This is a genomic window from Pseudidiomarina aquimaris (genome assembly GCF_003987395.1).
Taxonomy (GTDB): Bacteria; Pseudomonadota; Gammaproteobacteria; order Enterobacterales; family Alteromonadaceae; genus Pseudidiomarina; species Pseudidiomarina aquimaris.
Genome location: NZ_PIPT01000003.1, coordinates 1 through 115343 on the forward strand (window position 1 = coordinate 1; position 115343 = coordinate 115343).

The 115343-nt window shown below is 50.3% G+C and carries 108 protein-coding genes, 4 tRNA genes and 1 rRNA gene (1 of these 113 running past the window's edge); 80 read left to right on the top strand and 33 right to left on the bottom strand.

All coding sequences use genetic code 11. The annotated features are described in order from the left end of the window. Window positions 1-10 precede the first annotated feature (10 nt). The 4 genes from rrf (at window position 11) to CWE21_RS04500 (ending at window position 3101) form a co-directional block, all read left to right on the top strand. Window positions 11-125: ribosomal RNA gene (rrf, locus tag CWE21_RS04485) — 5S ribosomal RNA — on the top strand. A gap of 267 nt (window positions 126-392) precedes the next feature. Continuing rightward, complete coding sequence (gene murB, locus CWE21_RS04490) at window positions 393-1394, top strand: UDP-N-acetylmuramate dehydrogenase (protein ID WP_126833272.1); 1002 nt, start codon at window positions 393-395, stop codon at window positions 1392-1394. Continuing rightward, window positions 1391-2380 carry a bifunctional biotin--[acetyl-CoA-carboxylase] ligase/biotin operon repressor BirA gene (birA, locus tag CWE21_RS04495; protein ID WP_126833273.1) on the top strand — a complete coding sequence of 330 codons (990 nt, stop codon included), beginning with the start codon at window positions 1391-1393 and terminating at the stop codon, window positions 2378-2380. The genes murB and birA overlap by 4 nt, the downstream gene beginning before the upstream one ends. After that, window positions 2367-3101, top strand: coding sequence for a type III pantothenate kinase (locus CWE21_RS04500; protein ID WP_126833274.1), 735 nt, complete (start codon window positions 2367-2369; stop codon window positions 3099-3101). Before birA ends, CWE21_RS04500 begins: the two co-directional genes overlap by 14 nt. A 58-nt stretch (window positions 3102-3159) precedes the next feature. Here the strand turns inward: CWE21_RS04500 and nspC are convergent, their stop codons facing one another. The 4 genes from nspC to CWE21_RS04520 all read right to left on the bottom strand — a co-directional run bounded on the left by nspC (window position 3160) and on the right by CWE21_RS04520 (window position 8952). After that, entirely contained in the window at window positions 3160-4299 is a 1140-nt protein-coding gene (gene nspC, locus CWE21_RS04505) for a carboxynorspermidine decarboxylase (protein ID WP_126833275.1), read from the bottom strand. A gap of 4 nt (window positions 4300-4303) precedes the next feature. Beyond that, the gene (locus CWE21_RS04510) at window positions 4304-5503 is read right to left on the bottom strand and encodes a saccharopine dehydrogenase family protein (protein ID WP_126833276.1); all 1200 of its coding nucleotides are present in this window, start codon (window positions 5501-5503) and stop codon (window positions 4304-4306) included. Window positions 5504-5607: 104 nt separating this feature from the next. Then, window positions 5608-7524 (bottom strand): tRNA(Met) cytidine acetyltransferase TmcA domain-containing protein, encoded by a 1917-nt coding sequence (locus CWE21_RS04515; protein ID WP_126833277.1) that lies wholly within the window; start codon window positions 7522-7524, stop codon window positions 5608-5610. A 9-nt stretch (window positions 7525-7533) separates the two neighbouring features. Further along, the gene (locus CWE21_RS04520; RefSeq protein WP_126833278.1) at window positions 7534-8952 is read right to left on the bottom strand and encodes a sodium-dependent transporter; all 1419 of its coding nucleotides are present in this window, start codon (window positions 8950-8952) and stop codon (window positions 7534-7536) included. A gap of 147 nt (window positions 8953-9099) precedes the next feature. On the opposite strand from CWE21_RS04520, the gene alkB reads away from it, so the two are divergent. Beyond that, window positions 9100-9747: a DNA oxidative demethylase AlkB gene (alkB, locus tag CWE21_RS04525; RefSeq protein ID WP_126833279.1), complete on the top strand. Its 648-nt coding sequence runs from the start codon at window positions 9100-9102 to the stop codon at window positions 9745-9747. 18 nt (window positions 9748-9765) lie between these two features. Here alkB and trxA read toward each other — a convergent pair whose 3' ends face one another. The 3 genes from trxA to CWE21_RS04540 all read right to left on the bottom strand — a co-directional run bounded on the left by trxA (window position 9766) and on the right by CWE21_RS04540 (window position 13511). Next, window positions 9766-10620 carry a thioredoxin gene (gene trxA / locus CWE21_RS04530; RefSeq protein WP_126833280.1) on the bottom strand — a complete coding sequence of 285 codons (855 nt, stop codon included), beginning with the start codon at window positions 10618-10620 and terminating at the stop codon, window positions 9766-9768. Window positions 10621-10695: 75 nt separating this feature from the next. After that, entirely contained in the window at window positions 10696-12057 is a 1362-nt protein-coding gene (locus CWE21_RS04535) for an aldehyde dehydrogenase family protein (RefSeq protein WP_126833281.1), read from the bottom strand. Continuing rightward, window positions 12054-13511, bottom strand: a complete 1458-nt coding sequence (locus CWE21_RS04540; protein ID WP_241970217.1) for an NAD-dependent succinate-semialdehyde dehydrogenase — start codon at window positions 13509-13511, stop codon at window positions 12054-12056. The genes CWE21_RS04535 and CWE21_RS04540 overlap by 4 nt, the downstream gene beginning before the upstream one ends. Before the next feature lie 263 nt (window positions 13512-13774). On the opposite strand from CWE21_RS04540, the gene CWE21_RS04545 reads away from it, so the two are divergent. Next, window positions 13775-15571 (top strand): DEAD/DEAH box helicase, encoded by a 1797-nt coding sequence (locus tag CWE21_RS04545; protein ID WP_126833282.1) that lies wholly within the window; start codon window positions 13775-13777, stop codon window positions 15569-15571. 41 nt (window positions 15572-15612) lie between these two features. Here the strand turns inward: CWE21_RS04545 and CWE21_RS04550 are convergent, their stop codons facing one another. Then, complete coding sequence (locus CWE21_RS04550) at window positions 15613-17223, bottom strand: cryptochrome/photolyase family protein (protein ID WP_126833283.1); 1611 nt, start codon at window positions 17221-17223, stop codon at window positions 15613-15615. A gap of 174 nt (window positions 17224-17397) precedes the next feature. Here CWE21_RS04550 and CWE21_RS04555 point away from each other — a divergent pair, with 174 nt between their 5' ends. Together CWE21_RS04555 and waaA are read left to right on the top strand one after the other, a co-directional pair. Beyond that, window positions 17398-18138, top strand: a complete 741-nt coding sequence (locus CWE21_RS04555) for a glycosyltransferase (RefSeq protein ID WP_126833284.1) — start codon at window positions 17398-17400, stop codon at window positions 18136-18138. 5 nt (window positions 18139-18143) lie between these two features. Continuing rightward, complete coding sequence (waaA, locus tag CWE21_RS04560; RefSeq protein WP_126833285.1) at window positions 18144-20165, top strand: lipid IV(A) 3-deoxy-D-manno-octulosonic acid transferase; 2022 nt, start codon at window positions 18144-18146, stop codon at window positions 20163-20165. A 4-nt stretch (window positions 20166-20169) separates the two neighbouring features. Here waaA and CWE21_RS04565 read toward each other — a convergent pair whose 3' ends face one another. The 4 genes from CWE21_RS04565 to mutY all read right to left on the bottom strand — a co-directional run bounded on the left by CWE21_RS04565 (window position 20170) and on the right by mutY (window position 24081). Beyond that, entirely contained in the window at window positions 20170-21423 is a 1254-nt protein-coding gene (locus CWE21_RS04565) for a glutamate-5-semialdehyde dehydrogenase (protein ID WP_126833286.1), read from the bottom strand. Then, window positions 21420-22532 carry a glutamate 5-kinase gene (gene proB / locus CWE21_RS04570; RefSeq protein WP_126833287.1) on the bottom strand — a complete coding sequence of 371 codons (1113 nt, stop codon included), beginning with the start codon at window positions 22530-22532 and terminating at the stop codon, window positions 21420-21422. The genes CWE21_RS04565 and proB overlap by 4 nt, the downstream gene beginning before the upstream one ends. 189 nt (window positions 22533-22721) lie before the next feature. Continuing rightward, window positions 22722-22994: an oxidative damage protection protein gene (locus tag CWE21_RS04575; RefSeq protein ID WP_126769458.1), complete on the bottom strand. Its 273-nt coding sequence runs from the start codon at window positions 22992-22994 to the stop codon at window positions 22722-22724. A 43-nt stretch (window positions 22995-23037) separates the two neighbouring features. Further along, a complete protein-coding gene (mutY, locus tag CWE21_RS04580; RefSeq protein WP_241970219.1) occupies window positions 23038-24081 on the bottom strand; it encodes an A/G-specific adenine glycosylase in 1044 nt (347 codons plus the stop codon). Window positions 24082-24251: 170 nt separating this feature from the next. On the opposite strand from mutY, the gene CWE21_RS04585 reads away from it, so the two are divergent. Both CWE21_RS04585 and trmB read left to right on the top strand, forming a co-directional pair. Then, entirely contained in the window at window positions 24252-25307 is a 1056-nt protein-coding gene (locus CWE21_RS04585; protein ID WP_198675058.1) for an OmpA family protein, read from the top strand. Window positions 25308-25401: 94 nt separating this feature from the next. After that, on the top strand, window positions 25402-26151 hold the full coding sequence (gene trmB, locus CWE21_RS04590; protein WP_126833289.1) for a tRNA (guanosine(46)-N7)-methyltransferase TrmB: 750 nt from the start codon (window positions 25402-25404) through the stop codon (window positions 26149-26151). Between the two features lie 4 nt (window positions 26152-26155). On the opposite strand, the gene hemW is transcribed toward trmB, so the two are convergent. Together hemW and rdgB are read right to left on the bottom strand one after the other, a co-directional pair. Continuing rightward, entirely contained in the window at window positions 26156-27292 is a 1137-nt protein-coding gene (gene hemW / locus CWE21_RS04595) for a radical SAM family heme chaperone HemW (RefSeq protein ID WP_126833290.1), read from the bottom strand. Continuing rightward, a complete protein-coding gene (gene rdgB / locus CWE21_RS04600; RefSeq protein WP_126833291.1) occupies window positions 27289-27882 on the bottom strand; it encodes an RdgB/HAM1 family non-canonical purine NTP pyrophosphatase in 594 nt (197 codons plus the stop codon). The genes hemW and rdgB overlap by 4 nt, the downstream gene beginning before the upstream one ends. Before the next feature lie 74 nt (window positions 27883-27956). On the opposite strand from rdgB, the gene CWE21_RS04605 reads away from it, so the two are divergent. Next, window positions 27957-29696 (top strand): potassium/proton antiporter, encoded by a 1740-nt coding sequence (locus CWE21_RS04605; RefSeq protein WP_126833292.1) that lies wholly within the window; start codon window positions 27957-27959, stop codon window positions 29694-29696. Here the strand turns inward: CWE21_RS04605 and CWE21_RS04610 are convergent. Genes CWE21_RS04610 through CWE21_RS04625 form a run of 4 tightly spaced genes read right to left on the bottom strand, consistent with a single transcriptional unit; the run spans window position 29693 to window position 32220 of the window. Continuing rightward, window positions 29693-30139 carry a DUF4426 domain-containing protein gene (locus tag CWE21_RS04610; protein ID WP_126833293.1) on the bottom strand — a complete coding sequence of 149 codons (447 nt, stop codon included), beginning with the start codon at window positions 30137-30139 and terminating at the stop codon, window positions 29693-29695. The genes CWE21_RS04605 and CWE21_RS04610 overlap by 4 nt on opposite strands. A gap of 13 nt (window positions 30140-30152) precedes the next feature. Beyond that, the gene (locus tag CWE21_RS04615) at window positions 30153-30677 is read right to left on the bottom strand and encodes a YggT family protein (RefSeq protein WP_126833294.1); all 525 of its coding nucleotides are present in this window, start codon (window positions 30675-30677) and stop codon (window positions 30153-30155) included. A gap of 12 nt (window positions 30678-30689) precedes the next feature. Next, window positions 30690-31517 carry a pyrroline-5-carboxylate reductase gene (gene proC / locus CWE21_RS04620; protein ID WP_126833295.1) on the bottom strand — a complete coding sequence of 276 codons (828 nt, stop codon included), beginning with the start codon at window positions 31515-31517 and terminating at the stop codon, window positions 30690-30692. Window positions 31518-31527: 10 nt separating this feature from the next. Next, window positions 31528-32220: a YggS family pyridoxal phosphate-dependent enzyme gene (locus CWE21_RS04625; protein WP_126833296.1), complete on the bottom strand. Its 693-nt coding sequence runs from the start codon at window positions 32218-32220 to the stop codon at window positions 31528-31530. Window positions 32221-32258: 38 nt separating this feature from the next. Between CWE21_RS04625 and CWE21_RS04630 the strand changes: the two genes are divergently transcribed. The 3 genes from CWE21_RS04630 (at window position 32259) to tsaD (ending at window position 35534) form a co-directional block, all read left to right on the top strand. Beyond that, window positions 32259-33296: a type IV pilus twitching motility protein PilT gene (locus tag CWE21_RS04630; RefSeq protein ID WP_126833297.1), complete on the top strand. Its 1038-nt coding sequence runs from the start codon at window positions 32259-32261 to the stop codon at window positions 33294-33296. A 33-nt stretch (window positions 33297-33329) separates the two neighbouring features. Beyond that, window positions 33330-34442 carry a PilT/PilU family type 4a pilus ATPase gene (locus tag CWE21_RS04635; RefSeq protein ID WP_126833298.1) on the top strand — a complete coding sequence of 371 codons (1113 nt, stop codon included), beginning with the start codon at window positions 33330-33332 and terminating at the stop codon, window positions 34440-34442. Window positions 34443-34505: 63 nt separating this feature from the next. Then, a complete protein-coding gene (tsaD, locus tag CWE21_RS04640; protein ID WP_126833299.1) occupies window positions 34506-35534 on the top strand; it encodes a tRNA (adenosine(37)-N6)-threonylcarbamoyltransferase complex transferase subunit TsaD in 1029 nt (342 codons plus the stop codon). Here the strand turns inward: tsaD and plsY are convergent. Then, window positions 35518-36108: a glycerol-3-phosphate 1-O-acyltransferase PlsY gene (gene plsY, locus CWE21_RS04645; protein WP_126833300.1), complete on the bottom strand. Its 591-nt coding sequence runs from the start codon at window positions 36106-36108 to the stop codon at window positions 35518-35520. The genes tsaD and plsY overlap by 17 nt on opposite strands. Before the next feature lie 98 nt (window positions 36109-36206). Between plsY and folB the strand changes: the two genes are divergently transcribed. The 3 genes from folB to CWE21_RS04660 are packed head-to-tail and all read left to right on the top strand — an operon-like array spanning window position 36207 to window position 37895. Further along, on the top strand, window positions 36207-36560 hold the full coding sequence (gene folB, locus CWE21_RS04650; RefSeq protein WP_126833301.1) for a dihydroneopterin aldolase: 354 nt from the start codon (window positions 36207-36209) through the stop codon (window positions 36558-36560). After that, window positions 36561-37082, top strand: coding sequence for a 2-amino-4-hydroxy-6-hydroxymethyldihydropteridine diphosphokinase (gene folK / locus CWE21_RS04655; protein ID WP_126833302.1), 522 nt, complete (start codon window positions 36561-36563; stop codon window positions 37080-37082). Window positions 37083-37100: 18 nt separating this feature from the next. Continuing rightward, entirely contained in the window at window positions 37101-37895 is a 795-nt protein-coding gene (locus CWE21_RS04660; RefSeq protein WP_126833303.1) for an undecaprenyl-diphosphate phosphatase, read from the top strand. A gap of 1 nt (window position 37896) precedes the next feature. On the opposite strand, the gene CWE21_RS04665 is transcribed toward CWE21_RS04660, so the two are convergent. Beyond that, entirely contained in the window at window positions 37897-39000 is a 1104-nt protein-coding gene (locus CWE21_RS04665; RefSeq protein ID WP_126833304.1) for a tRNA nucleotidyltransferase/poly(A) polymerase-related protein, read from the bottom strand. A 173-nt stretch (window positions 39001-39173) separates the two neighbouring features. Between CWE21_RS04665 and CWE21_RS04670 the strand changes: the two genes are divergently transcribed. Genes CWE21_RS04670 through CWE21_RS04680 form a run of 3 tightly spaced genes read left to right on the top strand, consistent with a single transcriptional unit; the run spans window position 39174 to window position 43135 of the window. Further along, the gene (locus CWE21_RS04670; protein WP_241970220.1) at window positions 39174-40553 is read left to right on the top strand and encodes an ExeA family protein; all 1380 of its coding nucleotides are present in this window, start codon (window positions 39174-39176) and stop codon (window positions 40551-40553) included. Then, window positions 40553-41302: a general secretion pathway protein GspB gene (locus CWE21_RS04675; protein WP_126833306.1), complete on the top strand. Its 750-nt coding sequence runs from the start codon at window positions 40553-40555 to the stop codon at window positions 41300-41302. The genes CWE21_RS04670 and CWE21_RS04675 overlap by 1 nt, the downstream gene beginning before the upstream one ends. 54 nt (window positions 41303-41356) lie before the next feature. After that, window positions 41357-43135 carry an acyl-CoA dehydrogenase C-terminal domain-containing protein gene (locus tag CWE21_RS04680; RefSeq protein WP_126833307.1) on the top strand — a complete coding sequence of 593 codons (1779 nt, stop codon included), beginning with the start codon at window positions 41357-41359 and terminating at the stop codon, window positions 43133-43135. Here the strand turns inward: CWE21_RS04680 and putA are convergent. Beyond that, complete coding sequence (putA, locus tag CWE21_RS04685) at window positions 43132-46302, bottom strand: bifunctional proline dehydrogenase/L-glutamate gamma-semialdehyde dehydrogenase PutA (protein ID WP_126833308.1); 3171 nt, start codon at window positions 46300-46302, stop codon at window positions 43132-43134. The genes CWE21_RS04680 and putA overlap by 4 nt on opposite strands. 226 nt (window positions 46303-46528) lie before the next feature. Here putA and CWE21_RS04690 point away from each other — a divergent pair, with 226 nt between their 5' ends. Both CWE21_RS04690 and glnE read left to right on the top strand, forming a co-directional pair. Continuing rightward, window positions 46529-48019, top strand: coding sequence for a CYTH domain-containing protein (locus CWE21_RS04690; RefSeq protein ID WP_126833309.1), 1491 nt, complete (start codon window positions 46529-46531; stop codon window positions 48017-48019). A 26-nt stretch (window positions 48020-48045) separates the two neighbouring features. Beyond that, entirely contained in the window at window positions 48046-50850 is a 2805-nt protein-coding gene (gene glnE / locus CWE21_RS04695) for a bifunctional [glutamate--ammonia ligase]-adenylyl-L-tyrosine phosphorylase/[glutamate--ammonia-ligase] adenylyltransferase (protein ID WP_126833310.1), read from the top strand. Here the strand turns inward: glnE and lpxL are convergent. Together lpxL and tolC are read right to left on the bottom strand one after the other, a co-directional pair. Next, window positions 50813-51745: an LpxL/LpxP family Kdo(2)-lipid IV(A) lauroyl/palmitoleoyl acyltransferase gene (gene lpxL, locus CWE21_RS04700; RefSeq protein ID WP_126833511.1), complete on the bottom strand. Its 933-nt coding sequence runs from the start codon at window positions 51743-51745 to the stop codon at window positions 50813-50815. The genes glnE and lpxL overlap by 38 nt on opposite strands. Further along, a complete protein-coding gene (tolC, locus tag CWE21_RS04705; protein WP_126833311.1) occupies window positions 51738-53096 on the bottom strand; it encodes an outer membrane channel protein TolC in 1359 nt (452 codons plus the stop codon). Before tolC ends, lpxL begins: the two co-directional genes overlap by 8 nt. A 222-nt stretch (window positions 53097-53318) precedes the next feature. Between tolC and CWE21_RS04710 the strand changes: the two genes are divergently transcribed. The 7 genes from CWE21_RS04710 to CWE21_RS04740 all read left to right on the top strand — a co-directional run bounded on the left by CWE21_RS04710 (window position 53319) and on the right by CWE21_RS04740 (window position 61168). After that, complete coding sequence (locus CWE21_RS04710; RefSeq protein ID WP_126833312.1) at window positions 53319-53924, top strand: NUDIX domain-containing protein; 606 nt, start codon at window positions 53319-53321, stop codon at window positions 53922-53924. Next, window positions 53921-54361, top strand: a complete 441-nt coding sequence (locus CWE21_RS04715; RefSeq protein ID WP_157982729.1) for a DUF1249 domain-containing protein — start codon at window positions 53921-53923, stop codon at window positions 54359-54361. The genes CWE21_RS04710 and CWE21_RS04715 overlap by 4 nt, the downstream gene beginning before the upstream one ends. Before the next feature lie 76 nt (window positions 54362-54437). Continuing rightward, window positions 54438-56330: a DNA topoisomerase IV subunit B gene (gene parE / locus CWE21_RS04720; protein ID WP_126833314.1), complete on the top strand. Its 1893-nt coding sequence runs from the start codon at window positions 54438-54440 to the stop codon at window positions 56328-56330. A gap of 14 nt (window positions 56331-56344) precedes the next feature. Then, on the top strand, window positions 56345-58585 hold the full coding sequence (gene parC / locus CWE21_RS04725; RefSeq protein WP_126833315.1) for a DNA topoisomerase IV subunit A: 2241 nt from the start codon (window positions 56345-56347) through the stop codon (window positions 58583-58585). Window positions 58586-58646: 61 nt separating this feature from the next. Further along, on the top strand, window positions 58647-59396 hold the full coding sequence (locus CWE21_RS04730; RefSeq protein ID WP_126833316.1) for a 1-acylglycerol-3-phosphate O-acyltransferase: 750 nt from the start codon (window positions 58647-58649) through the stop codon (window positions 59394-59396). Beyond that, complete coding sequence (gene rraB / locus CWE21_RS04735) at window positions 59386-59748, top strand: ribonuclease E inhibitor RraB (RefSeq protein WP_126833317.1); 363 nt, start codon at window positions 59386-59388, stop codon at window positions 59746-59748. Before CWE21_RS04730 ends, rraB begins: the two co-directional genes overlap by 11 nt. Window positions 59749-59791: 43 nt before the next feature. Next, complete coding sequence (locus tag CWE21_RS04740; RefSeq protein ID WP_126833318.1) at window positions 59792-61168, top strand: GntP family permease; 1377 nt, start codon at window positions 59792-59794, stop codon at window positions 61166-61168. A gap of 36 nt (window positions 61169-61204) precedes the next feature. Here CWE21_RS04740 and CWE21_RS04745 read toward each other — a convergent pair whose 3' ends face one another. Genes CWE21_RS04745 through pepA form a run of 3 tightly spaced genes read right to left on the bottom strand, consistent with a single transcriptional unit; the run spans window position 61205 to window position 66037 of the window. Then, window positions 61205-64057 carry a valine--tRNA ligase gene (locus tag CWE21_RS04745; protein ID WP_126833319.1) on the bottom strand — a complete coding sequence of 951 codons (2853 nt, stop codon included), beginning with the start codon at window positions 64055-64057 and terminating at the stop codon, window positions 61205-61207. A 17-nt stretch (window positions 64058-64074) separates the two neighbouring features. Further along, window positions 64075-64530 carry a DNA polymerase III subunit chi gene (locus tag CWE21_RS04750; RefSeq protein WP_126833320.1) on the bottom strand — a complete coding sequence of 152 codons (456 nt, stop codon included), beginning with the start codon at window positions 64528-64530 and terminating at the stop codon, window positions 64075-64077. 1 nt (window position 64531) lies between these two features. Then, window positions 64532-66037, bottom strand: a complete 1506-nt coding sequence (gene pepA, locus CWE21_RS04755) for a leucyl aminopeptidase (protein WP_126833321.1) — start codon at window positions 66035-66037, stop codon at window positions 64532-64534. Window positions 66038-66159: 122 nt separating this feature from the next. Here pepA and lptF point away from each other — a divergent pair, with 122 nt between their 5' ends. Beyond that, a complete protein-coding gene (gene lptF, locus CWE21_RS04760) occupies window positions 66160-67263 on the top strand; it encodes an LPS export ABC transporter permease LptF (protein ID WP_206750249.1) in 1104 nt (367 codons plus the stop codon). Window position 67264: 1 nt separating this feature from the next. Beyond that, a complete protein-coding gene (gene lptG, locus CWE21_RS04765; RefSeq protein WP_126833323.1) occupies window positions 67265-68335 on the top strand; it encodes an LPS export ABC transporter permease LptG in 1071 nt (356 codons plus the stop codon). 3 nt (window positions 68336-68338) lie between these two features. Here lptG and CWE21_RS04770 read toward each other — a convergent pair whose 3' ends face one another. Continuing rightward, window positions 68339-68854, bottom strand: coding sequence for an RDD family protein (locus CWE21_RS04770; protein WP_241970222.1), 516 nt, complete (start codon window positions 68852-68854; stop codon window positions 68339-68341). 196 nt (window positions 68855-69050) lie between these two features. On the opposite strand from CWE21_RS04770, the gene CWE21_RS04775 reads away from it, so the two are divergent. The 13 genes from CWE21_RS04775 to dnaB all read left to right on the top strand — a co-directional run bounded on the left by CWE21_RS04775 (window position 69051) and on the right by dnaB (window position 78363). Beyond that, window positions 69051-69137 (top strand) — tRNA-Leu (locus CWE21_RS04775). A gap of 79 nt (window positions 69138-69216) precedes the next feature. Further along, window positions 69217-69366 carry a DMT family transporter gene (locus tag CWE21_RS04780; protein WP_126833324.1) on the top strand — a complete coding sequence of 50 codons (150 nt, stop codon included), beginning with the start codon at window positions 69217-69219 and terminating at the stop codon, window positions 69364-69366. A 135-nt stretch (window positions 69367-69501) separates the two neighbouring features. After that, a complete protein-coding gene (gene rnr / locus CWE21_RS04785; protein WP_126833513.1) occupies window positions 69502-71868 on the top strand; it encodes a ribonuclease R in 2367 nt (788 codons plus the stop codon). Window positions 71869-71883: 15 nt separating this feature from the next. After that, window positions 71884-72627, top strand: a complete 744-nt coding sequence (rlmB, locus tag CWE21_RS04790; RefSeq protein WP_126833325.1) for a 23S rRNA (guanosine(2251)-2'-O)-methyltransferase RlmB — start codon at window positions 71884-71886, stop codon at window positions 72625-72627. A gap of 8 nt (window positions 72628-72635) precedes the next feature. Next, complete coding sequence (locus CWE21_RS04795; protein ID WP_126833326.1) at window positions 72636-73094, top strand: hypothetical protein; 459 nt, start codon at window positions 72636-72638, stop codon at window positions 73092-73094. 128 nt (window positions 73095-73222) lie between these two features. Then, window positions 73223-73594, top strand: a complete 372-nt coding sequence (rpsF, locus tag CWE21_RS04800; RefSeq protein WP_126833327.1) for a 30S ribosomal protein S6 — start codon at window positions 73223-73225, stop codon at window positions 73592-73594. Between the two features lie 25 nt (window positions 73595-73619). Next, entirely contained in the window at window positions 73620-73928 is a 309-nt protein-coding gene (gene priB / locus CWE21_RS04805) for a primosomal replication protein N (protein ID WP_126833328.1), read from the top strand. 10 nt (window positions 73929-73938) lie between these two features. Then, the gene (rpsR, locus tag CWE21_RS04810) at window positions 73939-74166 is read left to right on the top strand and encodes a 30S ribosomal protein S18 (protein ID WP_006956988.1); all 228 of its coding nucleotides are present in this window, start codon (window positions 73939-73941) and stop codon (window positions 74164-74166) included. Between the two features lie 43 nt (window positions 74167-74209). Next, window positions 74210-74662: a 50S ribosomal protein L9 gene (gene rplI, locus CWE21_RS04815; RefSeq protein ID WP_126833329.1), complete on the top strand. Its 453-nt coding sequence runs from the start codon at window positions 74210-74212 to the stop codon at window positions 74660-74662. A 138-nt stretch (window positions 74663-74800) separates the two neighbouring features. Continuing rightward, complete coding sequence (locus CWE21_RS04820) at window positions 74801-75358, top strand: RNA polymerase sigma factor (RefSeq protein WP_241970223.1); 558 nt, start codon at window positions 74801-74803, stop codon at window positions 75356-75358. Beyond that, window positions 75351-75869, top strand: coding sequence for a hypothetical protein (locus tag CWE21_RS04825; protein WP_126833330.1), 519 nt, complete (start codon window positions 75351-75353; stop codon window positions 75867-75869). The genes CWE21_RS04820 and CWE21_RS04825 overlap by 8 nt, the downstream gene beginning before the upstream one ends. 12 nt (window positions 75870-75881) lie before the next feature. Then, window positions 75882-76847, top strand: coding sequence for a DUF4097 family beta strand repeat-containing protein (locus CWE21_RS04830; protein ID WP_126833331.1), 966 nt, complete (start codon window positions 75882-75884; stop codon window positions 76845-76847). Window positions 76848-76950: 103 nt separating this feature from the next. Then, window positions 76951-78363: a replicative DNA helicase gene (gene dnaB / locus CWE21_RS04835; protein WP_126833332.1), complete on the top strand. Its 1413-nt coding sequence runs from the start codon at window positions 76951-76953 to the stop codon at window positions 78361-78363. Between the two features lie 12 nt (window positions 78364-78375). Here dnaB and zur read toward each other — a convergent pair whose 3' ends face one another. Beyond that, window positions 78376-78816, bottom strand: a complete 441-nt coding sequence (gene zur, locus CWE21_RS04840; protein ID WP_126833333.1) for a zinc uptake transcriptional repressor Zur — start codon at window positions 78814-78816, stop codon at window positions 78376-78378. A 62-nt stretch (window positions 78817-78878) separates the two neighbouring features. On the opposite strand from zur, the gene CWE21_RS04845 reads away from it, so the two are divergent. The 24 genes from CWE21_RS04845 to CWE21_RS04960 all read left to right on the top strand — a co-directional run bounded on the left by CWE21_RS04845 (window position 78879) and on the right by CWE21_RS04960 (window position 99224). After that, window positions 78879-80462, top strand: a complete 1584-nt coding sequence (locus CWE21_RS04845; protein ID WP_126833334.1) for an amidase — start codon at window positions 78879-78881, stop codon at window positions 80460-80462. A gap of 71 nt (window positions 80463-80533) precedes the next feature. Further along, window positions 80534-81586 (top strand): tRNA dihydrouridine(20/20a) synthase DusA, encoded by a 1053-nt coding sequence (gene dusA / locus CWE21_RS04850; protein WP_126833335.1) that lies wholly within the window; start codon window positions 80534-80536, stop codon window positions 81584-81586. Between the two features lie 175 nt (window positions 81587-81761). Beyond that, window positions 81762-82025, top strand: coding sequence for a hypothetical protein (locus CWE21_RS04855; RefSeq protein ID WP_126833336.1), 264 nt, complete (start codon window positions 81762-81764; stop codon window positions 82023-82025). 235 nt (window positions 82026-82260) lie between these two features. Then, window positions 82261-83451, top strand: coding sequence for a dipeptidase (locus CWE21_RS04860; protein ID WP_126833515.1), 1191 nt, complete (start codon window positions 82261-82263; stop codon window positions 83449-83451). A 328-nt stretch (window positions 83452-83779) separates the two neighbouring features. Continuing rightward, window positions 83780-84091, top strand: coding sequence for a 30S ribosomal protein S10 (gene rpsJ / locus CWE21_RS04865; RefSeq protein WP_126769544.1), 312 nt, complete (start codon window positions 83780-83782; stop codon window positions 84089-84091). A 38-nt stretch (window positions 84092-84129) separates the two neighbouring features. After that, window positions 84130-84774, top strand: coding sequence for a 50S ribosomal protein L3 (rplC, locus tag CWE21_RS04870; protein ID WP_126833337.1), 645 nt, complete (start codon window positions 84130-84132; stop codon window positions 84772-84774). A gap of 18 nt (window positions 84775-84792) precedes the next feature. Continuing rightward, entirely contained in the window at window positions 84793-85398 is a 606-nt protein-coding gene (gene rplD / locus CWE21_RS04875; RefSeq protein ID WP_126833338.1) for a 50S ribosomal protein L4, read from the top strand. Then, complete coding sequence (gene rplW, locus CWE21_RS04880; RefSeq protein WP_126754482.1) at window positions 85395-85697, top strand: 50S ribosomal protein L23; 303 nt, start codon at window positions 85395-85397, stop codon at window positions 85695-85697. The genes rplD and rplW overlap by 4 nt, the downstream gene beginning before the upstream one ends. 14 nt (window positions 85698-85711) lie before the next feature. Then, the gene (rplB, locus tag CWE21_RS04885; RefSeq protein ID WP_126833339.1) at window positions 85712-86536 is read left to right on the top strand and encodes a 50S ribosomal protein L2; all 825 of its coding nucleotides are present in this window, start codon (window positions 85712-85714) and stop codon (window positions 86534-86536) included. Between the two features lie 16 nt (window positions 86537-86552). Further along, window positions 86553-86831, top strand: coding sequence for a 30S ribosomal protein S19 (gene rpsS / locus CWE21_RS04890; protein ID WP_008488670.1), 279 nt, complete (start codon window positions 86553-86555; stop codon window positions 86829-86831). Between the two features lie 12 nt (window positions 86832-86843). Continuing rightward, window positions 86844-87176 (top strand): 50S ribosomal protein L22, encoded by a 333-nt coding sequence (gene rplV, locus CWE21_RS04895; protein WP_026860407.1) that lies wholly within the window; start codon window positions 86844-86846, stop codon window positions 87174-87176. Between the two features lie 10 nt (window positions 87177-87186). Then, window positions 87187-87873, top strand: coding sequence for a 30S ribosomal protein S3 (rpsC, locus tag CWE21_RS04900; RefSeq protein ID WP_126833340.1), 687 nt, complete (start codon window positions 87187-87189; stop codon window positions 87871-87873). Between the two features lie 11 nt (window positions 87874-87884). After that, window positions 87885-88298 (top strand): 50S ribosomal protein L16, encoded by a 414-nt coding sequence (rplP, locus tag CWE21_RS04905; RefSeq protein WP_126754485.1) that lies wholly within the window; start codon window positions 87885-87887, stop codon window positions 88296-88298. Then, on the top strand, window positions 88298-88489 hold the full coding sequence (rpmC, locus tag CWE21_RS04910; RefSeq protein ID WP_034732160.1) for a 50S ribosomal protein L29: 192 nt from the start codon (window positions 88298-88300) through the stop codon (window positions 88487-88489). The genes rplP and rpmC overlap by 1 nt, the downstream gene beginning before the upstream one ends. Beyond that, on the top strand, window positions 88489-88752 hold the full coding sequence (rpsQ, locus tag CWE21_RS04915; protein WP_126754487.1) for a 30S ribosomal protein S17: 264 nt from the start codon (window positions 88489-88491) through the stop codon (window positions 88750-88752). Before rpmC ends, rpsQ begins: the two co-directional genes overlap by 1 nt. Before the next feature lie 139 nt (window positions 88753-88891). Then, window positions 88892-90865 carry a BCCT family transporter gene (locus tag CWE21_RS04920; protein WP_198675059.1) on the top strand — a complete coding sequence of 658 codons (1974 nt, stop codon included), beginning with the start codon at window positions 88892-88894 and terminating at the stop codon, window positions 90863-90865. A gap of 9 nt (window positions 90866-90874) precedes the next feature. Then, window positions 90875-92269 (top strand): carbohydrate porin, encoded by a 1395-nt coding sequence (locus CWE21_RS04925; protein ID WP_126833342.1) that lies wholly within the window; start codon window positions 90875-90877, stop codon window positions 92267-92269. Between the two features lie 96 nt (window positions 92270-92365). Next, window positions 92366-94387 carry an NADPH-dependent 2,4-dienoyl-CoA reductase gene (locus CWE21_RS04930; RefSeq protein WP_126833343.1) on the top strand — a complete coding sequence of 674 codons (2022 nt, stop codon included), beginning with the start codon at window positions 92366-92368 and terminating at the stop codon, window positions 94385-94387. After that, the gene (locus CWE21_RS04935; RefSeq protein WP_126833344.1) at window positions 94387-95256 is read left to right on the top strand and encodes a PHP domain-containing protein; all 870 of its coding nucleotides are present in this window, start codon (window positions 94387-94389) and stop codon (window positions 95254-95256) included. Before CWE21_RS04930 ends, CWE21_RS04935 begins: the two co-directional genes overlap by 1 nt. A 20-nt stretch (window positions 95257-95276) precedes the next feature. Then, window positions 95277-95900, top strand: a complete 624-nt coding sequence (locus CWE21_RS04940; RefSeq protein WP_126833345.1) for an L-threonylcarbamoyladenylate synthase — start codon at window positions 95277-95279, stop codon at window positions 95898-95900. Between the two features lie 16 nt (window positions 95901-95916). After that, the gene (locus CWE21_RS04945; protein ID WP_126833346.1) at window positions 95917-96747 is read left to right on the top strand and encodes a segregation and condensation protein A; all 831 of its coding nucleotides are present in this window, start codon (window positions 95917-95919) and stop codon (window positions 96745-96747) included. Continuing rightward, a complete protein-coding gene (scpB, locus tag CWE21_RS04950; RefSeq protein WP_126833347.1) occupies window positions 96728-97303 on the top strand; it encodes an SMC-Scp complex subunit ScpB in 576 nt (191 codons plus the stop codon). The genes CWE21_RS04945 and scpB overlap by 20 nt, the downstream gene beginning before the upstream one ends. After that, entirely contained in the window at window positions 97300-98163 is an 864-nt protein-coding gene (gene rluB, locus CWE21_RS04955; protein WP_126833348.1) for a 23S rRNA pseudouridine(2605) synthase RluB, read from the top strand. The genes scpB and rluB overlap by 4 nt, the downstream gene beginning before the upstream one ends. Further along, complete coding sequence (locus CWE21_RS04960) at window positions 98160-99224, top strand: agmatine deiminase family protein (protein ID WP_126833349.1); 1065 nt, start codon at window positions 98160-98162, stop codon at window positions 99222-99224. Before rluB ends, CWE21_RS04960 begins: the two co-directional genes overlap by 4 nt. Here CWE21_RS04960 and CWE21_RS04965 read toward each other — a convergent pair. Beyond that, on the bottom strand, window positions 99159-99863 hold the full coding sequence (locus CWE21_RS04965) for an SIMPL domain-containing protein (protein WP_126833350.1): 705 nt from the start codon (window positions 99861-99863) through the stop codon (window positions 99159-99161). The two genes, CWE21_RS04960 and CWE21_RS04965, sit on opposite strands and share 66 nt — an antisense overlap. A 97-nt stretch (window positions 99864-99960) precedes the next feature. Here CWE21_RS04965 and CWE21_RS04970 point away from each other — a divergent pair, with 97 nt between their 5' ends. The 9 genes from CWE21_RS04970 to CWE21_RS05010 all read left to right on the top strand — a co-directional run bounded on the left by CWE21_RS04970 (window position 99961) and on the right by CWE21_RS05010 (window position 107296). Continuing rightward, on the top strand, window positions 99961-100431 hold the full coding sequence (locus CWE21_RS04970; protein ID WP_157982730.1) for a regulatory protein RecX: 471 nt from the start codon (window positions 99961-99963) through the stop codon (window positions 100429-100431). A gap of 82 nt (window positions 100432-100513) precedes the next feature. Then, the gene (alaS, locus tag CWE21_RS04975) at window positions 100514-103114 is read left to right on the top strand and encodes an alanine--tRNA ligase (protein ID WP_126833352.1); all 2601 of its coding nucleotides are present in this window, start codon (window positions 100514-100516) and stop codon (window positions 103112-103114) included. Window positions 103115-103300: 186 nt separating this feature from the next. Then, complete coding sequence (gene csrA, locus CWE21_RS04980) at window positions 103301-103492, top strand: carbon storage regulator CsrA (protein ID WP_126833353.1); 192 nt, start codon at window positions 103301-103303, stop codon at window positions 103490-103492. Between the two features lie 183 nt (window positions 103493-103675). Continuing rightward, a tRNA-Ser gene (locus CWE21_RS04985) sits at window positions 103676-103768 on the top strand. Window positions 103769-103785: 17 nt separating this feature from the next. After that, window positions 103786-103862 (top strand) — tRNA-Arg (locus tag CWE21_RS04990). Between the two features lie 39 nt (window positions 103863-103901). Next, window positions 103902-103978, top strand: a tRNA-Arg gene (locus CWE21_RS04995). 111 nt (window positions 103979-104089) lie between these two features. Next, window positions 104090-104329 (top strand): OadG family protein, encoded by a 240-nt coding sequence (locus CWE21_RS05000; RefSeq protein ID WP_126833354.1) that lies wholly within the window; start codon window positions 104090-104092, stop codon window positions 104327-104329. A gap of 54 nt (window positions 104330-104383) precedes the next feature. Beyond that, entirely contained in the window at window positions 104384-106159 is a 1776-nt protein-coding gene (oadA, locus tag CWE21_RS05005) for a sodium-extruding oxaloacetate decarboxylase subunit alpha (protein ID WP_126833355.1), read from the top strand. A gap of 6 nt (window positions 106160-106165) precedes the next feature. Further along, window positions 106166-107296: a sodium ion-translocating decarboxylase subunit beta gene (locus CWE21_RS05010; RefSeq protein ID WP_126833356.1), complete on the top strand. Its 1131-nt coding sequence runs from the start codon at window positions 106166-106168 to the stop codon at window positions 107294-107296. Window positions 107297-107327: 31 nt separating this feature from the next. On the opposite strand, the gene CWE21_RS05015 is transcribed toward CWE21_RS05010, so the two are convergent. Together CWE21_RS05015 and CWE21_RS05020 are read right to left on the bottom strand one after the other, a co-directional pair. Then, complete coding sequence (locus tag CWE21_RS05015) at window positions 107328-107507, bottom strand: hypothetical protein (protein WP_126833357.1); 180 nt, start codon at window positions 107505-107507, stop codon at window positions 107328-107330. Next, a complete protein-coding gene (locus CWE21_RS05020; RefSeq protein WP_198675060.1) occupies window positions 107504-109510 on the bottom strand; it encodes a response regulator in 2007 nt (668 codons plus the stop codon). Before CWE21_RS05020 ends, CWE21_RS05015 begins: the two co-directional genes overlap by 4 nt. A gap of 146 nt (window positions 109511-109656) precedes the next feature. On the opposite strand from CWE21_RS05020, the gene gshA reads away from it, so the two are divergent. Then, window positions 109657-111282, top strand: coding sequence for a glutamate--cysteine ligase (gene gshA, locus CWE21_RS05025; protein ID WP_126833359.1), 1626 nt, complete (start codon window positions 109657-109659; stop codon window positions 111280-111282). Then, window positions 111279-111896, top strand: coding sequence for a transglycosylase SLT domain-containing protein (locus CWE21_RS05030; protein WP_126833360.1), 618 nt, complete (start codon window positions 111279-111281; stop codon window positions 111894-111896). The genes gshA and CWE21_RS05030 overlap by 4 nt, the downstream gene beginning before the upstream one ends. Before the next feature lie 5 nt (window positions 111897-111901). Here CWE21_RS05030 and CWE21_RS05035 read toward each other — a convergent pair whose 3' ends face one another. Then, window positions 111902-113203: an HlyC/CorC family transporter gene (locus tag CWE21_RS05035; protein ID WP_126833361.1), complete on the bottom strand. Its 1302-nt coding sequence runs from the start codon at window positions 113201-113203 to the stop codon at window positions 111902-111904. 67 nt (window positions 113204-113270) lie between these two features. Next, window positions 113271-114062 (bottom strand): cytochrome C assembly family protein, encoded by a 792-nt coding sequence (locus CWE21_RS05040; RefSeq protein WP_126833362.1) that lies wholly within the window; start codon window positions 114060-114062, stop codon window positions 113271-113273. Between the two features lie 167 nt (window positions 114063-114229). Between CWE21_RS05040 and ffh the strand changes: the two genes are divergently transcribed. Further along, a protein-coding gene (ffh, locus tag CWE21_RS05045; RefSeq protein WP_126833363.1) for a signal recognition particle protein crosses the window boundary here: on the top strand, window positions 114230-115343 show its 5' portion. 260 nt of this gene lie beyond the right edge of the window; only the first 1114 of its 1374 coding nucleotides appear in the window; it begins with the start codon at window positions 114230-114232; its stop codon lies beyond the right edge, outside the window.

The following is a 115343-nucleotide window of genomic DNA, read 5'->3' on the forward strand; positions in this document are numbered from 1 at the left end:
CAAGTTTATGCCTGGCGGCCATAGCGAAGTGGAACCACCTGATCCATTCCGAACTCAGACGTGAAACGCTTCAGCGCCGATGGTAGTGTGGGGCTTCCCCATGTGAGAGTAGGACACCGCCAGGCTTCAATTAAGATGAGACCCCGAGCTAACGCTCGGGGTTTTTTCGTTTTAGGACCGAAAAGCGTTGTTCGCTATTCGCCCGTTCGGCTTCGCCTCACTCTTCGTTGTTCGATAAACACCAAACCAAAGAGCGTTCTTGGTTTTTGCTTTTCGCTTTAAACGAACAACGAACAGCAAATAGCAAACATCGCTCTTCGCTCTTGCCTCTTCGTTCTTGGTTTTCGTTTTTCTAACTCGCCTTTAGTGTACGGCTGGTTTAAAATGCCAACATGACAACGCATCAAAAAGCAATTTCATTAAAACCCTTACATACCTTTCAGTTACCTTACTCCGCATCTGAAGTTATCACCATAACTGAGGCCGGAGAGGTCGCTGAGCTTGTAGGTGACTACCTCGTTCTGGGTGAAGGTAGTAATACAATTTTTACCTGTGACTTCTCGCGCCCTGTTCTGCGCATTGCCATCAACTCAATAAACGTTGAGGAGACCGATGAAGGTTTTCATTTAAGTGTTGGAGCTGGAGTAAATTGGCATCGCTTAGTTCGCGATACACTAGAACAAAACATGCCGGGTCTAGAAAATTTAGCCCTAATACCAGGGAGCGTTGGTGCTGCTCCGGTACAAAATATTGGCGCTTATGGTGTTGAAGTTGGAGAGTTTATTACGAGTGTAACCGCTTGGGATCGCGAACAGCGAGAGTGGCGTGAGTTCAGTCAGCAGCAATGTGAGTTTGCTTATCGGGATAGTGTTTTTAAACGCCATCCCAAAAGGTTTGTTATTACGAAAGTACAGTTCTTTCTGCCAAAAGATTGGCGGCCGCGTTTAAGTTACGGTGCGTTGGTAGATATCGATAAGCATGCGTCAGCATATGACATCATGTCGGCTGTCATTGCGATCCGCAATAGCAAATTGCCAAATCCGACGGAGATGCCCAATGCTGGTAGTTTTTTCAAAAATCCGGAAGTTACACCTACGGCTTTTAACGCCATCCTGCAGCGTCATCCTGATGTTGCGCATTACCCATTAGCGAATGGCAATATTAAATTAGCCGCAGGATGGTTAATCGATAAATTAGGCTTAAAGGGATTTAAGTATGGTGGTGCAGCTGTCCATCTGAAACAAGCGCTCGTTTTGGTTAATAACGGTAAAGCAAAGGGTGAAGATGTGGTCGCACTTGCCCGATATATTCGGCAAAAAGTCGCAGAAGAGTTCGGTGTGCTGTTGGAGGCCGAAGTAAGGTTAATGGACGACAATGGGCTGATCGAGCTATGAGCAAGCGAAATGATCGTATGATCCGCGTTATTGAATTACTAGCCGATGGAAACTTTCATTCTGGGCAAAGAATTGGCGAAGAAATTGGCGTCTCCCGTACGGCCATTAGCCAATATATTAAGGACGTTCAAGCGTTGGGGCTGGATGTCTTTCGTATAACAGGCAAGGGCTATAGATTGGCGCAAGCCATTGAGTTACTCGAGCTAAACGCGATTGAAGCGGGGGTAGCAACGCCATCGTCAGCACCTATTCATCTTGAACGGATTGTGACGTCTACGAATGACGTTATGCGTGAGCGCTTACAGGCCGGTGGTGAATTTAAGGCCGGAGAGGTTTTATTGGCTGAAGCTCAGACTGCAGGCCGCGGGCGCCGTGGCAAGCAATGGTATTCTCCTTTTGCAACGAACCTTTATCTATCGATGTACTGGCCATTGCGCCAGGGTATGAGCGCCGCTATGGGGCTTAGTATTGTGATCGGCGTTCTGTTAGCTGAGGCCGTGCGTGAAGCTGGCGTATCAAATGTGACTTTGAAATGGCCTAATGATGTACTTGTAAGCAATAAGAAACTTGCCGGTATACTTATCGATCTTGAAGGCCAAGTGATTGATGATGCACATGCCATTATTGGCGTCGGAGTCAACTTGTCGATGCCCGAATGGTTGGCAACGCCGATTGACCAAGCGTGGACGGACCTACAATCTGAACTGTCAACAAAACTCAATCGTAATGATTGGGTGGCAAGCTTAATCGCTCGGTTACGCACGGGATTGCAGGACTTTGATAGTCAGGGACTTGCGCCTTTTATCGAGCGCTGGTTGGAGTTTGATGATCTACTCAATAGAAACGTGACTCTGACGATGGGCAATAAAAAAATAAACGGTGTGGCCAAAGGTATTGCTGAAGATGGCGCACTATGTGTCGAAATCGAGGGTGCAATCAAGCACTTTCATGCTGGCGAGGTAAGTCTGCGTTATGACACCAATTAAGCTATTAGTAGATGCGGGCAATACGCGAGTTAAGTCAGCGCTTATGGACGCCGAAGGGCACATTGAGCCATGGTTTAATTTGCCGTATGAGGAGCTCGCGGCACAACAACTACCAGAGACGGTGACCGAGTGTTGGTTGTCGCTTGTGGGTGGTCCACAGCAGTACCAGCTTCTAGAGCGTTGGTTGTTGGCCAAACTGACGGTGCATCAAGTTCATTCGGAGGCGCAGGCCTTTGGCGTTAAGAATGCTTATGAAGCACCCACGACCTTGGGTGTTGATCGATGGTTGGCGCTGCTAGGGGCTTATAATGAACAACCCAAAGCCACTGTCATTATTGATGCGGGTACGGCCATTACCGTCGATTGGGTAACTGCAGAAGGAAAGCATTTAGGTGGTTGGATAGCGCCAGGTGTTGACCTAATGCAAAGCTCGGTAACCAGTCGCGCGCCGAAGGTTTTTACCCGTCAAGATCAAATGTGGGGTAGAGCCAATCAGCTAGGCGTAAGCACTCCTGACGGACTGATGGATGGCTGTGTGAATATGTTTGCCGGATTGGTTAGGCAAGCTCTTCATGTGACTGAAGTTGAGCTTGATTGGTTTGATTACCGGCTGTTATTCAGTGGCGGCTCGACGCCATTATTGCCGCTTGAGTTAAAACGTCGTGGCGAGCAGCGCAGCGAACTTGTGTTACAGGGGCTAGCTCTTTACGCTAATGCATAAAAAAAACGCGTCACAGTGCTGCTGTGACGCGTTTTTCGTTGTGTCGTTTAAGCTTCACTTATGACAAGCGGTTACGGAAATCCTCATAAGTAAATGACCGCACTAAATCAAATCGACCATCGCGTCGCAGGATACCAATCGATGGGTGTTCCACGCCGTTGAAAAAAGTCGTTTTGACCATGGTGTAATGCATCATGTCTTCAAAAATAATTCGCGACCCCGGTTGCAAGGGCTCGGCGAAACTATACAGCCCAATCACGTCACCGGCCAAACAGGAGTTTCCGCCTAACTTGTAGGTATGTGCCAACACTCCTGGCTCTTTCGCATCGGTTATTGTTGGGCGATAGGGCATCTCTAACACGTCTGGCATATGCGCAGTGGCAGAAATATCCAAGATAGCAATTGGGCCATCGTTTTCGACGATATCGACTACTTCTGCAATCAACGGACCTGTTTGCCATGCAACCGCAGAACCTGGCTCAAGAATAACCTGTAAGTCATAGGTTTCGCGTAGGCGTTTTAACTGCGCAATGAGGTGCTCTACGTCATAGCCCTCGCGCGTCATTAAGTGACCGCCACCTAGGTTTAGCCATTTCATCTTATGCAGTAAGTGACCGAATTTGCTCTCAACTGCTTGGAGGGTGCGCTCTAATGCGTAGGAGTCACACTCGCACAAGTTGTGCACGTGTAAGCCTTCGATTCCGCTTAGGTCAGCGTGCTCCAAGTCTTGTGCGCGAATCCCAAGGCGTGAGCCTGGAGCGCTCGGGTCATAGAGCTCCGTCTCCGCTTCTTGATGCTCAGGATTCACACGTAAGCCAGCTGAAACCCCGGCTGCCGCAACTTGGTCACGGAAGTGTTGCCACTGACTAAGGCTATTGAAAGAAATATGGTTGACGAGGGGTAAAAGCGCATCAATTTCTTTTGTCTTATAACCTGGCGCATAGGCATGCACTTCACGACCAAATTCGAATGCAGCTAGTTTAGCTTCCCAAACAGAACTTGCTGTACAGCCCTTCAGGTATTCACGTACAAGGGGAAACGTGCTCCACATGGAAAAGCCTTTCAGCGCCAAGATAATGTCAGCACCGCTTTCCTGCTGTACTCGCTGCATCAATTTTAAATTACGCTCCAACAACGCCTCGTTACACACGTAACAAGGCGACGGGATGGCTGCATCTAAATAAGGATTATGCTTCATAAAGTTATTGCTTAAATGGAGTGTCGCATTCGACAACTTGCCAAGGTAAACCGTACTGGTTCAAACGCTCCATAAACTCGTCTGGATCAAATTGCTCCATATTCCAGACGCCGGACTTCATCCAGTGACCTTGCAGCATCATTGAAGCGCCAATCATCGCTGGAACACCAGTGGTATAGCTGACTGCTTGAGCGCCCACTTCGGCATTACAAACAGCATGGTCACAGTTGTTGTAGATGAAGATAGTTTTTTCTTTGCCATCTTTCAGACCCGTTACATAAGTACCGATACAGGTCATGCCGGTATAGCCTTCAGCTAATGAGCCAGGGTTAGGCAACACTGCTTTCAAGAATTCCAATGGCACAACTTTTTGGCCTTGGAATTCAATAGGCTCGATGGACGTCATGCCAACGTTCTCAAGAACCCGCAAGTGCGTCAGGTACTGGTCACCAAAGGTCATCCAGAAGCGCGCGCGCTTGAGCGTTGGGAAGTGCTTCACCAACGATTCAAGTTCCTCATGGAATAATAAATAAGATGGGCGGACACCGACGTTGGGATAGTCGAGATCTTCACGAACACTGATTGGATCGGTTTCGTGCCATTCACCGTTTTCCCAGTACTTGCCGCGTTGTGTAATCTCGCGGATATTAATTTCTGGGTTGAAGTTGGTAGCAAAGGCTTGACCATGATCGCCGCCGTTACAATCAACGATATCTAGGTAATGAATCTCATCGAAATAGTGTTTGGCCGCATAGGCGGTGAAAACATTGGTTACGCCCGGGTCAAAGCCTGCGCCCAAGAGTGCCATGATGCCTTTTTCTTTAAAGCGCTCGTGATACGCCCACTGCCAAGAATACTCAAACTTCGCTTCGTCTTTAGGCTCATAGTTCGCCGTATCAAGATAGTGCACACCTGTCTCTAAACAAGCGTCCATAATTGGCAAATCTTGGTACGGTAGGGCAACGTTAATTACTAACGCAGGTTCAACCTTGCGAATCAATTCAGCAACTTCACTGGCTTGATCAGCGTCGACCTGATAAACCCCAACAACACGATCTTTGCCCGCTTCTTCTTGCAGTTTTTCGCACTTCGATAGGGTGCGGCTGGCAAGGTGAATTTCTGAAAAGTATTCAGGCAACATTGCGCATTTTTTTACCACAACACCAGCAACACCGCCGGCACCAATAATTAAGACTCGAGACATGTATTGACCCTTTTTTCTGATCCATTAACGGGTGACATAAAGGCTGAAAGATAGCATATTTTTGCGAAAACAGCATCCGCATTAGGAGGGCGTGAGGTAAATTACTAATCGCTTATGCTGAGTAAAAACGCGTGGGCTTCGACGCGCAGCTTTTGCTCTAGTTCGGCGCGGCTAGCGGCCCGGTAAGCTTCGACTAACGTGGCTATCGGTGTATTAGGTTGTAGCAGTTCGACAAGTTGACCACTGAGTTTGTCGTGTTGAGCGGCGAGCATCCACCAAGCAAAACGTGCATCGGAGAAGGGCAAAGCCGCTTGACAAAAACCATCTAAAATCGTGCTGCAAATGTTAAGAATTTCTGCGTGGGCTGATGCGCTCACGTCTACAGGCATGCCATGTACCCAGGCTTGCTCGATATGTTGTAAAGAGGCGAGCGCCTGAATGTGCATCTCTGCTTCGGGGGTTAAGCCAAGCCCCCAAATTGCACTCACCGTTCCGCTAGCGGCATTTTTCTTCAAGCCTCGACGTATTTCTTGCAGCGGCGATTGTTGCCAAAAATTTAGAACTTCTGGGGTGACACCAAAACTGGTGCCAAGGGCATCAACAGCACGTTGTTGTGCGTGGCTAATGACAACATCGAGCATCTTGCTACCTATCAAACTCCGACGCTGTGTCTGGGTAACGGCGATTCGCGTTATTCGCCACCACGTCCATTTCAAGCAAGCAGATTGTTGGCGGTAAAAGCCGAGCGCTTGAGGCAATAAATGCCCTTTTAACCGCCGCTTGCCGGCCATGATGAGCTCTTGAAGTTCGCTCGCTATCGGGCCTTCAGTAGCGAGCCAGATAACACCGACGACCTCGGCGGTAGAACGAGCGAGTAAAAGGTGCTGTGCTGGGTCATCAAGCAAAAGGCGTAAATCATTAGGACTGCTTTGGTAATGTGCCTCAAGTAACAAGGTCATTGTTTGCGATAAATCGTCTTCATCGAGTTCACTGGCGTGGCAAAACTCAAACTTCAGCTCTTGATGCTTCTGACTTGAATGTTGCGTGGTAGTGTTGGTGCTTAAGAGCAAGGCGTCATTGAGCCATGTTTCACAGCCATCCTCTGGTGACCATCGCAGAGGTTCGTGAAGTCGATGCTCGCAAACGTCAAAGTGGCTGTTTAGCCACGCCATAAAGCGTAAGGCAAACCCTTGGCCACACCCTTCGTAGCCATCGACTGTTGTTGCTACCGCCCAAACCCGAAATTTCACAAGCAGTTCTTGCAAACAGTGCAAGGGAATTGCCGCAGCCTCGTCTATGACCAAGGGTTGGCCATGGTATGATACTTCACGCAACAGCCGATCCCAAGCGCGAAAAGTTGCTGTAGCACCGGCTTCTTTCAGCAAGGTCGTCAGCGCCGATGGTCGCGGTCCAGTTACTAATATCGGTTGGTGGAACTGTGCCTGCTTTATCGCCAAACCAAGCGTTGTGCTCTTACCCCGGCCTCTATCTGCTAGTAAAACATGGGTTTTGTTGGGGGCGTCAAGAAGAGCATCAATGACAACTTGCTGGGCCGAACTGGGTCGGTTTGGCAGCGGTGGGCTGTTGGCGAATTGGGGCGGGCGTTGCTCGATCGCGGTGAGCATTGCGGTCCAGTTATCGGCACTGAGAACACTGGCATTTGCTGCGGCATGCGCGACTAATCGTTGTTGAAAAGGCGAAGTCTGAACGGGGAGTACCAACCATAAACAGCCGCCGCCATTAACCGTGCCAGCTAATGCAGCGAGAGCGTCAGCATGGATTAAATGCTCGAAGTCGAGCACGACATGGGTGGTCGTAAGCCCGAGGTAGTCTCGGTACCGATGCATCTTGGCGCCTGTACCAGAGGTATCCGACAGCCACAGCGGTGAGGGGAGTGCAGCCCCAAGTTGCGCTAAAATTTCATTACGTTGTTGCTGACTTTGCGGCGTAAAAACAAAGACAGCGCGTTGCCGCGCTGTCTTGAATGGAACTAACCATTGTTCGAGTCGTTGTTCGAACATCTTACGCTCTTATAAGAATGAGGTCCCAAAGAACTTGGTCGCGACCGTATTGGCAAAGATCACAGCAAGAATCACTGGAATAAAGGTGCCAATCGAAAAGTCGACGTATTTGTGCAACCAAGACGTTTGGTAATTCGGGTTACCTTCACTCAGTTCAGCGGCAAAGTTACTGCGCTTCCAGCGGAAGCGAACGAACAAGCAAATCAACAATCCATTAAGCGGAAGTATCGTGTCGTAGAAAACGTCGACGATAATGTCAAAGAGTGACTTGTCTACCCCTGCATAATGGGCAACGTTGCTCACCCATGGCAACAGACCGAACGATGTGGCTGCTAGCAAAGTTAATAGAGTGATAGCAAAGCCCATCGCCAGTAAGGCTTTTTTCCGCGAAACATTATGGCGTTCCATGAACGATGAGGTAGGTACCTCAATAATGGACACTAGCGAGGTAATTGCCGCGACGAATGCGAGTAAAAAGAAAATTGCTGCGGCGACCGTGGCGAAGCCATAACCAACAATGTCAGAAAGCTGCATGAAAATTTGCGGGAAGAAAGAGAAAATCATCGATACTGATGAATCACTTAAACTTTCTGGGTTGGTGTCAGGGTAAATCGCAAAAATCGCTGGAAGGGTCATCAAGCCAGCGGTGAAAGCGACTGCGGTATCGGTAATGGCAACCAGTTTACCGGAGGTAACGATGTCATCACTGCGGCGGAAATAGGAGCCGTAGGTGATAAGAATACCCATACCTAATGAGAGTGAAAAGAACGCTTGGGCGAGTGCGCCGTTAATGACACTGCCGTCAATTTTGCTGAAATCAGGTACTAAGTAAAACTCTACTCCCGCCATGGCGTTATCTAGCGTTAAGACAAAGATAACGAGTAATACCAACATCAGAAACAGCGTCGGCATTAAGATTTTAGAGGCGCGCTCGATACCCTTTCTAACTCCACCGACCAATATGAAATTGATGATAACCGTAACGGCAACCAAGTAGCCGACAAACGAATAATCATTGACGAACTGGCCGAAATAATCCGGTTGTGCGATCAGATCTAAGTTGCCGGAGAGCGTTTGGAATAAGTAACCAAAAATCCATACGGTGATGACCATATAAAAAACGGCAATCATAAATGGCGTAATGGTCGCTAACCACCCCGCGATGCGCCAACGTTTGGTATCCTGACCTAACACTGCATAAGCTTTATAGGGACTATGCTGGGCGCGGCGACCTAAGCCCATTTCTGCTAACATGACTGGCAAGCAGATGAATGCCACAAACAACGCGTAGATAATGAGAAAGGCACCGCCGCCGTTTTTGGTTGCAGCAACTGGAAAGCCGACTAAGTTTCCGATACCCACTGCAGAGCCTGCGGCAGCAAGAATAAAGCCGATTTTCGAGCTAAAGTGCTCGCGAGAAGTACTCATAGAGGAGACCTTTTGTTTATAGTTATTATGCGCAACGACAAGGAGCACCGATAGCATCTCATACGTTGCTGCAGCCCCTTGAAAGTTATTCGCTCAATCCTAGCGTATGCCGTAAACTGCGGCAAGCACTCAACACGTAACAAAGTTATGCAACAGGATCTTTTTTCTCAGAACGAACACCAGTCGATAGTGCAGTTAGATACGCAAGCCTTTGTGTTAAAAGGCTTTGCTTCGGCACAAGATCTTCAGCTGTGGCAGTTGATACAAGAGGTCGTAGCAGTGTCACCGTGGCGCCAATTGACGACCCCCGGTGGTAAGAAAATGTCCGTGCGTACCACTAACTGCGGTCGTTGGGGTTGGCTTAGTGACGCCAAAGGCTATCGATATACGGCGCAAGATCCGCTGCGCAACGAGCCTTGGCCGGCAATGCCAGAATTGTTCTCAGAGCTCGCTCAAGATGCGGCGGAGCGTGCTGGTTTCGCAAACTTTCAACCCGATGCTTGCTTGGTGAATAGCTATCTGCCTGGAACCCGAATGGGTTTGCATCAAGACCGTGATGAAGCAAATCTGCAGGCGCCAATTGTTTCGGTGTCGCTTGGGCTTAGTGCGCAGTTTCTTTGGGGAGGAGATAGTCGTAACGAGCGTCCGCAGCGTATTGAACTGCACCATGGTGACGTGGTGGTTTGGGGGGGCGTCGATCGGCTGAAATTTCACGGTATCGGCAAGATTTTAGCGGGAAATCATCCGCTGCTCGGGCAGCAGCGGATTAATCTTACCTTTCGGCGCGCCAAATAAGTCGCTGCGGCCAATCAGCTAATACATCATGCTGTAGAGTTTACGACGGTAGTGGGCCGCAAGCGGGTCACCCTTTGGTAAGCCATTTAACATGTCGAGCGTTTGCTTTTTGGCTGTTCCGAAGTTGAAATCTTGCATGAGAACGTTAAACGCCAGCTCTAAAGCTTCTTCCATGCGCTGCGCATCGTAGAGCTTAGTCGCTAACTCAAGCTGTAAGTCGAGATTGTCGGGGTGCGCATCCGCTTGCTCTTGCAAGGCGCGCAGTTCTGGACTGTCGGCTGCTTGCTTTGCCAGCTCAAGCTTACTGACGACATGCTGATAATGGCTGTCTTGATCGGCCAAGCCGATAGGCGCTAATAACTCTTCTGTTTGTTCTAGGCGGCCAACACTGCAGGCGGCGTCTGCAAGCGTAAGTTGCGCGGTAATATCCGTCGGTTGTAGGTCATAAGCTTGTTTGGCGAGGGCGTAAGCCTCTTGATAGCTCTCTTGCTGAAGCAATTCCTGTGCCTGTTGCAATAGATCGGCACCCGGTCCCGGAACATGTTGTTCGATACGGGCCCGAATGGCGCTTTCAGGCTCCACACCAGCAAAACCATCAACCGGTTGGCCATCTTTGAAAAAAGCAACGGTAGGTAGACTACGAATGCCAAATTGGGCAGCTAATTGTTGTTGAGCCTCACAGTCAATTTTTGCCAAGGTAACGCGGTCGCTGAACTCGTTGGCTAACTTTTCGAGAACCGGCATCAGTTGCTTGCACGGCTCGCACCAGTCGGCCCAAAAGTCGACCATGACCAACTTGGATTTAGAACCCTCTAAAATGACCTGCTGAAAATTCTCAATGGTGACGTTGATACCTACGTTTGCCACAGTAATTCCTTCTTAACGACAAGTGAATGCTTATTTAATGAGGGCTGCGAGGTGTTTTTCAACACTCTCACAGTACTTTTATTAGCTGAACCAACGTAATAATTTTTGCTTAAACGAGGTATAGGGTGGGTAACGAAATTTCGGGTCAAACCAGAATGGACGCTGCATTACAGCTTTCTGGTGACTGAAGGTATCAAACCCAAATTTACCGTGATAACGCCCCATACCGCTCGGACCGACGCCACCAAAGGGCAGTTCCGGATTGAGCATGAACATGAGGGTATCGTTATTGCATTGATTGCCCGCATGGGTTTGTTCTGTGAGTTGTTGCAATGCCCGCTTTGAGGCACTAAATCCGTAGAGTGCGAGGGGCTTGTCACGCTCACGAATGAATTCGACAGCACTAGCTAGATTCGGCACGCTCAAGACTGGCAGGATGGGGCCAAAAATCTCTTCTTCCATTACCGGACTGTCGACGGCTACATCAGTGAGAATAGTGGGTGCAAGAAAACGTTGTTGGCGATCATGGTCGCCCCCATGGACCACGGTTCCTTGCTCTAAGTAGCCCACGAGCCGCTGCCAATGTTGCTCGTTGACAATGCGGCCGTAGTCGTTGGCATCGCTAGCGTCGGTACCATAAAAATCTTCCACTGCCTGTTTGAGGGCGGCGACGAACTCGTCGCGACGGTTATCTGCAACTAAGACATAGTCGGGGGCGATACAGGTTTGCCCAGCATTAAGCCATTTACCCCAAGCAATACGTCGTGCCGCGGTCTTGATATCCGCATCGTCTAAGACCACGGCAGGGCTTTTACCGCCGAGCTCAAGCGTCACTGGTGTGAGATGTTTGGCTGCGGCTTCCATAACGATACGCCCGACGCGACCGCCGCCAGTGTACATAATGTGGTCGAACCGTTGGGCAAGTAGCTCCTGCGCAACTTCTGCACCACCGGTCACTACTTGTACTGCTTCGTTAGCCAAATAATCAGGTAATAACTTGGCAATGATGTCGGCTGTGCGCGGGGCCAGTTCTGAGGGCTTAACCACTGCGCAGTTACCTGCGGCAAGGGCTGCAACAAGTGGGCTTAGTAACAATTGCAGTGGATAGTTCCAAGCCCCAATAATGAGCACTACGCCAAGCGGCTCGGGGTGCAAAAAGCTTTTTCCGGGCCATGCCATCAGTGGTTGTGACACCCGTTTACCGCGCATCCACTTACGCAGATGCTTGCAGGTGTAATCAATGTCACTATTGAGGTAACCAAGCTCGGTGAGCCAACCTTCAGCTTTGCTCTTGCCCAAGTCACTTTCCAGCGCCTTGAGTAAGTCGCTCTCGTGCTCCTCGAGCATGAGTTGCAGCTGTTTTAATTGATTAATACGCCAACTTAGTGGGCGGGTAAGCCCACTAATGTAGCTGTGACGCAGACGTTGCATCATATCGTTCATGCGAATCCACCTAAGGTTAGGGTCTTGGTTTCTTGGTATTCCGCCAAGCCATAACGTGACCCTTCACGGCCAATACCGGACTCTTTCACGCCGCCAAAGGCATTGTAAGCATGTGAAATAGCTCCAGCATTAATGCCTAACATGCCGCATTCGAGGGCTGCACTGACCCGTTCAATGCGACGATAATCCTGCGCACAGAAATAACCTGCTAAGCCAAATGGAGTGTCATTGGCCTTGCGGATACCTTCCTCTTCGTCAGTAAAGCTTTGCACAGCAACAACCGGACCAAAAATCTCTTCTTGGGTGATTGCCATGCTTGATGTGACGTCGGTGAGCAGCGTCGGCGCATAAAATAGCTCGCCGAGGTCATTTAACACTTCACCACCGAGCAGACATTCAGCGCCATTCTCACGCGCATCGCCGACCAATCGTTCGACTTTTTCAATGGCCGCGGTATTGATAAGAGGTCCGTAATCAACTTCATCGGCAGTACCGGCGGCAACCTTCAAGTCACGCATCGCCGCTTTCAGTTTATTGACAAATGAATCCAGAACGTTCTCTTGCACCAGAATTCGGTTTGCGCTGATACAGGTTTGCCCGGCATTGCGGAATTTACAAATCATCAGTTGCTCGACGGCGTGATCCAAATCAGCGTCGTCGAAAACAATGAAAGGTGCATTACCGCCCAGCTCAAAGGAAACTTTCTTCACATTGCTGGCACACTGCTGCATAAGCTGTTTACCCACTTCGGTTGAGCCAGTAAAACTGAACTTACGAATTAATGGGTGCTCGGTTAATACCTTGCCTACGCTTTTGGAGTCGCTGCTTGGAACAATATTGAGCACACCGTCTGGGATGCCAACTTCACTTGCGAGTTGTGCTATTGCAAGCGCGGATAAAGGCGTAAGTTGTGGCGGTTTGACCACCATGGTACAGCCAGCGGCTAGGGCTGGAGCCACTTTACGGGTAATCATCGCATTCGGGAAATTCCAAGGCGTGATGGCACTGCAAACACCAATGCCTCGCTTAACGATGGACACGCGTTTGTCGGTTGTTTGCAATGGCACTATATCACCGTAGCTACGCTCGGCTTCACCCGCGAACCACTTAACGAAGCTGGCGCCGTAATCGATTTCAGCAGCCGCTTCGGCGACGGGCTTGCCTTGCTCAGCGCACATAAGTTCTGCCAGCGCCTGCTTATTGGCTTGCATTGCGTCATACCACTTCAGCAGTAAATCCGCGCGTTCATGGGCGGGGCGTGCGCGCCATGCGGGCAGGGCGCGATTGGCGGCTTCAACGGCGCGCTCGGCGAGTGTTGCATCGGCATCGGCGACTTCGGCGAGAACTTCACCAGTGGCGGGGTTAGTTACTTCGAACCGCTCATCTACCGGCACCCAGTGGCCATCAATGAACGCATTGGTTTTTGTTAACGAACGCATGCTATGGGATGACATAGTATTCCCCCTGCTGTGTCATTAAATGATTGGTTTATGAGTATGTTGCTTATACGCGCCACTTGCAATGATAGTTTACCTTGTACTTTTGTTATGTTTAGCGTATAGTGCGCGCTCCTCAGGGTCATTACCGCTAATGATGGGAGCGGCTCAACCCCTGATTCGCTGGGGTTCAGCGCCTATTTCCTGCCAGAGTGTTCATCGTGTTCTGTAGCTGGGCGTACATTCCCCCTTATGCTTTACAGAAATGATGTGAGAAAACTATGTCAGAAGTTATTGTGGACCAGTCGTTCGCCGACTTGGGCCTGCCTAGTGCTGTCCTAAATCAACTTAACAGCATGGGCTTTACTGCTCCTACGCCTATTCAATTACAAGCCATTCCAGCAATGTTGGCTGGCAAAAACGTGCTTGGTGAAGCGCAAACCGGTACCGGTAAAACCGCTGCTTTCGGTTTGCCAGGACTTTCGTTGCTTGACGCCAATACGCGTGAAACGCAAATGCTGGTGGTTGCGCCGACGCGTGAGTTAGCGATTCAGGTTGCTGAAGCATTGTCTGAGTTCGGCCAAAAAATGCGTGGTCTGGAAGTTGCTACTGTTTACGGTGGTGCTGCTTTTGGTCCGCAAATCAAAGCATTGCGTACTGGTGCCCAGATTATCGTGGGCACGCCGGGACGTTTGCTCGACATGCTGAACAAAGGTGTGTTGAAGCTCTCAGCTTTGCGTATGGCGGTGCTCGACGAAGCCGATGAAATGCTAAACATGGGCTTTATCGAAGATATCGAAACCATCATGGGCGCGGTACCGAACACTTCGCAGCGTGCGCTATTCTCGGCGACCATGCCAAACGCGATTCGCAAGCTGGCGAAGACCTTCTTGGTCAATCAAGAAGGTGAGCAACCGGTCAATATTAAGATTGCACCGAAGACCCAGAACAAAGCCAATATTCGCCAACGCGCGTGGCAAGTTCGTGGCCTAACGAAAATGACTGCGTTAACGCGTCTCTTAGAGACCATGGACTATCAACGTGTGCTTATCTTCGTGCGTACCCGTAACGACACCATGGAGCTGACCGAGCTCTTACAAAAGTCAGGCTTTAAAGCATCGCCATTGAGCGGTGACTTAAACCAAAGTCAGCGCGAGCAAACAGTGAGCCAGTTACGTAGTGGCCACATCGAAATCCTCGTCGCGACCGACGTTGTAGCTCGTGGTCTTGATGTGCCAGAAATTACTCACGTAATTAACTACGATTTGCCGGGTGATAACGAATCTTACGTTCACCGTATTGGTCGTACCGGTCGTGCTGGCCGCAGTGGCGAAGCGATTTTGTTCTTCCGTCCACGCGAGAAGCATCTACTGCGCCAATATGAGCGCTTGACGAATAGCTCGATCGAGTTTTTCGAGGTGCCTAATGCCGCTGAACTGAGTAAGTTCCGCCAAAACTCTCTGCAAGAGAAGTTAGTTGCACAGGTAGCACAAGGTGGCCTTGACGAGATGACGTCAATCGTTGAAAAAATGCAGGCTGAAACGAATTTAACTGCGACGCAAATCGCTGTTGCCTTACTGGCGCAACAGCAACAGCAGCGCCCGCTTATCGTGCCAGCTGATCCGGCACCGAAGAAGTTCGCTGAACGCCCAGAGCGTGCGGACCGTGGCGATCGCAAGCGCAACGACAAGCGTGCCAATGGCCGAGACCGTCGCGACGCGAATGTTGAATTCGACACCTACCGTATCCAAGTCGGCCGTGAGCATGGTGCGCGTCCACAAGATATCGTGGGTGCTATTGCTAACGAAGGGGACATCGACAGCAAATATATTGGTCAAATCCAATTGTTTGATAACCACAGTTTAGTCGAGTTGCCTAAAGGTATGCCTACAGGCGTACTACGTATCTTGCAACGTGCGCGTGTTCGCCAGCAACAGATGGCGATGGAATTATCTGACAATGCGATCGCAGCGCGTCCGCGTAAGCCGCGTGGTGAGCGTCCAGCACCAAAAGGCTTCGCTGGCGGCAAAGAACGCCAAGGCCGTGGTGGCGAGCGTCGTGGCCGTCGCTTTCAATAAGTGACACAGGTTTAGAGAAAAGGGAGCTTCGGCTCCCTTTTTTATAGGCTTGCCAGAAACTCCTCGGCTTCTTGTGTGATCTGCTTTTTGTCTTCTTCGCTGCGCTTTTCCCATTGCTTAAGGATCAAGCCCATGCGGCCGTTCCCTTGCAGTTGCTCAAAATGGCGATCAATAAAATGCCAGTAGAGTAGGTTAAACGGGCAAGCACCTTCACCGGTTTTACGCTTCACATCATAGTGACAATCGGTGCAGTAATCGGACATTTTATGAATATAACTGCCGCTTGAAACATAGGGCTTAGTTGCTAGTATGCCACCATCGGCGTATTGGCTCATACCACGCGTGTTAGGCAATTCGACCCACTCAATCGCATCAATATAAATGCCAAGGTACCAAGCATCGACGGCGTCCGGATCACAGCCTGCTAAAAGTGCAAAGTTCCCGGTGATCATGAGGCGTTGAATATGATGGGCATATGCGTAATCCAACGACTGCCGAATACTTTTCTCTAAGCAGTTCATTTGGGTTTCGCCGTTCCAGTAGAAATCAGGCAATTGCCGTTTGTGGTTCAAGTGATTACGTTCGCCATAGTTCGGCATGAATTGCCAGTAGATCGCACGCACAAACTCTCGCCAACCAATGATCTGCCGAATGAACCCTTCAATTTGATTCAGTGAAATAGCCTTGGGGTTATTCTGCCATGCTTGAATAGCTGCATCGACAACTTGCTTCGGCGCTAACATTTTCGTGTTTAATGCGAAAGAAAGACGGGAGTGATAAAGGCTCCATTGCCCAGTTACCATAGCGTCTTGATAGTCACCAAAGTTAGGCAGTAAGCGTTCGACAAAATCGGTTAACAGTTCTTTCGCCTCACGTCGTGAAAGGGGCCAAATGAACTGTTTGCTGTCGATTTCACCGAGTGTATCGATACCGGAATCAAGCAGAAGTTGATGTATTTCAGAGACATCATGGGCGAATAAAAGGGGCGTCGGGTAGTCATGTCCTGACTTAGGTGTTTTGCGATTATCGTGGTCGTAATTCCACTTGCCGCCCTCTGGCTTATCACCGTTCATCAAGTAGCCGGTTTGTTTACGAACACGGCGATAAAAGTGTTCCATGACATAGTTGTCCTGCTCGCCAAACCAGTCCTGCAAGACACTGCGTTGGGTAATAAAGTGTTCGCTATCAAACCAATCAACGCGGACATTTAAGCTGTCAACGACTGTCTCAGCCCAGTGCTGCAGCTGTTCGTCAAGTCGGTACTCATCGGGCTGTTGCAACTGCACCTGACATGCTTGGGTGGTTTTGCAGATGGCCTCGAGGTTGCTGGTGATGGATTGCTGGTTATCTTGGTTATCAAGCGTCAAGTACAGCACGCGATGCCCAGCCTCGGCTAGAGCGCTGGCGAATTTCCGCATGGCGGCGAAGAAGCCGACCACTTTCTGCACATGATGGCGACAGTAATCGGTTTCTTGGCGAATTTCCATCAGCACAAAAAGGCGTTCGTCATCGGTTTGCTGGAACCAGCTGTGACTGGCATTAAGTTGATCGCCGAGAATAAGTGCAACGGTTTTGAGACCACGTTTGGGTAACTGATTGAGTTGCAGCTTACATGCGGAACTTAGAAATATTGGTTCAGAGGATGACGACATAGATGGCAACCTAGCACAGGTGTATTAAAGTAATAGCTGAGCTACGCGCAAAAAAACAGAAAAGATCGCCAACGCCTGCGAGATTCGCCGCGAAAGCGCTGGCTAAACATAGCCATGGCAGGCAATATTTGGCAGAATACGCCCATAAGACACGACATCTACAGGCAGAATAAAATGCAGCCAGTTAACGTAATTTGTATCAAGTGGGGCCAGAAATACGGCTCTGATTATGTAAACACTTTATATTCGATGGTTAGCCGTCACTTATCACGTCCTTTCCGTTTTGTGTGCTTTACCGATGACAACGACGGTATTCGTGATGAGGTTGAGGTCAAACCTATCCCTGAAGTTGGTTTCAAGGATTTTGATGAGCGTAAACCATGGACCTTTGGACACGGCTGGTTGAAATTAACCGTATTCGCACAGCCGCTTTATGACCTCGAAGGACCAACGCTATTCCTTGATCTCGATATTGTTATTGTCGGCAGTCTCGATGAGTTTTTTGAGCCAGAAGGCGACTTCTTAGTGATTAAGGAATGGGACAAGTCAGACGCGACCGGCAACACCTCAGTGTTCCGATTTAATATTGGAGCGCATGTCGATGCGATTGAACATCTCAAGAAAGATCCTGTAGGCGCCCGCAAAAATGTGCGCAACGAACAGGAGTATATTACCCAGTATGTGGATCGCCAGAACAAGCTGAAATATTGGCCAGCTGAGTGGTGTCGCAGCTTTAAACGGCATTGCTTACGGCCGTTCCCGTTGAGCTTTTTCCAAGAGCCGCGCATTCCTGAGGGCGCTAAGGTCATTATCTTCCATGGCCGTCCGCACCCAGATGATGCGATTGCCGGCCGGAGTGGTAAATGGTATCGCAAGGTGTTACCGACCTCGTGGATTAAAGAGTACTGGCGCTAAGAGTAATGACAGCCGTTTATCGACTGCTCATACGGCTGTTAATGCCGGCTGTATTTCTCTATTTATGGTTGCGGGGGCGCAAAGCTCCCGCCTATCGAGAGCGCTGGGGTGAGCGTCTTGCTCGGCAGACGATTCCAGCAAACGGTCGTCATGGTTTGCTGATTCACTGTGTTTCGGTTGGTGAGACGGTTGCGGCGCGCCAACTCATCGAAAGCTTACTGGAGAGTTACCCAAACCTCCCAATAACACTGTCATCAATGACACCGACAGCGGCCGAACTCTCCTGTAAGCTGTTCGGTAATCGTGTGCACCACCTTTACTTGCCATTCGATACTCCGGGCGCGATGCGACGTTTTTTCGATAAACTTGCGCCCCGAGCAGTGCTAATTCTAGAAACCGAAGTGTGGCCATGCTTCCTACGCGAAGCAAAGCAGCGACAGATACCCGTGTTGCTTTTAAATGCACGCATGTCGGAAAAGTCTTTTGCATCCTATCATCGCTATGCATGGTTGGTCGGACCGATTTGGCAGCAACTCGATTGGGTGGCTGCACAAACTCAAGCCAGCCTTGAGCGCTTCATCAACCTTGGTGTTGCAGCTGACCGGGCGGCACTACGCGGCAATCTGAAGTTTGATAGTCATGTGCCAGTAGATGTATTGGCCACAGCTACGGCGTTGAAACAGCGTTGGGCTCGCCCCGTTTGGGTGGCTGCTAGTACGCACAAGGGCGAAGATGAGCAAATTCTGCGGGCGTTCCAACAGATATTGCAGGAATTACCATCAGCGCTGCTTATCCTTGTGCCGCGGCACCCAGAGCGCTTTAATAGTGTCGGCGAGCTGTTATCCACTGGCGGTTTTAATTTTGTGTCGCGTAGCTCAGGTTTAGAGCCGCAAGCAGATCATCAAGTCTTACTCGGTGATACCATGGGCGAACTGCTACTTTGGTACGCCCTCGCTGATGTAGCATTTGTTGGCGGTAGCCTCATAACCCGTGGCGGTCACAACCCGTTGGAGCCCGTCGCCACCCATACGCCGGTCATATCGGGGCCACATGTCTTCAATTTCAAAGATATCTATCAGCGTTTGGCAAATGCGGAAGCGGTTCGTTTTGCTACCTCAGCAGAACAACTGGCGCGGCATTGCCTTGAATTACTCACCGATGCCCAACTCCGTCACAAACTACAACAAGCCGCACAAAATGAATTTGCCCAAGACCAAGGTGCAACAGCAGCAATGTTGAATGATATTAAGACTCAGATGCCACAGCTACAACGAGGAGCAGCGAGCGCAATGCAACAAGTAGAAGTTCTGCAACCGTCTAAGCGCGAAACAATTTGGTTTCGCAAAGATCGTTTTGATGATTTTTCGGCGCAGTATTTCACTGCAAACTTCTGGCAAGCGCAGGGAAAAATAAAGGGCGCAGCAACGGGACGCAGTACGGCCTGGTTTATCGCCAGCGAACCGACAGACATGTTACTGCGCCACTATTATCGCGGTGGTTTAGTCGGTAAGGTCAACAAAGATCGGTTCAAGCGTGAAGCCATATCTAAAAGTCGCGCTATGGCAGAGTTTGAGCTGTTGCTGGCACTTCGTGAGCGGAATTTACCAGTCCCTGAGCCACTTGCGGCACGCTATGTCGCCGCGCCTCTATGGGGCTATCGTGCTGACATTTTGGTGGCTGTGATAGCTGGCGCAAAGGATGTCTTTAAGTTACTTGGCGAGCGGCAATTGCACTCAGACGAGTGGAAGGTTCTGGGTGCGGCAATTCGCGAGCTCCATGACAATGGGGTGTATCATTCAGACTTAAACTGCCACAACCTAATGCTCGATGACGCAGGTAAAGCGTGGATCGTTGACTTCGACAAATGTGGTTTCCGTGAGCCTGGCGAATGGCAACAGGCTAATTTGGCGCGTTTATTGCGGAGCTTTAAAAAGGAACTAGGGAAAGCAGAAGAGGCCAACCGCGACTTCCATTGGCAGGAAGAGCGCGATTGGCCTCTATTATTGGCGGGCTATCAGGGCGACTAAATTGTTAGCCGCGAATTTGTCCTGTCCCCGTTACTACGAACTTCTCAGTAGTCAGCGCTTGCAGGCCCATAGGACCATAAGCGTGTAGTTTACTGGTTGAGATGCCGATTTCTGCACCTAAACCTAACTGACCACCGTCGCTGAAGCGTGATGAAGCATTCCACATCGTTACTGCAGAGTCGACTTCACGAATGAAGCGCTGTGCTGTGGTTTCGTTTTCGGTGGCAATCACTTCAGTGTGACCGCTACCGAAGTCTTGGATATGCTCGATTGCTGCGTCAAAGTCGGCGACTGTGCGCACGGCAATTTCGAGGGCCAAGTACTCTTCACCAAAGGCATCATCGGCAATTACATCAGCATCGGCGAAGTATTCAGCAGACGCTTTATCGCTGTGAATCTTCACTCCTTTCTCTTGTAGTGCTTGTGCTGCCATTGGCAAGAACTTATCTGCGATTGCAGCGTGCACCAAGAGTCCCTCAAGGGCATTACAAACACCTGTACGCTGAGTTTTACCATTGAGCAGAAGGTTCAGCGCTTTGTCGAGGTCGGCATCTTTGTCGACATACAAATGACAGACGCCTTTGTAGTGTTGGATAACTGGAATCTTGCTGTTATCACTGACAAAGTGAATCAGGCCTTCGCCACCACGTGGGATGACAAGATCGATGTACTGGTCTTGTTGCAGTAGCTCAAGCATGAGTTCACGGTCAGGGGTCGGTACCACGGTGATGACATCTTCAGGTAGACCACTTTCACGCAACGCTTCGTGCAACGCTGCAGCAATCGCTTTACTACTTTCAATGGCTTCACGACCACAGCGTAAAATGACTGCATTACCTGATTTAAAGCATAAGGCACCAGCATCTGCTGTTACATTTGGACGCGCTTCATAAATCATGCAGATCACACCCAAAGGAATGCGCATCTTCTCAACTTCGATGCCGTTCGGGCGGGTAGTGAATGGCATACGCTCACCCACTGGGTCTTGCAGTTCAATGATTTCTTCAATGGCAGTTGCCATGCCCTCAATCCGTTCAGGATTGAGTTGCAAACGGTCCAACATTGCATCAGAGAGCTGCTTTTCGCGGCCTGCAGCCATGTCTTTTTCATTGACTGCTAAGATCTGATCTTGGTGTTTGCGAATGGTATCAGCCATTTTTTGCAAAACAGCATTCTTTTCAGCTTCGCTCAGTGTTGCCACTGCGCGCGCCGCAACTGCAGCGCGCTTTGAAATTTCTGTTGCTACGGAGTTACTCATACATCCTCCAATATCATTAAATCGTTACTTTCGATGACTTCGGTGATCGGGCTGTAGCCATATTGCTCAGCGATGTGGCTAACCTCTTGCCCTTTAATGTGCAGAAGCTCATGGGAGCTGTATTGGCAAATCCCTTTGGCAACGGCCTCTGCATTCTCACCATTGCGGATTACCACCGCATCACCGCGATTAAAGTCACCTTGAACATCAACAATTCCTGTAGTGGTGAGCGCTTCACCCGAAAGTAGGCTTTCCGCCGTTTCACTATCAACGACAATCTCGCCCTGCGAGATAAGTGTGTGGCGCAACCAATGCTTCTTATTACTCATCGGATCTTGCTGACGTTTGAATAGCGTGCCAGGGTTTTCACCTTGCAGCATCAATTCGAAAGTCTCACCTTTACGACCATTCACAATGTAGGTGTCGATACCATGCGAAGTGGCTTTCTCTGCCGCTTCAATCTTGGTACGCATCCCGCCGGTCGCAATTTTGTTCGTGGTTCCACCAGCTAGGGCAAAGATCTCTTCAGTGATCTCATCAACCACTGGAATCTTTTTAGCGTCTGGTTTTACGCGTGGATCGGCATCGAACAAACCATCGATGTCTGAGCAAATAAACAGCGCGTCAGCATCCACCAAGGTCGCAACCATCGCCGCGAGATTATCGTTGTCACCGACTTTCATTTCGTCGGTGGCGAGGGCATCGTTTTCATTCACAATCGGCAATACATCGTGTTCTAACAATGTGTGCAAGGTGTTGCGAATGCTTACGTACCGAGCGCGGTCACGTAAGTCACCGTGGGTCATCAGCACTTGCGCACATGGGAAGTCAAAAAAACGTGACCAATTGGCCATCATGTCGTTTTGTCCGACTGCCGCCATGGCTTTCTTCACAGTGACTGGGATGGTATCGCTATCATAAGCGATATGTTTGCGTCCGGCCGCAGCACTGCCGGATGAAACTAAGACAACTTCTTGCCCACGCTCGTGGCACTCTATAATGAAGCGGGCAATAGCTAATAAGTATTTACTGCTCGTTCCTGTATCGTCTGGCGCAATCAACGCACTGCCTACTTTTACAACGGCGCGCTGCCAGGAAGGCATTTTCATAGTGGCTCCCTCTTGAAAAATTCGTTCGTAGTCTAACAGAATTGCTGGGGTTTCTCTAGGTTCGAGCTATAACTCATGCCTATGTTGATCATAGCTTAGTCAAATTTAGGAAATAGTGCTTAAAGATTGTGCAAAAATATGCAGCGACGGACACAAAAAAGCCCCTATGAAAGGGGCTTGAGTAGGTATTTATGCACTGGGCGGGGTATAACCTTCGATTTTGACGTCTTTACCTTCAAAAAGGAAAGCTTTCATTTGTTCTTCAAGAAACTCCCGTGACTTTGGATCCATGAGATTTAGCCGGTTTTCATTGATCAACATGGTTTGCTTCTTTTGCCACTCAGCCCATGCTTCTTTGGAAATGTTCTCAAAAATCTTTTGCCCTAACTCACCAGGGTAAAGTTGGAAATCCAAGCCTTCAGCTTCTTTCTTTAGGTACTGACAATAAACGGTGCGACTCATGGTTACCTCAACGTCATCAATGTTTGTAGCGAAATTTTACGCTCTATTGCACGGTGTTACAAACCTCATCCCACGGGATCGTCGTAAGCAGTTTACGAATGGGGGCCGGCAAGCCGTAGTCATCAAGTGCAGCATAAGGCACACGGATATGTGGTGGCTTGGTGTGGTTTGCCGACGTTAGCCAAACTTTTGCGGCAAGCTTGTAATGGCTAAAAATATGCTTGAATTCGAAGTTGTGCGTGCCAGTGGGGGATTCATCAACTTGCGGTAAGCACCAAAGCGACGGCCAAATGCCTTCGCTGGAGCGTTGTTGTAACAGGACGCCAGCTGGACTAATGTCCAAAAGAAAATGCCCAGCGCGGGTCGGGATTTTCTTGCTCTGCTTGCGCTTGGGATAATCGGCAACGCTGTCATTAGCGAAAGCTCGGCAGCTTTGTTGTAAGGGACAGGCGTGACATAACGGTTGTTGCGGCTTACAAATCGTCGCGCCAAGGTCAAGTAACCCTTGGGCGAAGCGGCGGTTGTTGGTGTTTGGAGTGTAGTGTTCTGAGATCTTCCAAAAGTGGCGGTCATGCGGGCTGTGATTGACGGCGTAGGGCAATTCAAATAAGCGTGCAAACAGTCGTTTGACGTTGCCATCGACTATTGCCGCAGGGGCATCGAACGCGAAACTACGAATCGCCCCCACAGTGTAAGGACCTACACCTGGGATCTCTTTGAGTTCGCTAGCTGCTTGCGGAATCACAGCATCATAATCCGCCACAATGGTTTTCGCTGCAGCGTGCAGATTGCGAGCGCGGCGATAGTAACCGAGCCCTTGCCAATGCGCCATCACCTCTTGTTCTGGAGCCTCGGCAAGTGTTTGCACGTCAGGGAAGCGTGTCAGCCATTTATTAAAGTAGGGAATGACTGTGGCGACTTGGGTTTGCTGCAACATTAACTCGCTAACTAACACATGGTAGGGGTCACGCGCCTGTTGCCACGGCAAGTCGTTACGGCCATGCTGTTGTTGCCAAGTAACAACCGTTTCGGCGAAAGCGTGTGCCGGAAGTTGCCGTTGCATCTGTGCTATAGATAAATCAACCACTTATACTGCCCCAATCTTTACATTCTGAAATTCTTTTAAAGAGCTACGAAGATTCCGTAAAACTTTTGTAAAGCTTAAAGAAATCCCCAAAAACCAAGCAAAATCCTCATATTTCGTATATAGTAATGGGAAATCAGAATCAATTCATTGGGAAATTAAAGGAGCATCTCGTGAATCGTATCGCCGCAGTATCTTTAGCAGTTTTAGCAGGCCTCTCATTCACTGGCAACGCATATGCGCAGTCAACGAACGAAGGCGAGTGGTATGTCGGTCCGCGTCTTGGACCATTAGGTACCGATTCTGATCGTGTCGCTATCGACAACAATCAGTTACGTACCTTCAAAGGCGGATTCGACAGTGCATTCTACGGTATTGAAGCCGGTTTCCAGTTTACCCCTGAATGGGGCTATCGCATGTACTACGATTACCTGCGCGGTGATCTAGAAAATGCCGATACAGCTGACGGTCGCGTGTTTGGTGTCGACCTGATGTACAACTTCACTGAAAGCGTTTACGGTACTATTGGTCTTAACAACACCGAGCTAGGTGACGTATCCAACCGTTTTGTTCGTGTAGGTGCAGGTTACCGTGAGCAATTGTCGAATAACTGGGACCTCTTTGTAGAGGGTGGTGTACAGCAAAGTGATGGTGACCTGACCGAGTTCTTATTGATGACCGGTTTACGCTACTACTTTGGTCGTTCAGCGCCAGCGCCGGCTCCAGCCCCAGCGCCAGCAACAGCAGCGCCAGTTGATTCAGACGGTGATGGTGTAATGGATGCAGATGATTTGTGCCCGAACACCGATCCTATGTACCGAGTCGATGCTACCGGTTGTGTTATGTATCGTAACGAAACCATCACGCATGAGTTGATGATCAACTTCGCTTTCGATTCAGCGAAGATCCCTGCGAATGAAGTGGGCGAACTTCGTGAAACCGCTGACTTCATGAAGGAATATCCACAATTGGATATCCGCGTTGAAGGTCACACCGACAGCATTGGTACTGTTGAATATAACCAAGGCTTGTCTGAGCGTCGTGCGAAGTCAGTAGGCGACAGTTTGATCAGCGACTACGGTATCGAGCAAGAGCGTGTAAGCACTGTAGGCTACAGTGAGAACCGTCCACTGGTACCAAATGATTCGAAAGAGAATCGTGCGAAGAACCGTCGTATTGAAGCTAAAATGTCTGTCACCAAAGAAATTCCGGTGAAAAAAGACAATTAAGGTTCGATAAGTAAGATAAAGGCGCGCTAAGCTTTGCTTAGTAGCGCCTTTTTTGTCTTTAAGTAAGCTATGAAAATTGAGTAACGAAAGCCTCATGTCTGCAAGTAAAACTCCATCAGAAACACAAAAGAACTTAGCGGAAGCGCAAGAAAAAGGCCGCTACATTCGTCAGATCCGTAGTTTTGTTAAACGAGAAGGTCGCCTAACTAAAGGACAGGCAGCGGCGATGGAGCGCAGCTGGCCAACGATGGGCCTAGAACATGCGCAAGGGCCGATTCATTTATCTGAAGTTTTCGGACGTGACGCCGATACCATTGTCGAAATAGGCTTTGGTATGGGGCATTCGTTGGTTGCGATGGCAGCTGCGGCACCAGAAAAGAACTTTATTGGTATCGAAGTACATCGTCCTGGTGTGGGCGCTTGTTTGATGGAAGCAGAACAACAGGGCGTGAGTAATTTGCGTGTGTATGAACACGACGCGGTCGAAGTGTTTCGTGATTGTATCGCGGAAGAAAGCCTTGCCGGTGTGCAAGTTTTCTTTCCAGATCCGTGGCACAAGAAGCGCCATCATAAGCGCCGTTTGATTCAACCCGAGTTTGTAGAGAAGCTCCGCGCGAAGCTTCGCGTAGGTGGTGTTTTGCACTTGGCTACGGATTGGGAAAACTATGCGGAGCATATGCTTGAAGTCATGCAAGCAGCTGAGCAAGAAGGCAAGTGGGAAAACCTATCGCCAACGAACGACTATGTTCCGCGTCCTGACGAGCGGCCACTGACTAAGTTTGAAAAGCGTGGTGAGCGACTGGGCCATGGTGTGTGGGATCTCAAATTTCGCCGTACTAGCTAAGCACTTAAACCATCTCGTCGAGAATTGAATTAAGAAAACGGCGCCCTAGTGGCGTCGTTTGCCATTCTGAGCCGCCATCAACGATAAGACCTTTTGCTTGAGCGGGCGCAAGGGCCTTCTCTGCGATGTCTAATGGCAGGCCGGTCCGTTCACTAAATAACCGTTTAGCAACAGGCTCGGTAAGACGCAGCAGGTTCATAAAAAACTCAAACGGCAGCTCATCTTTGGCCACGTCCCAAGTGCGGTAACGCAGCGGCCGCGTGAGGTCTAGATAGCCCTGCGGGTGTTTAATTTTTTCACAGCGCAGAATGCGGTTCTCTTCAGGCAATGTCACTTTACTATGCGCGCCACAACCAATCCCTAAGTAATCGCCGAACTGCCAATAGTTACGATTGTGCTGGCTCTGGTGGCCGGGCTTGGCATAGGCACTGACTTCATAATTTTCATAACCTGCGGCGGTGAGTTTGGCATGACCGCGCTCATTGATTTCGGCCAGCACATCGTCTTCAGGTAGGCGTGGCGGACGGCTTGCGAATGAGGTATTCGGTTCAATAGTCAATTGATACCAAGAGATGTGAGGTGGCTCGAGCGCAATGATAGCATCCAAATCGGCCATTGCTTGGTCAATTGTTTGCTCCGGTAAGCCATGCATCAAGTCTAAGTTAAAGCTTCGTAGCGGCAACTGTTTCGCATAGCGCGCGGCAGTGAGTGCTTGTTCAGGATCGTGAATACGTCCAAGGCGCTGCAATTGTTCCGCATTAAGGCTTTGTATCCCGATTGACAAGCGATTCACGCCGGCAGAAATAAAGCCCTCAAAACGTTCTTGTTCGAACGTACCAGGGTTCGCCTCAAGCGTGATCTCACAATTGTCGGTCAGTGGCAGTAGCGCACGAACACCCGAGAGTAAGCGTGCAACCGCTGCGGGCGTAAGTAGACTTGGCGTGCCGCCGCCAATGAAAATACTCGAGATGGGCCGTTCTTGCGCCCAATCCGCATCTGCACGCAAGTCATCAAGCAAGCGCGCAATATACGCATCTTCAGGTACGCCGCCTTTTAGAGCGTGTGAGTTAAAGTCGCAGTAAGGACACTTTTGCACGCACCAAGGGACGTGTATGTAGAGTGCAAGCGGCGGCAGAATCATCGTGTCTGTAGCTGCTGAATAAGTTGTTGTAATGCCTGTCCGCGGTGGCTGAGCACTTGTTTTCGTTCTTTGCTCAACTCGGCGGCTGTGCAGCTCTCACTGGGCACCCAAAATACTGGGTCGTAACCAAACCCTCCGGTTCCGGAAGGTTGGTGAGTTATTTCACCGTGCCACGTGCCGTGACAAATGATAGGAGTAGGGTCTTCAGCATGACGCAAAAACGCCAGCACGCAATGAAAACTTGCTTGCCGCGCAGGGTCGGGCACTTGTGCCAAGGCATCCAGTAATTTGTGCACATTGTCTGCATCGCTCGCTTCAGGCCCGGCGTAACGTGCCGAATAGATCCCCGGCGCGCCACCCAGTGCCTGCACGGCGAGTCCTGAGTCATCGGCTAAAGCGGGCAAGCCCGTTTGCTGGGCCGCGTGGCGCGCTTTTAAAATGGCATTTTCGATAAAGGTTAAACCGGTTTCTTCTGCTTCGGCGAAAGCCCACTCACTTTGCGGGCGAACGCGCCACTCAAGCGGCTCTAATAGCGCGCTCAATTCGCGAATTTTACCTTGGTTTCCAGTAGCTAGTACGACTTCTTGCATGACAGCTGCCTTGCTTTTCGGCACAATGAAAAACATTATACGTCATCGTAGCAATCGCACCCAAGGAGAAATACTTGTCTGATATAAACAGTGTCATGTTTTTAATGGGCTCATTGTTATTGGTCAGTATTCTGGCTGCGGTGGTATCGTCGCAGTTTGGTGCACCATTGTTGTTAGTTTTCCTTGTTGTAGGAATGCTAGCAGGAGAAGAAGGGTTATTAGGAATTGAGTTTAACCAGCCAGAAATAGCCTTCTTTATTGGCTCTTTGGCGCTAGTGATTATTATATTTGACGGCGGCATGCGTACCCGCAAAGAAAAGTTCCGGGTGGCGCTGTGGCCAGCGATAAGCCTTGCGACATTAGGTGTCGCGCTAACCTGTTCATTGACCGCTTTGGGAATTGTTTGGTTGTTTGACCTGCCCTGGCCAATAGCCCTGCTCATTGGCGCAATTTTAAGTTCCACTGATGCCGCTGCGGTTTTTGGAATATTCCAATCGCAAAACTTGAAGATCAAACAACGGGTCGCCTCAACCTTGGAGATTGAGTCGGGAACGAACGACCCTATGGCAGTTATTCTGACGCTGACAATGACTTCAATCATTGCGACTGCTGAAGCATTCTCACTCACAGCGATTAGCTTGAATGTCATGCAGCAGCTGGTGTTAGGCTATATTGGCGGTTGGCTTGGTGGGCGTTTGTTTATCTTTATGGCCCGTAAAATCACCGCGCAATTCACTTTCTTCCCATTGCTGGCAGCGGCGAGTGCCGTGGTGATTTTTGCCATCACCTCTGGGGTTGGCGGCAGTGGTTTTCTGGCAGCTTATCTAATGGGCTATATGATTGGTAACGCTCGCTTGCCGCAGCTAATGCATATTTTACAAGTGCAAGATGGCCTGGCATGGCTCAGTCAGATCATGATGTTTTTGATTTTGGGGTTATTGGTTACGCCATCTCACTTAATCGATAATATCGGTCTGTCGTTGGCGGTCGCGGGGATAATGATTTTTATCGTTAGACCTTTAGCGGTGTTCATTAGTCTAGCGCCATTTTCATTTCCGCTACGTGAGCAATTTTTCATTAGTTGGGTCGGGCTGCGTGGTGCCGTGCCGATTATTCTTGCGTTGTACCCATGGCTTAATGGCGTAGAGGGACAGGAGCTATTTTTCGATATCGCTTTTGTGGTGGTTTTGGTGTCATTAGTTCTGCAAGGTTGGACGTTAGCGCCGATGGCGCGCTGGTTGAACCTCGAGGTACCCGCTCAAGCTGAACCTGATCGCCGCATGGCGCTTGACCAAGTCGGAAGTAAAGACCCACTGGAATTATGGGCTTACGAGATTAGCGAGCGCTCACCTGCATGCGATCATTATTGGCATGAACTGCGTTGGTCGGTGCCCCTCGAATTTGTCGGTGTGATAAGAGAGGGCGAGTGGTTACGTCCGCAAAGCCGGCTCAGGCTCTACGAGCATGACCGTGTATTGGTGGTCGCCAAGGTTCAGCACATTGATGAAATCAGTCGTGTTCTCGCCGCCGGAGGAAAAGCGAGAACATTGAACACCAGTGATTTCTTCGGCGATTTCACCTTGAACGGAGACCTGTCGCTTGGTGATGTGGGGAGTTTTTATCCGCTAGGCGAGCTCGCTCCCGAGCAACGTCAACTGTCCTTACACGACTACTTTTCACGGAAGTTCCATCGGCGCATGGTGGTTGGCGATCAGCTGGTGCTGGGCAGTGTCCAACTCACCGTGCGTGAGTTGGACGAGCAGGACAAAATCAGTAAGGTTGGGGTTAAATTACTTGACCAAGGTGAGTCTTAGTTGCGCCAAAGTTCTTCAGAAAACCGTAACTCTTGAACTTTGTCACCCTTCTTGAGAGTGATAAAAAAGCGCAACGTCTCAAGGTTTGAGAATGAAGTTTGAGCAAGATAGTAAACCGCCTCACCTTCAATAACTTCAGAAAACTCTAAAGGCTGCTGCATACTGAGCGGGTTCATCGCATAGCCCTCAATACTGACCTGTTGTGCGGGTTTTCCAGGCAATTCAGCAGCGAGTACCGCAATATTAATAGTGGCGATGGTTTCGCCACGTTCGAGATTATACTGTCGTGCCATTTCGGGCCGTAACAGCGTCGAATTGAAAGCATTGTAGTGGACTTCCCACGGACCTAAACGTTTGCTTTGTTCCGCCCAGCTTGGCTGAGCGGCAAAGAGAGCGAAGCTTAGAAATGCTAGGTAAGCACTTACCAACATGAGTTTTTTCATGACCAGCCTCTTCTTACATGCCGATTAAAATGCGCAACGCTTGAATCGCGATAACTAGCACAAGCACCGATAGGTCAAGTCCACCGATGGGCGGAATGATCCGACGAATCGGTGCTAAAAACGGTTCGGTTAGCTGCACGAGAATTGCCATCATCGGGTTATACCCTTGGGCAAACCAGCTCAGCAGTGCGCGAATAATTACAATCCAGAACAACAATTGGAGGAACTGGCTGATAGCACCCAGAACACCGACGAATAACAAGTCACTCCAAATCATTGGGTAACCGAGCAAGGCTGAGAGTGCGACGAACTTGCCCACGCTGACCAGCAGAGCCAAGACAATCGTCGCAAGATCCCACACGCCGACAGTCGGAATAAGCTTGCGTAACGGCAATACCAATGGGTTGGTCACCTTCACCACAAATTGACTCATGGGATTATAAAAATCGGCTCGAGCCGCTTGCAACCAAACACGTAAAATCACAACCATTAAAAATAGCTCGAAAATGATTGTGATTAGAAAACGGGAGAGTTCCATAGTACGTCGCCTTTAGAAGAGTTTCGCCATTTCTTGATTTCGCTTCACTGCTGCTTCGACCGCATCAGCAGAGATTTTATCGATATCATAGGCCTGATATTGTTCGATACCTTTTGCGGTTGAGCCGCCTTTACTGGTGACTTGTTTACGTAAATCTTCCAGTTCTAGTTCGCTGGCGATGGCCATTTCGGCCGCCCCAAGCGCAGTTTGCTGGACCATTGCGCGGGCTTTGTCGGAGTCAAACCCAAGCTTCACCGCGGCTTTTTGTAAACTGGCCATAAATTCGAAGAAGTAAGCAGGCCCGCTACCCGCGACCGCGCCTAAAATATCAAGCTCATCTTCGTCAGCGACCCACAAGGTCGCACCGACGCCATCAAAAGCCTCGGTAATATAGTTTTTATCTACATCACTCACGCGGTCATCAGCAACTAACCCGGACATGCCTTTGCCCACTAACGATGGGGTGTTTGGCATCACGCGAATCATGCGAATGTCATCGCCAAGGTAGTGACGGTATTTTTCAATGCGGATACCGGCGGCGATGGTCACAATTAATTTTTCGCTTAAGCTGGCGACGTCTTTACGTAACGCTGCACAAACATCGGCCATCAGTTGGGGTTTAACGGCCAAGACGATGACATCGGCTTTGTTTGCGACTTCAGCATTGTCTTGGCTGGTATTGACCTGCAGTTCATTGGCCATTTTCTCAAGCTTACCGGGACTCGGGTTACTGACATAGACCGAGCTTGCTGGATAGCCGCTGGCGACCATACCACCAACAATACTTTGGGTCATATTTCCAGCACCGATAAAAGCGATGTTACGTGCGTGCGTTGACATTCATTACTCCTTAAGTTTTCTCGCGGGCACCAAATAGCGACGTACCGACACGCACCATGGTGGAGCCGGCAGCAATGGCGGAAGCAAGGTCGTTGCTCATGCCCATAGAAAGTGTATCTACAGTTGGATATTGGGACGCTAACGCAGAATACAACCGTTGCATGCTGGCAAAACTCTCAGCTTGCGCTTCCGCCGAGCTCGCTGCAGCTGGGATTGTCATCAGTCCACGGAGGGTTAACTGTGGTAAGTCAGAAATGTATTTCGCAAGATCTGCTACTTGCTCAGGGCCAACCCCTGATTTACTGCTTTCATCATCGATATTGACTTGAATTAGCACTTGCAATGGTTGTAACTCTGCGGTGCGTTGCTCATTTAGGCGACGCGCAATTTTAGCGCGGTCTATACTTTGTACCCAGTCGAAGTGGGCGGCGATATCGCGGGTCTTATTGGACTGAATGGGCCCAATAAAGTGCCAGCAAATAGCCTCTAGATCTGACAGCTCTTGCTGCTTGGTTAGCGCTTCTTGTAAGTAGTTTTCGCCAAAAGCACGTTGCCCAGCCTGATAAAGCTGGCGAATGGCAGTGGCTGGCTTGGTCTTACTCACAGCTAACAATTGCACCGAATCTGGACTACGATTGCACTGTTGGCATGCGTTTTCGATCTGACAGCGGACTTCTTTTAAGCGCTCAACTATGCTATTCATTTGCTAACGGCTCACCCATAACAACAAAGAGAAAGAGTATGGATATTACAGAGTTACTCGGCTTCGCCGTCAAACATAATTCTTCGGATTTACATTTGTCAGCGGAATCGCCCCCTATGATACGGGTAGATGGTGACGTTCGTAAAATCAATATTCCTGCGCTTACTCATAAGCAAGTGCAAGAGCTGGTGTATGACATTATGAATGACCGCCAGCGTAAAGAGTATGAACAGAATCTAGAATGCGACTTCTCTTTCGAGGTACCTGATCTTGCTCGCTTCCGGGTTAACGTTTTTGTGCAAAACCGCGGTTGCGGTGCAGTACTGCGGACCATTCCAAGTGATGTGTTAACTCTCGAGCAATTGGGGGCGCCGGATATTTTTAAAACCATCGCCGATCAACCGCGCGGCTTGGTTTTGGTGACCGGCCCGACGGGTTCAGGTAAGTCGACGACCCTAGCGGCCATGGTCGATTATATTAACGAGCTTAAGCATCACCACATTCTTACCATCGAAGACCCGATCGAATTTGTACACAAAAACAAACAAAGCTTGATTAACCAGCGGGAAGTCCACCGCGACACCCATAGCTTTAATAACGCATTGCGTTCGGCGTTGCGGGAAGACCCTGACGTTATCTTGGTCGGTGAGATGCGTGACCTTGAAACCATCCGCTTAGCGATGACGGCGGCCGAAACCGGTCACTTAGTGTTTGGCACCTTGCACACCACCTCAGCACCGAAAACCATTGACCGTATCATCGACGTATTCCCTGGTGATGAAAAGCCAATGGTGCGTTCGATGTTGTCGGAATCATTGCGCGCGGTTATTTCACAAACACTGTTGAAAAAAGTCGGCGGTGGGCGCGTCGCTGCACACGAAATCATGATTGCCACACCGGCTATCAAAAACCTTATTCGCGAAGATAAAGTGGCACAAATGTACTCGTCAATTCAGACCGGTGCGGCTCACGGTATGCAAACACTCGATCAAGGCCTGCTAAACTTGCTAAATCAAGGCTTGGTATCACGCGTGGATGCTCGCGCCAAAGCAGCGAACAAAGAGGCGTTCAAGTAAGCCATGACGAATGCAACAAATTCAGGAGGCCGTATGTTGTTAGATAAACTACTCAAGGTCATGATTGAAAAGGACGCGTCGGACTTGTTCATCTCGGCATTGTTACCACCAAGCGCCAAGATAAATGGCGAGTTGCGTCATTTAACTGAACAAAAGCTCAGCGAGGAGCAAGCGCTTGAGCTAGTCAAAGAAGCGTTGGGCGAGAAGCATCACGATGAATACTTCGAGGAGCAAGAAGCGAACTTTGCGATCTTCCGCGAGGGCATCGGTCGTTTCCGGGTAAGCGCCTTCTGGCAACGCCAACGCGCCGGTATGGTGATTCGTCGCATCGTTACCGAAATCCCAACGGTTGAGCAATTAAAGTTACCTGAGGTTCTGACCAAGCTGATTATGGCCAAACGCGGCTTAATGCTGGTCGTTGGTGGTACCGGTACTGGTAAATCGACAAGCTTGGCGGCGTTAATTGGTTTTCGTAACCAGCATTCGCGCGGGCACATCCTCACCATCGAGGACCCCGTGGAGTTCGTCCATGAACACGGTAAGTCGATGGTAACGCAACGTGAGGTGGGAACCGATACGGAAAGTTTTGAAGCTGCTTTGAAGAGCTCCTTGCGACAAGCGCCAGATGTTATTTTGGTCGGTGAGATTCGCTCACAAGAGGTGATGGAATATGCGCTCACCTTTGCCGAAACCGGTCACTTGTGTGTGGCAACATTGCACGCCAACAACGCGAACCAAGCAATCGAACGTATCATGCACATGGTACCGAAGGAAAAAATCGGCAAGTTGATGTTTGATTTGTCGCTCAACTTACGTGGCATTGTGGCGCAACAGTTGGTACCAACCACTGATGGCGGTCGCGTCGCAGCCATTGAAGTATTGCTTAACAGTCCCATCGTGGCCGAGAAGATTGCCAAGAACGACATGGGCGAGATAAAAGAAATCATGGCGAAGTCGCGTGAGTTGGGGATGCAAACCTTTGACCAAGCGCTGTTTGATCTCTATAAAGCGCGAAAGATTTCTTTCGAAGAGGCACTACGTCACGCCGATGCACCAAACGACCTTCGCTTGCGCATCAAGTTGAGCGGCGAATCGCGTGGCGGCGAAGATGGTCCATTGAAAGGTGTGACTGTAGATTTGGAATAACATCGAGTACACTATTGCCTTTCCGAAAAGTGCTGTTAAGCGCAGTTTGTATGAGGTTAGGCAATGCGTGTTCTAGGAATTGAGACATCTTGCGACGAAACCGGTATCGCTATCTATGATACCGAGCAAGGGCTATTGGCTCATCAACTTTACTCACAAGTAAAATTACACGCTGACTACGGTGGTGTGGTGCCAGAGCTGGCATCACGCGACCACGTACGCAAAACCCTACCTCTTATTCAAGCTGCACTGAAACAAGCAAACCTAGCGCCACAGGATATCGACGGTGTTGCATATACAGCGGGCCCAGGTCTCGTTGGTGCGCTGCTAGTTGGCGCCTGTATTGGCCGAAGTCTCGCGTTAGGTTGGCAGGTTCCGGCGGTGGCGGTACATCACATGGAAGGGCACTTGCTCGCCCCAATGCTAGAAGACAATCCGCCTGATTTTCCTTTCATTGCGCTGCTGGTGTCCGGTGGACACACGCAATTAGTTCGTGTCGACGGGATTGGCCACTATCAATTACTTGGTGAGTCAGTGGATGATGCAGCTGGTGAAGCGTTCGATAAAACCGCTAAACTGATGGGCCTTGATTATCCCGGTGGACCGCGATTGGCTGCGCTTGCTGAACAAGGGCGTCCGGACTGTTACAAATTTCCGCGGCCGATGACCGATCGGCCAGGACTCGATTTTAGTTTTAGTGGTTTAAAAACCTTCGCTGCGAATACCATTGCTGCAGAAGCCGATGATGAGCAAACCCGTGCAGATATTGCGCGAGCTTTCCAAGACGCTGTGGTCGACACGCTCGTTATTAAGTGCCGGCGTGCACTGAAAGAAACAGGTTTAAAACGACTTGTGGTTGCTGGTGGAGTCAGCGCGAATAAAGAACTGCGGGCACAGTTGCATGCTTTTGCCGAGAAAATTGGCGGCGAAGTATTCTTCCCGCGGCCAGAATTTTGTACTGATAACGGCGCTATGATTGCGTTTGCTGGCGCGCAACGTCTGCTTGCAGGTGAACAGGTCGATGAACGCGTCAAGACCTTTCCGCGTTGGCCATTAGAACAATTGCGCGCCCCAGCTAGCGGTCACGCTTGATACGTTGTTCGTTACCGTGGCGTAGGCGCGAGATATTCGATTGATGGCGCCAAATGATAAGTGCGGAAATCATGATAACTGGCACGGTATACTGCGGCTTTATCCAGTAAGCGTAAAACGGTGCCAGTGAAACGGTAATAATGGCAGCAAGTGACGATAGTTTGCTTATCTTAAACACCACGAGCCAGGTAAAAATGAGCAATAATGCCATCTCCCAAGCTACCGGGAACATAGCTCCCAATGCCGTGGCCACTGCTTTGCCGCCACGAAAATGAAAATAAAGTGGGAAGATGTGCCCCAGACAAGCTGCCACCGCAATCATCCCGAGAAAAAGTGGTGGAATGCCAAGAAAGTAAGATGCCCATACGGGGATCATACCTTTGAGGACATCGAAAAACAGGGTCAGTAGGGCAGGGACTTTGCCGCCAAGGCGGTAGACATTTGTAGCTCCCGGATTATTGGAGCCAGTTTGGCGTGGATCGGGAAGGCCAAATAGTTTGCAGATCAGCACAGCGCTGCTAATAGAGCCAAATAAATAAGCGATAACAATCGCTAAAACAATTAAACCACCCATAGGGAAACGTTTCCGCTGTGCTTTTCATTCTTGATTAAAGCACTTAGCATAAGCGCTTTGTAAGAAAATTTCTATGCTGATAAAAAGAGTAACGCATCATGGATAAAGTGTTTGTTAAAGGTCTGCGCGCGGATGCCTATGTTGGTGTCTATGAATGGGAGCATGAACAGACCCAGCCGTTGTACTTTGATTTAACCATGACGTGGGACCAGACTGCAGCTGGCGTAAGCGATGCCCTCGAAGATGCGCTAGACTACGATACCTTGAGCAAGGCAGTGATAAAGCTAGTAGAGGAGCGGCCGCGCCAACTTATTGAAACAGTTGCTGCGGAAGTGGCTCAGCTAATTCTTAGCGAATTTCACGTGAGCGAAGTAACGGTGCGAGTCGAGAAGCCTCAAGCGGTTGCCGCAGCGAGTACGGTAGGCGTTGAAATTACGCGGAGCCAGCACTAAATGGCGTTAGTTTATTTAGGTTTGGGGAGTAATCGTGAACGGACACAGCATATTTTAGCAGGCATTCGTGCCCTGCATGATAGGTTTGCGTCTACCGAGCGGCCCATCAGGGTTGCTCGGGTATTTGAGAGTGCCGCAGTTGGTTTTGATGGTCATGATTTTTTTAACACTGTTGTTGAGTTACAAACTGACCTAACGCTTGCTGAGGTAGTGCGAACCTGTAAAGCCATCGAGCAGGCACATGGTCATCCCTCCGAGGTGCCAAAGTATAGCCCGCGCACCTTGGATATTGATGTATTGCTCTATGATGATATGGTGTGTGCGTCGCCGATTGTACTGCCGCGTGGTGAAGTATTGAAAAACGCTTTTGTGCTGTGGCCTTTAGCGGAGTTGGCGCCGCAGTTAAAACACCCACAAACGGGCATTAGCTTTGCGCAACATTGGCAATCTTTTGCTAGCGAGCAACGCCTAAAGCCGTTAGAATTTGCCTTCGAGTCGTTACCCTATCTGCATACACCCTAGATCACAAGGAAGCTGACGTTGTCTACTTTTGAAGCCATCATTCTCGCGCTTATTCAAGGACTCACCGAGTTTTTGCCCATTTCAAGTTCAGCGCATTTGATTTTACCTTCGCAAGTGCTTGGTTGGCAGGATCAAGGGTTGGCCTTTGATGTAGCTGTGCATGTCGGCACGCTTACCGCCGTGGTGTTTTATTATCGCCAGCAGGTAGGAGAGCTTTTGGTTGGTTGGTTTGGGACGTTTCGTGGCCAATACACAGAATCCAGTCGCTTAGCGTGGTTTATTATTTGGGCGACAGTCCCAGCGGGTCTTGCCGGTTTGTTCGGTGGCGATTTATTGGAAAACTATGGTCGCTCAGCCCTCGTTATCGCGACCACAACCATCCTGTTTGGTCTGCTGCTGTGGTATGCCGATCGACGCGCCAGCGAGAAAGCCGCATTGACGACATTGACCTTGAGACAAGCAATGTTTATCGGTATTGCCCAAGCGATAGCGTTAATTCCTGGGACCTCGCGTTCGGGTATTACCATCACCGCAGGCCTCCTATTAGGATTAACTCGGACCGATGCCGCACGTTTTTCTTTCTTACTTTCGATCCCGGTGATTACGCTTGCTGGGGGCTACAAAGGCTTGCAACTTGCTCAGCAACCTGAGCCGGTGGCTTGGTCACTCGTGCTGATTGGCATGTTTGTGTCGTTTGTCGCAGCATACCTTTGTATCAAGCTGTTCTTACAGGTCATTGAGCGCATGGGCATGCTGCCCTTTGTTATCTACCGTCTCGCCTTGGGCGCGCTGTTATTCTTCATGTTTCTATAATTTAGGCCAAGGCTGCGGTGATTGCCGCGGCTCGCGCCCGCTGCACGGCCTGACCTATCGCTGGGCCTGCTAACGTCTGCCCCTCAGCACTTGCGGCATGAATAAGCTCTTTGGCATTTACGGCTTGTGCCGCTTCATAGGCGCGCTTGAGTCGCCGCGCATCTTGTTCTTCAAGCCCTTGGTGTTGCCAGATAATCGTAAGCTTGGCAAAACGCTCCGAGCGCCGCCAGCAGTCCGCTTGATTCAGGCAGTCATGTAGGGTTTCGCCGTTCGTTAGCTCGTGCTTGGCGGCATGCCAGCGACAAGCTAAACGTCCAAGCTGACGCCATTCCGTTGGCACGCGTAAGCGTTCGCAACATTCCGTTACCTGTGATTCTGTGAGTTCACCTTGCCAGAGGGCAAAAGCTAATTCTGGTTTATCGCTGGGAAAGTCACTCAGCCGCTGTAAGACAATTTCTTGGGTAAGCTCATCTTCTAATTCGACGAACCATGGCGCGAGAGCAGATGCTTTCGCCAAAACCACAAAATAAGTTGCTGGACTGGCAGTGCGCAAAGCCTTGACCGTTTCGTGCCAAACGCGTTCATTGGCAAGTTCAGTGAGTTCGCCAGCGGCACTCATCTGTTGCATGAGCTGCATGGTTTCTGGGGCCACTTGAAAGCCGTCTTTAGCAAAGCGTGCAGCGAAGCGCGCGACGCGTAGAATACGTAATGGGTCTTCCACAAAAGCCGGCGAGACATGTCGCAGAGTGCGTGACTCGATGTCTTGTAAACCGTTATACGGGTCGATGAGTTGACCGTCCAAGTCTTGTGCAATGGCATTGATAGTGAGATCACGGCGTAACAGGTCATCTTCGAGAGTTACCGACGGGTCTGCATCGACTGCAAAGCCGGTGTAGCCGCGACCTGATTTACGTTCAGTTCGAGCCAGTGCATATTCCTCATTGCTCTCTGGGTGCAAGAATACTGGGAAGTCTTTGCCGACTTGGCGGTAGCCCTGAGCCAACATCTCAGCTGGTGTGGCACCTACCACGACATAGTCTTTTTCATGTACGGCTTTGCCAAGTAATTGGTCACGTACCGCACCGCCAACAAGATAAACTTCCACACTGAGCTCCTTAAATGTTTCATTGATGATCGCTAATGACTAGCCCTGATGCAAGTCAATCGTTACACTGGAGTTCGACTTGGTTGCGTAAATGAAGACAGACTATGTATCTGAATTACTTTGGCTTACAAACAGAGCCTTTCTCAATAGCACCGGATCCAACATTTCTATATATGAGCGAGCGTCATCAAGAGGCGTTGGCACATTTGAGTTATGGGTTGCAGGGCAGTGGTGGCTTTATTCTGCTGACCGGCGAAGTGGGGACTGGCAAAACGACTGTTTCACGGGCTCTGCTTGATCAATTACCAGAAGAAACCCGCACGGCGTTCATTCTTAATCCGATGCTGAATGAAACGGAATTGTTAGCGACGCTGTGTGATGAATTCGGTATTCGCTATGCGAAACGCAATATTACCAATAAGCGCCTCACTGACAAACTGTCTGAGTTCCTACTTAAAGCGAATGCTGAAGGCGAGCAATGTGTGGTGCTTATCGACGAAGCGCAACATTTACGCCCGCAGGTACTCGAACAGCTACGTTTGTTAACCAACCTTGAAACCAACCAGAATAAATTACTACGGGTCATTTTGATTGGCCAACCTGAGCTGCAGGACTTGCTGCGCCGTCGCGAATTGCGGCAATTGGCGCAGCGAATTACCGCGCGTTATCATTTACTGCCACTGCAGCCGAGCGATACAGAGCGTTATATTAATTACCGCCTGCAAGTCGCGGGTGCGCAGCGCGCATTGTTTGACAGTGCGGCCATTAAACGTGTGCATGAAGCGAGCGGGGGAATTCCGCGTCGCTTGAATTTGCTGTGCGACCGCGCCTTACTCGCTGCCTACAATGACCAAGTTCAAACTGTAGGGAAAGCGCAAATCAACACGGCAGCTCGGGAAATAGGGGAAGCAGAAGCAACGACCGCGCGCCGGTTTTCTCCCTTGGCAATGGCGGCCAGCATTGTGGTTGCGCTCTGCCTCGGCGTGGCGCTCGCCGCTTGGCAGTTTCTGCCTGCGCAAGAAAATAGTTCGCCAACCGGGCAACAGTCTCAGGACAGTCAGCGCGTCGTAGACACCGCTAATGAAACCGGGATTCGTGAACTCTTGCGGGCGTGGCAATTGCCACAACCGCCAACGGAGCAAGCAATTTGTGACTGGGTTGCGGAATACCAGCTCGCCTGCGTGCAAACACGCTTGCGCTTTGATCGTATTGTCGCGTTAAACTTACCCGCGTTGTTACAGCTGACGGATGGGAGCTGGCAGTTTGTTGGGGACCTCCAAAGCCGGCCCGCAGATAGCTGGACCGGTGAATTTTTAGCGCTGTGGCCATTGCCGCCTGGGTATCAGCTCGAAGATGCTAGCACCTATCAGAAGTGGCTTGCACAACAGTTGCAGCGTTACCGACAAAGTGCCGATGATGGCTTAGCGCAGCTCGCACAAGCGCTGCAACAGGAGCATGGCTTGCCAGTCACCACGCAGTTAGACGCGTTGACTCTGGCTTGGTTAGCCAGCCATAACACCACGTTAGGCCCACGTTTAGCGGAGGCTCGATAATGTCGTCTGTACTCAAGGCCTTGCGCCAACAACAGTCACAGCTGATTCCAGCGCAACAACCGATTCATCTGGCTGCATCAACGCCAGCAGCAACTCGCTCAAGGCGCTTCTGGTGGCTTGCGCTCTTGGCGGCACTGTTGGTTGCACTCGTGGTCGGCTGGGGCGGCAGCTACTGGTATTTCATGGGTGCGGCAACGCCGAACGGTGGCGCACAGCAGGCGGCACAACCAATGTCATCCCAAAGTCAAAGACCGGCGCCTGAACCGTCGCTCAGAATAGGTCAAGCACAACAAGTTCGTGTGGTTGAGTTACCAAGCACTACAGATAATGTAGTTCAGCCGCAAACCCAACCCACCACCTCAACTTTTCAAGCCGCACCTGAAGTCGCTCGTGACGAAGCGGTCGACTTAAATGAGGTTCCAGCTGACCTTCTAGCGGCCTTCGAAGAGGCGATTGCGGCAACCGGAGCTAATACTACTTCGGCACAAGCGACCCAGTCAGTACTGCCACGTATCGCTGAACTTGACGGGGCATTACAACGCCGCATACCGGCCTTCACTTACGATGGTCACCAGTATTCGTCACGGGCCTCAGAACGTTTCGTTGAACTGGCTGGACAACGCTTGCGCCAAGGAGATTATTGGCAAGGTATTCAGGTGCTTACGATTGCACCTAATCATGTAGTGCTGGCGCTTGGCAACGACGCTTTCCAACAACCCGCATTAGAAGACTGGACAACACGACCGTAAGTTGATATTAAAACACCTGTTTAAATTCATTGTTTGATTTTTTTGAGGTGTGGTATGGCAGACTATCGTGTTCCCCGTGAAGATATGCAGTTTTTGCTGCAAGACGTATTCCGTGTTGATCAAGACTGGGCGCGTTTTTCCGCGTTGAGCGAAGTCGATATGGATATGGCGAGCGCAATTATTGATGAAGCAGCTAAACTTGCCGAGAGTCTCATCGCCCCGCATGCCCGTGCTGCAGACGAAGAAGGCGTTAGCTACAACGATAGTGTCGTGACTACACCTGCAAATTACCGTGAAAACTACCAACAATTAGCCGCTGGCGGTTGGGTTGGCGTAACGGCAAACCCAGAATTTGGTGGTATGGGCCTGCCAAAAGTAGTGTCGGCACAATATGAAGAAATGCTCTGTGCGGCGGATATTTCGTTTTCTCTGTATCCTGGCTTGACTGCTGGCGCGATTATCACCATCGATGCGTATGCGAGTGATGAGCTGAAGCAACTGTATCTACCGAAAATGACCAGTGGTGAATGGACTGGGACCATGTGCCTCACCGAACCGCATGCCGGTACGGATTTGGGAATTATTCGCACCAAAGCTGAGCCGCACGAGGATGGCACCTTCGCCATCAGCGGCACCAAGATTTTCATCACAGGTGGCGAACATGATCTCACCGACAATATCGTTCACCTTGTCTTAGCAAAACTCCCTGACGCGCCAGCAGGCAGTAAAGGAATTAGTTTATTCTTAGTGCCCAAATTTTTACCTGATGCTGACGGCAATGTAGGCGAACGCAATGCCGTGAAGTGTGGTTCGATTGAGCACAAAATGGGGATCCATGCCTCGGCCACCTGCGTGATGAACTTTGATGGCGCCAAAGGCTGGCTCGTTGGTGAACCGCATCAAGGCTTGCCGGCCATGTTCACGATGATGAACTACGAGCGTTTGGGCGTTGGTATTCAAGGCCTCGGTGCGGCGGCGCGGTCGTACCAAAATGCCTTAGAGTATGCGCAAGATCGCTTGCAAGGGCGCGGTGCTAAGGCCACTCGCCAACCAGAGAAAGAAGCAGACCCTTTGATTGTCCACGGCGATATTCGCCGTATGTTGCTCACCATGAAAGCTTTTGTTGAGGGCGGACGGGCGTTTTCGACTTACGTCGGCCAGCAACTTGATATCGCTAAATACAGTGAAGATCCAGCTGAGAAAGCGCGCGCAGACGCTTTAGTTGCCTTGCTGACGCCGATTGCCAAAGCCTTTATTACGGATACCGGCTTCGAAGCTACCGTCATTGGCCAGCAAATTTTTGGCGGTCATGGCTACGTGCGTGAATGGGGGCAAGAACAGCTTGTTCGCGATTGTCGTATTGCGCAAATTTACGAGGGTACCAACGGTATTCAAGCGCTTGACTTGCTCGGTCGTAAAGTAGCAGGTTCGCAAGGCGAGCTGGTGAAACCTTTGTTAGAAGATATTCAAGCATTGTTAGCTGAACCTGAAGCGGAGCTAGCCGCTGAGTATGAACAGCTCGGTAAAGCGGTGCAACGTGCGCAAGCAGTCACCGAAACAGTATTGCAGCAAGTGGCTGGCGGCGATGAGAACATTATCAACAGCGTTGCGGTCGAATACTTACACCTGCTGGGTTATGTGACCTACGGTTACCTGTGGCTGCGTATGGCGAAGAGCGCCCAACCGTTGGTTGGCGAACGTCCGTATCTGGCAAGTAAAATTAAAACTGCGAAGTTTTACATGGCGCGGTTGCTACCGCGGGTGGAAAGTTTGGCCGCCGCCATTGAAGACGGCAGCCAATCGTTGTACCTGCACGAACTGGGCGAGTTTTAGTCGCCCAGCGATAGCAAGGTCGCGTTACCACCAACAGCAGTAATGTTGTTGGTGCGCGTTTTTTCAGTGATGAAGCGGGTAAGGTAGTGAGGACCGCCCGCTTTTGGACCTGTTCCTGACATGCCACGGCCACCGAATGGCTGTACTCCAACCACTGCACCAATCTGGTTACGGTTGATATAGACGTTACCTACATCGATACGGCGGGCTACGTCGGCAGCGAAGGTTTCGTTGCGACTGTGAATGCCAAAGGTCAAACCAAAGCCCGTTGCGTTAATGCTTTCGATAACTTCGTCAAGCTTGTCCGTTGAATAGCGAATAACGTGCAAAATTGGCCCGAAGTTCTCTTTCACCAATTGGTTGATGCTGTCGATTTCAATCGCTGTCGGCGCCATGAAGGTGCCACCGTTAGTGTAGTCAGGCATTGGCGCACGAGCAATCAGGCGGCCTGCTTGGGAAATATCCGCCACGTGTTGCTCTAGGTTACTCTTCGCAACGCCATCAATCACTGGGCCTACGTCAGTTTCGTGGAGTAACGGGTCACCGACTTTAAGCTCCGCCATGGCTCCTTTCAGCAATTCGATCACGCGGTCGGCAATATCATCCTGCACGAACAGTACACGTAGCGCCGAGCAACGTTGTCCCGCACTCTTAAATGCGCTGGCGACGATATCCGTCACTGCTTGCTCAGGCAGCGCTGTGGAGTCGATTAGCATGGCGTTCTGGCCACCAGTTTCGGCAACGAGCGGTACGATAGCTCCGGTACGTGCCGCCAAAGCGCGGTTAATCGATTGCGCTGTGTAGGTTGAACCGGTAAAGCAGACCCCACCGATATCTTCTTGGCTGACCAAGAAAGAACCAACTTCGGCACCACTGCCCGGCATGAAGTGCACCACATCACCTGGGATGCCAGCTTCTAGCAGTAGTTGTACGGCACGGAAGGCGATAAGCCCTGTCTGCTCAGCAGGTTTGGCGATCACGCAGTTACCCGTTACCAGCGCAGCAACAACCTGACCGGTAAAGATTGCCAACGGGAAGTTCCATGGGCTAATACAAATGAAAGTTCCGCGGCCTTGTACGAACAGTTCGTTGGTTTCGCCTGTCGGGCCAGGCAGGGTAGTGCCTTCGCCCATCAATTTGCGTGCTTCAACGGCGTAGTAACGACAGAAATCAACCGCTTCGCGGACTTCATCAATGCCGTCTTGCAAACTTTTACCGGCTTCCAGTGAGCACAAGGCAATCAATTCGTCACGGTTGGCTTCCATTAGGTCAGCAAACTTTTCTAACGCCTTAGCGCGGACTTCAACGTCGGTATCGCGCCAGCGGCGGTAGGCTGCATTGGCACTGTTTAGCGCTTGTTCGGCAAGTGCTTTGTCGCCCCAACAGATACTACCAATCTGACGTTGGCTCTCTTGCGGACTAGCAATGCTCACGCGGTGATGGGCATCGTCAATCACGTCGCCGTTTACGATGGGGCCACCTTGCCATTGTTTATCACGGTACTGCTGCACTGCAGCAATGAAATCATCTGCTTGAGAGTGAATATTCATGTTCAGTCCTAACGAGTTCTTACGATCGCTGAAAATCTGCGTCGGTAAAGGAATTTTGGTATTAGCTAAGCTTTCGTACTTAGTAATGGTGCGCATTGGGTGCTGAGTCAACTCTTCCACTGGTGTTTCAGGGTCAACTAACTTGTGCACGAAAGACGTATTCGCACCGTTTTCTAACAGACGACGAACTAAATAAGGTAGTAAATCTTTGTGCGCGCCGACCGGTGCGTAGATACGCACCGTAGTATTCTCGTCTTCTTGCAACAGCGTGTCGTACAGGTCATCACCCATACCGTGCAGGCGCTGGAATTCGATGCGGCGCTTGGTGCTTTCATTCATCTGACGAATTGCTACCACAGTTTGCGCATTATGCGTGGCGAATTGCGGATAAATTGCGCCGTCGGTGTGTTCACATAACAAATAACGAGAACACGCGAGATAACTTACATCGGTGTTCGCTTTGCGAGTAAAGACCGGATAGCCGGTTAGCCCGTTCATCTGGCAGAGCTTGATTTCGCTATCCCAATAGGCGCCTTTCACCAAGCGCACTGGGATCTCGTCGCCACACTCTTTGGCAAGGGCAGTTAACCAGACCAACGTCGGCAGGGCGCGTTTCGAGTAGGCTTGTACCACCAGCCCGAAGCGTGGCCAGCCTTTACAGACGCCGCTACGATAAACTTTCTCGAATAGCTCTAATGATAGCTCATGGCGATCTGCTTCTTCAGCATCAATGGTAACGCCAACATCAGCTTCTTTCGCAAGCTTGACCAACTCAGTCAAACTCTGTGCAAGCTCTGTCAACACACGCTCGTGATTCGCAGACTCGTAACGCGGATGCAACGCCGACAACTTGATCGAAATAGTAGGTCGCGGTGCTTTCGGATTATTAAAGTTTTCTTTGGCGACCACTTTGATAGAATTTACATAATCAGCGTGATAGCGCCGTGCATCGGCCATGGTGAGCGCTGCTTCGCCGAGCATGTCATAGGCGTGGGTGTAGCCCTTGTCACGGTTCGCGCGGCTGTTCTTTAGGGCTTCCTCAATGGTACGTCCTAAAACGAACTGCTTACCCATAATGCGCATCGCAGCATAAGTTGCTTTGCGCACGATTGGCATACCTAAACGGCGTGTTAAGCGTCGAAATACGCCACGAGGTGTTTCCATGGGTTGACCGGTTGGGTTGATCACCGAGTTGGTCAAAGCTAAGCCCCAAGTGCCTGAGTTCACAAGCCACGAGGCGCTTTCGCCCATGTGCTTTTGCCAATCGCCGCCGGACAAGCGGTCTTGAATTAGCGCATCGGCAGTATAGGCATCAGGGATGCGTAACAGTGCCTCGGCAAGGCACATCAGAATAATGCCTTCTTTGGTATCGAGACTGTATTCTTGTAAAAACGCGTCAACGCCACCGCCATCTGCGCGGTCACGTACGGTATTGACTAACTTGGCGGTACGCTCGGTCACTTGGTCAAGCGTCGCGTCATCGTTAGGCACCAGTTGCATCAGTTCTTGCAAATAAGCGTCTTCATCGACGAGATAATTGTCGGTAATCGCACGTTGCAGGGTGCCGAGGTCGGCACTGGTATACTGAGCCTGAAGTACTTCACTGGCTTTGAACATAGCATCTCCTGTAAGACTCAGCCGTCGGCTGGAGGGGACATAATTTGCGCGCAAGTATATTGCTTTTTTACTGCGCGTAAAGCCCAGTTCGTCAGTTTTTATAAACTTTTCGTCGCCGCCCACGGTGCAATTTTTGTACGCACCTGTCAACCCCAATAAAGTTGACCCACACAACGCCTACGAGTACCGTATTTAGCAAGATCAAAATGATGACGTGAGAGCGCCTGTGAGCCAAGAAATCGAACTAAAATTACTGGTCGATGGAGCCAGCAAAGAGAAAGTGGTGGAATTATGCCAAAGCTTAGCGAAGGACGCTGAGCAGGTGACCATGGAATTAGGCAATCGCTATTTCGATACTGCTGACCTGCGGTTACGACAGCATGATATGGGTCTAAGAATTCGGCAGCGTGGCGAAGAACGCGAGCAAACTATCAAATTAGCCGGGAAAGTGCTCGGCGGGATGCATAGCCGCCCAGAGTACAACGCCGTGATTACTGCCGACACGCCTGACCTAACACTGTTTGAAGAAGATATCTGGCCCGATGATTTTCCGCTTTTTGATATTAATCGTGAGCTGGAGGAAATCTTCGCCACTAACTTTACCCGTCATCGTTGGCATATTCCGAGCGGCGAAGGGCGTATCGAACTGGTCTACGACGAAGGGGTGATACAAGCAGGCGAACAACAGCGTGCGATTGCCGAAGTTGAAATTGAAGTGCAGCAAGGCGAACTTGCTGATGCCTATAAAATTGCGCGGCGATTGGTCACTCGTTTGAATGCCCGGATGGGCAGCTTAAGCAAGGCTGCGCGCGGCTATTTATTGGCGGGTAAGACAGTTTTGGAACCGTTCACCCATGCGCATTTTGTGCCGCAAGAGGCCAATGATGATGTGGGCTCGGGACTTTATCGGGCGCTTACCTATGCCTTGCAATACTGGCAACATAACGATGCCTGTTTAGGCGAGAGCCCAAGTGTGCGCGCGGTGGCTGGCATCACTGACGGTATTCGTTTAAGCAAAGTCGTGTTGCAGCAACTGGCCACGCTTGAAGTCGACGTCAGTGATCATATTCTCCGACTTGAGCAAATGCTCGGTCACCTTGGCTGGTTAAGTCGTTATGACGGTTTGACTGAGCTCACTGCCGAAGATGGTGCTTACCATCGTGCGCTCAAGCAATACCCCAAACTGTATGAGGCAATTCTCGAGCAGCAGGAGCATGCGGTACAGCTCGAATTGGTACAGAGCTTAAGTATCCGTGACGACTATCAGTTAACCTTATTGGAGTTGGGCGCTTTGTGTCAGCAGCAACCGCGACACGAACAAGTAGCTAAATTACCTTTACGGCAGTGGGCCGCCCAGCGTTTGCGCGAAGACTGGCAAAATGTCATCGATGCATTTGCCAAAGATGGCGAGTTAAAACCGGAATATTATTTGAAGCAATTGCCCTTGCTGCAAAGTTCCCTGCAACTCGGCTACTGCGTCGGCTATCTGTTTGATGAAGAAGATCGCGAGCTGTTTCGTGCGCCATGGCAAGATATGGTTCGCGGTATTCGTGAGATCATGGCACTCAAATTACTACGTGAAGCTATCAAAGATAACGAAGACAACCAACCCGACCGCTTATTGAACTGGCAGGGCGTGCAACTTGAGTCATTGCTTTACGCGCTCGAGCATTCACGCAAAGCAGCACTGAAACAAGAACCTTATTGGTTAAATTAACGGTTGAGTTAACGGATAAATCGCCCATGACCACGAGCACGTCTGAGATAATTACCAAGATATGCCAATTAAGCCCTTTTGTGGCGGACGTTATAGCGCAAGATGAGACAGCGCTCGTGGTCGATGCTGAAACGCATAAAATCCAGCTACTGCCACCACAGAACTATCTACCACAGTTACAGAGCGCACTCGCACAAGTCAGCGAAGAGAAAGCTGCACAGCAGGTCTTACGTCGCTATCGCAAGCAGTGGTTTGCGGCCTTAGCTGCGGCGGATTTAACGGGGCAATTGTCTCTACCTGTGATGTTAGAACACCTGAGTGCGGCGGCGGATGCATTTATTATTGCCGCCCGCGACTGGCTCTATCCGCGCTTTACCGCGCGTTACGGCACCCCCCGCGACAGCGATGGCAATGCGCAACCCTTATGGGTGCTCGGTATGGGTAAGCTTGGTGGGCGCGAACTTAACTTCTCCTCTGATATCGATCTTATTTTTTGCTATCCGGAACGTGGCGAGACCGATCATCAGCGCAAGCCTATTGAAACTGATGTCTTTTTCACCAAACTCGTACAGGGGATGATGAGTTTACTTGATGCCTTAACGGTGGAGGGCCGCGTGTTTCGAGTCGACTTGCGACTGCGGCCTTTTGGCCAATCAGGTCCCGTGGTGACCAGCCTCGCGGCGCTGGAGAATTATTACCAAGAGCAGGGTCGCGACTGGGAACGCTACGCCATGGTAAAAGCGCGTCTCATCGGTGCCGAACCGGCGAGTGAACAGGCCTTTAAAGACCTACTACGGCCATTTGTTTATCGTCGCTACATCGATTTTTCAGCGATTGATGCACTGCGCAAAATGAAAGCGTTGATCAGTCAAGAAACCAAACGTCAGGGCGTGCAGAACAACATAAAACTGGGCCCTGGTGGCATCCGTGAAGTGGAGTTTATTGCGCAAACGTTTCAACTCATTCGCGGCGGACAGCAACGGCAATTACAAACTCAATCGTTGTACCAAGCATATCAGGTTATTGCAGAACAAGAGCTATTGCCGCAGCAGACGGTACAAGAGCTGCTCGAAAGTTATGAGCTGCTGCGTCGTGTTGAGCACGTTCTGCAGGAGTATAACGACGAACAGACACAAACGTTGCCAGTGGATGAGGAACGCCAACAAGCAATGGCAGCGGCGTTTGGCCATGACTGGGAGAGCTTGGTTGCAAAGATCCACCAAGCGATGGCTATTGTGCATGAGCATTTTCAGAATGTGATTGGCGACAATGACAGTGATGACGAGGATGCTGGGCCCTTACAACTGCTTTGGCAGGACATGGTGGAAGACAGCACAGCACTTGACGTCCTGCATGAATACGGACTGGACAAACAGCGCGCGCAGTTGATTTGGCAGCAAGTGAACGAGTTACGTATGGATGTGCGTAAACGCGGCAGTGGACCACGCGGACGCAAGGCGATGGCAAAACTCGTACCGGTGCTCCTGCAGCGGTGTATTCAGTTGGCCGATGCCGAAGTGGTGTTGGAACGCGTATTTACCTTATTGCGGCGGATCATGAGTCGCACCGCTTACGTCGAGTTACTGGTAGAAAATGTCGGCGCACGGGAGCAACTAGTGAAGCTCTGTCGGGCGAGCTCATGGATCGCGCAACATCTTGCCAATTTCCCAATCTTGCTCGATGAACTTATTGATCCTCAGCATCTGTATCAACTGCCACAGCTCGAAGACTATCGTGCGATTGTCGATGAGTATTTATTGCGGATCCCCGAGCAGGAGGATGATCTTGAGGCACAAATGAATGCGCTACGCCAAGCGCGGCAGTCGTGCCAATTGAAGATCGCCGCCGCTGATATCAGTGGCGCCTTGCCGTTAATGAAGGTGAGTGATCATTTGAGCTATTTGGCTGAAGCCATCATCGCTGCGGTGGTGCACTTAGCCTGGCATCAACTCAGTGCGCGCCACGGTACGCCACCAGGGCGCTCACAGGAAGATATGGGCTTTGCAGTGATCGCCTATGGTAAGCTCGGTGGCCTTGAGTTGAGCTACAGTTCCGACCTTGATTTGGTCTTTGTGACCGATAGCGACTACCAGGGTGAAACGGATGGTGCGAAACCTCTTGAGGTACAGCAATTTTACTTGCGCTTGGCACAGCGGGTGCTGCACCTTTTCACCACACGTACGGTGATTGGGACGCTTTATGAAGTTGATATGCGTTTACGCCCCTCCGGTAAGTCTGGACTATTAGTGACGCGGCTTTCGACCTATGCAAGTTATTTGCAGGAAGATGCGTGGACTTGGGAATTGCAAGCGCTCGTGCGAGCGCGCCCAGTATTCGGCGATCAGCGACTGTGCGAAGCATTTAAAACACTGCGGCGCGAGCAGTTGCAGGAGCGTCGGGCGGGGGAGAGTCTAGCGCAACAGGTGGTTGAGATGCGCGAGAAAATGCGTAGCCATAAAGAGTTACGCAGAGAGCAACACAGCTTCGACCTCAAGCAAGGTGTCGGCGGTATTACTGATATTGAATTCCTCGTGCAATACCTGGTGCTACGTTATAGCTGTGACTATCCGGCGCTGACAGATTTCACGGATAACGTCAGGATTTTGGAGCAGGCCGGTCAACTGCAAGTGATGAGTACCGAGCAAGCCCAGCAACTCACCGAGGTATATATTCGTGAGCGTGAGTGGCTACATCAATTGGCACTGGACGACCGCGATTCACTCACCCATCAAGCATTTACAGATGAGCGCACGGTCGTTGAAAAAGCTTGGCAGCAGTGGTTCGCTGAGGTGCTCAAGAGCGCTGATACAGACTCGGATCGGTCTCGTTAGGCCGCGTCTTGAAGCGACGATGTACCCACAAATACTGTTCGGGACGTTGCATGATTGCGTATTCGACCATTTTATTAACGCGGGTTACATCCGCCAAGTCATCACCGGTGGGGAAGTGCTCGAACGCCGGATAAAAGGTCATATCGTAGCCAGTGCCGTCGTCGCGGCGAAAACACGTCGTGGGTAATACTGCGCATTTCTTACTATTAGCGAACAGCAGGGTACCTGTTGTTGTGCTGGTTTCGGGAACCGCAAAAAACGGCGCGAAAATGGTGCGACGTCGACCGTAATCTTGGTCGGGAAGGTAGCCGGCAATCTCGCCACTCTCAATAGCTTGTTTCATGCTCCGCACGTCGTTGCGTGGGATCATATACTTGTTCGATCGGCCACGGCCTCGGGTTTGCAGAAACTCCATGACGGCGTTGTTATGAGGTCGATAGAGCCCAACGGCAGGTTTCACGAAACCATGCAAGCGAGCGTGGACTTCGAGACTTAAAAAGTGAAAGAGCAGAAGTAAAACGCCCTTACCTTCTTTTTGTGGTGCTTCTAAGTGTTCGACACCATGCACATGCAGCTTACGACGGATGCGCCAGTCGGGCCACCACCATGCCATCCCCGTTTCAAAAAAGGCGATGCCAGTATTGGCCATATTCTTTTGCACCAGCGCTTCGATTTCAGTGGCCGACTTATCGGGAAAACATAACTCTAAGTTACGACGGGCCACTTCGGCACGCTTGGGTACGAATTTATAGAAAAGCTTCCCCAAGCCACGACCCATGGCAAGCTGCCATTTGTAAGGTAACCAGGAGATAATATAAAGAAGGCTGACCCCGAACCAGGTCAGCCAATACTTAGGAAGTAAAAACCGTGCTTCAAATTTTGGTTTTTCAATTATTTTCATTAATGAGACTTGCGTTAATGGCCATCAGATCTTGTTCACTGATCTTACCTGAAGCTTGCTGCAGTGTCAGTGATTGTCGGATGTAATTATAACGCGCGGTCGAAAGATTACGACGGGCATTGAACAGGTTACGGGTACTATCAAGTACATCAACGATGGTACGGGTACCTACTTCAAAGCCAGTTTGCGTCGCATTCAATGCACTTTCTGCAGACACAACAGCTTGCTCGAGCGCCTTGATGGTTGCGACTGCAGCGACCACATCGTAGTACGCATTGCGCACTTCACGCTCGACACCACGACGGGTGAACTCGAGCTGTTGGCTGCTTGCGACATAGTTGGCACGTGCTTGATCAGCTTGTGCGGAAGTACGGAAGCCACTGAAAATAGGTACGTTTAAATTAACGCCAATCGAAGAGCTATCCATGCGTGGACTGTCGTTGGTACGTCCTTGGATTTCTTGTTCAGAGTCCGAGGTACCGAAGCTTGCCTCAAGACCCACACGAGGGTAATGACCCGCTTGCGCTAATTCGATCTGTTGCTCTGAAATCTCTACGGCTACACGTTGTACCAGTAATTGCAGATTTTTATCTTCGGCAGTGGTTACCCAAGTTTCAGCTTTTTCTGGGTTAGGCGTTGACGGTGAAAAGTTTTCGGTATCGAGTTCCGCCAACTCTTCGTGATAGCGACCGGTGATTTCGCGCAGGCTTTCTTGGGCGATTTCAACGGCGTTTTTGGCTTGGATTTCACGCGCGACCGCATTATCAAATTGCGCTTGCGCTTCATGCACGTCAGTAATTGCGGTAAGTCCTACGGAGAAACGCTGCTTGGTTTGCTCAAGTTGACGTTCAATTGCGCGCTTCTCGGCCTCAGCAAACTCGAGGTCATCCATGCGTTCAAGTACGCTGAAGTAAGCGTTTACCACACGAATCATCAATTGTTGACGCTCACTCAAGTAGTTGACTTCGGCTTGGTAAGCTTGCTTTTCAGCGATTTGGGTTTGTTCCCAAACGGCTTTGCTGAACAATGTTTGAGTCAGATTAACGCCAGCATCCCAGCCAGTGGTGGTAATATCGTACATGAAAGTATTACCGGCGTTATCGAAGTAGAGCGTTTCACGCTGACTGCGTGAGTAGCCAGCTTGGAAACCCAGCTGTGGCCACCAGTCTGCTTGGGCAATATCGACGCCTTTTTGTGCCGCATCACGTTGCGCTTGTGCTTGCTTCAGCGTAGGGTCGTTTTGTAACGCGAGTTGGAAAATTTCTGCAAGGTCGTCAGCGAATGCTGCCGAGCTGCTTGCTGCGAAAGTAAGTCCGATAACTGCTGAAATAATCGTTTTTTTCATGAGTTCCGTAATCCTGGAGGTTCGTCTGGCTCAGATGACCGTTGCTAAACTTGTTCGGTATTTTACATACACATTTGAATGATTACTAGCATACTCCGATAGCCAGCGCGATTCATGTGTTGAGTTGCAACAACTTAGGTCTAAATGTAACCAAGTATGAGCGTGTTGCACATGTTATTTAGTAAAATCTAATAGACGCGATGAAAAGAGAAAAGGTTTACAGTGCAAAAATTTAATCATGAAGATTATCAAATCATTGAGAAGACAACAGTTCGCAAGGGCTTTTTAAGTATTTTTAAGTATCGCCTTAAGCACCGTTTGTTTGCCGGCGGTTGGTCGCAGGAGTTTGAACGTGAAGTCATGGATCGTGGGCATGCAGTGATGGTGATTCCTTATGATATCGCCCGTGATCGGTTGGTGGTGTTGGAACAATTCCGGATTGGCGCACTCCAACAAGAAGAATCCCCATGGCTGCTTGAGTTTGTTGCTGGCATGATCGATAAACCAGAAGAGAGCGCCGCCAGTGTAGCGCAGCGTGAATTAGATGAAGAGGCGGGGTTAACTGTAGAGAAAATGCACTACGCTCTGACCTATTTATCGACGCCCGGCGGCTGCACTGAGAAGATCTCGATCTATATTGGCGAGGTCGACAGTAGCCAAGCCGCGAGTCACGGTGGGCTGGCGACGGAAAACGAAGACATCAAAGTCCACGTATTGCCGCGTAGCGAGGTTATGGAGCTGCTTGAGCAAGGAAAAATTAACAACGCCGCAAGCGTCATTGGACTACAATGGTTGCAATTACATTTGGAGCAAATTCGTCAATCATGACTAAAGACGTAAAACGCCAACGCTATCAATTTGATCTCGCTGCCCTGCAACGACTGGCGGCGGTCAACTATGCGGCGCTGACAAAATTGGTCGCTCAGCTGAAGCAAGGCGGAGAGAAGCTCATTAAAGTCGGCAGTCATTTACACTTTCGGGTGAAAGTTCTGCAGCGGGCCCCTTACACCACGGATATTCGTATTCAACAGCATGCATTGCAAACGCAATTGCCGGGGCTGGTCGAGACGGAGCTTGAAGTGCGACTGTATCACGATGCGCAACTGGCAGAAGTGTTGCGTAGCCAGAACATTGCGCGTTTGAAACCTATCTATGAACAGCCTAATCCTGCTATGCACCAGAGCAACGAAAAGTTTCAAGTGAATCGCTTTTTGCAAGAGTGGCTTGAACTTATCCGCGAACAGGGCCTTGCGACTGAATACTAGCTTGAGTTTCCGCTCATCCTGTAACAGTATATGAGCATTCTATAACTACAATTCTTGTCACCGAAAAGAAGAGCGCATGTCAGACTACAAAGCAGATGCGATAGAAGTCCTCAACGGACTCGAACCGGTGCGTCGCCGCCCGGGAATGTATACCGACACCACACGCCCGAACCACCTAGGCCAAGAAGTCATTGATAACAGTGTCGATGAGGCGTTGGCGGGGCACGCCCGTGAGTTGATTGTCATTCTTCACCCCGATCAATCCCTTGAAGTGCAAGATGACGGTCGCGGAATGCCGGTAGATGTGCACCCAGAAGAAGGGTTGCCAGGCGTTGAACTGATCATGACCAAGCTGCACGCCGGCGGTAAGTTCTCCAATAAAAACTACAACTTTTCAGGTGGTTTGCATGGAGTGGGTATCTCGGTGGTGAATGCGCTATCGACACGCGTTGATGTGTTAGTGAAGCGTGACGGGCAAGTTTATGAAATGGCCTTTGAAAACGGCGATAAGGTTTCAGAGTTAACCATTACCGGCACCGTAGGCAAACGCAATACAGGTACCGTGTTACGTTTCTGGCCGGACGCAAAGTATTTTGACTCGCCAAAGTTTTCGGTATTGAAGCTGACACACTTGCTGCGCGCAAAAGCCGTCCTCTGTCCGGGGCTGAAAATCACCTTCAAAAATCTGGTCGACAATGACGAGCAAACCTGGCAATACGAAGATGGCTTGCGCGATTACTTAGTTGAAGCAGTGCAAGAACTGCCGACACTTCCTGAAGAACCTTTTATTGGCAGCTTTAGCGGTAACGAAGAAGCTGTCGATTGGGCTGTGACTTGGTTGCCTGAGGGTGGCGAAGGTGTCTCGGAAAGCTATGTGAACTTAATCCCAACGACTCAGGGTGGTACGCACGTCAATGGTTTACGCCAAGGCTTGCTTGAGGCCATGCGCGAGTTTTGCGAATTCCGTAACCTATTGCCACGCGGCGTGCGCTTGACCCCAGAGGATATTTGGGAGCGCTGTACCTATATTCTCTCGGTTAAGATGCAAGACCCACAATTCGCGGGGCAGACCAAAGAGCGTTTGTCTTCACGACAATGTGCCGCTTTTGTTTCAGGTGTGGTTAAAGACGCGTTTAGTTTGTGGTTGAACGAACATACCGAACAGGCCGAACAACTGGCGGAGCTGTGTATCAATAACGCACAGCGGCGTATGCGGGCAAGTAAAAAAGTGGTCCGTAAAAAAGTAACTCAAGGTCCGCCGCTGCCAGGAAAGTTAACGGACTGTGCGACGCAAGACCCCGCCCGCGGTGAGTTGTTCTTAGTCGAGGGTGACTCGGCCGGCGGTTCGGCAAAACAAGCTCGCGATCGTGACTTCCAAGCGGTGATGCCGCTCCGCGGAAAGATTTTGAATACGTGGGAAGTAGAGTCGGACCAAATCCTTGGCTCACAAGAAATTCATGATATTTCAGTTGCGCTCGGTGTTGATCCCGATTCTGATGACCTCGAGAAGCTGCGTTACGGCAAAATTTGTATCCTCGCCGACGCTGACTCTGATGGCTTGCACATCGCGACCCTGCTTTGTGCGTTATTCGTGCGGCATTTCCGCGCCTTGGTAGACCATGGGCACGTATACGTCGCGATGCCACCGCTTTACCGTGTCGATGTGGGGAAAGAAGTGTTTTATGCCCTCGACGAAGATGAGAAGCAAGGCATCCTCGATCGTATTGATGCGGAAAAACGCAAAGGCAAAGTCAATGTGCAGCGTTTTAAAGGTCTAGGTGAGATGAATCCCCTGCAACTGCGTGAAACCACCATGGACCCGAATACCCGCCGGCTTGTTCAGTTGACTGTGGATGAGCCGACTGCGACGGAAGAATTAATGGACATGCTATTAGCTAAGAAACGTGCGGGCGACCGACGCGAATGGCTAGAGAGTAAAGGCAACCTGGTCGACTTGGCTGAGCTGTAAGGAGTAAAACAAGAATGTCATTGGATACTGTTGAACAAATTCCGCTGCGCCGCTTTACCGAGGATGCCTACCTCAATTATTCCATGTATGTGATCATGGACCGTGCTTTACCGCATATCGGTGATGGCCTGAAACCGGTCCAGCGTCGCATCATCTATGCAATGTCTGAATTGGGCTTATCGGCGTTAGCAAAATATAAAAAATCGGCACGTACCGTCGGTGATGTGCTCGGTAAGTTCCATCCTCACGGGGATAGCGCCTGTTATGAAGCCATGGTACTCATGGCGCAACCCTTTTCTTATCGTTATCCGCTGGTGGATGGGCAAGGAAACTGGGGCTCGCAAGATGATCCTAAGTCGTTTGCGGCCATGCGTTATACCGAAGCGAAGCTTTCACGTTTTAGTGAGTTGCTACTGAGCGAGTTGGGTCAGGGCACGGTCGATTGGGTACCGAACTTTGATGGCACCATGAAAGAGCCGCGCATGTTGCCAGCACGCTTACCGCATATTTTATTGAATGGCGTGACCGGTATTGCGGTAGGTATGGCGACGGACATTCCGCCACACAATGCGCGTGAAGTTGCACACGCCTGTGCACTGTTGCTAGAAAAACCAAGCGCCGACTTAGCCGAAGTCATGGAACACCTGCGTGGTCCAGATTATCCCACCGATGCTGAAATCATCACCCCGCAAGATGAAATCGTAAGACTCTACGAAACCGGGCGTGGCAGTATTCGGATGCGCGCTAAGTATCACATGGAGGACGGTGAAGTCGTCGTCTATGCGCTACCGCATCAAGCCTCAGGCGCAAAAGTATTGGAACAAATCGCCGGGCAAATGCAGGCCAAGAAACTGCCGATGGTTTCCGACCTTCGGGACGAGTCAGATCACGAAAACCCCACGCGTCTGGTGATCGTGCCGCGCTCTAACCGCATCGACGTTGAACAAATGATGCAGCACTTGTTTGCAACGACCGACCTAGAGAAGCAGTACCGCGTCAACCTCAATATGCTGGGACTTGATGGGCGTCCGCAGGTGAAGCCGATCCTCAATGTGTTGAAGGAATGGCTGCAGTACCGTCAACAAACGGTTACGCGACGTTTACAGCATCGTTTGGATAAAGTGCTGGCGCGCTTGCACATCCTCGAAGGTTTGTTGATTGCTTATCTGAATATCGACGAAGTAATTGCCATTATTCGCTACGAAGATGAGCCCAAAGCTGAGTTGATGAAGCGCTTTTCGCTGACCGAAACGCAAGCCGAAGCGATTCTTGAACTGAAGTTACGCCATTTAGCCAAACTCGAAGAAATGAAGCTAAAAGGCGAGCAAGACGAATTAGAAAAAGAACGCGAACAGCTTGAGTTGTTGCTTAGTTCCGATCGTCGTTTGAAGACATTGATTCGTAAAGAAATTCTTGCTGACGCCGAAAAATATGGCGATGACCGTCGTTCGCCTCTTGTCGAACGCGAAGAAGCCAAAGCCCTGAGTGAACGTGATTTAACACCAGCGGAAGCAGTCACTGTTGTGTTATCGCAGAAAGGTTGGGTACGTGCGGCGAAAGGTCATGATGTGGATGGTTCAAGCTTAGCCTACAAGTCAGGTGATAGTTATCTCGCCAGTGCACAAGGTAAGAGTAACCAGCAAGTCGTTTTCCTCGATAGCTCGGGGCGTAGTTTCGCCTGTGAAGCACACTTGTTGCCGTCGGCTCGCACCCAAGGGGAACCGCTTACTGGGCGCTTCAGCATGGTTGCCGGTGAAACCGTGCAACAAGTGATGATGGCGCAAGACGAGCAACGCTATCTCTTGGCTTCGGATGCCGGCTATGGTTTTGTCTGTAAGTTCAGTGACTTGGTCAGCCGCAATAAGAATGGTAAAGCGATCTTGAACTTACCGACTGGCGCTAAAATTTTGCCGCCGAATCGCGTCACTGATCGCGACAAAGATTTGCTCGTGGTGGTTTCAAACGAGGGACGCATGCTGATTTTCCCTGTTGCCGATTTGCCTGAATTGGCCAAAGGTAAGGGCAATAAGATGATTAGTATTCCAGCGTTACGTGCGCAATCACGTGAAGAGTATGTGGTTGCGACTTCGGTGGTGCCGCACGATGCTGCCATTACCTTACTCGCCGGTAAGCGCAAGCTCACTCTCAAACCTGATGATCTCGAGCATTACCGCGGTGAACGTGGGCGTCGTGGTAACAAGCTGCCACGCGGCTTGCAACGCGTTGACGCAATTACTGTCGAGAGCCAAGACTGATCGGACGTATTTTGCTGCTGAAACAGGTATACTAACGCGCAGCAAAATACGAGGAGATTGCATGCTCGCAGTAGTACGATTGATTTTATTGGGTTGTTTTGTCGTTATATGTGGTGTCTTAGGCCTACTCTTTTGTTTAGTTCGGCCTTTTCACCCAAACAATACGCCGATCTTTGCGCATTGGTACGGACGAATGCACAAGTTGCTTGGTGTCGAGCTCGAAATTCGCGTGCCTGAGGGGCTTTTTGCGGGTGGTCCCTATGTATATATCGCCAATCATCAAAACACCTATGACATCTTTACGCTAAGCCGAGCAATGCCGCCGAGTACCGTCAGTATTGGTAAAAAGAGCTTAAAGTGGATCCCGTTTTTTGGTCAACTTTATTGGCTGGCGGGTAATATTCTAATCGACCGTAAGAACAGCGGTCGGGCACGCGGCACTATTGAGCAAGCTGCTGCTGCGATAAAAGAACGCAAAATTTCCGTGCTGTTGTTTCCGGAAGGTACACGTAGCTATGGGCGCGGACTGTTACCGTTCAAGACGGGAGCGTTTCGCACTGCAGTGCAAGCACAAGCCAACGTGGTGCCGATTTGTGTCTCAAACTTACACGGCCGTATTAAGCTCAATCGTTGGAACAACGGCAAAATTATTATAGAGATGCTCCCGCCGGTAGACGTAGGTGCGTTTGGCGCAAACTCAGTGCGCGCGCTCAGTGCGCATTGCCACCAATTAATGCAAACTAAAATAAGCGAACTCGACCACGAGCTCGCTACACTTTCTGCCAAAGGAGCTACGGACCATGGCAAATGATATGCAAGCTTTAGTAGCGCAGAGTGATGATACCGTTGCCGCACTGCTGGACGATGGCGCTAGCCCTGATGACCGCTTCACAATAGAGCATCACTTGGTCAGTGCTGATTTTACCAAGCTCGAGAAGGCTGCCGTTGAACTCGTTAAAGTCGGTTATCACGTTGATGATGCTGATGAGTTTGAGCTCGATGATGGTAGTCGTTTGTTTGCTTTTGCTGCGGTTTCTGAGGTAAAACTAGATGCAGAAGTGCTACGCCAGCAAACGCAAGAAGTTGCAAAAATCGCAGATGTTGCCGGCGTCGATTATGATGGCTGGGGCACGTTTTTTGGTGACGCGGACGAAGAAGAATAAATGACGCATCAAGCCCCCATAGATAACTAGTTTAGGGGGCTTTATGTTGGCAAACTCATGGGTCGCAGACCTAGGGCTTATTGCTGGACTCGTATTACTCATTTTTTTGGCGCTACGCGGCGTCAATATCCTGCTCGCAGTATTATTTTCGATTCTTATCATTGGCTTAACGAACAGCATTCCGCTGGCTGATGTCTTTCTGAAACACTTTCCTTTCGGCGCCTCTGGCGCATTTAGTTTTGCCGGTAACTTCTTATTGCTGTTCTTATGTGGTGGTCTGTTTGGTCGTATTATGGCTGCAAGCCATGCTGCCCAAGGTGTTGCTATGGGGGTTACCGCACGGTTAGGCCAACAACGCGCCTTGTGGATTGCGATGTTGGTTTGTGCGGTACTCACCTACGGCGGCGTGATTGTGTTTGTGGTGATGTTTACCATGTATCCCATTGGGGTGAGCCTAATGCGCAGCGCCAATATTCCTCGCCGGCTCTATGCGGCAGCTATCGCCCTTGGCGCTGGCACTTTTACTATGACCGCGCTGCCGGGTACACCATCGATTCATAACGTTATTGCCGCACGAGGCTTAGGCACCGACCTGTTCGCTGGCGGCTGGTATGGGTTACTCGCTGGACTCATTATGGCCGGGATAGGGATGCTCTATTTGCAGTGGCAATGGCGGCGGGCGCTTGCGCAAGGAGAACAGTATGTTGCCAATGAAAAAGACCAACAGATGGCGGCGCTAGCGCCAAAAGAAGATGCTGACTTGCCTGGGCTTACGCGTTCACTGCTACCGATTGTATTGGTGTTAGGTACCATTCTAGTGCCACGTTTGTTGGCAATGAGCGGGGCTGACTGGCAGTGGGTGGGCTTTGCCAATAGTCAGCCCGTGTTGTGGGCTAGTTTTGCCCTGATCCTCGGTAGTCTATTTTGCTTCGTGTTGTTTGCCGCGGTGCGTCAGCAATTTATTCAGGCTGCTGGAAGGGGTGTCGATGACGCGATGTTACCGTTGATAAACACCGCTGCTGTTATTGGTTTTGGTGGTGTGGTGATTCAAACACAAGGCTTCCATGCTTTCGCGCAATGGCTATTGGGGTTGGACATCCCAGCTCTACTTTCGGTTTTCGTTTCAGCCAACTTGATTTCTGGTGTAACAGCGTCGGCGTCGGGCGGTTTGCAGATTTTTATGTCGAGTTTGGCGCCGGCTTATCTTGAGGCTGGGGTCAGTGCCGAAGTATTGCACCGTATTGCTAATCTGGCAGCGGGAGGTCTGGATTCCTTGCCGCATTCGGGCGCAGTGATTGCGTTGTTTACCTTGATGGGTTTGAGTCACAAAGAAGCCTACAAGGACATCTTTGTGGTGACCGTACTGATCCCGATGTTGGCAGCTTTAGTTGCGGTAGTTGCAGCATTACTCTTCGCCTAGCACGAAAAGTAATGCTGCTTTGCAGTTGGCTAGCAACTACAGCGCGGCGATTTTCGCGCGCTGTTGTTGCAACTGTTGCAAGGTCTCTTCGGCGTCAGCAAGTTTCTCGCGTTCCTTGGCGATAACCTCAGCTGGCGCTTTGCTGACAAAGTTTTCATTGCCAAGTTTGCGGGCAAACATCGCCACTTCTTTCTCAGCTTTTTCGATGGCTTTGTCGAGTCGCGCTAATTCCGCAGCCGTATCAATAAGGCCTGCCATTGGAATATGGATTTCCATGCGGCCTACCAACGCGGTGGCACTCGCCGGAGCTTCATCAGCGGTCGTCAAAAACGTCACCGATTCGAGCTTAGCCAATGCTGCCAAGAAACTCTCGTTTTCTTGCAAGCGTTGTTGCGCGGTGGCGTCAGCGTTGGCAATGAGAATCGGCAGTGGCTTATTCGGTGAAAGGTTCATCTCTCCACGAATGTTACGCACAGCGACAATCACTTGCTTTAACCATTCCATGTCGTCACGGGCCGTGGCGAAACGTTCTGGCTGTACCTGTGGGTAGGCCTGTAACATGATGGTATCGCCGTGGACGTTCGCCAGAGGTGCCACGCGTTGCCAAATTTCTTCGGTAATGAACGGCAACAATGGGTGTAATAAGCGTAAGAGCTGCTCAAGCACAGTTACCAAGGTATGGCGGGTGCCGCGCAATTGCGCGTCGTTGCCATTAAACAGAATTGGCTTGGTCAGTTCGAGGTACCAGTCACAGAATTGGTTCCAGGTGAATTCGTAAGCAATTGCAGCGGCTTGGTCAAAACGGTAATTGTCCAAAGCATGACGGAATTGTTTGACGGTATCGTTGAAGCACTCGATGATCCATTGATCCGCGAGCGATAATTGCAGCTCGCCGCCATTAACGCCGCAGTCGTGCTCTTCGGTATTCATCAATACATAACGGCTGGCGTTCCAGAGCTTGTTACAGAAATTACGGTAGCCCTCGAGACGCTTCATGTCCCAATTGATATCACGCCCAGTAGAGGCCAGCGCAGCTAGGGTAAAGCGTAAGGCATCGGTACCATGAGCGGTGATCCCCTCAGGGAATTGTTTCTCAGTACGCTTCTTGATCTTCGCTTCAAGCTGCGGCTGCATCATATTGGCAGTGCGCTTTTGCACTAAAGTATCGAGGTCAATGCCATCAATCATGTCGAGCGGGTCAAGTACGTTACCTTTCGACTTCGACATTTTTTGGCCTTCTTCGTCACGAATGAGACCGGTTACATAGACCGTCTTAAACGGTACTTGCGGTTTGCCGTTTTCGTCTTTCAAGAAATGCATGGTCATCATGATCATGCGCGCTACCCAGAAGAAAATAATGTCAAAACCGGTCACCAACACATCGGTTGGATGGAAGGTCTTGAGGTCATCAGTATTCTCTGGCCAGCCTAAGGTAGAGAAGGTCCACAAGGCCGACGAGAACCAGGTATCCAGCACGTCTTCATCTTGTTGCAAGGCGACATCATCGCTTAAGTTGTTGTCGCGACGCACTTCGGCTTCATCACGACCCACGTAAACATTACCGTCGTTGTCGTACCATGCTGGAATGCGGTGGCCCCACCAAAGCTGGCGTGAGATACACCAATCCTGGATATCGCGCATCCAAGCGAAATACATGTTCTCGTATTGCTTCGGTACGAATTCAATTTCGCCATCTTCTACTGCTTTCGTTGCAACTTCAGCGAGCGGCGCAACACGCACGTACCATTGGTCAGTGAGGTGCGGTTCAATTGGTACACCGCCGCGATCGCCATAAGGTACTTTGTTGGTGTGCTTTTCAACTTTATCGAGCAAACCTAAAGCCTCAAAGTCGTCGACGACGCGTTTACGAGCTTCGAAGCGCTCAAGCCCGCGATAGGCCTCAGGCAACATGCCGTCGAAATCATCGATACTGTCGATGGCTTCACCGGTCGCGGTGTAAAGGCCCGCCCGCTCGCGTACGTTTGCGTGGTCGTCGAGCACGGCGATCATCGCCATTTGATTGCGTTTACCAATCTCGTAATCGTTAAAGTCATGGGCAGGGGTGATTTTCACACAGCCAGTACCGAAGTCTTGGTCAACGTAACTGTCGGCAATAATTGGAATGCGACGGTTCACTAAAGGCAAGTCGATAAACTTACCGACCAGCGCTTGATAACGCTCGTCGTCGGGGTGAACTGCAACGCAGACGTCACCTAACATGGTTTCCGGACGGGTGGTAGCGACTACTAAATAATCTTTGCCATCAGCGGTGGTGGCGCCATCAGCTAATGGGTAACGTAAGTGCCAAATGTGGCCTTGCTGCTCTTTGTTTTCGACTTCAAGGTCAGAAATTGCAGTCTGCAGCTTAGGGTCCCAATTCACCAAGCGTTTACCGCGGTAAATCAAGTTTTCCTTGTGCAGGCGGACAAAAACCTCTTTGACCGCATTCGAGAGCCCTTCGTCCATGGTAAAACGTTCGCGATCCCAGTCGACTGAGTCGCCAAGCCGGCGCATCTGTTGGGTAATAGTGCCACCTGACTGTGCTTTCCAATCCCAAATTTTCTCAATGAACCTTTCGCGGCCGAGCTCGGTGCGACTTTGGCCTTGTGCGGCGAGTTGACGCTCAACGACCATTTGTGTGGCGATACCGGCATGATCGGAACCGACTTGCCACAAGGCATTAAAGCCGTCCATACGCTTGTAGCGGGTGAGCGTGTCCATAATTGTATGTTGGAATGCGTGGCCCATGTGCAGGCTGCCCGTCACATTCGGAGGCGGGATCATAATACAGTAACTACTGCCTTGGCCGGAGGGCTTGAAATAACCTGCCTGCTCCCATTTTTGGTAGAGCGCTTGCTCGATAGCATTGGGCGAATACGTTTTATCCATGCGAAACCTTCACGACTTTAATTTGCTGTAATTTGAGTAAGCTCAGTAGCGTTGACGGTACTGAGTTCAACCCCCTGTTGGCGATACCATTTGAAGCGCTCGCGCGCGAGCTGGCGTGCCTCGGGGTCACTAGGAACTTGGTCGAGCACCAATTGGGCGCCGGCAAATTGCGGTGCAGTGGGCATAAAGTTGACCACTACTTTGCAACGCCGAGGACCCACTGGTGCATCGGGCCAGCAGAGTTCAACAGGCGCGCCCTGACTTGGACCTTCACCGACCAAGTTATGAGGTACAAATGCGTCTGCTGGTTGCTGCCAAAGCGCTTCATCAAGTGCTTCAGCATGTTGTTGGTCACGGCACCAGACGCGCACGCTGCCGAGCTCGCGCCAACGCTCTGCAATGATTTTACAGAACAGCGAGAGCTGCTGCGCTTCGTCGAGTCCATCGAGGACATAAAAGATACCGTGCACCATGTTAGTCGTGCTGCCCTTGACCCGCGCGGTTTAAGAGAAACTGCGTGAGCATCGGCACCGGACGACCGGTCGCACCTTTCTTGGCACCGCTACGCCAAGCGGTACCGGCGATATCTAAGTGCGCCCAATGATATTTCTTAGTAAAACGCGACAAGAAACAAGCTGCGGTAATGGTACCTGCATCGCGTCCGCCTAAATTTTGCATATCGGCAAACGGGCTGTCGAGCGCTTCTTGATATTCATCCCACAACGGCAGACGCCAAGCGCGATCACCACTTTGCTCGGAGGCATTGAGGAGTTCGTGCGCTAGTGGGTTATGTGGACTCATTAAGCCGCTGGCATGATGGCCGAGTGCAACAATACAAGCACCCGTCAACGTAGCCACATCAACCACGGTGTCCGGGGAGAAGCGCTCAATGTAGGTGAGCGTGTCGCATAACACTAAACGGCCCTCGGCGTCGGTATTCAATACTTCGACGGTCTGGCCGCTCATGGTGGTGAGAACGTCGCCGGGACGATAGGCTTTACCGTCAGGCATATTTTCACAGCCCGCAATGGCACCAATGACATTCACCGGTATTTGTAGCTCAGCTAGGGCCTGCATGGCACCGAGGACCGAAGCCGCTCCGCCCATGTCATATTTCATTTCATCCATATTAGCTGAAGGTTTGATCGAAATACCGCCGGCGTCGAAGGTAAGGCCTTTACCTACCAGTACGATCGGGGGAGTATCGGCATCAGCGCCTTGATAGTGAATCAGTGACAGTACGGACTCATGCTCTGAGCCGCGGCCTACTGCGAGATAGGCATTCATGCCGAGTTCCGCCATTTGAGCTTCATCGACAGCGCTGAAGCTGACGTTGTCATACTTGTCGGCGAGCGCTTGCGACTGCTCAGCTAAATAGCGTGGGGTACAGATATTCGGCGGCATATTAGCGACGTCGCGACAAATGGTCACCCCTTTACTGATCGCCAGGCCATGTTGGATGGCACGCTCACCAATCGGTAACTCGCGGCGCGTTGGTACGTTGAAGACTAACTTCCGTAGCGGTCGGCGAGGCTCTTCTTTACGCGTCTTCAATTGGTTAAAGGTATATAAACCTGCTTGCGCCGCCTCGACGGCTTGGCGTACTTTCCAATAGGTGTCGCGGCCTTTAACGTGCAGCTCGCTCAAGAAACAAACCGCTTCCATTGAACCTGTTTCGTTCAATGTGTGGATCGTTTTCTCAATAATTTGTTTATACTGACGTTCATCAAGCTCACGTTCTTTACCGCAACCAACGAGGAGTACGCGTTCACTGAGAATGTTTGGCACATGATGTAGTAACAACATTTGCCCAGCTTTGCCCTCGAGGTCACCGCGGCGCAATAGGCCGCTCAGGTAACCATCGCTGACTTGGTCAAGCTGCTCGGCAACACCTGATAGGCGGCGTGGTTCGAAGACGCCAACGACGATACAGGCGGACCGTTGTTTTTCTGGACTGCCACTTTTAACGCTAAACTCCATAATGACTCCGTTTTCGGCGGTTGACAGGGTAGGGCTGCCGTAGAATAATTCTTGTCAAAACGACAAGTTTACTGAAAAATTGCGTTTTTTCCAGCAAAAAGCAACGTTAAGAGTGGTCACTAGTGCGTATATTCCGCTATTTAATGCGAGAAACATTTAAATCTCAGATCGCCGTTTTAGTGGTGCTGATGACCATTTTTGTCAGCCAAAAATTCGTTCGCGTGCTGGCAGACGCCTCTGCTGGCGAAATTCCTGGCGATTTGGTGATTAAGCTACTCGGACTTAATTTGCCTGCTCTCGCTGCGTTAATCCTGCCACTGAGTTTGTTCCTTGGGATTTTGCTCGCCCATGGACGCATCTACGCCGACAATGAAATGACCGTTTTGCATGCTTGTGGTGTGAGTGAGTGGTATGTAACGCGGGTCACTCTGGTGCTGGCGACCATTTTAGCTTTAGTTACCGCCACTTTGACCCTATGGTTGGTGCCCTGGTCTTTGGAGCAAGAACGTCAAGTGGAGGAGCGCGCGCGAAGCGATACCGGGCTTTCGGTCATTATGCCGGGGCGCTTCCAGCAAGCGAGTAACCAAAAAGCCGTGATTTTTGTGCAAGGACTCACTGAAACCGGTGATCTGGATGAGGTCTTTGTGGCGCAGTCGCTGCGTGACGAGAATGAGCGCATCATCGGCGGCAGTGTGGTGATGGCCGACACCGGCACCGTTATTGCCAACGATAGTGGCTCGCAGCAGCTAGTGCTGAATGATGGGACCCGTTATGCCCGCAATTCAGGCGAAGGCGATTACCAAGTCATGGAGTTTAATAGCTACCAGTTACAAATCAAAGAACAAGAAGCAAGTGAATACAGTCGTAAGCTAGAAGCCTATGGCACCACCGAATTGTGGGGCGAGGAAAATCCAGAAGCCGCGGCAGAATGGCAATGGCGGGTGGCGATTCCGTTGGCCATGCCATTATTAACTTTAATTGCTGTACCGTTAAGTCGGGTCAACCCGCGCCAGGGTAAATTCGCCCGCATGGCGCCTGCTTTATTAATTTATCTCGGCTATTTCTTGTTGCTGATGGCGGCCCGCTCAGCTGTCGCTGACGGCGTGATCCCAGCCAGCATTGGCCTATGGTGGATTCATGTGTTGTTGCTGATTTTTGGTGTTATTTTGGTCGGCAAAGGCCGTCCGTTAGGACTGCGTGTACTTGCGCAGTTGCGGAGGTCTTAAGATGTTGCAATTCAGCATTCTCGATAAATACATTGCCCGCACGGTGTTAACTACATCTTTGCTGAGCTTGGCGGTATTGAGTGGGCTGTCGGGCCTGATCCGCTTTGTTGAACAATTGAAGTCAGTGGGTAAGGGGACTTACTCGGTGGCTGAAGCAGGCTTGTTTGTGCTCTACAGTTTACCGCGCGACATCGAGGTGTTTTTCCCGATGGCAGCCTTGCTTGGCGGGCTCATTGGCATGGGTATGCTGGCCAGTAATTCTGAGCTGGTAGTGATGCTTGCCGCCGGTCGCTCGCGTTTGAATATTGTGGGCTCGGTAATGAAAGCCGCAGTGGTGATGATGCTCGCAGTGATGGCCATGGGCGAATGGGTTGCGCCACAGCTGGAAGCGCAAGGCCGGGAATTGCGCGCGTCAGCGATTTCCGGTGGTAGTTTAATCTCCGCGCAACAAGGGGTGTGGGCAAAAGACGGCACGCACTTTGTGAATATTAGCGAGGTTGAAGATACGGGGCGTTTGCGCGATCTCACCGTGTATCGTTTCAATGCACAACGCGAACTCGAATCTGTGGTGCAAGGGCAAACAGCGACCTATCAAAACGGTCAGTGGTTACTTACTGATGTAGAGATCACTGAGCACAGTATTGAACGTATCAACCGAAAAGAGCTCGCGCGATGGGTGTGGGAGTCATCACTTACGCCTGACAAGCTTGGGGTCGTAACGGTTAAGCCAGAAGCTCTGTCGATTACCGGATTGGTGGACTATTTGGAGTATTTGCAGGCCAACCAGCAAGCCACCGAACGTTATCAGCTCGCACTGTGGCGGAAGCTCTTCGCACCGATCACGGTGGCGGTGATGCTGCTTGTGGCCTTGAGTTTTATCTTCGGTCCGTTGCGTTCGCAAACCATGGGGGCGCGGATTTTACTTGGTGTCATAACCGGTTTCGGTTTTCACGTAAGCAATGAAATTTTTGGACCGTTGGCACAAGTATATAGCTTACCGCCAATACTGGGAGCTTTATTACCGAGCTTGCTGTTCGCTGGCGCTGCGCTTTACTTAATGCAAAGAAAGTAAGACTTACAGCTCTTTCCAGTAATAGAGTTGATTGGCTTCTTTTGACAAGGTCACCATTTCGGTTCCAGCGGCATAATCATGCCAAGCGCGGCGGTTTTTGAAGTCGACGAGTACCCATAGATTACCCAGCCCAAAACAACAGGTAATGAGCCGTACAAAAGTTTGTTTCTTAGTAATGCGAGCGCCGTTGCGTTGTTGAATCTTGAGCCGCCATGCGCGCATACCAAGAGTTTGACCGCTGCGATACCAGAACCAACCGAAAAATAGCCCCAACACCGTAAGCAAGTAGAGACCGTACAGTGGCGAACTATTTAACCAGCCCGCATGGTCCATGCCTTCCGGTAGCGTGACCCACCCCAAGCTAGTAAACAGCGCAGCCGCCGCAAGTGCGAGGCCAGATGCCAGCATGACAATGGCGACAGCGACCAATAAGTCGTAAACCCAAGCCGCCAAACGACGGAAAAAACCTGCGCTAGGGAAAGATGCGTGAAGTTTTTGTGCTGGGCTGATTTCGCTCACGAGGACCTCGGTGTTGATTGATTTAGGCGAGTGCAGATTATCATTAAGTCGCTGCTAAGAAGCAAGGAAGGGCGAAAAAAAGCGCGCGTTGCTCACGAAATAGCCGAACAAACGAAAACTGTCATAATTTGCTTGATCGGAAAAATCCCTTGCGTATAATGCCTCGCACTACCGACGTTCAAGTCAAATCTTCAATGCCGAAGTGGCGGAATTGGTAGACGCAGCGGATTCAAAATCCGCCGCTGGTAACAGCGTGGGGGTTCAAGTCCCCCCTTCGGCACCATCTCTTCTGAGGACGACCTCACCCATCATGGGAAACAACTGACCAGGACGACCTGGCGTGAAAACGCATAGGAAATCGTATGGCTTGGTTAATACTTTTCTTAGCTGGAATCTTAGAAGTTATTTGGGCATTTGCGATGAAGCTCTCGCAAGGCTTCACTCGCCCTGTACCTGCATTCATCACTATTACGGCGATGGTCGCGAGTTTTTGGCTATTGGTGTTGTGCTGATGAGCCTTGCCCCTTCCTCAACTCATTAATCTGCTTAACTTTTAAGCAATAAGAATGCGGTGTTTTTCCGTGTTCTCTGTTATGCTTACAGCAATTGGAAACACACGAATTCGCGTGAGTTTACCCCGAGGTATTATGACCGAAGAAAATAAACAACAACCTGAATATGAGGTTGAAATCCCCTCACGGGATGAGCTTTTAGCGGCCGTTGAAGCGCGCTTGAAGCCGATTACTTTTGATGAAATTTTGGAGCGCTTTCAGCTCACCGATGAACGCCAACATATTGGCGTAAAACGTCGTTTGCGCGCCATGGAACGCGACGGCCAACTCATATACACCAAAGCCAATGCGTATGGATTGCCGACGCGCATGAACCTGATCAAGGGACGCATAATTGGCCACCGCGATGGTTTTGGTTTTTGTCGCCCCGATGATGGCGGCGATGACTTATTTATCCCGCCGAAACAAATGTACAGCGTATTGCACGGTGACATTGTGTTGGTGCAAGAGCAGGGTAAGGACCCGAAAGGTCGCCGTGAAGGCCGTATTGTAAGGGTGATTGAATCACGTGAAATGAGTGTGGTTGGGCGCTTTTTTGTCGATCACGATCTCGGTATCGTAGTGCCAGACGATAGTCGTCTGAACCAAGATATTCTGATCCCAGACGAAGCGCGTAATGGCGCTCGGCATGGCCAAATTGTAGTGGCGAAAATCACCCGCCGCCCTAACCGACGCACTTCGCCGGTGGGCGAAGTGACGGAAATTCTTGGTGACCATATGGCGCCGGGAATGGAAATTGAAATCGCTATTCGTGAACACGATATTCCAACGGACTGGAGCGCGGCCACGCTTGACTATGTTGAAAAGCTTGCCGAAGAGGTGCCGCAAGAAGCGTATAAAGATCGCAAGGACTTGCGAGAATTACCGCTGATTACGATCGATGGCGAAGACTCACGCGACTTTGATGATGCGGTGTACGCTGAGCCCGAAGGCGACGGTTGGCGTTTGTGGGTAGCAATTGCCGATGTAAGCTACTATGTGCGCCCCAACACGCCACTAGACAAAGATGCGCTCGAACGCGGTAACTCGGTGTACTTTCCGAACTTTGTTGTGCCGATGCTACCAGAGAAACTTTCCAATGGACTCTGCTCGTTGAATCCGGATGTGGATCGTCTGTGTATGGTCGCTGAAATGAAAGTTTCCAACCGCGGTAAGCTATTGGATTCAAGTTTTTATCCGGCAGTGATGAAATCGCATGCACGGATGACCTATACCAAGGTCGCGGCGATTCTCGAGGGTGAACCGAAATTGCGGCAAGAGTATGAGGCCGTGCTGACGCCTATTGAAAACTTACATAGCTTATTCAAAGTGCTCAAAAAGGCCCGTCAAGGGCGTTCAGCGATTGAATTTGAGACGCTGGAAACGCGGTTTATCTTCAATGCTGAGCGCAAGATTGACAGTATCGAGCCGGTACGCCGTAATGTCGCACATACGATTATTGAAGAGTGCATGATTATGGCGAACGTCGCCACCGCACGCTTGATTGAAAAGCACGAGGAAGCCGGTGCTTTATTCCGTGTGCATGAGCCTCCATCGTCTGAACGACTAACAAATTTCCGCGGCTTTCTTGCCGAACTTGGTTTGAATCTAAAAGGCGGTGACGATCCGAGCACGCGCGACTATTCAGAAGTGCTGGAGCAGGTGCGCGAGCGACCCGATGCCGAGTTAATCCAAACGATGTTATTACGCTCGATGCAGCAGGCCGTGTATACACCAGATAACGCGGGTCACTTTGGTTTGGCACTCGATGAGTACTCCCATTTTACCTCGCCGATTCGCCGCTATCCGGATTTAGTTTTGCATCGCGCCATTAAAGCTTTGTTGAAAAAGCAGCAAGGCCCTAACCAAGCACTTGAAGGCGCCTGGATGTATCCTGATGAGCAACTCGATGAACTGGGTGAGCACTGCTCTATGACTGAGCGTCGTGCGGACGATGCCACCCGCCAAGTTGATGAATGGCTCAAATGTGAGTACATGCAAGATCATGTGGGTGAGGAATTTACTGGGGTGATTGCCTCGGTGACCAACTTTGGCTTGTTTATTCGCTTGGATGACCTACACATTGATGGTCTAGTGCATGTTTCAAACCTCGACAACGACTACTATCACTTTGACAACGAACGCCACTTGTTGATTGGCGAAAATAGCCGTCGCGTTTACCGTTTAGGTGATAAAGTGCGGGTGAAAGTTCGCAGCGTTGATTTAGATGAGCGTAAAATTGATTTGAAGCTTCTAGCAGCGGAAAGCCCGAGCGGTAAAGATCGGATGTCGGGTAGCGCTGGTCCAGCCGAAAGAAGACCTGAGAAACGTCCAGAAAAAAGTACAGCGCCGAAAAGTAAGCGCCAGCAAAAGCGTGAGAAGGTCGGCAAAGCAAAAGCCAAACGCGCCAAAGTAGAGCAAAAGCGTAAAGCCAAAAAGCAGCGTTCAAAAAAGAAAAAGTAAGGAACCTTCGTTAGCATGAGTAAGAAAGTAGCAGTGTTTGGTTTGCATTCGGTGCGTGCCCTTGTTGAACGCCACCCTGAGCGGGTGGTCGAAATGTTTGCACTCCGTGAGCGGCAAGATAAAGCCTTGCAATCACTTATTCAAACCGCCCAAAAACTTGGTATTCGTCCGCAATTTGTGCCGAAGCAGACATTGGAAAAGAAAGCGGAAGGCGGTAATCATCAAGGGGTGGTCGTGGTAGCGCTTGAAGCGCCATTATTAAGTGATAATGACCTTCCTGATCTTGTGCAAAATAGCGCAAAAGCACCGTTGTTTTTAGTGCTCGATGGTGTCACCGATCCGCATAACCTTGGTGCCTGTTTGCGTACCGCTGATGCCGCCGGTGTTACCGCTGTCATTGTGCCTAAAGATAAATCAGCGTCGCTCAATCCTACCGTGCGTAAAGTTGCCTGTGGCGCCGCTGAGACCATGCCCCTCGTGCAAGTTACCAATTTGGCGCGTGCGCTGAAGCAATTGCAAGACCTACAGGTCTGGGTGATGGGCACAGCTGGTGAGGCAGAGCAGTCTGTTTATGCGGTGGATCTAAAAGGGCCGACGGCGTTGGTGATGGGGGCTGAGGGCGATGGCATGCGCCGCTTGACGCGTGAAACCTGTGACGAACTAATTAAAATCCCGCTACTGGGGACGGTCTCGAGCTTGAATGTTTCCGTGGCCACTGGTGTATGTTTATTTGAAGCCGTACGGCAGCGACAAGGTTAATCTATACCATGAAAAAAGTACCTTTTTTGCGCTTGCGACCGGTCGTCTTATCTCTGATTGTGATGACCTTTTTGGCTGCCGCATGGTTACCGACAGGAACCTTTTTACCGGGCGAGCGTACGAATAAGCCCCAGTTGTTCTTGGACTTGGATGGCAGTGTGCCCTCTCAGACAGCTGAAGATATTCTGTTTGATGTGCAACAACGCATTGAAAGTCGTCATGAATGGCGCATGGTTGAGGCTGCGGCTCCTTATGCTTGGCATTTGCAAGTTCGAATTGAAGAAGGCGAGCAACTGCAGATTCTTGGTGTGCTTACCAGCCCACAAGTCGATGAACGGCGCACTGCGCAAGAGCAACGCTTCAAAATACAAGGCCCATACGATGCTGTAGGCGCGCTCCCCGAGCAATTCGTAAAAGTACTTATTGATTTAGTCGAAAACGCAGAAAAACATAGCGCAAGCTTGTGATCACAGGCAAATTCGGCTAAAATCCCGCCGCTTAAATCAGTCTGAAGTTATTTAACTCACAAAAAGCGTTCCTTGCTGCTGCAGGTGTGACTGAGCCTATCAGTAGCTATGAACCATAAGGAGCAGAAATGCGTCATTATGAAATCGTATTCATGGTCCACCCGGACCAGAGCGAGCAAGTACCTGGCATGATCGAGCGTTACAGCGAGACCATCACGTCAGGTAACGGCACGATCCACCGTTTAGAAGACTGGGGTCGTCGTCAACTGGCTTACCCAATCAACAAGTTGCACAAAGCACACTACGTGTTGATGAACATCGAAGCGTCTGCAGAAGTTGTTGAAGAGTTGGAAACAGCTTTCCGTTACAACGATGCAGTATTGCGCAACATGATCATGCGTAAGAAAGAAGCTATCACTGAAGCCTCTCCTTTGACTAAGAAAGAAGAGCGCAAAGGCGACAGCCGCAACGAAGAACAAGGCGACAACGAAGCAGCATAAGCTCGCTTGTTAACGTCTAACCATTGTGGAGCTTAGTAATCAACTTGTATTAGGTGGCAGCGTCAGCAAACCACCCAAGTTAACCACCAGCCCAGCCGGCATTAGCCATTTGCGTTTTGTACTGGATCACCAGTCAGAGCAGCAAGAAGCAGGGTACCCGCGGCGCAGTTTCGTAAGAGTCTTAGTCGTGTTAGGTGGCGAAGCAGCAAAGCAGTGGACACACGAATTGACCGTTGGGTCGCAGGTGCAAGTTACCGGTTTTTTGAATCGAATCGAAGATAAAAACGGTGTTGGTAAATTGGTCTTGCATGCCCAGCAACTTGTGAAGATTTGAGGAGACCATCATGGCTCGTTTTTTCCGTCGCCGTAAATTCTGCCGTTTTAAGGCTGAAGGCGTAAAAGAAATTGATTACAAAGATATCGCTACTCTGAAAAACTATATCACTGAGAGTGGCAAAATCGTTCCTAGCCGCATCACTGGCACTTCAGCGAAGTACCAGCGTCAGTTGGCGCGTGCCATCAAACGTGCACGTTATTTGTCGTTGCTGCCTTACACTGATTCACATCAGTAAGCCGGCATCGCGAACGATCTCAGAAACTCAGAGGTAGCGAACAATGGAAATCATTCTATTAGACAAAATTGCCAACTTAGGTGGCTTGGGTGACCAAGTTTCTGTTAAGTCTGGCTATGCACGTAACTTTTTGTTCCCACAAGGTAAAGCAGTTCCTGCAACCGAAGCGAACATCAAAGTATTTGAAGAGCGCCGCGCAGAATTAGAAGCGAAAATCGCTGCTGATTTGGCTGCTGCTGAAGAACGTGCAGAGAAAATCAATGCACTTGACGCAATCGTAATCAGCTCTAAAGCTGGTGACGAAGGTAAATTGTTTGGTTCTATCGGTACTAAAGACATCGCTGATGCAGTTACTGCAGCAGGCGTTGAAGTACAGAAGAGCGAAGTATTGTTGCCAAACGGCACCTTACGTGAAACCGGCGAGTTCGACATCGAGTTGCACTTGCACGCAGACGTATTTGCTAGCATCAAGTTGCAAGTGGTTGCTGCTGACTAATCAGCACAAGCACAAAGCACAGAGAAACCGTAGTCTGGAAACAGGCTACGGTTTTTTTTTGCGTTTTTATAAATTCATGTAAACCTTAAGCGCGGTCGATGCGACCTATTTAACAAGAAAAGCAAAAAGGGCAAACCGGTGACGGCACAAGTATTAACCCATCAAGCGTTTGAGGATCCTGACAAGGGCTTGGTGCGACAAGCAGCGCAAGGCAATATGCAAGCCTTCCAACAGTTGTTCGAGCGCCACCATCGTAAGGTGTACAGCTTGGTGTGGCGCTTAGCAGGTGATAGTGATACCGCGCATGATCTGACGCAAGAAGTGTTTATTAAGCTGTGGGACGCACTCGGTAGTTTTCGCGGTGAGAGCAAGTTCAGTACCTGGCTGCATACCGTGGCAACTCGCGTGGCGATTAGCGAGATGCGCAAGCAAAAACGCTGGCGCCAAGATGTTTCGCTGACCGATGACAGTAATTACGCTGCGAATTTAGAGCAGCAAGAAAGCGCAGATTTAGGTGAGCTCGATAAGCTTATCAAACGTTTACCGGAACAAATGCGTTGGGTTTTTGTACTGCACTGCATCGAAGGTTTACGCCACGATGAAGTCGCTGAAGAATTAGGGATCGCGGTGGGCACCAGCAAAGCGCAAGTCCACCGAGCCCGGACATTACTAGAGGAGTGGCTGAGCGATGAGTAATTCAACCGCAAGCAATAAACTTGACCGCTTGATTCGCCAAGCAGCAGAGGGCAACGATGCGCCAGCACCAGAACGCGAATTATGGGCGGGAATTGAGCATAGCCTCGCCCGGCGGCAACAGCGCTCCGGTAAATGGCTGCATTGGGTATGGGCAAGCGCAGCCTGCATGGTGTTAGCGGTAGGCGGTGTGACTTTTATGAGTCTGCAGTCGCCGACAGGCAACCCTGAACAACCGGCGGCGAGCGCACTGCTCACTTATTTGAACCAACAGCATGAACAACAACGTCAGTTCGTGCTCACGCAATACCAGGCGGTGGGCTGGAATGGTGAAAGTGAATTCGTCGCTGCGGAAATTGAGCAAATTCGCGCAAGCATCGATGAAGTGAGCGCCCAGCTTCAGACGGAACCAAATAACAAGGCGTTGTGGCAGCTTTTACAGTGGCTCTACAGCAAAGAATTAGAACTTTTAGAATCCCAATTTGTCGTGAGCGATAAATTACAACAGCTATAGTGGTAGGAGATCATGATGAAAACGTTAATGAACGTAGTAACCAGTACAGTGCTTATGGCCGGCCTTGTCTACAGCGGCCTTGCCGAAGCGAAACAACAACGTGTCGATGAGCGCTTAGCTGTGCCCGCGAATGTCTTTGTAAAAATCGAAAACATGCGCGGTGACGTGCGAATCATCGGTAGCAATGACAACTATGCCGAAGTTAAAGGCGAGCTGGATGAATATGCCACGGGCCTAACTTTTAGCCTAGACGGCAGCACCTTGTCGATCGTCGTTAATATGGAAGATCGCCGTAACTTTTCCGGTGACCATGCGACTGATTTGAGTATTTCGTTGCCAATGTCAGCGGAGTTAAATGTGGAAGGTGTTTCAACTGACTTTTGGCTGAGTAACTTTAATAGCGATGTACGTGTGAACACCGTCAGCGGAGATCTGGAAGCTGAAAAACTCAACGGCGACATTCGCCTTAATTCTGTAAGCGGTGATGTTTTAGGTAAAAGCTTAGCAGGCACGGTGCAAATGAAGTCCGTCAGCGGCGACATCATCGACCGTGATAATCAAGCAACTAAGGTGCGTTACGGTTCAACCAGTGGCGATGTGACTGCTGACAGCTCAGCAACTGAAGTCGAAGCCGAAACGGTATCTGGTGATATTGAAGTCGCCCTCGGCAATGTTCGCAAGCTGGAACTACGTTCTGTGAGTGGTGACGCGGAAGCGAGCTTCACGCTGCTAAACAATGGCCGTGTGAGCGGTGAGTCGGTAAGCGGTGATGTGAAGCTAACCCTTGCTGGCGATGTAAACGCTAAAGTAAACGCAGAAGTCAGTGGTGGTGGCAATATCATTAATCGCTTGAACGGAGCAAAAGCCAATGAATCGCGTTGGGGCGTGGGTGCGCAACTCGAAACTACCGTCGGCTCTGGTTCGGGGCTCATCGAAGTGACCAGCATGAGTGGCGATTTGGTTCTGCGCAGAAACTAAGTATTAAAAATCAACAATTACAGCGGATCCGATGTGGATCCGCTTCCTTCCTTGCGCCGCATTTTGTATAGTCGTAGCCATTGTTTGAAACTCTGAGAGAACCATGGCAGCAAACCGTCCCGAAAAGCAATCCCGCAGCGACGCCAAGCTAGCTGCAATCAAGACCGCACCTCATTCAATCGAAGCTGAGCAGTCCGTGTTGGGCGGTTTGATGCTGGACAATCAGGCCTGGGATGCGATTGCTGGCGATATTATTAGTGACGACTTTTATCACCGTGGCCATCGTCTCATTTTTGCGGCGATGTCGCGTCTCACTGAACGTAACCAACCCATCGATTTGGTGACGGTTTCCGAGAACCTCGAAGCTGCTGGTGAGCTGCAAGATGTCGGCGGTTTTGCATACTTAGGCGAGATTGCGAAAAACACCCCGAGTGCCGCCAATATTCGCGCCTACGCACAAATTGTGCGTGAACGCGCAGTGTTGCGCGAGCTTATCGCTGCTTCTAATGAGATTGCCGAAAATTGTTACGACACGCAAAACCGCACCAGTGCAGAAATACTTGATCTTGCTGAGTCCAAGGTTTTTAAAATTGCCGAACAACGCACCGATGCCAACGAGGGGCCGCAAGCAATCTCGCCAATTTTGGAGCGCACAGTTCAGCGCATTGAGGAACTTTCAACTAGCAAGAATGCCAACGGTGTTACCGGCCGCTCGACAGGCTTTACCGATCTTGATCGTATGACCGCCGGCTTACAGCCTTCGGATTTGATTATCGTCGCTGCCCGTCCATCCATGGGTAAAACAACCTTTGCCATGAACCTCTGTGAAAACGTCGCGATGCGCGAAGACAAGCCGGTTCTGGTATTCAGTCTTGAGATGCCATCTGAACAAATCATGATGCGGATGATGGCGTCACTCAGTCATGTCGACCAAACGCGGATCCGTAATGGCCAGCTGAAGGATGAGGATTGGAGCCGCGTGGCTTCGACCATTTCCATCTTAAAAGAGAAAAACAATATTTATGTCGATGACTCTTCTGGTTTGACGCCTACCGAGGTGCGCTCGCGTGCGCGTCGTGTGGCCCGTGACCATAAAGGTTTGTCGTTGATAATGGTGGATTATCTGCAGTTGATGACAGTGCCGGGTATGGCGGAGAACCGCACGTTAGAAATTGCCGAAATCTCGCGATCATTAAAGGCCCTAGCGAAAGAATTGGAAGTTCCCGTGGTCGCGCTCTCGCAGTTGAACCGCTCGTTGGAGCAGCGCTCGAATCGCCGTCCGGTTAACTCAGACTTGCGGGAGTCAGGCTCTATCGAGCAGGATGCCGACGTGATCATGTTTATCTATCGTGACGAAGTATACCACCCAGAGAGCGAAGAGAAGGGCATTGCTGAAATCATTTTAGGGAAACAGCGGAACGGTCCAATTGGTACGGTGAAACTCAAATTCCAAGGGCAGTATTCGCGCTTTGATAACTTAGCGCAGCACGAAATTCCAGACGGACCTGATTACTAGGTCCGTTTTTGTTTACGCACACTCAGCGCAAATGCCGTGGGCTTCGATGGTTTGGCTTTCGACGCGAAAACCTTGGTCTTCGGCTTGTTTACGTAGCGCGTCGTAGACACCTTCTGATTGAATCTCTTGCACCGCTCCACAACTTTCGCAAATGAGCATTTGCACAGGGTGCTGGTGGTCGAAGTGGCTGCATAGAACGTAGCTATTCGACGACGTGATTTTGTGCACAAAGCCTTGTTCTTGCAGAAAGTCGAGCGCACGATAGATGGTCGGTGGTTTCGCATTGGGGACTGCCGACTTGAGTTTATCGAGCAGGTCGTAGGCGCCAATCGCACCGCTTTGATCTGCGAGAATTTCGAAGACTTCACGACGTGCAGGAGTCAACCTTGCCCCGCGTTGCGCACATAATTTTTCGGCCTTAGTGACCAATCGAGCAGTTTCTTTCGTTGTCATAAGGCGCAGTTTATCATGATGCTATAGATTCGGGTAGCAATCGAAGCAGGAGAACAATAACAATGACAACAAAACGGAAACCCACTTGGCGGCGATTGCTGCTCACGCTTTTCAGTGCCGGGTTACTCTGGCAAAGCCAAGGCTTAGCGGCGACGGAATTTAATTACCAGGAGGCGACAGTTGACCAGTTGCAAGCCGCTATGACCAGCGGCGAGCTAAGCGCCGAAGCAATAGTGAAGCATTACTACGCTGAAATTGTCAAACACAATGAGCGTGGCGCTGACCTGCGTGCCGTGACGCAGTTATTGCCTTTGGTGGACGCTGTCGCACTTGCGCGCAAGTTGGATCGCGAGCGCGCAGCAGGGCAGTCGCGTGGACCTTTACATGGCATTCCAGTGCTATTGAAAGATAATATCGATAGCGCGGATGGTTTGGCGAATACCGCGGGGTCGTTGTTGTTGCAGGACCATTATCCCGCACAAGATGCCTTTATTGTCGAGCGTCTACGTGCTGCAGGTGCATTGATTATTGGTAAAGCGAATCTGAGCGAGTGGGCGAATTTTCGCTCGACCGGCTCCAGCTCTGGTTGGAGTAGCTACGGTGGCCAGACCAAAAACCCGTTTGACACCACCCGCAGTACCTGTGGCTCGAGTGCTGGTTCGGCCGCCGCGGTCAGTGGCAATTTGATTCCGCTTGCTGTGGGTACCGAAACCGATGGTTCGTTAGTATGCCCTGCGGCAATTACTGGCATCGTTACCATCAAGCCAACCTTGGGGCTACTGAGCCGTAGCGGTATAATCCCGATTGCCCATAGCCAAGATACCGCAGGCCCCATGGCGCGTACCGTGCGCGATGCGGTTTATATGCTTGATGCGATGCTCGGTGAAGACGCTGCCGATAGCGCGAGCTACACGGTGAGTGAATCCTTCGTTAGCTATCTGCGCAGTGACGGTTTACAAGGCAAGCGGATCGGCGTGATGCGTGATTTGATGGGCTATCACACGGGTGTCGATGCGGTCTTTGAAGGCCAGTTACAAGTGCTCGCTAATGCTGGCGCAGTGCTCATTGATGACCTTTCTTTCGTGAACGGGCGCAACTGGGGCGAGGACGAATTTACCGTGCTACTCCACGAGTTTAAGTTCGGCTTGGCTGATTACTTTGCCCAGCACCCGCAAGCACCATACCAAGATCTCGCTGGCTTACGTGCTGATAATGATCGTTATGCCGACTCACTCATGCCGTTCTTTGGTCAAGAACTCTTTGTCATGGCAGAGGCGCGCACAGCTGAGCAACAAGCGGACTACGAAGCTGCGCTAGCACGAGCTAAACAAGCAGCGGGCCCTGATGGTATTGATGCAACCCTTGCAGAATACGATTTAGATTTGTTGGTGGCGCCCACCACAGCTCCGGCTTGGAAGATTGACCTCGTGAATGGCGACAACTACTCCGGCTCGGCCAGTTCTCCGGCTGCGGTCGCCGGCTATCCGCATATCAGCGTGCCGATGGGCTTTGTCGAGCATCTACCAGTGGGTATGAGTTTTTTCGCAAGCGCGGGCGATGAGGGCGTATTGATTGAAGCTGCCTTCGCCTATGAACAGTTGACCCAAGCGCGGCGTGCGCCGAGTTTAATGCCGCGCAACCATTGATAACTTGCATTAGGAGGCCGAAACCGTAGAATACGGCCTCCATTTGATAGCAAGCGAAATAGCGAAATAGTATGAGCCAGACAGCGTTGAGCAAACCAACTCTTGCCGTAGCACCGATGCTGGACTGGACCGATCGTCACTGCCGCTATTTTCATCGGCTTTTTAGTGAAAAAGCCGTGCTTTTCACGGAAATGGTGACGACTGGCGCCATAATTCACGGAAAATATGATTTCCTCGCCTTCAATCCCGCAGAACAACCGGTGGTATTGCAGCTCGGTGGCAGTGACCCAGTAGCGATGGCGGAGTGCGCAGCGCGCGCTTATGAGCGCGGCTATCAAGCGGTCGACATTAATGTAGGCTGTCCGTCTGATCGGGTTAAGAATGGTAGCTTTGGTGCCTGTTTAATGGCAGACCCAGAAACCGTGGGCCGCTGCGTCAGTGCCATGCAAGCCGCCGCGCCGCAACTCCGAGTGTCGGTCAAAACACGCTTAGGTATCGATGAACAGGACAGTGATGATTTTTTGTATCGGTTCATCGACGCCGTAGCCGCAGCCGGTTGTGGGTACTTAACGCTCCATGCCCGCAAGGCCTGGCTTCAAGGCCTCAGTCCGAAGCAAAATAGAGAAATTCCGCCACTCCAGTACGATCGGGTTTATCGTGCGAAACAACGCTATCCGCACATGCACATGATGATTAATGGCGGGATCACTAGCGCCGAAGCTATCGTAGAGCATCTTGCCCATGTCGATGGAGTCATGATTGGCCGCGAGGCTTATCAGAATCCCGCTTTTCTGCATTGCTTCGATGCGTTATGCGAGCAACCGACGACCGTCCCGACCGAGCAGCAAGCGAGTTTTGCCGAGCAGGTGAAGGTCGTTGAGGCCATGATCCCCTACACTGAAGCGCATCTTCAACAGGGTGGACGCTGTTGGCATGTTGTTCGTCATATGTTGGGCCTGTTTCAAGGTCAGCCGGGCGCAAAACGCTGGCGCCAATGGTTAAGTCAACAAGGACCCAGCGCGGAAAGTGCGGAGCAATTACTGCGTGATGCCTTAGGTTTTGTCGTCCAAGCTCGTGAGCTGGCTGACCAAAAAATGGCGGAAATGACAAAACCGAATGCTTGAGAGGTACCCTGAACTCAAGTGGATTTTAAAATAAAAACCCATTAAATACAGGTGGTTGCCAATTTTATTTGAAAGTTGGCACAACCTTTGAATGGTTTCTAGCGACATAACTGTTACTCGTTAATACAAGTGAATGAAAACGACTAACATTTAATTCATCGCTAGGAGAACAACCATGAAAACCATCGTCGCACTTTTTACTTTGGCCGTTGCTGCAACATCGACCAGTGCTTTTGCAGATTCAAAGTCTGAACTTGAGCTTGCACTTAGCAAAACCTTTCATGCGCAAGCGCAACAGGTGACGTTGCAAGTAGAACAGCAAACTCGCCGCGAGCATCATGAGAACATGCTGCGTATGCGCCACGGTTCTGACGCATCCACGATTGTGATTGCAGATAATCGTCAAGTAGCCAAATCACAGCCAAGCAAAGCCGAGTAATTGCTATGGTTGATTACACTTCAAGCTGGCTTTTATTGTTAATGTTCGCACCAGTAGTAAGTACGGTGGTTGCTGGTGCGGTCGTTGCGATAAACCATACGTTTAACGCCACTAAGACAGGGTGATTTTTCCGCAGTTTCTGTGCTAGTCTGCTGTTCACTTGTTGATTAAGCAAGTATCCAATAATAAAGCTTAAGCAGAGGAACAAGCAGTGAATAAATTCGCATGGTTAGGAATGGTGAGTGCCGTGAGCTTAGCGGTGACCGCAGCTCTACAGACCCCAGTTAACGCAGAAGAATACAAAGCAAGCGATCGCGCAGTGCAATTAGCGCAAGAAAATATGCTCATCGACACCCATATCGATGTCCCTTATCGTCTGACCGAACATTGGGAAGATGTCACTAAAGCAACCGCAAGTGGTGATTTTGATTATCCTCGCGCTGTAGCCGGTGGCTTGAACGTCCCTTTCATGTCGATTTATATTCCTGCACAGCTTGAGCAAACTCCAGGCGCAAGTAAGCAACTCGCACATCAGCTTATTGATAGTATGGAAGCACTGGCGTGGCGCGCACCTGACAAATTCGCTATGGCCTACGATGTAGCCGATGTTGAAGAGCAATTCGAACAAGGCTTAATTTCACTTGCCTTGGGGATGGAGAACGGCTCGCCGATGGAAGGCGACATGGCTAACCTCAAAGAGTTTTATGATCGTGGTATCCGCTATATTACCTTGTCACACTCGCTCTCTAACCACATTGCCGACTCGTCTTACGATATTCGTCGTCAGTGGGATGGCTTGAGCCCATTCGGTAAAGAGCTCGTGAAAGAAATGAACAACATCGGCATGATGATTGACATTTCACATGTATCTGACGATGCCTTCTGGCAAACGCTGGAAATCTCTGAAGCGCCGGTCATCGCATCGCACTCATCGCTACGCCGCTATACCCCGGGCTTCGAGCGCAACATGAGCGACGACATGATTAAAGCCTTAGGCGAAAACGGCGGCGTTATCATGATCAACTTCGGTTCGACCTTCGTGACCCAAGCAGCGAACCGCTATCGCGACATGATTAACCAGCAAATCGAGCAGGTTAAAGAGAAGTACGGCGAAGAGAGCGAAGAAGCCAAAAGCCGTATCACCGAGCTACAAAAAGATAACCCATTCCCGTTTGCCACTCTTGAGCAAGTGCTCGATCACATCGACCACGTGGTCAAGCTGATCGGCATTGAGCATGTAGGTATTGGTTCTGACTATGATGGTGTCGGTGACTCGTTGCCGGTCGGCCTCAAAGACGTATCGACCTATCCAAACTTGGTACAAGGTCTACTTGACCGCGGCTATTCTGAAGCAGACATCAAGAAAATCCTAAACGAGAACCTACTCCGCGTCTGGCGCGAAGTCGAAAACTACAAAAAACGTTAATCGTTATTCGTCCGTTCGGCTGCGCCTCACTGTTCGTCCGCTCACATCGTTCGCTGTTCGAATAGCGCAGCGGACGAAAAGCGAAGCGCACGAACAACGTAGCGGACGAAGAACGCTGTTGCTTTTCGTTCAGTTCCGTGTATAATTCGCCGCCACAGTTGTTGATCCCACTTGTGGGGCGAACACTGTAAGTTAGGTTGCCACAGCAATCCCGATAGGGGATTGAATGTTGATTCGTTGAAAATACCTCGCCCGGTATGCTGCCAGGGTGTAGGTTTTTTTCTGTGCTCTTTTTTAAATGCTCTTTATTTTGAGGCTTTGATTTTTTATGGCTAATCAAAGAATTCGGATTCGACTGAAAGCGTTCGATCACCGTCTGATTGACCAGTCAACTGCAGAGATTGTTGAAACTGCAAAACGCACTGGTGCTCAGGTACGTGGTCCAATTCCTCTGCCAACGCGCAAAGAAAAGTTCACCGTGTTGATTTCTCCACACGTGAACAAAGATGCACGTGACCAGTACGAGATCCGTACCCACAAGCGTCTGATCGATATCATGGACCCAACTGACAAAACTGTTGATGCACTTATGCGTCTCGACCTTGCAGCTGGTGTTGATGTTCAGATCAGCCTAGGTTAAGCGGGCAGTAATAGGATTACACACGAGAGGTTTTAACAATGGCTATTGGTCTAGTCGGTCGTAAAGTAGGAATGACACGTGTCTTCCAAGAAGACGGCGCTTCTGTACCTGTTACTGTGATTGAAGTGACTGCTAACCGTGTGACTCAGGTTAAAACTGAGGAAACAGACGGCTATCGTGCGCTTCAAGTTACAACAGGTGAGAAAAAAGCGAACCGCGTAAACAAACCAGCTGCTGGTCACTTCGCTAAAGCGGGTGTAGAAGCAGGTCGTGGTCTCTGGGAATTCCGCCTAGAAGACGGCGAAGGTGAAGATTTCGCAGTAGGTTCAGAAATCACCGTAGAATTATTTGCGGACACCAAAAAAGTAGACGTTACCGGCACCTCTAAAGGTAAAGGTTTCCAAGGTGCTGTTAAGCGCTGGAATTTCCGTACTCAGGACGCTACCCATGGTAACTCGTTGTCACATCGTGCACCGGGTTCTATCGGTCAAAACCAGTCTCCTGGTCGGGTATTCAAAGGCAAGAAAATGGCAGGCCAAATGGGTAACAAACAAATTACCGTACAGACACTTGATATCGTACGTGTAGACGCTGAGCGTGGTTTGTTGCTGATTCGCGGCGCTGTCCCTGGTGCTACTGGCGGTGATGTCATCATCAAGCCAGCAGTCAAGGCTAAGGCGTAACGTCCGAGGAGAATGGTGATGGAATTAACATTTAAAGACGCAAAAGGCGCTCTTGAAGTTTCCGAAGCTACCTTTGGACGTGAGTTCAACGAAGCTTTGATTCATCAAGTCGTTGTCGCTTATGCTGCAGGCGCTCGTCAGGGCACTAAAGCACAAAAGACGCGTTCTGAAGTAGCTGGCGGTGGCAAAAAGCCATGGCGCCAAAAAGGTACTGGCCGTGCTCGCGCAGGTACTATCCGTAGCCCAATCTGGCGCTCTGGTGGTACTACTTTTGCAGCGAAACCACGCAGCCACGACCAGAAAGTAAACAAAAAAATGTACCGCGGTGCGATGAAAAGCATCTTGTCTGAACTGGTTCGTCAGGACCGTTTAGTCGTGGTAGAGAGCTTTGGTGTTGATTCACCAAAGACTAAGCAGTTGGCTGCTAAGCTGAAAGAAATGGAATTGAACGACGTATTGATCGTGACTAAAGAACTTGACGAAAACTTGTTCTTGGCGTCACGCAACTTGCACAAAGTTGACGCACGCGACGTTCAAGCTGTTGACCCAGTTAGCCTTATTGCTTTTGAAAAAGTTCTGATGACTGCGGACGCAGTTAAGCAACTTGAGGAGGCTTTAGCATGATGCGCGAAGAACGTTTATTGAAAGTGATCATTGCTCCTCACGTTTCAGAAAAATCAACGGTTGCTGCAGAAACTGCAAACACCGTGGTTTTCAAAGTTGCTACTGACGCAAACAAAGCTGAAATCAAAGCAGCAGTTGAAAAACTGTTCGAGGTTGAAGTTGAAGGCGTTCGTACTGTCAACGTGAAAGGCAAAACTAAACGTACAGGCATGCGCTTTGGTAAGCGTAGTGACTGGAAAAAAGCCTATGTCACCCTGAAAGAAGGTGCTGACATCGACTTCGTCGGCGGCGCTGAGTAAGAGGAGGAATTCACATGGCATTAGTTAAGTGTAAGCCTACGTCTCCAGGTCGTCGCCACGTCGTTAAAGTGGTTAACGAAGACCTGTACAAAGGTAAACCTTACGCGCCTTTGTTGGATAAAAACAACAAGAAAGGCGGTCGTAACAACAATGGTCGTATTACTGTTCGTCACATCGGCGGTGGTCACAAGCATCACTACCGTATGATCGACTTTAAACGCGACAAAGACGGTATCCCTGCGAAAGTTGAGCGTTTGGAATATGATCCAAACCGTTCAGCAAACATCGCATTGGTTCTGTATGCAGACGGTGAACGTCGCTACATTCTTGCTCCTAAGGGCATGAAAGCTGGTGACAAGATTCAGTCTGGTTCAGATGCACCGATCAAAGCGGGTAACACCTTACCACTGCGTAACATTCCAGTAGGTTCTGTGGTACACGCAATCGAAATGAAACCTGGTAAAGGTGCTCAGTTGGCGCGTTCAGCTGGTGCTTACGTACAGGTTTTGGCTCGCGATGGCGGCTACGTAACTTTGCGTCTGCGTTCTGGCGAAATGCGCCGAATCCAGTCGGATTGCCGTGCAACCATCGGTGAAGTAGGCAACGCAGAACACATGCTGCGTCAATTGGGTAAAGCTGGTGCGAAGCGCTGGCGTGGTGTTCGTCCTACCGTTCGTGGTGTGGCGATGAACCCAGTTGATCACCCGCATGGTGGTGGTGAAGGCCGTACTTCAGGTGGTCGTCATCCGGTTACTCCTTGGGGTACACCGACTAAGGGTTATAAGACCCGTAAGAACAAGCGTACTGATAAGTTCATCGTACGTCGTCGCAACAAATAAGAGTTGAGGATTAAACATGCCACGTTCTCTTAAAAAAGGTCCATTTATTGACCTTCACCTGTTAAAGAAGGTGGAGAAAGCGTTGGAAGCCGGTGACAAAAAGCCTATTAAGACTTGGTCCCGTCGTTCAATGATTATCCCTGATATGATCGGCCTTACTATCGCTGTTCATAACGGTCGCCAGCACGTGCCAGTTTTCGTTTCTGACGAAATGATTGGTCACAAGCTTGGTGAATTCGCACCAACCCGCACTTATCGTGGCCACGCCGCTGATAAGAAAGCCAAGAAACGCTAAGGGAGAGTTGAGATGGAAGCTATTGCTATTCACAAGTTTGCTCGCCTTTCTGCGCAAAAAGGCCGGTTGGTTGCTGACCAGATTCGCGGTTTACCAGTAGCGAAAGCGCTGGATATCTTGAACTACAGCCCTAAAGATGCAGCTGGTCTGCTGAAGAAGGTGTTGGAGTCAGCTATCGCGAATGCTGAACACAACGAAGGTGCCGACATCGACGAGTTGAAGGTTGCTAAAGTAATGGTTGACGAAGGTCCTACCATGAAACGCATCAAGCCTCGTGCGAAAGGTCGTGCTGATCGTATCTTTAAGCGTACCAGCCACATTACTGTGGTTGTATCAGATAGCTAGGAGATAAGTTATGGGTCAGAAAGTACATCCTAATGGTATTCGCCTAGGTATCACCAAGCCATGGAATGCAACCTGGTTCGCGAATACAAAAGATTTTGCCGATAACCTGCACAGTGATCACCAGGTTCGCCAATTGCTGAACAAGAAACTAAGCAACGCTTCAGTTTCTCGCATCGTAATCGAGCGTCCTGCGAAAAGCATCCGTGTCACCATTCATACTGCACGCCCAGGCGTGGTCATCGGTAAGAAAGGTGAAGATGTTGAGAAGCTGCGTCAAGCAGTTTCAAAATTGACTGGCGTGCCAGCTCAAATCAACATCTCTGAAGTGCGTAAGCCTGAATTGGATGCGCAGTTGGTTGGTGAAAACATTGCTGGTCAGCTAGAACGCCGTGTTATGTTCCGTCGTGCGATGAAGCGCGCGGTACAAAACGCAATGCGTCTGGGTGCCAAGGGTATCAAAGTGGAAGTTAGCGGTCGTTTGGGCGGTGCAGAAATTGCTCGTTCTGAGTGGTACCGTGAAGGTCGCGTACCGCTGCACACATTGCGTGCAGATATCGATTACGCAACTGCAGAAGCTAACACCACTTACGGTATCATCGGTGTGAAAGTTTGGATCTTCCGTGGTGAAGTACTGGGCGGTATGCCAGTTGAAGAAAAGCCACAAGCTCCAGCGAAACGCCCTAAAGGCCGTAAGTAAGGAGATACTAAATGTTACAACCAAAGCGTACAAAATTCCGTAAGGTTCACAAGGGCCGCAACCGTGGTCTGGCGCAAGCAGGTAACAAAGTTAGCTTCGGTACTTTCGGTTTGAAAGCTGTTGACCGTGGTCGTATGACTGCGCGTCAAATCGAAGCGGCTCGTCGTGCCATGACGCGTCACGTGAAACGTCAAGGTAAAATTTGGATCCGCGTTTTCCCTGACAAGCCAATTACCAAGAAACCTCTTGAGGTTCGTATGGGTAAAGGTAAGGGTAGCGTGGAATACTGGGTAGCTCAAATTCAGCCAGGCCGTGTCCTGTATGAAATCGACGGTGTTTCGGAAGAGCTGGCGCGTGAAGCGTTCACTCTTGCGGCACGTAAGCTGCCATTCAAAACCATCTTTGTATCTCGGACGGTGATGTAATGAAAGCGAACGAACTGAATGAAAAAACCGTTGAGCAGCTGCAAGAAGAATTGCTGGGTTTGCGTCGTGAGCAGTTTAATCTGCGCATGCAAGCAGCGACTGGTCAGCTGAATCAAACTCACATGTTGAAGCAAGTGCGTCGTGATATCGCACGTGTGAAAACTATTCTGAATCAGAAGGCAGGTGCGTAATGGCTGAAGAAAAACGTGTTCGTACTCTGCAAGGTCGTGTAATCAGCGATAAGATGGACAAGTCTATCACTGTTGCTGTTGAGCGTCGGGTTAAGCACCCTGTGTATGGTAAGTACATTTCTCGTACTACTAAATTACACGCTCACGACGAAGACAACTCGTGCAAAATGGGCGATACCGTGATTATTCGCGAAACGCGTCCAGTATCTAAGACTAAGTCTTGGGCACTTGTTGAAATTGTAGAGCGCGCTGAAGTTATCTAATTTAGGTAACGAAAACGCTTAAAAAAGGCCTCCCTTCGCGGAGGCCTTTTTATTTCCGTTGTGATCGAAATTCGCAACTTTTGCATAAGTCTCTATAATTAATAGGAAATCACAACAACACAAACTGGGAGAATCGAGCATGGAGTCGAGCGAGAAAGCCCGTCTAAATCCCCCCGTGTTTTACAGCGCGGCGGGTCTCATCTTTATCATCTTACTTTTTTCAAGCATCTTCCCTGATGCAGCAGCAACAACTTTCGACACGATACAATCTGCGATTATTACCAATGCGAGTTGGTTCTATGTGACGGCTGTTGCCGTCATTTTGTTGTCAGTAGTGTATTTAGGTTTTTCCCGTTTTGGCACGATTAAACTGGGGCCGGACCACTCGAATCCGGATTATTCGAAATTAACTTGGTTTTCGATGCTGTTCTCTGCGGGTATGGGCATCGGACTCATGTTCTTCGGCGTTGCCGAACCGGTCATGCACTTTTTGGCACCACCGGTGGTTGAAGCGGGTACAACCGAAGCCGCTCGTGAAGCAATGAAGATTACTTTTTTCCATTGGGGGCTACATGCGTGGGCGATTTATGCCATTGTCGCGTTAATTCTAGCCTTTTTTGCCTATCGTCATGGCTTACCATTGACCTTGCGCTCGGCTCTTTATCCGTTAATCGGTGAGCGTATTTATGGTCCCATCGGGCATGCGGTCGATGTTTTCGCGGTCATTGGTACCGTATTCGGTGTTGCCACGTCATTAGGTTTTGGCGTCGCGCAGGTAAACTCGGGTCTTGGTTATTTGTTTGATATTCCCGTGTCGACCATGGTTCAGGTCGGCTTAATCATCGGGGTGACAGGCTTAGCCATTATTTCGGTGACCACCGGTCTAGATAAAGGCATCCGCCGTTTATCCGAGTTGAACATGGGGCTGGCAGTACTCCTGTTACTTTTCGTCTTAATCGCCGGTCCGACCGTGTTCTTGCTGCAAGCCTTTGTGCAAAATACCGGTGCTTATGTCTCCGAGATTGTTGGTAATACCTTTAACTTATTCGCTTACGAGAAAACCGACTGGATTGGCGGCTGGACAGTATTTTATTGGGGTTGGTGGTTAAGCTGGGCCCCGTTTGTCGGTCTCTTTATTGCGCGGGTATCGCGCGGTCGTACGATTCGAGAGTTCGTGCTTGGTGTGTTGTTGGTGCCAGCAGGCTTCACCTTGATGTGGATGACCTTTTTCGGTAATTCGGCAATAGACATGATCATGAACCAAGGTGCTGAACAACTCGGCGAGTTAGTGCAGAACGACACGCCTGTGGCACTATTTGCTTTCCTAGAGCAATTCCCTTTTAGCACGTTCCTATCAGGGCTTGCGACCATCATGGTTATCGTGTTCTTTGTAACCTCATCGGACTCAGGTTCGATGGTGGTTGATATGCTTTGTTCGAATGGTCGCGATGACACCCCCGTGTGGCAGCGTATTTTTTGGGCAAGTGGTGAGGGAGTTGTCGCCATCGTTTTGCTTCTTGCTGGTGGCTTAGGGGCTCTGCAGACCATGGCGATTGCCGCCGCATTGCCGTTTACGATTATTTTAATGATAACCACTTTTGGATTGATTAAAGCCTTACGCATAGATGTGCACAAGAAAGATGCGCTGCAAAACAACTACCTAGGTAGTTCCGCACTGAGCAACAAGAACTGGCGTGAGCGTTTGCATAACATTATTGACTTTCCTAGTAAGCAAGTGGCGCAGCGATTCTTGCAGCAGGTGGTGAAGCCCGCTTTCGAAGATGTGGAAGAAGAAATGAAAACCAGCGGCTTAACTGTGCAAATGTCGCTCGATGAGAGTGATAACCTGGAGTTTCGTGTCGTCCATGGCGATGAAATTGACTTCGTTTATAAAGTGCACATCGTGAGCCATATCCAACCGGCTTTCATTCAAGCTGATGCTGATCAGCCGCTGACTGAGGTGACCGAAGAGCAGAAGTACTATCGAGCGGAAGTTCACTTGCGCGAAGGTGGTCAGGACTACGATATTCTCGGCTGGTCACGAGACGCGGTAATCGGTGACATCATTGATCACTATCATAAACATATGCACTTCTTGCATGTGTTGCGATAAGGAGGGCGTATGAACAAGACCTTATTAGCAGTTTGTGTGGGGGCTCTTATGAGCTCCCCAGCGTTGGCGCAACAGGATGGCGAAAGCACCACTTCCGCGCAACTAGAAAAGTTGCTGGAACAAATGGAACAATTGCAGAGTCGCGTTGCGGAACTCGAAGAGCAGCTTGCTGAAGAGCGCGAAAAAGAAGTCGAAAAAGAAGTTGTTATCGTTAAGCAAGATGAAACGTCAACCTCTGACACTGCGAACGCCGAAGTGGCTCCACGCCAACGTATTACCAATAACACTGCTTTGGCAGCGCGAGTTGAGCGCTTAGAGGAGGACGTAGAGGCGGCCCAAAATGCGCCGATTACGATTGGTGGTGCGGTACGTGCGCAATATGTTTGGGAAGACTACAACGATGCGAATAAAGATCGTGGTGGTGACCTCGATTTTGATTTAATTCGCATTGATTACAGCGGCTCCATCGGCGATGTCATTCTCTCGGCTCAATACCGCTGGTTCCAATACATGGAGTCAGTGCAGCATGCCTGGGTCGGCTATAACTTTGATGAAAATTGGCAAGGTCAACTGGGTATCACTAAAGTTCCGTTTGGCGTCACGCCCTATAACTCCAACAGCTACTTCTTCAGTTCAAATTTCTACGTTGGGCTAGAAGATGACCATGATGCTGGGGTGAAGCTACGTTACCGTGACCCTGAGTGGGATTTTGATATCGCCTTTTTCAAAAACGACGAGCAAGGCGGCGTTGATGGCTTTGTTAGCAACCGCGATGATCGTTACGCCTATGATCCCGTTGGCGTGAGGTTTGCTGACGAAGGCATCTATGACACGCCGACGCTGGAAGTTGCTGAAAGTAATAGTTTCGCGGCGCGGGTCGCCCGAAAATATACGCTGGCCGATGACCAAAGCTTTGAATGGGGTCTCTCGGGCCAGTTTGGTCAAATGAATGATGGCGTTGATGATGTCGGCGATCGCAGTGCCTGGGCTGCGCACGGTGTGTATTCAGTGGATCGTTGGACTTTCATGGGCCAAGTCAGTCAGTATGAATACGACATGGATATGGCCAATGACGGCATCGTGGTAGGCGCCTATGCGTTTTACGATACCATCCCAAGTAAGGCGACGCTATACACCGCCAACATTGCCTATAGCTTGCCGGTTAAATTCGGTCCAATTACCAATTTAACCTTCTACAACGACTACAGTTTAATGACCAATAAGCGTGATGGCACCGAAGACACCTTTATGAATGTGTTGGGGATGGCGGTATCTGCCGGCGGTCTTTACACCTACTTTGACTTGGTTACGGCCAAGAATCAGCCGTTCGTTGGTGGCTCCATGGTGGGTGATGCGGATGAAACCAATACCCGCTTTAACATTAACATTGGGTATTATTTCTAATTCAAACCCGCATTGTTTCACCGCTTGGCACTTGCCGCCAAGCGGTGAAATCAGTACAGTGAATGAATTCAAACAGCCGTTTAAGTTGAGGTCACTGTGACAACCCCCTATCCGCATTTACTCGAACCTCTCGATTTAGGTTTCACCACGCTCAAAAACCGCGTGTTGATGGGCTCCATGCACACCGGTCTGGAAGAAGAAAAACATGGCTTCGACAAGCTCGCGGCGTTCTATGAAGCGCGTGCGAAAGGCGGTGTCGGCCTGATCGTTACGGGGGGAATTAGTCCCAATTTCCGTGGCCGCGTACAGCCTTTTGGCTCGGAGTTAAGCCGCCCGTGGCATGTTGCTAAGCATCGCAAGATCACGGACGCGGTACACAAACATGATGGCAAAATATGTCTGCAGATTTTGCATACCGGTCGCTATGCTTACCATCCGTTTGCGGTGGCACCAAGTAAACTGAAAGCGCCGATTTCGCCATTCACACCAAAGGCGATGTCAGAGCGTCAGATCCTCACCACGATTAAGCACTTTGCCCGCTGCGCCAAGCTAGCTCAAAAAGCGGGTTACGACGGGGTTGAGGTGATGGGCTCTGAAGGCTATCTGATTAACCAATTTTTATGTCCCCGCACCAACAAACGCACCGATCGCTGGGGCGGCTCGTTTGACAACCGTGCCCGTTTTGCTTTGGAAATCATGAAGGCAGTGCGTGCCGCCGTGGGCAAAGATTTTATTATTATTTACCGCCTGTCGATGCTTGATCTGGTGCCCGAGGGACATGAGTACGAAGAAGTCATTCGTTTAGCCAAGCAAATTGAAGCGGCTGGGGCGACGCTTATTAACAGCGGGATTGGTTGGCACGAAGCGCGCGTTCCGACGATTGTTACCTCGGTGCCGCGCGGGGCATTTAGCTGGATCACTGCGCGTGTGCGGGAACAAGTCTCGATTCCAGTGGTTGCCGTCAATCGGATCAATACCCCAGAAATCGGCGAGGAGATTCTCGCCAAGAATGAAGCGGATATGGTCTCCATGGCTCGACCTTTACTTGCGGACGCCGATTTTGTCGCAAAAGCAGCAGCAGGCAAGGCCGATCGCATTAATACCTGTATCGCCTGTAACCAAGCTTGTCTGGACCATGTATTTGAAAACAAACGGGCGAGTTGTTTGGTGAATCCGCAAGCCTGTTACGAAACCGAGCTAGTCATGCAGCCAGCGCAGGCGGCGAAACGCATTGGCGTAGTTGGGGCAGGGCCCGCCGGCCTTGCGTTTGCCTGTTATGCGGCGGAACGTGGACACGAAGTGCATCTTTATGATGCCAGTGACCGCATTGGTGGACAATTTAATTACGCCAAGCAAATTCCGGGCAAAGAAGAGTTTCATGAAACCTTACGCTATTTCGATAAGCGCCTTGCCGATACCGGTGTGCAGGTCCATCTCAATAGTCGGCAAACAGCTACTTCACTTGCCACAGAAGCGTTTGACGAGGTGGTGCTAGCGACCGGTGTGGTGCCGCGTCAAGTTGACTTCGCTGGCGCCGATCATCCGAAAGTAGTGGGCTACCTCGATGTGCTGCGAGATCATAAAGAACTCGGTCCAAAGGTTGCTTTGATTGGTGCGGGTGGTATCGGTTTTGACGTGGCCGAGTATATCACCACCGAACATTCCCCGACCCTTGATGCTGAAGAGTGGAACGAAATCTGGGGTATCGATAAAGCGTATGAGAGCCGCGGTGCATTAACCCAACCCAAAGCAGAGTCAACTTCTCGCGAGGTCTGGCTATTGCAGCGTAAAACCAGCAAAGTAGGGAAAGGTCTTGGCAAAACTTCTGGCTGGGTGCACCGCGCAACATTGAAGAAAAAAGGTGTACAGATGCTGGCAGGGGTCACCTATAAAAAGGTTGATGATCAGGGACTGTGGATTGAAGTCGATGGTAACGAGCAACTGTTGGCGGTGGATAATGTTGTGATCTGTGCGGGCCAACTACCATTGCGCGAGTTACAAGACGAATTGCAACAGGCAGGTCAAAGTGTTCACCTCATTGGTGGTGCGGATGTTGCGGCGGAACTCGACGCCAAACGTGCCATTCGCCAAGGTGCAGAATTGGCGGCGGCGTTGTAATGACCGAACAGCAACCACGCTTTGAACCCAACGCTGGGGAAAAGTTATACGACTTGCATTGCCACAGTCATTTTTCTGATGGTGAACTTGCGCCGGCAGAACTTGTGGCGCGTGCCGCCGCACAGGGGGTAACCCACTTGGCGCTGACCGACCATGACACCACCGCTGGTATCGCCGCAGCTGAACAGGCGATCGCCGCGCAGGAATTACCGTTGCAACTTATCCCTGGAGTGGAAATCACCTGTCGTTGGGAAGCCTTCGAAATTCACCTGGTCGGTTTGAATGTCGAGGTCACTCATCCAGCCTTAGTCAACTTACTTGAGCAGCAACAAGCTATGCGGCAGCAGCGCTATGAAGCCATGTTAGCTAAGCTGCATAAAGCTGGCATTGAAGTGACTCCACCGTTAGCGGCGGAGTTAACCATGCCAACTCGAAAACACTTGGCTGATGCGTTGGTTGAGCAAGGCTGGGTGAAAGACGTAGAAACAGCTTTCCGGCGGTATCTCGGTAAAGGTCAGCAAGCTTACATCGCTACCGACTGGTGCTCATTGGCAGATGCTGCGACGGCGGTACAGGCTGCTGGGGGCAAGGCTGTGATCGCGCATCCTCACGCCTATCAATTGAGTAACAAGTGGTTGCGACGATTGTTGCGTGAGAGCAAAGAGAGCGGTGTGGATGGAGTTGAAGTGGCAATCAGTCAACAGCGCCCCGGCGATCGTTTGGCGCTCGCGACTATGGCCCGTGAGATTGGTCTTGCAGCCTCGGCTGGCTCCGACTTTCACGGTCCACGGCCGTGGCGTGAACTCGGCAAAAATCTTTGTCTACCACCAGACACTGTGCCAATATGGAGTACATGGACACATCCCTAAAATCGAGCTAGTAAAAAGTTATGAGTCAATACTTTGCGATTCATCCAGAAAACCCGCAACAACGCCTAATAGAACAAGCCGTTCAAGTCGTGAGGCAGGGTGGCATTTTGGTCTACCCAACGGATTCAGGTTATGCCATTGGCTGTCGCATTGGCGATAAAAGTGCGCTCGAGCGAATTTGTCGTATTCGTGATATCGACAAAGACCACAACTTCACCTTGATGTGCCGTGATTTATCAGAACTATCAACCTACGCTCGGGTCGATAACATTGCTTTTCGGCTCTTAAAAAACAATACTCCGGGGCCCTACACCTTCATTCTAAAAGCCACCAAAGAAGTGCCGAAGCGTCTACAGAACCCCAAACGCAAAACGATCGGTATTCGGGTCAGCGACGATCCCATCACTATGGCTTTATTGGAAACTTTAGGCGAGCCACTGATGTCGACTAGTTTAGTGCTAGGTGATAACGATTTTGCTGAATCTGATCCCTACGAAATTCAGGATAAGCTCGACGCACAAGTTGATGGCATCATCGACGGCGAGCACCGTGGTGAAGCGCCGACGACAGTTGTTGATCTAGCTGATGGCGATATCGTCGTTACGCGCGTGGGTTCCGGCGACCCCTCGCCGTTCCAACAATAGGCATAGTTAAGCAGCTATGGACGCGAAAACCGGAGCCCCACAACAACAGTCCTTACCGCTTGGTTTTGTGCGCGGCGAACCGGTGATCGAAAAGCCTGAAGACCTCTATATTCCACCTGATGCACTAGAACTCATCTTGGAAAGCTTTTCTGGGCCCATGGACTTGCTGCTGTATTTGATTCGTCGTCAAAAATTAGAAATTACCGAGCTTCCGATATTGCCTATCACCAAGCAATACATGCAATACGTGGATATGATGAAGGAGCTGAAGCTCGAGCTGGCGGCCGACTACTTGGTGATGGCAGCGATGTTGGCGGAAATTAAAAGTCGTATGTTATTGCCGCGGCCGCCTGCTGAGGAAGACGATGAAATAGATCCCCGTGCGGAACTGGTGCGGCGTTTGCAAGAATATGAAGCGATTCGGCAAGGCGCAGGCTATTTGGATGAGCTACCGCAAGCGGGTCGTGACCACTTTGTCGTGCACGCCGAGACCGACGCGAAAGAATTTGTCCAGCAACAGCTACCGGATATTGCTTTGGCTGAGTTGGCAGTCGCGTTTGCGCAAGCATTAGCGCACGCTGAGTTACAACATCACCATCAGGTGCAACGGGAAAAACTCTCAACCCGTGAGCGCATGAGCCGCATTCTCGATATGTTACAGAATCAGCAACGTTTGCGCTTCGCGGATTTATTCACCGCTGCTGAGGGCAAACAGGGCGTTGTGGTAAGTTTTCTCGCGGTACTCGAACTGGTCAAAGAAGCTTTGATTGATGTTGTACAAGTCGATGCTTTTAGTGAAATCCATATTTCAACGCGTGGACAGGTTTATGCAGAAACAACAGCTTAAACAATTACTGGAAGCGCTTCTGTTCGTTGCAGAAGCCCCCTTAAGTGTTGCGCAGCTATGTGATTATTTGCTGGAGCATGGCCGCGATGTGAGCCGCAAACAAGTGCGCGAAACCATCGACGAGTTGCAGCAAGATTATCAAGAGCGCGGCGTGCAATTGCAGCGTGTCGCTTCTGGTTATAGATTTCAGACGCGCGCGGAATTAGGTGGTATAATCGCCGGCCTCTGGCAAGAGAAGCCGCCACGTTATTCGCAAGCATTATTGGAAACGTTGGCTTTAATCGCCTACCGGCAGCCGATAACGCGCGGTGACATAGAAGAAATTCGCGGCGTGAGTGTCAGTTCGCAAATTATGAAAACCTTGCAAGAGCGGGGCTGGGTGAAGGTTGTAGGACATCGAGAAGTGCCGGGTCGTCCGCAGCTTTACGCCACCACCAATGAGTTTTTAGACTATTTTAATTTAACCGATTTAGCTGAGTTACCTGCGATACCAGAGCCCCCCACAAAGGCCACAAACGCTGAGACAGCGCCAAAAGAGAGTGAAAACGCCCAATGAGTGAAAAGTTACAAAAAGTACTAGCCCGTTCAGGACATGGCTCGCGCCGTGAGCTGGAAGCGATGATCGCAGCCGGCCGGATTAGTGTGAATGGCCAAATCGCCAGTCTTGGTGAACGTATTGATGGTGACGCAAAGGTTCGGATTGATGGTCGCGAAGTAGCGATAAAGCCGCCTGAAGACGTGGTTTGTCGGGTGTTGATGTATCACAAGCCAGAGGGCGAGATGTGTACGCGCAAGGACCCTGAAGGGCGACCGACAGTTTATGACCGTCTGCCGCGTGTGCAAGGTGCACGGTGGGTTGCGGTAGGGCGACTGGACGTGAATACCTCAGGTTTGTTGCTATTCACGACGGATGGCGAATTGGCGAATCGACTGATGCATCCGGGGCATCAAATTGAGCGCGAGTATGCCGTACGCGTGTTTGGTGAAGTTACCGATGCTATGTTGCGAAAGCTCACCAAGGGCGTGCAACTTGAAGATGGCCCAGCGGCGTTTAAAGAAGTCAAACGGACTGGCGGTGCGCACAGTGAAGGTATGAACCAATGGTTTCGCGTGGTGTTGACTGAAGGCCGCAACCGAGAAGTGCGACGGTTATGGGAATCGCAAGGTGTCACCGTCAGTCGTCTGATGCGAGTACGCTACGGCAATATCAACCTTGAACAAGGGTTACCGCAAAGTGGCTGGGGCGAGTTACCTCTGAGCCAAATTAATTACCTGCGTGAGCTGGTAGGGCTCCCTGCCGAAGAACGCACCTTTATTGACCCGCGCAAGCAAGAGTCACGGCAGAAACGCTATGCCCGAGCCCGCCGTAATCAGGCGAAACGACTGCAGAACGCGAAACAACGCACACGCAAATGACCTTACTGGCCGACTGGCAGCTGCAGGGGCCGCTGCTGGCACTGTGGCCCTACCGTAATGATGTTTGGCGTGGCAATGCTTGCTACGCCCAACAGGCAATGCTGCAGATGTTAACGCGCATTGCCCCATACCACAGCGTACGTCTGGGTATTCATCCTCCGCAACTACAGCAAGCGCTGCAGCAATTACCCGAAGCGTTAGAATGGTTTCCGCTAAGTTACGACGATAGTTGGATACGCGACTATGGCCCACAGTTTGTTGCGGCTGAACAGCTGTATGCATGGGGTGCCGATTTCGATGGTTGGCAAGGCGTTCATAGTGCGCATCGACGTGATCAACGCGTAGCGCAACGCCTGAGTCAACGCACAAGACGCCCGTTTCGAAAGCTGCCCTTCATTTTTGAAGGGGGCATGCTGAGTCACGATGGTGCCGGAACCGCTTTCGTGCATGCTGCGAGTCTTCAACGACGTAATCCACAGTGGGGCCGCAGCCAACTTGAGCGCGTGTTAAGAGCACGTCTTGGGTTAACGCGAATCATTTGGATTGAGACAGCGCTCTGTGCTGACGAGACGCTGGGCCATGTGGACAATCAAATTCAGTTCATTGGACCCGATCTGATTGCCTATGCGCAGTCAGAAAATGACCCTAAGTGGAACCAAGAGGTGTTGAGCTTACGTCAACAAGCTTGGTCAGCACAGTATCGTTGGCTCGAATTGCCCCCGTGCCAAGCGGTTATAGATAAGCCTGAACTTTTTCATGATGTGCAGCGAAAAAAAGGCGTGCGGGTGCGCGGACAGGCGCCAATGTTGGCAAGCTACGTCAATATGATTCGCCTGGCAAATGCCATCGTAGTGCCACAGTTTCGCCACGAGCGTTTTGCTGACTCGAACCGATTGGCGCTCGTTCAGGTGGGTGAAGCGTTGAGTGATGTGAAGGTCATTGCGGTCGACGCCACGGAGTTCATCCGTGGCGGCGGAGGCCCGCATTGTTTGAGTCTAATCTTGCCCAATGAGGTTAAAGACCACCGCGATTCGCGCTTCGATACTTTGTTGTCCGGGTAAGCTGACCGAGTCAGCCATTGCCGCTTGGGCCACGCGGTAACGCACTACCGGTGCTTGTTGTGAACTCTCTTGTAAGCTCTGAACTCCCTTGATTGCAACGCCCGCTGCGTTGGCCATTCGTTCAGCTTTGGCACGTGCAAGCGCAATCGCTTCAGTTAAGGCTTGCTGATAAAGTTCGTCCGCGTTACTAACGCTAAACACAGGCTCGTCGACGCGTTGCACGCCATTGTTAAGAGCAAATTCGAGAAATTCTGCGTGTTGCTCAATGCTGGCAAAATCGACGACCATGCGGCGGTTCACTTGATAGCCAACGAGCTTCTGCTCACCTTCGTCATAGCGGTGTTGTGGATAAACCCGAAGGGCATGAGATTGAATCGCAGTTTCCGCTACATTTTGCTCGCGCAAGCGCTCAATGAGTTTCGCTGTTATGCCATCCACTTCGGCTTTCAGAGCCGGAATATCCATACCTGTACGCTCTACGTTAACGGTTAATTGCACTTGATCGGGAACCGCTTGCACACTCGCTGACGCTGAAACGGAGAGTGTCTTTTCAGTTGCCTGTTGTTGCGGAGCTGGCGGTTGACAGCCCATCAAAACAAAAGCTGCAAGGGCGATAAAAACTGAACTCAAATAACGCATAAAACTTCCTTTTCTTTAAGAGATAGAACACACACTTGGCGCTCAACAGTTGTAGTTATAGAGTGTAGACTAAGAAAAAAATTCCATGGTGAACGAAATGTCTGAAGCTGAAGAACAATTACAAGCCGATGAGGTCGTGGTGCGCTTGCTGGGTCGGCGCGAACACAGTGCATTCGAGTTGAAACAAAAGCTGCGCCAACGGGAGTTCAGCGATAAAGTCATTCGCCAGGCATTAGCAAAAGCGCAAGAACAGGGCTGGCAATCCGATCAACGCTATACCGAAATATGGCTAAGACAAGCGTTACTAGGTGGTAATGGCTGGCTAAAAATTAAAGCCAAGGCTGCCAGCAAAGGTATCGATGAAGACCTATTGCAGACAGCTGTTACAGCCGCCAGTCCCGATTGGGTTGAACTTTGTTATGAGCGGCTGTGTAAGAAACTAGGTGAACATCCCCCACAATCGGCAAAAGAACGCGATAAAGTCATGCGACATTTACTCAATCGCGGCTTTCGATTCGATGAGATAAAAAGGGCGCTAGCAATGCACGCGGATGCGTTTGCAGACTAGTCGAAAGCACACAATCATGGTAGTCTTGCGCGCTAATTAAACGAATTTTCACCCCGACAAGTTGTAGTAGGAAAGTGTTCATATGAGTATGACCAGCGCGCAAATCCGTGAAGCGTTTTTGTCTTATTTTGCTGAGCGAGGTCACCAACGCGTGCCTTCAGCATCATTGATTCCAGGAAACGACCCCACCTTGCTTTTTACCAACGCGGGAATGGTGCCGTTTAAAGATGTATTTCTGGGTGACGAGAAGCGTGACTACAACCGTGCGACTTCTTCACAGCGCTGTTTGCGTGCCGGTGGTAAGCACAATGACTTGGAGAACGTTGGTTATACCGCTCGCCATCACACTTTCTTTGAAATGTTGGGTAATTTTAGCTTTGGCGATTACTTCAAGCGTGAAGCGATTCAGTATGCGTGGGAGTTTCTTACCGGCGTATTGCAATTACCGAAAGAAAAGCTTTGGGTAACTGTCTTCACTGAAGATGATGAAGCCTACGACATTTGGGCAAAAGAAATTGGCGTGCCAGAAGATCGTATCTCGCGCATTGGCGAGAAAGACAACTTCTGGGCCATGGGTGATACTGGGCCTTGCGGGCCTTGCTCTGAGATTTTCTACGACCACGGTGAAGAAGTATGGGGTGGACCACCAGGAACACCTGAGGAAGACGGTGATCGTTACATCGAAATCTGGAACCTCGTTTTCATGCAATACAACCGTCAAGCCGACGGTACCTTAGACCCGTTGCCTAAGCCATCGGTTGACACGGGCATGGGCCTTGAACGCATTGCCGCAGTGCTGCAGCACGTGCACAGTAATTATGATATCGACTTGTTTCAGGCACTGATAAAAGCTGCGGCAAAAATTATCGGGACGGACGATTTAGATAGTAAATCGTTGCGCGTTATCGCTGACCACATTCGTTCGTGTAGCTTCTTGATTGCTGATGGCGTACAGCCGTCCAATGAGGGTCGTGGTTATGTGTTGCGGCGCATTATTCGTCGTGCGGTCCGCCACGGCAATATGCTAGGCGCCCAAGGAACCTTCTTCCATAAACTCGTTCCGGCGTTGCTCGAGCAAATGGGCGAGGCATACCCTGAACTCGTCGAAAAAGAAAAAGTTATTAGCGACGCGCTATTGCGTGAAGAAGAGCAGTTTGGCAAAACGCTCGAGCGTGGCCTAGCTATTTTACAAGACGCATTGGATCACCTCAAAGGTTCGGTCATTCCGGGAGACGTCGTCTTCAAACTTTATGATACCTACGGTTTTCCAGTCGACTTAACGGCGGATATCGCCCGCGAAAAAGAACTGACCATTGATGTCGAAGGCTTCGATAAAGAAATGGCTGCGCAACGTAAACGTGCGCAACAGGCTTCGCAATTTGGTGTTGATTACAATGAGCGCATGAAGTCGAGCCAACGCAGTGAGTTTACTGGGTACACCGACGTTGCGGGCCAAAGCAAAATCGTCGAGCTATTTGCTGACGGTAAGTTGGTAGAAAAGCTTGAAGCTGGCCAGCAGGGTGTTGTGGTGTTGTCACAAACACCTTTTTACGCCGAGAGCGGCGGTCAGATTGGTGATGTTGGCCGCTTAACCGTGAACGGCGGTGAATTTGTCGTGACCGATACCAAGTATATTGGCAAGGCGATTGCTCACCATGGTCATACCGAAGTCGCTCTGCAAGTCGGTGATGAAGTGCAGGCTCAAATCGATGCCGAGCGTCGAGCTGCGGTGAAGCGCAACCATAGTGCCACCCATCTGGTGCACGCAGCGTTACGCAATATTCTGGGCGAGCATGTAACGCAAAAAGGTAGTTTGGTGACCGCTGAGCGTTTGCGTTTTGACTTCTCGCATTTTGCTGCCATGACCGCAGATGAGATTGCGGCAATTGAACAGCAAGTTAACGAGCAAATCGTAGCCAACCATGAGTTAACGACTGCCTTAATGCCGATCGAAAAGGCCAAAGAGGCTGGCGCCATGGCATTGTTTGGCGAAAAGTACGATGACGATGTCCGCGTTGTGCGCATGGGCGACTACTCCATGGAACTATGTGGTGGTACACACGTCGCCCGTACCGGTGATATCGGCAGCTTCCGCATTGTCAGTGAAGCAGGTATCGCATCAGGCGTACGCCGCATCGATGCAGTGACTGGGCTCGCTGCACTGCAGTACGCACAGCAACAAGAGCAACTGCTACGTAGTAGTGCGAGCTTGTTGAAAGCGGATCCGAGTCAGTTACCTGAGCGCATTCAGCAACAGTTACAGCGCCATAAAGAACTCGAGCGTACAATCGCTGAGTTGCAACAACAAATGGCATCGCAAGCAGGCGGAAGCTTAGTCGAGAACGCGAAGGAAATCGGCGGTCATAAAGTGATCTTGGCTTCGCTCGATGGCGTAGAAAGTAAGGCTCTACGAGGCATGGTGGATGATCTTAAGAACCAACTCGGGAGTGGCATCGTAGTCTTAGCTGTCGCCGCTGATGAGAAAGTGAGCTTGATTGTTGGCGTAACCAAGGACTTAACTGCTAAAGTTAAAGCGGGTGACGTTGTCAATTGCGCCGCTGCTGAAGTAGGTGGCAAAGGAGGCGGACGACCTGATATGGCGCAAGCCGGTGGTAGTGATGCAGGTAATATTCCTGCTGCGCTAGCAGCAGCCGAGCGTCGAATCGAGGAATTACTGCGATAAACAACATGAGACCGGAGTTAGATACCCGTATTCGTGCTGTCAAGGTCGAAAGTTCCTTGCTAGAATGAATGTTGTATGACAGTTGGTGATAAATCATGCACCGTCATAATAGAATTCTAATCAGGCTGGTCGTGTGGAGTTTCTCAAGGATGCCCACACATAAAAAGTAGGGAAGGAGCAGGTAACATGTTGATCTTAACCCGTCGAGTGGGTGAGACCTTGATGATCGGAGACGAGGTCACAGTCACGGTATTGGGTGTAAAAGGGAACCAAGTGCGGATTGGTGTCAATGCGCCCAAGGATGTCTCGGTACACCGAGAAGAAATTTATATCAGAATTCAGGCAGAGCATCAGGACAAGTCTGACTCATCCGAATAATGTTTTCCTGTCGAAAAAGCTGATGAGCCGTCATCAGCTTTTTTTGTCTGTAACATCCTAAAACACTGCGTTCTGCGGGAAATTTGCTCGAGATGTTCAAAATTCCCACAAACGATTCGGATTACAGAAAAAATCAATTGACATTATTGGCTGTGCCATTAGAATGCAACGCCACAAGTAAGCGGTGAGGTGGCCGAGTGGCTGAAGGCGCTCCCCTGCTAAGGGAGTATAGGGTTTGTAGCTCTATCGAGGGTTCGAATCCCTCCCTCACCGCCATTTGTGAAAATTGCAACGCGCTCGTAGCTCAACTGGATAGAGTACCTGGCTACGAACCAGGCGGTTGGAGGTTCGAGTCCTCCCGAGCGCGCCATTGCAACAATAGTTTTACAAGTAAGTCATTACCGAAAGTGCGCTCGTAGCTCAACTGGATAGAGTACCTGGCTACGAACCAGGCGGTTGGAGGTTCGAGTCCTCCCGAGCGCGCCATTTCTCAGATTTATACTTCCTATATTGCTTCCCTAGACTTTCTGCACCGAAAGTTGTGTTATTCTGCTTTTCAGTTACGCTTATTCTTAAGGTTTAACGAGCAGGTGCACAATGGAACAACAACTTTCTGAAGCATTCACAATTATGCTCACGGGCATGGTAACGGTGTTTGTTTTTCTTACCCTGTTACTCTTCGCTATGGGACTGTTACGTCGCGTTGCTGCGACCAATGAGCCCGAGCAAGCACCTACTCCAAGTAGACGCAAGCGCACCAACGAAGCGGCTACCGATGGCCAACGCTTAGCTGCGATAACAGCAGCCGTCCACACCTACCGCCGCGACCACGAATAACGAACAACGAAGAACGAAAAACGAATAACGAGTCAGTTAGGGAAGGAGTCTAAGATGTCAAAACCACTGCAGCTCACGGAATTAGTGTTGCGTGATGCACACCAATCGTTACTTGCGACGCGTATGCGCCTCGACGACATGTTACCTATTGCCGAGCAGCTTGATAACGTAGGCTACTGGTCAATGGAGTCATGGGGAGGCGCTACCTTTGATGCCTGTATCCGCTACCTTGGTGAAGATCCGTGGGAGCGTATCCGTGAGTTAAAGAAAGCCATGCCAAAGACGCCACAACAGATGCTGTTGCGCGGTCAAAATCTACTTGGTTATCGGCATTATGCGGATGATGTTGTGCGCCGCTTTGTCGAGCGTGCCAAAGAAAATGGCGTAGACGTATTTCGCATTTTTGACGCCATGAATGATGTGCGTAATCTGCAGACCGCTATCAAAGCAGCAAAAGAAGTTGAAGGTCATGCGCAAGGAACGCTTGCCTACACTGTCAGCCCAGTACACACGCTCGATAAGTGGGTCGCTATGGCGGAAGAGTTAGCTGATCTTGGCTGTGATTCACTGTTCATTAAAGATATGGCGGGTCTGTTACGTCCGCAAGCTGCGTATGAACTAGTGACCGCCTTGAAAAAGGCGACCGGTCTTCCTATTGCCATGCAGTGCCATGCGACGACGGGGCTTAGCACCGCTACCTACCAAAAGGCCATCGATGCTGGTATCGACATGCTCGATACGGCTATTTCTTCAATGAGTATGACCTACGGCCATTCCGCAACAGAAACCATCGTTGCAATGACCGAAGGGACTGAGCGTGATACCGGTTTGGATTTAGAGAAGCTCGAAGATATTGCCAGTTATTTCCGTGACGTACGCAAAAAATATGCACAATTTGAAGGCTCGTTGAAGGGCGTTGATGCGCGTATTCTGTTGGCACAAGTACCAGGCGGTATGTTGACCAACATGGAAAACCAACTACGAGAGCAAGGCGCGGTCGAAAAGTTCGACGAAGTGTTAGCCGAAATTCCGCGTGTGCGCGAGGACCTTGGTTATATTCCATTGGTAACGCCGACCTCGCAAATCGTTGGCACCCAAGCAGTATTGAATGTGCTAAGTGGTGAGCGCTACAAGTCCATTTCTAAAGAGACCAAGGGTGTCTTACGCGGCGAATATGGCGCCACCGCAGCGCCCGTAAATGAAGAGTTGCAGCAACGCGTTCTGGAGGGAGATGAGCCCATTACGTGTCGCCCCGCCGACTTGATTGATGACGAAATGGACAAGCTCACGAGTGAGCTACGCTCGCATGCCAAAGAGAAAAAACTACGCATCGCCAAGCATGAAGTCGATGATGTGCTGACCTACGCGTTGTTCCCACAAATTGGCCTTAAATTTCTCGAAAATCGTGATAATCCAGATGCTTTCGAGCCGGTTCCAACTGCGGAATCTGCGGATAGTAAACCTGCTGCACGTAAGCCTGCCGCAGCAGCCGGAAAAACCGCAGCTTACAGCGTTAAAGTGGATGGTAAGGTGTTTAATGTAGAAGTGGGTCCAAGTGGCGAATTAAGCGCTTCTGAACAAGCTCCGAGTGCGAATGCTGATCCGAGTAGCAGCGCGGGTGAAGAGGTAGCCGCGCCATTGGCTGGTAACGTCTTTAAGGTGGTGGTCAAAGCTGGCCAACAAGTACAAGAAGGTGATGTGTTGATCGTGCTTGAAGCGATGAAAATGGAAACCGACATTAAAGCCGATCGTGCCGGTACTGTGGCTGAGGTTTTTGCCAAAGAAGGCGACAGTGTAGCCGTTGGTGATGCCCTGTTAACGTTGGAGTAAATCAGCATGGAGAGATGGATAACTCTTTGGCAGAGTACTGCATTAGCGGCATTCACTTGGCAGCAAGCAGTGATGATGGGCGTCGGCGCATTGTTGCTCTATTTGGCGATCCGCAAGAAATTTGAGCCCTTGTTATTACTGCCGATAGGTTTCGGTGCAATTTTGGCGAATATACCGCTTGCGGGCTTTACTGAACCTGGCGGCATTCTTTACTACATTTATGTGGTAGGTATCGATACCGGCGTTTTCCCACTGCTTATTTTCATGGGCGTTGGCGCAATGACTGACTTTGGTCCGTTGTTGGCGAATCCGCGGACGCTTATCTTAGGGGCCGCAGCGCAATTTGGCATCTTTGCAACCCTATTTGGTGCGATCGCGTTAAACGTCATTCCCGGCTTTGAGTTCAGTATGAAAGATGCCGCTGCGATAGCGATTATTGGCGGTGCGGATGGCCCAACGGCCATTTTCTTGGCGTCCCGCTTAAGTCCCGAGTTACTCGGAGCTATTGCAGTAGCAGCCTATTCCTACATGGCTCTAGTGCCGATTATTCAGCCACCGATTATGAAGCTCTTAACTACCAAAGAGGAGCGTTCGGTGCGCATGGAGCAACTGCGGCAAGTAGGGCGGCGTGAGAAAATTCTCTTCCCGCTGGCGGTGTTGTTCCTAACTTTATTATTCTTGCCAACGGCAACGCCGTTAGTCGGTATGTTTTGTCTGGGCAACCTAATGCGCGAAGCTGGCGTGGTGGAGCGGTTAAGTAAAACGGCACAGAATGAGCTGATTAACATAGTGACAATTTTCCTTGGGCTAGCAGTCGGCTCAAAACTCTCTGCGAGTGAGTTTCTTACCGTCGAAACCCTAGGCATCTTAGCTTTAGGCGCAGTCGCGTTCAGTATTGGCACGGCTTCGGGCGTGTTGATGGCGAAATTGATGGCGCGTTTCAGCAAAACACCAATCAATCCACTCATTGGTGCCGCGGGCGTCTCTGCCGTTCCCATGGCGGCACGGGTCGTTAACAAAGTTGGGCTTGATGCCAACCAAAGCAATTTCTTGCTGATGCATGCGATGGGGCCAAATGTGGCGGGCGTGCTGGGGTCAGCCGTGGCAGCCGGTATTTTATTGGCGTTGGTGGGTTAAATAGCGACTGAAAAACGGCTTGCGAAGGGCGCTAAAATTGGCGCCCTGATACCCAAAGTAAAAGTGTGTAGACAGCGGCAATAAAAAGACTCACAACCAAAATGTACACGAATCCTTTGCGTCCCTGTTTGAGGTTGTAACCATTGGCGCGAAGGTATAGCCACCATAGCAAACCAAGTACCAGCGGAATAAGAAATAAAAATCGAATCATTGACGTTCCACCCAAAGTTGTAGATCCGTTGCCGCGAGTTGCGCTTGCTCGAGCATGGGTCGTAAGCGTGTAATATGATCAGCAACCTGATCAAGTTCGGCATTCTTCATCGCCAGCTCTAATTGCGCTGCAAGTTTTTCAATTCCCGATAGACCAAGGTTAGCCGCTGCGCCTTTTAGCGTATGAAAATAACGGCGTGCCTCCTCATGCTGTCCTTTACTGAGAAAATCGACCACCCGTTGCGGTGCTTCTTGGTAGCTTTCTTGTAATCGTGCGACTAAGTCAACGTACAAAACAATATTATGGTTCAGTCGCGTCAAAGCACTTTGAAAGTCAATATCATGGTGGCGCGGGTAGCGCTGCTTTTTCTCCGTAACCACGGTTGGCTTGACGGTCGGGGCCTCTTGGCGGTCGCGTCGACACCACTTTTCCAGGGCTGCTTTTAGCTTCGCCTCGTCAATCGGTTTGGCGATATGGTCTTGCATGCCAGCCGCCAACGACTGCTCGACATCTTCACTGGCGCTATTGGCTGTCATTGCAATAATCGGCAATTGCTCATAGGCGAAGCGAGAGCGAATTTCTTTCGCTGCGCGGTAGCCGTCCATGACCGGCATCTGAATATCCATAAGCACCACGCCATAGGCGTATTGTTCGACGAGCTCGATGGCTTCACCACCATGTTGTGCGAGATCGACTTGAAAGCCAAGGTGCTCGAGCATCTCTTTGGCAATATGTTGGTTGATATCATTATCTTCAACGAGTAATACGCGTGTGCCTTCTAGTTCAGACAAAGCGCTATCATGGTTGGTTTGCTGTTGTTGCGCATGTAACGCCAGAATAGAGCTTAGCTCACGTATTACTGCATGGCTGGTGTAGGGCTTTAATAAGTGGCCTTGGACACCGTACTCGCGCGCCTTATCGATAAGCTCAGTTGCGTGATAGCTAGTGGCTAAAATACACTTTAGCGCCTGATCCTCACTTAGCAGTTGCTGGCAAAGTTCCAAGCCGCTCATGCCGGGGAGTTGCCAATCGATGATGGCTGCTGCGAAAGGCGCCGCCTGGTGTCGTTGCATAGCTTCTTCCGCAGTGCGAAAACTCTCAACATCAATTTGCAGGCTACGTAATAGGTCGTTCAGCATTTCGCGCGTGGTGAGGTTGTCTTCTACGATCATGACGCGTGTGGCTGCGAGTTTTGCCAGAACGTTTGCTGGAATACGAGGTTGCTGAGGTTGCTGCAAAGGCAGTTGTAATTCGATGAAAAAAGTGGTGCCTTGCCCCTTACTACTGGTGACCCCGATACCATGTTCGTTCATTAATTTCACAATGCGTTGGCTAATTGCCAGACCTAAGCCGGTACCGCCGTATTTCCGTGTTGTCGAGGTATCTGCCTGGGTGAAAGCTTGGAACAGCTTATGGCGTTGCTCTTCGTCCATGCCGATACCGGTATCGGTTACGGAAAGCCGCAAGAAAAGGTGACTTTCGGTTTGGTCTAACTTGGTTACGGATACCACGACTTCACCATGTTCAGTGAATTTGATTGCATTACTCACTAAATTAACGAGGACCTGATTCAGGCGCAGCGGGTCGCCGATCAGCTGAGTGGGAAGGTTGGCTGGTAAATTGATGATAAATTGGAGATTCTTATCATGTGCCCGATAGGCAAAAAGATCGGCGAGGTTACGCAGCACCTCCTCTAAGTCGAAAGGAATCGACTCAATTGTCAATTTGTTCGCTTCTAACTTCGAAAAGTCTAAAAGGTCATTGATAATACCTAAAAGTATTTTCGAAGAGCCTTCGATAGATTTCAAGTAGCCGTATTGCTTGTCACTTAGTTCTGTCTTTAGGCACAACTGCGTCATCCCGAGAATGGCATTAATCGGGGTGCGGATTTCGTGGCTCATATTTGCCAGAAACTCACCTTTAGCACGGTTTGCAGCTTCTGCAGCTTCGATCGCTTGTTTTAGCTCGGCAAAGTCCTTGGAGCTGTTATCGTTGTTTGCCATATACTTCCAATCGCCAGAAATGTTGCTAAATATCATGCCACGGGCGCATGCAATCGCCAAATTATCTCATGATCATGGACGTTTGGCGCCAGAAACAGTAAGCTTTGCATCATCTAATACCTATGTAGCCAAAGGCAGGACTGAGTTTGCAAACAACACTGTTGAAGTCGCTCGAGCACTTGCAATCCCAAACGGATTTAAAGGCGTTAAAACGTATCCAACGTGGTATCGAGCGTGAGTGTCTTCGTATTACTCCAGAAGGGCGCCTAGCCGCCACCACCCACCCGTTAGCATTGGGTAAAACCCTGACGCATCCGCATATTACGACCGATTATGCAGAGATGCTGTTGGAGTTCATCACGCCGGTGGCTAGCGATATTCAGGTGACCTTGGATCAACTAACAGACATTCACAGCTACACTTATCGCTACATGGGAGATGAACTCATGTGGCCACTGAGCATGCCGTGTTTTGTTGGCGATGAACAGGATATCCATATAGCGCGTTATGGCAGCTCGCATAGTGGCCGCATGAAGAATCTTTATCGCCGTGGCTTAACCTATCGCTACGGTGGCGGCATGCAGATCATATCCGGAGTTCACTTCAACTTCTCGGTGCCGCACAGCATGTGGGAAGCCTTAGCAGCTGAAGACGGCGTGGCGGCGGACGCTGAGTACATTTCGCAGCGTTATTTCGGTTTGATCCGTAATTATAAACGTGTCTGCTGGGTGATTCCTTATTTGTTTGGAGCGTCGCCAGCGATTTGCCAATCCTTTTTGAAGCATGCGGATAGCACGTTAGAGTTGAAATCGCTTGGTAAGGGGACGGTCTATCGCGAGTATGGCACTTCGCTGCGAATGAGCGACTTAGGTTATACCAATAAAGAGCAAGCGGACTTACAAATCACCTATAACTCGCTGACGGATTATGTCACGCGGTTACGCCGCGCGATTACGACACCCTCGCAACGGTTTGCCAAAATCGGTGTGAAAGAGAAAACTGCAAACGGTGAAACTGAGTACCGTCAGTTGAACAGTAACATTTTGCAAATCGAAAACGAATTTTACTCGCCGATTCGCCCTAAGCGCGTCGCTAAGAGCGGCGAAACGCCCACTCAGGCGCTAGAGCGTGGTGGTGTTGAATACATTGAAGTGCGTGCACTTGATGTCAATCCGTTCAGTCCTATTGGTATTAGCGCCGAGCAAATTCGCATGCTCGACCTACTAGTGCTCTATTGTCTACTTAATGACAGCCCATCACTCGATTGGGATGCCCAGCAAGTCACAGAAAAGAATTTCAATAAAGTCGTGTTAGATGGGCGTAACCCGCGCTTAACCCTAGATGACAATGGCTATGACCGACCTATCAGTGATTGGTTAGAGGATATTTTCGCCGATTTACAAGCGCTGGCGCGCTTTATGGATGGCCCTGATCAGAATGACTACAGTCAAACTGTGGCCGAGCATTATCAGATGGTGCTGAATCCAGAGTTAACGCTGTCGGGTCGTATGCTGGCGATGATGCGCGAAGAAAATCTTGATAACAGCCATTTGGGCATGCGACTGGCGCGCGCGTACCAAAAAGAATTAGCGCAGCCGTTGCGCTACTTTAGCGAAGCCGATTTCAGTGCTTGGACGCAGGCTTCGATTGCTGAGCAAGAGGCGCGCGAGCAAGAAGATGAGGGGACTTCATTTGATGATTTCCTCGATAATTACTTTGCGCAAGCAAAATGCACTGCTGCTGATTGTAAAAAGGCGTCTGAGGCATCATGAGCAAGTGGCCGTTGCTCGCACTAAGCAGTGCTATGGTTTTGGGGTTAGCGGGCTGTGCCACGGCGCCGCCTGAACAACCGGATGACTTGTGCGAGATTTTCTACGAGAAACCTGACTGGTACGACGCCGCAGCTGATATGCAGGAACGTTGGGGCGTACCCATTCAGATCCCGATGGCCATCATGTACCAAGAAAGCTCATTTAAGCACGACGCGGTGCCACCGCGCGACTATTTACTATGGATTATTCCATGGGGTCGAGTAAGCAGTGCCTATGGCTACTCCCAAGCCAAAACACCGACTTGGGATGACTACGAACGCGAAACGGGTAATAGCTGGGCCTCGCGTGACTCTTTCGAGGATGCCATTGATTTTATGGGCTGGTTTATTGATAAAAGCCATCGCCTCAATGGCGTGTCAAAGTGGGACGCCTACGGCCTATACTTGAACTATCATGAGGGCTGGACCGGCTATAAGCGGCAAACCTACCGCTCGAAAGCGTGGTTGATGCGTACCGCCGAACGCGTCAAACAACGCGCGGGTAACTATGGAGCGCAACTACGACGTTGCGAGGAAGACTTGCAGAAGAACTGGTTTATCGACCTGTTCTTCTGAGGTCATTAACTAAACAGGTTTTGTTGCTCTTGATGGTGCGACTCCTGCGGCAGAAAACGAACTTGCTTTACCATACTTTCGCTACTTTCGACAATCTCGATGGCATAACCCTCAATCCGTAAGCAAAGGGGCTGTTGCGGAATATCACCGAGCCATTCGATAATCAGGCCACTGACGGTTTTTGGCCCATCGGTTGGCAATTCCCAGTTCATCTCTTTATTCAATTCACGAAGGTTAGCGGTCCCTTCGACCACGATGGAACCGTCTGCTTGGGCACTGACAGTCTCACTCGGAGCAGGGGTGATATTCGTGGTAAAGTCGCCAACGATTTCTTCGAGAATATCTTCGAGCGTTACAAGTCCTTGAATATCGCCATACTCGTCGACTACCAAGCCGATCCGTTCTTTATTGTGCTGAAATTTCAATAATTGCACGTTCAGTGGCGTACCTTCTGGAATAAAATAGATCTCGCGGGCGGCCCGGATGAGCTCGGCTTTGTCGGTTTCACTGTTGCTCTTGGTGACAATTTGCATGATGTCGCGCGCATGCAAGAAGCCAATGGCATCGTCGATCTCGCCCCGGTAAAGCAACAGACGGGTATATTGTGCCTGAGAAAGCTGTTTGATAATCGATTTGATATCGTCCTGCACATCAATACCGCTGATATCAGCACGCGGTATCATTACATCTTCAACCGTTACTTTCTCCAGATCCAAAATACTGATAAGCATGTCTTGGTGACTGCTTGGGATCATGGATTGCGCTTCGTTCACCACGGTGCGCAGCTCTTCAGAGCTCAAAGCGTCTTGACCCATGGTGGTATTCGGATTAACGCCAAGTATGCGCATGAAACCATTGGTGATGAAATTCACGGTAGCCACGAATGGATACATGATGGTCAAAAGTGGCTTCAAAATGATCGAGCTAGGAAAAGCCACGCGCTCGGGATGTAGTGCCGCGATTGTTTTTGGCGTGACCTCGGCAAAGATAAGCACGATGATGGTGAGGCCGAAGGTGGCTACCACAATGCCGGCATCGCCAAACCAACGGAAACACAGTACGGTCGCAATTGCCGAGGCACCAATGTTTACCAGGTTGTTGCCGATCAGAATAAGACCAATCAGTCGATCAGGACGATCGAGTAGATACTGTACGCGTTTCGCGCCAGAGTGATCTTGTTGAGCCAGGTGACGCAGACGGTAGCGGTTGACCGACATCATGCCGGTTTCCGAACCTGAAAAATACGCCGAGAGAAACAGTAATACCCCTAAGATAATAAGCAGGGTTGACGTGGCTATCTCGTCCAAGAAGGTTACCTATATTAAATACTTGAATGCCTAATTTAATGAGATGGTCTGACAAGTCAAGTTTGAATTAGCTCAGCAAGACATCCCGCACAAAGCGACTACCGAAATAACCTAGGCTGAGAAGGATACTCGCCACGACACTTGCGACCACCAACAAACGTCCGCGCATACCCTGCGCACGATGTAATAGGACAATCGCCAAATAAATCAGCGCGGCAATCGAGCTGAGAATGGTTTTATGTGCTTGGCCTTGTGCGAACATATCGTCGAGAAAGATAAAGCCACTGGCAATGGCAATAAATAGCAGCAGTGTGCCGGTGCTCAGCAGGCGGAAAAAATATTTCTCTACCACCATTAACGGCGGCAGGTAATTAGACAATGCGTTCACACGATGATTTTTCAGCAGATAATTCAGGTACAAGAGTTGCACTGCGTATAGGGTCGCGAGCATCAGAATGGCATACGCCAGCAAGCTCAAGACAATATGGATGGCAAGACCATGCGTGTTGGTAATAGTGGCGCCCCAATGCGCTGGGCTGAGAAACAGAATGACACAGCTGACCGCAGCGAAAACATAAATAACAGGGCGCAACACCAAACCACTATTACGTTGCACTCGCACGAACGAAAGCAGGGCGAGCAAGAATGCGACCACGCTGAGGCTACTTGCCACATTTAAGTGGTCAAAACCGTCACTGGCCAAATACCAGGTGAGTAGCGCACCATGACTCACTACCGCAGCAAGCGCAACCCAGCCATTCACGGTGGTCGCAGCACTTTCGCGGGCTAGCTGACGCCAGAGCAATCCAGCGCTGACAAGGTAAAGCACTAAAGTGAGAGCGAGCAGGCCTAGCATCATCGATTCCACGCGTTAATTGGTTTAACTGAATGTTGTAACTTACTGAGTTGGAAGCTCAAGTATATGCATTGTGCCAGAGAAACCCAATAGGATCAGGAAACTTTGCTTGAATTACGTTATAATCGCCGCCAGATTATCTCCAGCTAGTCGTAGATGGACAACAACAGATGTTTGAGAACTTAAGTGAACGCCTCTCGCAGTCGTTAAAAAATATTAGTGGTCGTGGGCGACTCACCGACGACAACATTAAAGACACCTTACGCGAAGTACGGATGGCCTTACTTGAGGCCGACGTGGCATTGCCTGTGGTGCGCGAATTTATCAAGCGCGTGAAAGAGCGTGCAGTCGGCACTGAAGTGAATAAAAGCCTGACGCCTGGCCAAGTCTTCCTGAAAATTGTGCAACAGGAACTTGAACATGCCATGGGTGAAGGCAATGTGCCATTGAACCTCGCAACTCAACCGCCAGCAGTTATTCTGATGGCCGGTTTGCAGGGGGCAGGTAAAACCACCAGTGTTGGTAAACTCGCGCGCTATCTGCGTGAAAAGCAGAAGAAAAAAGTCTTGGTTGTTTCCGCTGACGTTTATCGTCCAGCGGCGATAAAGCAGCTCGAGACGTTGGCGAATGAAGTAGAGGTTGAATTCTTCCCGTCGAGTACTGAGCAAAAGCCAGTAGCTATTGCCGAAGCGGCCATCAGCCATGCACGGAAGAAATTCATCGATGTGGTGTTAGTGGACACCGCCGGTCGTACGGCCATCGACGATGCTATGATGGCAGAAATCAAAGATTTACATGCAGCCATCAAGCCGATCGAAACTTTGTTTGTCGTGGATGCGATGACCGGTCAAGATGCTGCCAATACTGCGCAAGCCTTTAACGAAGCTTTACCGCTAACCGGTGTTGTACTGACCAAGACCGATGGTGATGCGCGCGGTGGTGCGGCCTTATCAATCCGCCACATTACCGGCAAACCCATCAAATTCTTAGGTGTCGGCGAGAAAAATACTGCGCTCGAACCTTTCCACCCAGAACGCGTGGCATCACGTATTTTGGGCATGGGCGACGTGCTCTCCTTGATTGATGAGCTTGAGCAAAAAGTCGACCGTACGAAAGCCGAGAAAGTTGCCAAAAAAGTCATGAAAGAAGGCAAGTTCTCACTTGAAGACTTTCGTGAGCAACTTGCGCAGATGCGTGACATGGGCGGTATGATGGGGCTTATGGACAAGCTGCCAGGCATGGGCAAAATGAGCGCCCAAGTCAAAGGTCAAATGGATGACAAGA

Bases quoted from the DNA above. Each gene is read 5' to 3' on its own strand.
- CWE21_RS04680 (WP_126833307.1), top strand. From the start codon at position 41,357: ATGGCAGACTATCGTGTTCCCCGTGAAGATATGCAGTTTTTGCTGCAA.
- CWE21_RS04970 (WP_157982730.1), top strand. From the start codon at position 99,961: ATGTCTGAAGCTGAAGAACAATTACAAGCCGATGAGGTCGTGGTGCGC.
- CWE21_RS04795 (WP_126833326.1), top strand. From the start codon at position 72,636: ATGAAAAAAGTACCTTTTTTGCGCTTGCGACCGGTCGTCTTATCTCTG.
- CWE21_RS04740 (WP_126833318.1), top strand. From the start codon at position 59,792: ATGTTGGCAAACTCATGGGTCGCAGACCTAGGGCTTATTGCTGGACTC.
- proC (WP_126833295.1), bottom strand. From the start codon at position 31,517: ATGTCAACGCACGCACGTAACATCGCTTTTATCGGTGCTGGAAATATG.
- rpsJ (WP_126769544.1), top strand. From the start codon at position 83,780: ATGGCTAATCAAAGAATTCGGATTCGACTGAAAGCGTTCGATCACCGT.
- waaA (WP_126833285.1), top strand. From the start codon at position 18,144: ATGACAGCCGTTTATCGACTGCTCATACGGCTGTTAATGCCGGCTGTA.
- alkB (WP_126833279.1), top strand. From the start codon at position 9,100: ATGCAACAGGATCTTTTTTCTCAGAACGAACACCAGTCGATAGTGCAG.
- dnaB (WP_126833332.1), top strand. From the start codon at position 76,951: ATGGCAGCAAACCGTCCCGAAAAGCAATCCCGCAGCGACGCCAAGCTA.
- CWE21_RS04630 (WP_126833297.1), top strand. From the start codon at position 32,259: ATGGATATTACAGAGTTACTCGGCTTCGCCGTCAAACATAATTCTTCG.
- rplD (WP_126833338.1), top strand. From the start codon at position 84,793: ATGGAATTAACATTTAAAGACGCAAAAGGCGCTCTTGAAGTTTCCGAA.
- rplV (WP_026860407.1), top strand. From the start codon at position 86,844: ATGGAAGCTATTGCTATTCACAAGTTTGCTCGCCTTTCTGCGCAAAAA.
- nspC (WP_126833275.1), bottom strand. From the start codon at position 4,299: ATGAAGCATAATCCTTATTTAGATGCAGCCATCCCGTCGCCTTGTTAC.
- CWE21_RS04945 (WP_126833346.1), top strand. From the start codon at position 95,917: ATGGACGCGAAAACCGGAGCCCCACAACAACAGTCCTTACCGCTTGGT.
- CWE21_RS04730 (WP_126833316.1), top strand. From the start codon at position 58,647: ATGCTCGCAGTAGTACGATTGATTTTATTGGGTTGTTTTGTCGTTATA.
- CWE21_RS04830 (WP_126833331.1), top strand. From the start codon at position 75,882: ATGATGAAAACGTTAATGAACGTAGTAACCAGTACAGTGCTTATGGCC.
- CWE21_RS05030 (WP_126833360.1), top strand. From the start codon at position 111,279: ATGAGCAAGTGGCCGTTGCTCGCACTAAGCAGTGCTATGGTTTTGGGG.
- CWE21_RS04745 (WP_126833319.1), bottom strand. From the start codon at position 64,057: ATGGATAAAACGTATTCGCCCAATGCTATCGAGCAAGCGCTCTACCAA.
- putA (WP_126833308.1), bottom strand. From the start codon at position 46,302: ATGTTCAAAGCCAGTGAAGTACTTCAGGCTCAGTATACCAGTGCCGAC.
- rnr (WP_126833513.1), top strand. From the start codon at position 69,502: ATGACCGAAGAAAATAAACAACAACCTGAATATGAGGTTGAAATCCCC.
- CWE21_RS05040 (WP_126833362.1), bottom strand. From the start codon at position 114,062: ATGATGCTAGGCCTGCTCGCTCTCACTTTAGTGCTTTACCTTGTCAGC.
- murB (WP_126833272.1), top strand. From the start codon at position 393: ATGACAACGCATCAAAAAGCAATTTCATTAAAACCCTTACATACCTTT.
- CWE21_RS04940 (WP_126833345.1), top strand. From the start codon at position 95,277: ATGAGTCAATACTTTGCGATTCATCCAGAAAACCCGCAACAACGCCTA.
- CWE21_RS04825 (WP_126833330.1), top strand. From the start codon at position 75,351: ATGAGTAATTCAACCGCAAGCAATAAACTTGACCGCTTGATTCGCCAA.
- CWE21_RS04855 (WP_126833336.1), top strand. From the start codon at position 81,762: ATGAAAACCATCGTCGCACTTTTTACTTTGGCCGTTGCTGCAACATCG.
- hemW (WP_126833290.1), bottom strand. From the start codon at position 27,292: ATGATTCTGCCGCCGCTTGCACTCTACATACACGTCCCTTGGTGCGTG.
- trmB (WP_126833289.1), top strand. From the start codon at position 25,402: ATGTCTGCAAGTAAAACTCCATCAGAAACACAAAAGAACTTAGCGGAA.
- CWE21_RS04515 (WP_126833277.1), bottom strand. From the start codon at position 7,524: ATGTTCGAACAACGACTCGAACAATGGTTAGTTCCATTCAAGACAGCG.
- CWE21_RS04965 (WP_126833350.1), bottom strand. From the start codon at position 99,863: ATGCGTTATTTGAGTTCAGTTTTTATCGCCCTTGCAGCTTTTGTTTTG.
- CWE21_RS04535 (WP_126833281.1), bottom strand. From the start codon at position 12,057: ATGAACGATATGATGCAACGTCTGCGTCACAGCTACATTAGTGGGCTT.
- scpB (WP_126833347.1), top strand. From the start codon at position 96,728: ATGCAGAAACAACAGCTTAAACAATTACTGGAAGCGCTTCTGTTCGTT.
- CWE21_RS04675 (WP_126833306.1), top strand. From the start codon at position 40,553: ATGTCGTCTGTACTCAAGGCCTTGCGCCAACAACAGTCACAGCTGATT.
- rpsS (WP_008488670.1), top strand. From the start codon at position 86,553: ATGCCACGTTCTCTTAAAAAAGGTCCATTTATTGACCTTCACCTGTTA.
- CWE21_RS04750 (WP_126833320.1), bottom strand. From the start codon at position 64,530: ATGGTGCACGGTATCTTTTATGTCCTCGATGGACTCGACGAAGCGCAG.
- parE (WP_126833314.1), top strand. From the start codon at position 54,438: ATGTCAGACTACAAAGCAGATGCGATAGAAGTCCTCAACGGACTCGAA.
- rraB (WP_126833317.1), top strand. From the start codon at position 59,386: ATGGCAAATGATATGCAAGCTTTAGTAGCGCAGAGTGATGATACCGTT.
- plsY (WP_126833300.1), bottom strand. From the start codon at position 36,108: ATGGGTGGTTTAATTGTTTTAGCGATTGTTATCGCTTATTTATTTGGC.
- birA (WP_126833273.1), top strand. From the start codon at position 1,391: ATGAGCAAGCGAAATGATCGTATGATCCGCGTTATTGAATTACTAGCC.
- CWE21_RS04520 (WP_126833278.1), bottom strand. From the start codon at position 8,952: ATGAGTACTTCTCGCGAGCACTTTAGCTCGAAAATCGGCTTTATTCTT.
- CWE21_RS04935 (WP_126833344.1), top strand. From the start codon at position 94,387: ATGACCGAACAGCAACCACGCTTTGAACCCAACGCTGGGGAAAAGTTA.
- rpsF (WP_126833327.1), top strand. From the start codon at position 73,223: ATGCGTCATTATGAAATCGTATTCATGGTCCACCCGGACCAGAGCGAG.
- CWE21_RS04715 (WP_157982729.1), top strand. From the start codon at position 53,921: ATGACTAAAGACGTAAAACGCCAACGCTATCAATTTGATCTCGCTGCC.
- rplC (WP_126833337.1), top strand. From the start codon at position 84,130: ATGGCTATTGGTCTAGTCGGTCGTAAAGTAGGAATGACACGTGTCTTC.
- parC (WP_126833315.1), top strand. From the start codon at position 56,345: ATGTCATTGGATACTGTTGAACAAATTCCGCTGCGCCGCTTTACCGAG.
- rpsC (WP_126833340.1), top strand. From the start codon at position 87,187: ATGGGTCAGAAAGTACATCCTAATGGTATTCGCCTAGGTATCACCAAG.
- csrA (WP_126833353.1), top strand. From the start codon at position 103,301: ATGTTGATCTTAACCCGTCGAGTGGGTGAGACCTTGATGATCGGAGAC.
- CWE21_RS05000 (WP_126833354.1), top strand. From the start codon at position 104,090: ATGGAACAACAACTTTCTGAAGCATTCACAATTATGCTCACGGGCATG.
- rpsQ (WP_126754487.1), top strand. From the start codon at position 88,489: ATGGCTGAAGAAAAACGTGTTCGTACTCTGCAAGGTCGTGTAATCAGC.
- proB (WP_126833287.1), bottom strand. From the start codon at position 22,532: ATGAAAATGCCTTCCTGGCAGCGCGCCGTTGTAAAAGTAGGCAGTGCG.
- CWE21_RS04555 (WP_126833284.1), top strand. From the start codon at position 17,398: ATGCAGCCAGTTAACGTAATTTGTATCAAGTGGGGCCAGAAATACGGC.
- CWE21_RS05010 (WP_126833356.1), top strand. From the start codon at position 106,166: ATGGAGAGATGGATAACTCTTTGGCAGAGTACTGCATTAGCGGCATTC.
- CWE21_RS04670 (WP_241970220.1), top strand. From the start codon at position 39,174: ATGAGCGAGCGTCATCAAGAGGCGTTGGCACATTTGAGTTATGGGTTG.
- CWE21_RS04635 (WP_126833298.1), top strand. From the start codon at position 33,330: ATGTTGTTAGATAAACTACTCAAGGTCATGATTGAAAAGGACGCGTCG.
- CWE21_RS05015 (WP_126833357.1), bottom strand. From the start codon at position 107,507: ATGATTCGATTTTTATTTCTTATTCCGCTGGTACTTGGTTTGCTATGG.
- CWE21_RS04565 (WP_126833286.1), bottom strand. From the start codon at position 21,423: ATGAGTAACTCCGTAGCAACAGAAATTTCAAAGCGCGCTGCAGTTGCG.
- zur (WP_126833333.1), bottom strand. From the start codon at position 78,816: ATGACAACGAAAGAAACTGCTCGATTGGTCACTAAGGCCGAAAAATTA.
- oadA (WP_126833355.1), top strand. From the start codon at position 104,384: ATGTCAAAACCACTGCAGCTCACGGAATTAGTGTTGCGTGATGCACAC.
- CWE21_RS04860 (WP_126833515.1), top strand. From the start codon at position 82,261: ATGGTGAGTGCCGTGAGCTTAGCGGTGACCGCAGCTCTACAGACCCCA.
- CWE21_RS04780 (WP_126833324.1), top strand. From the start codon at position 69,217: ATGGCTTGGTTAATACTTTTCTTAGCTGGAATCTTAGAAGTTATTTGG.
- CWE21_RS04500 (WP_126833274.1), top strand. From the start codon at position 2,367: ATGACACCAATTAAGCTATTAGTAGATGCGGGCAATACGCGAGTTAAG.
- alaS (WP_126833352.1), top strand. From the start codon at position 100,514: ATGAGTATGACCAGCGCGCAAATCCGTGAAGCGTTTTTGTCTTATTTT.
- rplW (WP_126754482.1), top strand. From the start codon at position 85,395: ATGATGCGCGAAGAACGTTTATTGAAAGTGATCATTGCTCCTCACGTT.
- tsaD (WP_126833299.1), top strand. From the start codon at position 34,506: ATGCGTGTTCTAGGAATTGAGACATCTTGCGACGAAACCGGTATCGCT.
- folK (WP_126833302.1), top strand. From the start codon at position 36,561: ATGGCGTTAGTTTATTTAGGTTTGGGGAGTAATCGTGAACGGACACAG.
- CWE21_RS04845 (WP_126833334.1), top strand. From the start codon at position 78,879: ATGACAACAAAACGGAAACCCACTTGGCGGCGATTGCTGCTCACGCTT.
- CWE21_RS05020 (WP_198675060.1), bottom strand. From the start codon at position 109,510: ATGGCAAACAACGATAACAGCTCCAAGGACTTTGCCGAGCTAAAACAA.
- rdgB (WP_126833291.1), bottom strand. From the start codon at position 27,882: ATGCAAGAAGTCGTACTAGCTACTGGAAACCAAGGTAAAATTCGCGAA.
- tolC (WP_126833311.1), bottom strand. From the start codon at position 53,096: ATGAAAAAAACGATTATTTCAGCAGTTATCGGACTTACTTTCGCAGCA.
- CWE21_RS04550 (WP_126833283.1), bottom strand. From the start codon at position 17,223: ATGTCGTCATCCTCTGAACCAATATTTCTAAGTTCCGCATGTAAGCTG.
- lptG (WP_126833323.1), top strand. From the start codon at position 67,265: ATGTTGCAATTCAGCATTCTCGATAAATACATTGCCCGCACGGTGTTA.
- CWE21_RS04540 (WP_241970217.1), bottom strand. From the start codon at position 13,511: ATGTCATCCCATAGCATGCGTTCGTTAACAAAAACCAATGCGTTCATT.
- rpmC (WP_034732160.1), top strand. From the start codon at position 88,298: ATGAAAGCGAACGAACTGAATGAAAAAACCGTTGAGCAGCTGCAAGAA.
- pepA (WP_126833321.1), bottom strand. From the start codon at position 66,037: ATGGAGTTTAGCGTTAAAAGTGGCAGTCCAGAAAAACAACGGTCCGCC.
- folB (WP_126833301.1), top strand. From the start codon at position 36,207: ATGGATAAAGTGTTTGTTAAAGGTCTGCGCGCGGATGCCTATGTTGGT.
- CWE21_RS04625 (WP_126833296.1), bottom strand. From the start codon at position 32,220: ATGAATAGCATAGTTGAGCGCTTAAAAGAAGTCCGCTGTCAGATCGAA.
- rluB (WP_126833348.1), top strand. From the start codon at position 97,300: ATGAGTGAAAAGTTACAAAAAGTACTAGCCCGTTCAGGACATGGCTCG.
- rplI (WP_126833329.1), top strand. From the start codon at position 74,210: ATGGAAATCATTCTATTAGACAAAATTGCCAACTTAGGTGGCTTGGGT.
- glnE (WP_126833310.1), top strand. From the start codon at position 48,046: ATGACCACGAGCACGTCTGAGATAATTACCAAGATATGCCAATTAAGC.
- CWE21_RS04610 (WP_126833293.1), bottom strand. From the start codon at position 30,139: ATGAAAAAACTCATGTTGGTAAGTGCTTACCTAGCATTTCTAAGCTTC.
- rpsR (WP_006956988.1), top strand. From the start codon at position 73,939: ATGGCTCGTTTTTTCCGTCGCCGTAAATTCTGCCGTTTTAAGGCTGAA.
- CWE21_RS04925 (WP_126833342.1), top strand. From the start codon at position 90,875: ATGAACAAGACCTTATTAGCAGTTTGTGTGGGGGCTCTTATGAGCTCC.
- rlmB (WP_126833325.1), top strand. From the start codon at position 71,884: ATGAGTAAGAAAGTAGCAGTGTTTGGTTTGCATTCGGTGCGTGCCCTT.
- rplB (WP_126833339.1), top strand. From the start codon at position 85,712: ATGGCATTAGTTAAGTGTAAGCCTACGTCTCCAGGTCGTCGCCACGTC.
- CWE21_RS04510 (WP_126833276.1), bottom strand. From the start codon at position 5,503: ATGTCTCGAGTCTTAATTATTGGTGCCGGCGGTGTTGCTGGTGTTGTG.
- CWE21_RS04960 (WP_126833349.1), top strand. From the start codon at position 98,160: ATGACCTTACTGGCCGACTGGCAGCTGCAGGGGCCGCTGCTGGCACTG.
- CWE21_RS04920 (WP_198675059.1), top strand. From the start codon at position 88,892: ATGGAGTCGAGCGAGAAAGCCCGTCTAAATCCCCCCGTGTTTTACAGC.
- dusA (WP_126833335.1), top strand. From the start codon at position 80,534: ATGAGCCAGACAGCGTTGAGCAAACCAACTCTTGCCGTAGCACCGATG.
- CWE21_RS04615 (WP_126833294.1), bottom strand. From the start codon at position 30,677: ATGGAACTCTCCCGTTTTCTAATCACAATCATTTTCGAGCTATTTTTA.
- rplP (WP_126754485.1), top strand. From the start codon at position 87,885: ATGTTACAACCAAAGCGTACAAAATTCCGTAAGGTTCACAAGGGCCGC.
- CWE21_RS04575 (WP_126769458.1), bottom strand. From the start codon at position 22,994: ATGAGTCGCACCGTTTATTGTCAGTACCTAAAGAAAGAAGCTGAAGGC.
- CWE21_RS04545 (WP_126833282.1), top strand. From the start codon at position 13,775: ATGTCAGAAGTTATTGTGGACCAGTCGTTCGCCGACTTGGGCCTGCCT.